The sequence below is a fragment of the Micromonospora sp. U21 genome, assembly GCF_018070045.1.
Classification (GTDB): domain Bacteria; phylum Actinomycetota; class Actinomycetes; order Mycobacteriales; family Micromonosporaceae; genus Micromonospora.
In genome coordinates this window covers 114,468-228,865 of the sequence record NZ_JAGPYK010000003.1, presented here as the reverse complement: position 1 = coordinate 228,865, position 114,398 = coordinate 114,468, and the positions used below count along the sequence as shown (strand labels likewise).

Annotated in this window: 100 protein-coding genes, 4 pseudogenes and 2 riboswitches (2 of these 106 cut by a window edge); of the genes and pseudogenes, 55 read left to right on the top strand and 49 right to left on the bottom strand. The window is 72.8% G+C overall.

Going from position 1 to position 114,398, the window contains the following annotated elements; translation table 11 throughout:
- From KBX63_RS05715 to KBX63_RS05705, 3 genes are all read left to right on the top strand, one after another.
- A protein-coding gene (locus tag KBX63_RS05715; RefSeq protein ID WP_210908942.1) for an SDR family NAD(P)-dependent oxidoreductase crosses the window boundary here: on the top strand, positions 1-249 show its end. It extends 468 nt beyond the left edge of the window; 249 of the gene's 717 nt are visible here — the last part of the coding sequence; the start codon falls outside the window, past its left edge; its stop codon occupies positions 247-249.
- 32 nt (positions 250-281) lie between these two features.
- Positions 282-521: a 4-oxalocrotonate tautomerase family protein gene (locus tag KBX63_RS05710; RefSeq protein WP_210908941.1), complete on the top strand. Its 240-nt coding sequence runs from the start codon at positions 282-284 to the stop codon at positions 519-521.
- Positions 522-670: 149 nt separating this feature from the next.
- The gene (locus KBX63_RS05705; RefSeq protein WP_247661747.1) at positions 671-1,162 is read left to right on the top strand and encodes an alcohol dehydrogenase catalytic domain-containing protein; all 492 of its coding nucleotides are present in this window, start codon (positions 671-673) and stop codon (positions 1,160-1,162) included.
- Here the strand turns inward: KBX63_RS05705 and KBX63_RS05700 are convergent.
- On the bottom strand, positions 1,152-1,574 hold the full coding sequence (locus KBX63_RS05700) for a thioesterase family protein (protein WP_074318315.1): 423 nt from the start codon (positions 1,572-1,574) through the stop codon (positions 1,152-1,154). The genes KBX63_RS05705 and KBX63_RS05700 overlap by 11 nt on opposite strands.
- Positions 1,575-1,749: 175 nt before the next feature.
- On the opposite strand from KBX63_RS05700, the pseudogene KBX63_RS35030 reads away from it, so the two are divergent.
- Positions 1,750-3,028 (top strand): annotated as a pseudogene (locus tag KBX63_RS35030) (RIP metalloprotease).
- Positions 3,029-3,034: 6 nt separating this feature from the next.
- Here the strand turns inward: KBX63_RS35030 and KBX63_RS35940 are convergent.
- Positions 3,035-3,157, bottom strand: coding sequence for a hypothetical protein (locus KBX63_RS35940; protein WP_256442963.1), 123 nt, complete (start codon positions 3,155-3,157; stop codon positions 3,035-3,037).
- A gap of 484 nt (positions 3,158-3,641) precedes the next feature.
- Between KBX63_RS35940 and mmsA the strand changes: the two genes are divergently transcribed.
- From mmsA to KBX63_RS05660, 6 genes are all read left to right on the top strand, one after another.
- Positions 3,642-5,189, top strand: a complete 1,548-nt coding sequence (gene mmsA, locus KBX63_RS05685; RefSeq protein ID WP_210908938.1) for a multiple monosaccharide ABC transporter ATP-binding protein — start codon at positions 3,642-3,644, stop codon at positions 5,187-5,189.
- A complete protein-coding gene (gene mmsB / locus KBX63_RS05680; RefSeq protein WP_210908936.1) occupies positions 5,186-6,484 on the top strand; it encodes a multiple monosaccharide ABC transporter permease in 1,299 nt (432 codons plus the stop codon). Before mmsA ends, mmsB begins: the two co-directional genes overlap by 4 nt.
- A 51-nt stretch (positions 6,485-6,535) precedes the next feature.
- A complete protein-coding gene (locus KBX63_RS05675; RefSeq protein ID WP_210908934.1) occupies positions 6,536-7,639 on the top strand; it encodes a sugar-binding protein in 1,104 nt (367 codons plus the stop codon).
- A gap of 112 nt (positions 7,640-7,751) precedes the next feature.
- Positions 7,752-9,014: an ROK family protein gene (locus KBX63_RS05670; protein ID WP_374102187.1), complete on the top strand. Its 1,263-nt coding sequence runs from the start codon at positions 7,752-7,754 to the stop codon at positions 9,012-9,014.
- Positions 9,015-9,254: 240 nt separating this feature from the next.
- Positions 9,255-12,035 carry a DEAD/DEAH box helicase gene (locus KBX63_RS05665; protein WP_210908932.1) on the top strand — a complete coding sequence of 927 codons (2,781 nt, stop codon included), beginning with the start codon at positions 9,255-9,257 and terminating at the stop codon, positions 12,033-12,035.
- Between the two features lie 11 nt (positions 12,036-12,046).
- Positions 12,047-13,342, top strand: coding sequence for an SWIM zinc finger family protein (locus KBX63_RS05660; protein WP_307871629.1), 1,296 nt, complete (start codon positions 12,047-12,049; stop codon positions 13,340-13,342).
- Positions 13,343-13,409: 67 nt separating this feature from the next.
- On the opposite strand, the gene KBX63_RS05655 is transcribed toward KBX63_RS05660, so the two are convergent.
- From KBX63_RS05655 to KBX63_RS05635, 4 genes are all read right to left on the bottom strand, one after another.
- Entirely contained in the window at positions 13,410-15,020 is a 1,611-nt protein-coding gene (locus tag KBX63_RS05655) for a hypothetical protein (protein WP_210908929.1), read from the bottom strand.
- A 350-nt stretch (positions 15,021-15,370) separates the two neighbouring features.
- A complete protein-coding gene (locus tag KBX63_RS05645; protein WP_210908927.1) occupies positions 15,371-16,360 on the bottom strand; it encodes an ABC transporter permease in 990 nt (329 codons plus the stop codon).
- Positions 16,357-17,247: an ABC transporter ATP-binding protein gene (locus KBX63_RS05640; RefSeq protein WP_210908925.1), complete on the bottom strand. Its 891-nt coding sequence runs from the start codon at positions 17,245-17,247 to the stop codon at positions 16,357-16,359. The genes KBX63_RS05645 and KBX63_RS05640 overlap by 4 nt, the downstream gene beginning before the upstream one ends.
- 20 nt (positions 17,248-17,267) lie before the next feature.
- A complete protein-coding gene (locus tag KBX63_RS05635) occupies positions 17,268-17,675 on the bottom strand; it encodes a GntR family transcriptional regulator (protein WP_210908923.1) in 408 nt (135 codons plus the stop codon).
- 314 nt (positions 17,676-17,989) lie between these two features.
- Here KBX63_RS05635 and KBX63_RS05630 point away from each other — a divergent pair, with 314 nt between their 5' ends.
- Entirely contained in the window at positions 17,990-18,535 is a 546-nt protein-coding gene (locus KBX63_RS05630) for a hypothetical protein (protein WP_210908921.1), read from the top strand.
- Positions 18,536-18,576: 41 nt separating this feature from the next.
- On the opposite strand, the gene KBX63_RS05625 is transcribed toward KBX63_RS05630, so the two are convergent.
- From KBX63_RS05625 to KBX63_RS05615, 3 genes are all read right to left on the bottom strand, one after another.
- A complete protein-coding gene (locus KBX63_RS05625) occupies positions 18,577-18,849 on the bottom strand; it encodes a hypothetical protein (RefSeq protein ID WP_210908918.1) in 273 nt (90 codons plus the stop codon).
- Positions 18,850-18,935: 86 nt separating this feature from the next.
- Positions 18,936-21,257 carry a M64 family metallopeptidase gene (locus tag KBX63_RS05620; protein WP_210908916.1) on the bottom strand — a complete coding sequence of 774 codons (2,322 nt, stop codon included), beginning with the start codon at positions 21,255-21,257 and terminating at the stop codon, positions 18,936-18,938.
- Positions 21,258-21,419: 162 nt separating this feature from the next.
- On the bottom strand, positions 21,420-21,812 hold the full coding sequence (locus KBX63_RS05615) for a hypothetical protein (RefSeq protein ID WP_210908914.1): 393 nt from the start codon (positions 21,810-21,812) through the stop codon (positions 21,420-21,422).
- Between the two features lie 98 nt (positions 21,813-21,910).
- Between KBX63_RS05615 and KBX63_RS05610 the strand changes: the two genes are divergently transcribed.
- From KBX63_RS05610 to KBX63_RS05590, 5 genes are all read left to right on the top strand, one after another.
- Positions 21,911-23,068, top strand: coding sequence for a hypothetical protein (locus tag KBX63_RS05610; protein ID WP_307871628.1), 1,158 nt, complete (start codon positions 21,911-21,913; stop codon positions 23,066-23,068).
- A 123-nt stretch (positions 23,069-23,191) separates the two neighbouring features.
- The gene (locus KBX63_RS05605; RefSeq protein WP_210908913.1) at positions 23,192-24,241 is read left to right on the top strand and encodes a nitronate monooxygenase family protein; all 1,050 of its coding nucleotides are present in this window, start codon (positions 23,192-23,194) and stop codon (positions 24,239-24,241) included.
- A 63-nt stretch (positions 24,242-24,304) separates the two neighbouring features.
- The gene (locus KBX63_RS05600; protein WP_210908908.1) at positions 24,305-25,396 is read left to right on the top strand and encodes a cellulose binding domain-containing protein; all 1,092 of its coding nucleotides are present in this window, start codon (positions 24,305-24,307) and stop codon (positions 25,394-25,396) included.
- A 122-nt stretch (positions 25,397-25,518) separates the two neighbouring features.
- Positions 25,519-26,145: a hypothetical protein gene (locus KBX63_RS05595; protein WP_210908905.1), complete on the top strand. Its 627-nt coding sequence runs from the start codon at positions 25,519-25,521 to the stop codon at positions 26,143-26,145.
- A gap of 67 nt (positions 26,146-26,212) precedes the next feature.
- Positions 26,213-26,554 (top strand): MmcQ/YjbR family DNA-binding protein, encoded by a 342-nt coding sequence (locus KBX63_RS05590; RefSeq protein ID WP_210908903.1) that lies wholly within the window; start codon positions 26,213-26,215, stop codon positions 26,552-26,554.
- Between the two features lie 37 nt (positions 26,555-26,591).
- Here the strand turns inward: KBX63_RS05590 and KBX63_RS05585 are convergent, their stop codons facing one another.
- Positions 26,592-28,622, bottom strand: coding sequence for a glycosyl hydrolase family 28-related protein (locus KBX63_RS05585; protein WP_210908902.1), 2,031 nt, complete (start codon positions 28,620-28,622; stop codon positions 26,592-26,594).
- A 204-nt stretch (positions 28,623-28,826) separates the two neighbouring features.
- On the opposite strand from KBX63_RS05585, the gene KBX63_RS05580 reads away from it, so the two are divergent.
- The 3 genes from KBX63_RS05580 to KBX63_RS05570 all read left to right on the top strand — a co-directional run bounded on the left by KBX63_RS05580 (position 28,827) and on the right by KBX63_RS05570 (position 30,711).
- Positions 28,827-29,918: an NYN domain-containing protein gene (locus KBX63_RS05580; protein ID WP_210908900.1), complete on the top strand. Its 1,092-nt coding sequence runs from the start codon at positions 28,827-28,829 to the stop codon at positions 29,916-29,918.
- Between the two features lie 196 nt (positions 29,919-30,114).
- The gene (locus KBX63_RS05575; protein ID WP_074318338.1) at positions 30,115-30,333 is read left to right on the top strand and encodes a hypothetical protein; all 219 of its coding nucleotides are present in this window, start codon (positions 30,115-30,117) and stop codon (positions 30,331-30,333) included.
- Between the two features lie 219 nt (positions 30,334-30,552).
- On the top strand, positions 30,553-30,711 hold the full coding sequence (locus tag KBX63_RS05570) for a hypothetical protein (RefSeq protein WP_210908898.1): 159 nt from the start codon (positions 30,553-30,555) through the stop codon (positions 30,709-30,711).
- A gap of 41 nt (positions 30,712-30,752) precedes the next feature.
- On the opposite strand, the gene KBX63_RS05565 is transcribed toward KBX63_RS05570, so the two are convergent.
- From KBX63_RS05565 to KBX63_RS05555, 3 genes and pseudogenes are all read right to left on the bottom strand, one after another.
- Positions 30,753-31,823, bottom strand: coding sequence for a Gfo/Idh/MocA family oxidoreductase (locus KBX63_RS05565; protein WP_210908896.1), 1,071 nt, complete (start codon positions 31,821-31,823; stop codon positions 30,753-30,755).
- Positions 31,824-32,098: 275 nt separating this feature from the next.
- Positions 32,099-32,764 carry a response regulator transcription factor gene (locus KBX63_RS05560; protein ID WP_210908893.1) on the bottom strand — a complete coding sequence of 222 codons (666 nt, stop codon included), beginning with the start codon at positions 32,762-32,764 and terminating at the stop codon, positions 32,099-32,101.
- Between the two features lie 420 nt (positions 32,765-33,184).
- A pseudogene (locus KBX63_RS05555) lies at positions 33,185-34,045 on the bottom strand (sensor domain-containing protein); the annotation flags it as partial.
- A 193-nt stretch (positions 34,046-34,238) separates the two neighbouring features.
- Between KBX63_RS05555 and KBX63_RS05550 the strand changes: the two are divergent.
- From KBX63_RS05550 to KBX63_RS05530, 5 genes are all read left to right on the top strand, one after another.
- Positions 34,239-34,934 (top strand): SDR family oxidoreductase, encoded by a 696-nt coding sequence (locus KBX63_RS05550; protein WP_210908888.1) that lies wholly within the window; start codon positions 34,239-34,241, stop codon positions 34,932-34,934.
- Positions 34,928-36,562, top strand: coding sequence for an MFS transporter (locus tag KBX63_RS05545; RefSeq protein ID WP_210908887.1), 1,635 nt, complete (start codon positions 34,928-34,930; stop codon positions 36,560-36,562). Before KBX63_RS05550 ends, KBX63_RS05545 begins: the two co-directional genes overlap by 7 nt.
- Positions 36,563-36,623: 61 nt before the next feature.
- Positions 36,624-37,400, top strand: a complete 777-nt coding sequence (locus KBX63_RS05540) for a TetR/AcrR family transcriptional regulator (RefSeq protein ID WP_210908882.1) — start codon at positions 36,624-36,626, stop codon at positions 37,398-37,400.
- Positions 37,401-37,547: 147 nt separating this feature from the next.
- Positions 37,548-38,750, top strand: coding sequence for a low temperature requirement protein A (locus KBX63_RS05535; protein ID WP_210908880.1), 1,203 nt, complete (start codon positions 37,548-37,550; stop codon positions 38,748-38,750).
- 70 nt (positions 38,751-38,820) lie between these two features.
- On the top strand, positions 38,821-40,920 hold the full coding sequence (locus tag KBX63_RS05530) for a hypothetical protein (RefSeq protein WP_307871627.1): 2,100 nt from the start codon (positions 38,821-38,823) through the stop codon (positions 40,918-40,920).
- Positions 40,921-40,958: 38 nt separating this feature from the next.
- On the opposite strand, the gene KBX63_RS05525 is transcribed toward KBX63_RS05530, so the two are convergent.
- The 3 genes from KBX63_RS05525 to KBX63_RS05515 all read right to left on the bottom strand — a co-directional run bounded on the left by KBX63_RS05525 (position 40,959) and on the right by KBX63_RS05515 (position 43,059).
- Positions 40,959-41,354: a hypothetical protein gene (locus KBX63_RS05525; protein ID WP_210908878.1), complete on the bottom strand. Its 396-nt coding sequence runs from the start codon at positions 41,352-41,354 to the stop codon at positions 40,959-40,961.
- A complete protein-coding gene (locus KBX63_RS05520) occupies positions 41,351-41,800 on the bottom strand; it encodes a hypothetical protein (RefSeq protein ID WP_210908877.1) in 450 nt (149 codons plus the stop codon). Before KBX63_RS05520 ends, KBX63_RS05525 begins: the two co-directional genes overlap by 4 nt.
- Before the next feature lie 380 nt (positions 41,801-42,180).
- Positions 42,181-43,059, bottom strand: a complete 879-nt coding sequence (locus tag KBX63_RS05515) for an alpha/beta fold hydrolase (protein WP_210908874.1) — start codon at positions 43,057-43,059, stop codon at positions 42,181-42,183.
- A gap of 172 nt (positions 43,060-43,231) precedes the next feature.
- On the opposite strand from KBX63_RS05515, the gene KBX63_RS05510 reads away from it, so the two are divergent.
- The 3 genes from KBX63_RS05510 (at position 43,232) to KBX63_RS05500 (ending at position 49,825) form a co-directional block, all read left to right on the top strand.
- Positions 43,232-46,564 (top strand): AfsR/SARP family transcriptional regulator, encoded by a 3,333-nt coding sequence (locus KBX63_RS05510; protein WP_210908871.1) that lies wholly within the window; start codon positions 43,232-43,234, stop codon positions 46,562-46,564.
- A gap of 186 nt (positions 46,565-46,750) precedes the next feature.
- Complete coding sequence (locus KBX63_RS05505; protein ID WP_210908870.1) at positions 46,751-48,325, top strand: Na+/H+ antiporter; 1,575 nt, start codon at positions 46,751-46,753, stop codon at positions 48,323-48,325.
- A 201-nt stretch (positions 48,326-48,526) separates the two neighbouring features.
- Positions 48,527-49,825 carry a hypothetical protein gene (locus KBX63_RS05500; protein WP_210908869.1) on the top strand — a complete coding sequence of 433 codons (1,299 nt, stop codon included), beginning with the start codon at positions 48,527-48,529 and terminating at the stop codon, positions 49,823-49,825.
- 59 nt (positions 49,826-49,884) lie between these two features.
- Here KBX63_RS05500 and KBX63_RS05495 read toward each other — a convergent pair whose 3' ends face one another.
- Genes KBX63_RS05495 through KBX63_RS05485 form a run of 3 tightly spaced genes read right to left on the bottom strand, consistent with a single transcriptional unit; the run spans position 49,885 to position 52,323 of the window.
- Entirely contained in the window at positions 49,885-50,628 is a 744-nt protein-coding gene (locus KBX63_RS05495; RefSeq protein ID WP_247661743.1) for an amino acid ABC transporter ATP-binding protein, read from the bottom strand.
- Complete coding sequence (locus KBX63_RS05490) at positions 50,625-51,407, bottom strand: amino acid ABC transporter permease (protein WP_210908868.1); 783 nt, start codon at positions 51,405-51,407, stop codon at positions 50,625-50,627. The genes KBX63_RS05495 and KBX63_RS05490 overlap by 4 nt, the downstream gene beginning before the upstream one ends.
- 43 nt (positions 51,408-51,450) lie before the next feature.
- Complete coding sequence (locus tag KBX63_RS05485) at positions 51,451-52,323, bottom strand: ABC transporter substrate-binding protein (RefSeq protein ID WP_210908867.1); 873 nt, start codon at positions 52,321-52,323, stop codon at positions 51,451-51,453.
- A 276-nt stretch (positions 52,324-52,599) separates the two neighbouring features.
- Positions 52,600-52,711, bottom strand: a riboswitch (SAM riboswitch).
- A gap of 322 nt (positions 52,712-53,033) precedes the next feature.
- On the opposite strand from KBX63_RS05485, the gene corA reads away from it, so the two are divergent.
- Positions 53,034-54,164, top strand: a complete 1,131-nt coding sequence (corA, locus tag KBX63_RS05480; RefSeq protein WP_210908866.1) for a magnesium/cobalt transporter CorA — start codon at positions 53,034-53,036, stop codon at positions 54,162-54,164.
- Positions 54,165-54,179: 15 nt separating this feature from the next.
- On the opposite strand, the gene KBX63_RS05475 is transcribed toward corA, so the two are convergent.
- Together KBX63_RS05475 and KBX63_RS05470 are read right to left on the bottom strand one after the other, a co-directional pair.
- The gene (locus KBX63_RS05475) at positions 54,180-54,371 is read right to left on the bottom strand and encodes a hypothetical protein (protein ID WP_210908863.1); all 192 of its coding nucleotides are present in this window, start codon (positions 54,369-54,371) and stop codon (positions 54,180-54,182) included.
- A gap of 178 nt (positions 54,372-54,549) precedes the next feature.
- Positions 54,550-55,065: a 2'-5' RNA ligase family protein gene (locus KBX63_RS05470; RefSeq protein WP_074318353.1), complete on the bottom strand. Its 516-nt coding sequence runs from the start codon at positions 55,063-55,065 to the stop codon at positions 54,550-54,552.
- Between the two features lie 77 nt (positions 55,066-55,142).
- Here KBX63_RS05470 and KBX63_RS05465 point away from each other — a divergent pair, with 77 nt between their 5' ends.
- From KBX63_RS05465 to KBX63_RS05455, 3 genes are all read left to right on the top strand, one after another.
- Entirely contained in the window at positions 55,143-55,652 is a 510-nt protein-coding gene (locus tag KBX63_RS05465; protein WP_210908861.1) for a DinB family protein, read from the top strand.
- A 110-nt stretch (positions 55,653-55,762) separates the two neighbouring features.
- Positions 55,763-56,152: an SCP2 sterol-binding domain-containing protein gene (locus KBX63_RS05460; RefSeq protein ID WP_210908860.1), complete on the top strand. Its 390-nt coding sequence runs from the start codon at positions 55,763-55,765 to the stop codon at positions 56,150-56,152.
- Complete coding sequence (locus KBX63_RS05455) at positions 56,149-58,230, top strand: glycogen debranching N-terminal domain-containing protein (protein WP_210908859.1); 2,082 nt, start codon at positions 56,149-56,151, stop codon at positions 58,228-58,230. The genes KBX63_RS05460 and KBX63_RS05455 overlap by 4 nt, the downstream gene beginning before the upstream one ends.
- Before the next feature lie 12 nt (positions 58,231-58,242).
- Here KBX63_RS05455 and KBX63_RS05450 read toward each other — a convergent pair whose 3' ends face one another.
- The 3 genes from KBX63_RS05450 to KBX63_RS05440 form a co-directional block, all read right to left on the bottom strand.
- On the bottom strand, positions 58,243-58,959 hold the full coding sequence (locus KBX63_RS05450; protein WP_210908857.1) for a Pr6Pr family membrane protein: 717 nt from the start codon (positions 58,957-58,959) through the stop codon (positions 58,243-58,245).
- A gap of 106 nt (positions 58,960-59,065) precedes the next feature.
- Entirely contained in the window at positions 59,066-59,878 is an 813-nt protein-coding gene (locus KBX63_RS05445; RefSeq protein WP_210908855.1) for a hypothetical protein, read from the bottom strand.
- A gap of 103 nt (positions 59,879-59,981) precedes the next feature.
- Positions 59,982-60,485: a DinB family protein gene (locus KBX63_RS05440; RefSeq protein WP_210908853.1), complete on the bottom strand. Its 504-nt coding sequence runs from the start codon at positions 60,483-60,485 to the stop codon at positions 59,982-59,984.
- A gap of 130 nt (positions 60,486-60,615) precedes the next feature.
- Between KBX63_RS05440 and KBX63_RS05435 the strand changes: the two genes are divergently transcribed.
- Positions 60,616-61,545 carry a DUF72 domain-containing protein gene (locus KBX63_RS05435; protein WP_210908851.1) on the top strand — a complete coding sequence of 310 codons (930 nt, stop codon included), beginning with the start codon at positions 60,616-60,618 and terminating at the stop codon, positions 61,543-61,545.
- 63 nt (positions 61,546-61,608) lie between these two features.
- Here KBX63_RS05435 and KBX63_RS05430 read toward each other — a convergent pair whose 3' ends face one another.
- Together KBX63_RS05430 and KBX63_RS05425 are read right to left on the bottom strand one after the other, a co-directional pair.
- On the bottom strand, positions 61,609-61,980 hold the full coding sequence (locus KBX63_RS05430; RefSeq protein WP_210908849.1) for a hypothetical protein: 372 nt from the start codon (positions 61,978-61,980) through the stop codon (positions 61,609-61,611).
- A 162-nt stretch (positions 61,981-62,142) separates the two neighbouring features.
- Positions 62,143-62,772 (bottom strand): hypothetical protein, encoded by a 630-nt coding sequence (locus KBX63_RS05425; RefSeq protein WP_210908847.1) that lies wholly within the window; start codon positions 62,770-62,772, stop codon positions 62,143-62,145.
- Between the two features lie 197 nt (positions 62,773-62,969).
- Here KBX63_RS05425 and KBX63_RS05420 point away from each other — a divergent pair, with 197 nt between their 5' ends.
- Positions 62,970-63,140, top strand: a complete 171-nt coding sequence (locus KBX63_RS05420; RefSeq protein ID WP_210908845.1) for a hypothetical protein — start codon at positions 62,970-62,972, stop codon at positions 63,138-63,140.
- A gap of 39 nt (positions 63,141-63,179) precedes the next feature.
- Here KBX63_RS05420 and KBX63_RS05415 read toward each other — a convergent pair whose 3' ends face one another.
- The 4 genes from KBX63_RS05415 to KBX63_RS05400 all read right to left on the bottom strand — a co-directional run bounded on the left by KBX63_RS05415 (position 63,180) and on the right by KBX63_RS05400 (position 67,058).
- Entirely contained in the window at positions 63,180-64,043 is an 864-nt protein-coding gene (locus KBX63_RS05415) for an alpha/beta fold hydrolase (protein WP_210908843.1), read from the bottom strand.
- A 113-nt stretch (positions 64,044-64,156) separates the two neighbouring features.
- Positions 64,157-65,413 (bottom strand): hypothetical protein, encoded by a 1,257-nt coding sequence (locus tag KBX63_RS05410; protein ID WP_210908841.1) that lies wholly within the window; start codon positions 65,411-65,413, stop codon positions 64,157-64,159.
- Positions 65,414-65,645: 232 nt separating this feature from the next.
- Positions 65,646-66,347, bottom strand: coding sequence for a hypothetical protein (locus KBX63_RS05405; protein ID WP_210908838.1), 702 nt, complete (start codon positions 66,345-66,347; stop codon positions 65,646-65,648).
- Between the two features lie 45 nt (positions 66,348-66,392).
- Positions 66,393-67,058 (bottom strand): bifunctional 2-polyprenyl-6-hydroxyphenol methylase/3-demethylubiquinol 3-O-methyltransferase UbiG, encoded by a 666-nt coding sequence (locus KBX63_RS05400; protein WP_210908833.1) that lies wholly within the window; start codon positions 67,056-67,058, stop codon positions 66,393-66,395.
- A 276-nt stretch (positions 67,059-67,334) separates the two neighbouring features.
- On the opposite strand from KBX63_RS05400, the gene KBX63_RS05395 reads away from it, so the two are divergent.
- The 4 genes and pseudogenes from KBX63_RS05395 to KBX63_RS05390 all read left to right on the top strand — a co-directional run bounded on the left by KBX63_RS05395 (position 67,335) and on the right by KBX63_RS05390 (position 73,213).
- Positions 67,335-69,392 (top strand): type IIA DNA topoisomerase subunit B, encoded by a 2,058-nt coding sequence (locus KBX63_RS05395; protein WP_210908831.1) that lies wholly within the window; start codon positions 67,335-67,337, stop codon positions 69,390-69,392.
- A gap of 32 nt (positions 69,393-69,424) precedes the next feature.
- A pseudogene (locus KBX63_RS36365) lies at positions 69,425-69,682 on the top strand (DNA gyrase subunit A); the annotation flags it as partial.
- A gap of 168 nt (positions 69,683-69,850) precedes the next feature.
- A pseudogene (locus KBX63_RS36360) lies at positions 69,851-70,480 on the top strand (LAGLIDADG family homing endonuclease); the annotation flags it as partial.
- Positions 70,481-70,513: 33 nt separating this feature from the next.
- The gene (locus tag KBX63_RS05390) at positions 70,514-73,213 is read left to right on the top strand and encodes a DNA topoisomerase (ATP-hydrolyzing) (RefSeq protein WP_307871638.1); all 2,700 of its coding nucleotides are present in this window, start codon (positions 70,514-70,516) and stop codon (positions 73,211-73,213) included.
- A gap of 63 nt (positions 73,214-73,276) precedes the next feature.
- Here KBX63_RS05390 and KBX63_RS05385 read toward each other — a convergent pair whose 3' ends face one another.
- The 3 genes from KBX63_RS05385 to KBX63_RS05375 form a co-directional block, all read right to left on the bottom strand.
- Positions 73,277-74,500, bottom strand: a complete 1,224-nt coding sequence (locus KBX63_RS05385; protein WP_210908827.1) for a glycosyltransferase family 2 protein — start codon at positions 74,498-74,500, stop codon at positions 73,277-73,279.
- Complete coding sequence (locus KBX63_RS05380; RefSeq protein ID WP_210908825.1) at positions 74,442-75,977, bottom strand: glycosyltransferase family 39 protein; 1,536 nt, start codon at positions 75,975-75,977, stop codon at positions 74,442-74,444. The genes KBX63_RS05385 and KBX63_RS05380 overlap by 59 nt, the downstream gene beginning before the upstream one ends.
- Positions 75,978-76,223: 246 nt before the next feature.
- Positions 76,224-76,832, bottom strand: a complete 609-nt coding sequence (locus KBX63_RS05375; RefSeq protein WP_210909224.1) for an alpha-ketoglutarate-dependent dioxygenase AlkB — start codon at positions 76,830-76,832, stop codon at positions 76,224-76,226.
- A gap of 191 nt (positions 76,833-77,023) precedes the next feature.
- Between KBX63_RS05375 and KBX63_RS05370 the strand changes: the two genes are divergently transcribed.
- Positions 77,024-78,997 carry a hypothetical protein gene (locus KBX63_RS05370; protein WP_210908823.1) on the top strand — a complete coding sequence of 658 codons (1,974 nt, stop codon included), beginning with the start codon at positions 77,024-77,026 and terminating at the stop codon, positions 78,995-78,997.
- A gap of 56 nt (positions 78,998-79,053) precedes the next feature.
- Here KBX63_RS05370 and KBX63_RS05365 read toward each other — a convergent pair whose 3' ends face one another.
- From KBX63_RS05365 to pseB, 6 genes are read right to left on the bottom strand one after another with little or no spacing between them, the layout of a single operon-like run.
- Positions 79,054-80,106, bottom strand: coding sequence for a PseG/SpsG family protein (locus tag KBX63_RS05365; RefSeq protein WP_210909223.1), 1,053 nt, complete (start codon positions 80,104-80,106; stop codon positions 79,054-79,056).
- The gene (locus KBX63_RS05360; RefSeq protein WP_210908821.1) at positions 80,103-80,834 is read right to left on the bottom strand and encodes a cytidylyltransferase domain-containing protein; all 732 of its coding nucleotides are present in this window, start codon (positions 80,832-80,834) and stop codon (positions 80,103-80,105) included. The genes KBX63_RS05365 and KBX63_RS05360 overlap by 4 nt, the downstream gene beginning before the upstream one ends.
- Positions 80,835-80,865: 31 nt before the next feature.
- A complete protein-coding gene (locus KBX63_RS05355; protein WP_210908819.1) occupies positions 80,866-82,695 on the bottom strand; it encodes a class I SAM-dependent methyltransferase in 1,830 nt (609 codons plus the stop codon).
- On the bottom strand, positions 82,685-83,527 hold the full coding sequence (locus KBX63_RS05350) for a hypothetical protein (RefSeq protein ID WP_210908817.1): 843 nt from the start codon (positions 83,525-83,527) through the stop codon (positions 82,685-82,687). The genes KBX63_RS05355 and KBX63_RS05350 overlap by 11 nt, the downstream gene beginning before the upstream one ends.
- A gap of 10 nt (positions 83,528-83,537) precedes the next feature.
- Positions 83,538-84,689 (bottom strand): aminotransferase class I/II-fold pyridoxal phosphate-dependent enzyme, encoded by a 1,152-nt coding sequence (locus tag KBX63_RS05345; protein ID WP_247661802.1) that lies wholly within the window; start codon positions 84,687-84,689, stop codon positions 83,538-83,540.
- Positions 84,690-84,694: 5 nt separating this feature from the next.
- Positions 84,695-85,678, bottom strand: coding sequence for a UDP-N-acetylglucosamine 4,6-dehydratase (inverting) (gene pseB, locus KBX63_RS05340; protein ID WP_210908814.1), 984 nt, complete (start codon positions 85,676-85,678; stop codon positions 84,695-84,697).
- Positions 85,679-85,924: 246 nt separating this feature from the next.
- Between pseB and KBX63_RS05335 the strand changes: the two genes are divergently transcribed.
- Genes KBX63_RS05335 through KBX63_RS05315 form a run of 5 tightly spaced genes read left to right on the top strand, consistent with a single transcriptional unit; the run spans position 85,925 to position 90,551 of the window.
- Entirely contained in the window at positions 85,925-86,167 is a 243-nt protein-coding gene (locus KBX63_RS05335) for an acyl carrier protein (protein WP_210908808.1), read from the top strand.
- Complete coding sequence (locus KBX63_RS05330; RefSeq protein WP_210908806.1) at positions 86,148-86,897, top strand: SDR family NAD(P)-dependent oxidoreductase; 750 nt, start codon at positions 86,148-86,150, stop codon at positions 86,895-86,897. Before KBX63_RS05335 ends, KBX63_RS05330 begins: the two co-directional genes overlap by 20 nt.
- Positions 86,894-88,288: an AMP-binding protein gene (locus KBX63_RS05325; RefSeq protein ID WP_210908804.1), complete on the top strand. Its 1,395-nt coding sequence runs from the start codon at positions 86,894-86,896 to the stop codon at positions 88,286-88,288. Before KBX63_RS05330 ends, KBX63_RS05325 begins: the two co-directional genes overlap by 4 nt.
- A complete protein-coding gene (locus tag KBX63_RS05320; protein WP_210908802.1) occupies positions 88,282-89,331 on the top strand; it encodes an acyl-protein synthetase in 1,050 nt (349 codons plus the stop codon). The genes KBX63_RS05325 and KBX63_RS05320 overlap by 7 nt, the downstream gene beginning before the upstream one ends.
- Entirely contained in the window at positions 89,328-90,551 is a 1,224-nt protein-coding gene (locus KBX63_RS05315; protein ID WP_210908800.1) for an acyl-CoA reductase, read from the top strand. The genes KBX63_RS05320 and KBX63_RS05315 overlap by 4 nt, the downstream gene beginning before the upstream one ends.
- 63 nt (positions 90,552-90,614) lie before the next feature.
- Here the strand turns inward: KBX63_RS05315 and pseI are convergent, their stop codons facing one another.
- The 4 genes from pseI to KBX63_RS05295 form a co-directional block, all read right to left on the bottom strand.
- A complete protein-coding gene (pseI, locus tag KBX63_RS05310; protein ID WP_210908798.1) occupies positions 90,615-91,661 on the bottom strand; it encodes a pseudaminic acid synthase in 1,047 nt (348 codons plus the stop codon).
- Complete coding sequence (locus KBX63_RS05305) at positions 91,658-92,161, bottom strand: GNAT family N-acetyltransferase (RefSeq protein ID WP_210908797.1); 504 nt, start codon at positions 92,159-92,161, stop codon at positions 91,658-91,660. Before KBX63_RS05305 ends, pseI begins: the two co-directional genes overlap by 4 nt.
- Entirely contained in the window at positions 92,158-93,294 is a 1,137-nt protein-coding gene (locus KBX63_RS05300; RefSeq protein WP_210908796.1) for a glycosyltransferase, read from the bottom strand. Before KBX63_RS05300 ends, KBX63_RS05305 begins: the two co-directional genes overlap by 4 nt.
- 89 nt (positions 93,295-93,383) lie before the next feature.
- Positions 93,384-94,709 (bottom strand): polysaccharide pyruvyl transferase family protein, encoded by a 1,326-nt coding sequence (locus KBX63_RS05295; RefSeq protein ID WP_210908795.1) that lies wholly within the window; start codon positions 94,707-94,709, stop codon positions 93,384-93,386.
- Between the two features lie 288 nt (positions 94,710-94,997).
- Between KBX63_RS05295 and KBX63_RS05290 the strand changes: the two genes are divergently transcribed.
- From KBX63_RS05290 to KBX63_RS05270, 5 genes are all read left to right on the top strand, one after another.
- On the top strand, positions 94,998-96,215 hold the full coding sequence (locus KBX63_RS05290; RefSeq protein WP_210908792.1) for an acyltransferase: 1,218 nt from the start codon (positions 94,998-95,000) through the stop codon (positions 96,213-96,215).
- A 118-nt stretch (positions 96,216-96,333) separates the two neighbouring features.
- Positions 96,334-96,729: a hypothetical protein gene (locus tag KBX63_RS05285; protein WP_210908791.1), complete on the top strand. Its 396-nt coding sequence runs from the start codon at positions 96,334-96,336 to the stop codon at positions 96,727-96,729.
- 100 nt (positions 96,730-96,829) lie between these two features.
- On the top strand, positions 96,830-97,636 hold the full coding sequence (locus tag KBX63_RS05280) for a hypothetical protein (RefSeq protein WP_307871626.1): 807 nt from the start codon (positions 96,830-96,832) through the stop codon (positions 97,634-97,636).
- Between the two features lie 292 nt (positions 97,637-97,928).
- A riboswitch (cyclic di-AMP (ydaO/yuaA leader) is annotated at positions 97,929-98,068 on the top strand.
- Positions 98,069-98,300: 232 nt separating this feature from the next.
- Complete coding sequence (locus tag KBX63_RS05275) at positions 98,301-99,149, top strand: C39 family peptidase (RefSeq protein WP_210908787.1); 849 nt, start codon at positions 98,301-98,303, stop codon at positions 99,147-99,149.
- A 163-nt stretch (positions 99,150-99,312) separates the two neighbouring features.
- Positions 99,313-100,059, top strand: coding sequence for an alpha/beta fold hydrolase (locus tag KBX63_RS05270; RefSeq protein WP_210908784.1), 747 nt, complete (start codon positions 99,313-99,315; stop codon positions 100,057-100,059).
- A 15-nt stretch (positions 100,060-100,074) separates the two neighbouring features.
- Here the strand turns inward: KBX63_RS05270 and KBX63_RS05265 are convergent, their stop codons facing one another.
- The 4 genes from KBX63_RS05265 to KBX63_RS05250 form a co-directional block, all read right to left on the bottom strand.
- Positions 100,075-101,745 carry a CDP-glycerol glycerophosphotransferase family protein gene (locus tag KBX63_RS05265; RefSeq protein ID WP_210908783.1) on the bottom strand — a complete coding sequence of 557 codons (1,671 nt, stop codon included), beginning with the start codon at positions 101,743-101,745 and terminating at the stop codon, positions 100,075-100,077.
- Positions 101,746-101,787: 42 nt separating this feature from the next.
- The gene (locus tag KBX63_RS05260; RefSeq protein ID WP_210908782.1) at positions 101,788-103,305 is read right to left on the bottom strand and encodes a bifunctional cytidylyltransferase/SDR family oxidoreductase; all 1,518 of its coding nucleotides are present in this window, start codon (positions 103,303-103,305) and stop codon (positions 101,788-101,790) included.
- Between the two features lie 143 nt (positions 103,306-103,448).
- Entirely contained in the window at positions 103,449-104,258 is an 810-nt protein-coding gene (locus KBX63_RS05255; protein ID WP_210909221.1) for an ABC transporter ATP-binding protein, read from the bottom strand.
- Between the two features lie 4 nt (positions 104,259-104,262).
- A complete protein-coding gene (locus KBX63_RS05250) occupies positions 104,263-105,159 on the bottom strand; it encodes an ABC transporter permease (protein WP_210908781.1) in 897 nt (298 codons plus the stop codon).
- 217 nt (positions 105,160-105,376) lie between these two features.
- Between KBX63_RS05250 and KBX63_RS05245 the strand changes: the two genes are divergently transcribed.
- Entirely contained in the window at positions 105,377-105,985 is a 609-nt protein-coding gene (locus KBX63_RS05245; RefSeq protein WP_210909220.1) for a TetR/AcrR family transcriptional regulator, read from the top strand.
- Positions 105,986-106,048: 63 nt separating this feature from the next.
- Here the strand turns inward: KBX63_RS05245 and lhgO are convergent, their stop codons facing one another.
- The gene (gene lhgO / locus KBX63_RS05240; RefSeq protein WP_210908780.1) at positions 106,049-107,245 is read right to left on the bottom strand and encodes an L-2-hydroxyglutarate oxidase; all 1,197 of its coding nucleotides are present in this window, start codon (positions 107,243-107,245) and stop codon (positions 106,049-106,051) included.
- 119 nt (positions 107,246-107,364) lie between these two features.
- Here lhgO and KBX63_RS05235 point away from each other — a divergent pair, with 119 nt between their 5' ends.
- The 4 genes from KBX63_RS05235 to KBX63_RS36350 all read left to right on the top strand — a co-directional run bounded on the left by KBX63_RS05235 (position 107,365) and on the right by KBX63_RS36350 (position 111,128).
- Complete coding sequence (locus KBX63_RS05235) at positions 107,365-108,504, top strand: DegT/DnrJ/EryC1/StrS aminotransferase family protein (protein WP_210908778.1); 1,140 nt, start codon at positions 107,365-107,367, stop codon at positions 108,502-108,504.
- A 26-nt stretch (positions 108,505-108,530) separates the two neighbouring features.
- On the top strand, positions 108,531-109,463 hold the full coding sequence (locus KBX63_RS05230; RefSeq protein WP_210908776.1) for an NAD-dependent epimerase/dehydratase family protein: 933 nt from the start codon (positions 108,531-108,533) through the stop codon (positions 109,461-109,463).
- A gap of 71 nt (positions 109,464-109,534) precedes the next feature.
- Positions 109,535-109,927, top strand: a complete 393-nt coding sequence (locus tag KBX63_RS36355; protein ID WP_307871625.1) for an acyltransferase — start codon at positions 109,535-109,537, stop codon at positions 109,925-109,927.
- 13 nt (positions 109,928-109,940) lie between these two features.
- Positions 109,941-111,128, top strand: a complete 1,188-nt coding sequence (locus tag KBX63_RS36350) for a glycosyltransferase family 4 protein (RefSeq protein WP_210908772.1) — start codon at positions 109,941-109,943, stop codon at positions 111,126-111,128.
- A 229-nt stretch (positions 111,129-111,357) separates the two neighbouring features.
- On the opposite strand, the gene KBX63_RS05215 is transcribed toward KBX63_RS36350, so the two are convergent.
- Positions 111,358-112,494: a lysylphosphatidylglycerol synthase domain-containing protein gene (locus KBX63_RS05215; protein ID WP_307871624.1), complete on the bottom strand. Its 1,137-nt coding sequence runs from the start codon at positions 112,492-112,494 to the stop codon at positions 111,358-111,360.
- A 213-nt stretch (positions 112,495-112,707) separates the two neighbouring features.
- Here KBX63_RS05215 and KBX63_RS05210 point away from each other — a divergent pair, with 213 nt between their 5' ends.
- Together KBX63_RS05210 and KBX63_RS05205 are read left to right on the top strand one after the other, a co-directional pair.
- The gene (locus KBX63_RS05210) at positions 112,708-113,808 is read left to right on the top strand and encodes a DegT/DnrJ/EryC1/StrS aminotransferase family protein (protein ID WP_210908769.1); all 1,101 of its coding nucleotides are present in this window, start codon (positions 112,708-112,710) and stop codon (positions 113,806-113,808) included.
- Positions 113,805-114,398 carry the 5' portion of a Gfo/Idh/MocA family protein gene (locus KBX63_RS05205; protein ID WP_210908767.1) on the top strand. It continues 372 nt past the right edge of the window, so the window shows 594 of its 966 coding nt (coding positions 1-594); the start codon lies at positions 113,805-113,807; its stop codon lies beyond the right edge, outside the window. The genes KBX63_RS05210 and KBX63_RS05205 overlap by 4 nt, the downstream gene beginning before the upstream one ends.

Below are 114,398 nucleotides of genomic sequence, written 5' to 3'. Positions count from 1 at the left end.
AGCTCCGCTACCAAGTCCCTGGCCATCGAGTACGCGGCTCGCGGCGTGCGGGTCAACGCCGTCGCGCCCGGCATCATCAAGACCCCGATGCACCCGGTCGAGACGCACCAGGCGCTCGCCGGCCTGCACCCGGTCGGCCGGATCGGCGAGACCAGCGATGTGGTCGACGCCATCGTCTACCTCGAGTCCGCACCCTTCGTCACCGGCGAGATCCTGCACGTCGACGGCGGCCAGAACGCCGGTCACTGACGTCCAACCCCATTTCGGAAGAGGAGCAGACGATGCCGATCGTCACCATCCAGATCACCCGCGAGGGCAGCACGCCGGGCACGTCCGCGGCGACCGCCAAGGAAAAGGCCGCCCTCATCAAGGGCGTGAGCGAACTGCTGCGCGACGTCCTGAACAAGCCACTGACGTCGACCTTCGTGGTGATCGACGAGGTTGAGACCGAGAACTGGGGTCGCGGTGGCCTCCCGGTCGACCAGTTCCGACAGCAGCAGAACGGGGCCGCCCCCGAGTAGCAGGCGCCCAGCGGAACCCGGCTCTCGAACACCACCGCGCCGGGGACGTCGGCACGCCGACGACCCCGGCGCGGGTCGACCCGCCTGCCGGTGGCATGAACGACCCGGCGCGGGAAGAACGTCGTCCGCCGCCGGAGTGGGGAGCCGGGATGAGAGTCGTCGCCTACGCGGACGTCCGGACCGTCGCGGTACGGGAGGTGCCGGACGCGATGCTGGAGGCGGAGACCGACGCGCTCGTGCGGATCACCTCCACCGCCCTGTGCGGCACCGACCTGCACATGTACGACGGACGGACCGGAGCCGAACCCGGCCTGGTGTTCGGCCACGAACCGCTGGGCGTGGTCGAGCAGGTGGGCAGCGCCGTGCAGACGGTCCGTCCCGGCACCCGCGTGGTGATTCCCACGCACCTGTTCTGCGGGACCTGCGTGCTGTGCGCCCGAGGGCTCTCGGCGGCCTGCCTGCGCGCCCGCGCCGAGGGGCCAGGCGCCGCGTACGGCTACGCAGGGATGGGCCCGTACCGGGGTGCCCAGGCCGACCTGCTGCGCGTGCCGTGGGCCGACGCGAACTGCGTACCCGTGCCCGGGGAGCCCGGTGACGGCTACGAGCCGGCCCGCTTCGGCTGGCCGGCCGTCAGAGGTTGAGTGGCGCCGGGTCGGTGGCCAGCTCGCGGAACCGTCCGCGCGGATCGGGCACCAGGCGCCGGGCCGACAGATCCAGCAGCCCGCCCACCCCGGTCAGCCGCGCCACCGGCGTCCCGTCCGGGAGGGTGTAGTCCTGTTCGATGTGGAAGGCCCGGCCCTCCCCCCAGCGGAACTCGCAGGAGACGTCCACCTCGTCCCCGCCGCGCAGCTCCCGTAGGTACTTCAGGGTCACCTCCATGGCGACCGGTCCCACACCGGCGGCGAGAAGCCGGTCCTGCGCGATGCCGGCCGCGCGCAGGCACTCCCACCGGGCGTGTTCGCCGTACTGGAGGTAGACGGCCTGGTTCAGGTGGCCCTGGGTGTCCAGCTCGTAGCCACGAACGGTGATGCGTACCCGGAACGGATCTCCCATGCGCCCGAGGGTAGCGGGACGCCCCGTGCCAGGCCGGCACGCGTGACGTCGATGGGCCACATCCACGTCCACGAGTCCCTAGGATGGCCGCAGAGCCATCCGCGCCGGTCCCTGGGCCTGATCGACGACCGGGCCGGTGCGACAGTGTGGAGCGACGGGAAGCGGGCGCCGGGTCATGACGTACGTGCTGGGTGTCGTGCTCTTCGCCATCGGCATCCTGATCTCTCTGGCCCTGCACGAGGCCGGGCACATGGGCACGGCCCGGATGTTCGGCATGAAGGTGACCCGGTTCTTCATCGGCTTCGGCCCGACGCTGTGGTCGTTCCGGCGGCGGGAGACGGAGTACGGCATCAAGGCCATTCCGGCCGGCGCCTTCGTCAAGATCGTCGGCATGACGCAGCAGGACGACGAGGTCGACCCGGAGGACGAGCCACGGGCGATGTGGCGGTATCCGGTGTGGAAGCGCACCATCGTGATGTCCGCCGGTTCGATGACGCACTTCGCCCTCGGCGTGCTGATCCTGTGGGGCCTCTTCGCGTTCGTGCCCGTGCAGGATGTGGCGAGGTTGCAGTCCGAGCCGGTCCGGGTCGGGTCCACCTCGCCGTGCGTGCAGGCGAGCTGAAGCGTCGACCCGGCCACGAAGCGCGAGCGGGAGTGCCGGCCCGGGGGTGGACCCACCCAGCGCGGCGGCCCAGCTCGGGCTGCGGCGCGGGGACGTCATCACCGCGATCGACGGCCGGCCGCTGCGCGGCTGGGACACCATGTCGGCGGCGGTCCGCGCGAGTGGTGGCCGGCAGGTCGAGGTGGCCTTCGTCCGGGACGGGCAGCCCCGGACGGCGGCGGTCACCCTGCCGCTGGCCGAACGGGTCCGGCTCGACGTGGTCCGCGATCCGACCCGGACCATCGAGGACATCACCCCGGCCGACCTGGAGCAGGTGGGCATACTCGGGGTCACCCCGATCGTCCCGACCAGCACCGCCGGCCCGGTCGCCGCCGTGGGCCGGGCGGCTGACCAGACCGGCGTGATGTTCTTTAACACCGTGGACTCGCTGCAACGGGTGCCGGAGAAGATCCCCGCGCTCTGGGCGGCCGTGACCGGCGTGGAACGGGACCCGGAGACACCGATCAGCGTGGTGGGTGCCAGCCGGATCGGCGGTGAGCTGTCCGATCGGGGCGAGTGGCCGACGTTCCTTCTGCTGCTGGCCGCGTTGAACTTCTTCATCGGGGTGTTCAACCTGCTGCCGCTGCTGCCGGTGGACGGTGGGCACATCGCGATCGCCTGGTTCGAGCGGGCCCGGTCGCTGCTCTACGCCCGGCTGGGGCGGCCGGACCCGGGTCGGGTCGACTACCTCAAACTCATGCCGCTGACGTACGCGGTGATCCTGATCTTCGCCGGGTTCACCCTGCTGACGCTGGTGGCCGACATCATCAACCCGATCACGCTGCCGGACTGAGCGAGGTCAGGCGCGGCCACCCCGCCACGCGCTCGCCACGCACACGGCCGCGGGCAGCAGCCCCACCAGCCAGGCCCACTCCTGGCCCCGCAGGAGGTAGTCGGCGACGAGGGCGGTGACCAGCGCCACGCCTACCCCCGGAACTGTCGCCTGCCGGCTGGTCGGGGCCTGATCGTGTATCCCGAGCGGCGCGGCCAGAGGCGTTGATCACATCGCCGTCTCCGATCCGCCGCATCGTCGCCGGGCGGGGCGTTGGAGGTCTGCCTGATCAAGGCTGTTCGATGGCGACAGGCGCCCGGCGCGCTACTCCACGACCCGCCAGTGCCGGGTCGTGCCTGCTGGCGGCCCTGCGGGCAGTGGCCGAGGTCGATCTTGGCGTGGTCACCGGGTCGACGGGGTGTGGCGAGCCGCGGCGGGGTCGCCGGTGGGGCGGCGGGGGCGGCTGTGACGGACGAACACCGTGCGACGTCTATATTGCCGGATTGTTACATTTTCAACAGTCCCTCGCCTTGCGGATGACCCTTGCACCGCAATACGTTGCCGTCAACAACAAAACCAAGTGAAGGTCAAACCTTCCGGAGGCACCGATGACGTTGGCGAGGTGGTACGAGCGATGAGCAACGTGCCCATCCTCCTTGAGATGCGTTCCATCACCAAGGAGTTTCCCGGAGTCAAGGCCCTCTCCGACGTCAACCTGGTGGTTCGCGCCGGCGAGATCCATGCCATCGCGGGTGAGAACGGTGCGGGCAAGTCGACCCTGATGAAGGTCCTCAGCGGGGTCTACCCGTACGGCACCTACGACGGCCAGATCGTCTACCAGGGCGCGGAGGCCCGGTTCTCCGACATCCGCGCCAGCGAGAGCGCCGGTATCGTGATCATCCACCAGGAGCTCGCGCTCATCCCCGGCATGTCGATCACCGAGAACATCTTCCTCGGCAACGAGCCGCGCAAGCTGGGCGTGATCGACTGGACCGCCGCGAACCGGATGGCGCTGGACCTGATGGCCCGGGTCGGTCTCCAGGAAGACCCGGACACCCTGATCAAGGACATCGGTGTCGGCAAGCAGCAGCTCGTGGAGATCGCCAAGGCGTTCGCCAAGGACGTGAAGCTGCTCATCCTGGACGAGCCGACGGCCGCCCTGAACGAGGCCGACTCGCGGCACCTGCTGGACCTTTTGCGTGGCTTCCGCTCGCGCGGCATCACGTCGATCATGATCTCGCACAAGCTGAACGAGATCGAGGCGATCGCGGACCAGATCACCATCCTCCGGGACGGCCGGACGGTGGAGACGCTGAACGTCAAGGCGGACGGCGTCGACGAGGACCGGATCGTGCGGGGCATGGTCGGCCGCGAGCTGAGCAGCCGGTTCCCGGAGCACACGCCGAAGATCGGCGAGGTGTTCTTCGAGGTCCGCGACTGGAACGTCCGGCACCCGATCTCCGCCGAGCGCCAGGTCTGCAAGAACGAGAGCTTCGTGGTGCGCCGTGGCGAGATCGTCGGCTTCGCCGGCCTGATGGGCGCCGGCCGCACCGAGTTGGCGATGAGCGTCTTCGGTCGCTCCTACGGCGTGTTCGAGTCGGGCACGATCATCAAGGACGGCAAGGAGATCGTGCTCAAGTCGGTGGCGGACGCGATCGCCAACGGGCTCGCGTACGTCAGTGAGGACCGCAAGGCGATCGGCCTCAACCTGCTCGACGACATCAAGATGTCGACGGTGGCCGCCAAACTGTCCAAGATCTCGCACCACGGCGTCCTCGACCAGGTGGAGGAGTACAAGGCGGCCGAGGCCTACCGCAAGGAGTTGCGGATCAAGGCTCCGACGGTCGACGAGGGCGTCTCGAAGCTCTCCGGCGGCAACCAGCAGAAGGTGGTGCTGGCGAAGTGGATGTTCACCGACCCGGACCTGCTGATCCTCGACGAGCCGACGCGCGGCATCGACGTGGGTGCCAAGTACGAGATCTACGGCATCATCCAGCGGCTCGCCGACCAGGGGAAGGGCGTCGTCGTCATCTCCTCGGAACTGCCTGAGCTGATCGGGCTCTGCGACCGCACCTACACCGTGTTCGAAGGCACCATCACGGGCGAGATCGCCCGCAAGGATGCGGACCCGGAGACCCTCATGAAGCAGATGACCTCTACGAAGAAGATGTTGACACGATGAGCCGATTGAAGGACCTTCAGAAGAACCTGTTTGGAGGCACCACCTCCAACGCCCGTCAGTTCGGCATGATCTTCACGTTGGTGGCGATCGTCCTGCTGTTCCAGGTCCTGACCGACGGGCTGACCCTGCGATCGGACAACCTGATCGCACTCTTCCAGCAGAACTCGTACATCCTCATCCTGGCCATCGGCATGCTGATGGTGATCGTCGCCGGGCACATCGACCTGTCGGTCGGCTCGGTCGCGGCGATCGCCGGCATCCTGGTCGCCAAGTCGATGGCCGAGTGGAACCTGCCCTGGCCCGTCGCCATCCTGTTCGGCCTCGCGATCGGTGCCATCATCGGCGCCTGGCAGGGCTTCTGGGTGGCCTACATCGGGGTACCGGCGTTCATCGTCACCCTGGCCGGCATGCTGCTCTTCCGCGGCGGCAACCAGTTCATCGGTAACGCGAGCACCATCCCGGTGCCCGAGGGCTTCCGGGAGATCGGCTCGGGGTTCCTGCCCGAGTTTGGGCCGAACACCGGCTACAACAACGCCACGCTGCTGCTCGGCCTGGCTGCGGCGGTGGCCCTGGTGTGGCGGGAGCTGCGGCTGCGCCAGACCCGCCGGGCGATGGACGCGGACCCCGCGCCGATGTGGATCTCGATCCTGCGGATGGCCGTCATGGTCGGCGTGATCGCCTTCGCCTCGCTGCGCTTCGCCAGCGGTCGCGTCGGCACCAGTTTCCCGATCTCCGGCATCATCCTGGTGGCGCTGGTCATCGCCTATTCCTTCTACACCCGCAACACGGCCGGCGGCCGGCACATCTACGCGGTGGGCGGCAACTCCCGGGCCGCGGAGCTGTCCGGTGTGAAGCTCAAGCGGGTCAACTTCTTCGTCATGATGAACATGTCCGTCCTGGCCGCCCTGGCCGGCATGATCTTCGTGGCCCGCTCGGCGGCCTCCGGACCGCAGGACGGTAACGGCTGGGAACTGGACGCGATCGCCGCGGTCTTCATCGGTGGCGCGGCCGTCTCCGGCGGTATCGGAACCATCAGCGGATCCATCGTTGGTGGTCTCGTCATGGCCGTGCTCAACAACGGCCTGCAACTGATGGGCGTCGGCACCGACCGCGTCCAGATCATCAAGGGCCTGGTCCTGCTGCTGGCCGTCGCGATCGACGTCTACAACAAGAGCCAGGGGCGCTTCTCCATCATCGGAAGTCTGATGCGACCGTTCCGTCGCGAGGACGCCGCCCCACCCGCCTCACCGCCGGACGCGGAGCGCGAGCCCGCCAAGGCTGCGGTGTCCGGCTGACGGCCACCGACCTCTCCACCCGTCTCAATTATCAGAAAGGCAAGTCCTCCCATGCGTAAATTCTTCGGCACGTCGGTGGTCGCCATCAGCGCCGCCGCCATGCTGGCTCTCGCCGGCTGCGGCTCCGGCCGTGACGGCGACAGCGGCTCCGGCGGCGAGGCAGCCAAGGGCTTCCCGGCGAACTCGCTGATCGGCGTGGCCCTCCCGGCCAAGACCTCGGAGAACTGGGTCCTCGCCGGTGACCTGTTCACCAACGGCCTCAAGGAGGCCGGCTTCCAGGGTGACGTGCAGTACGCCGGCGCGTCGACCACGGTGGCCGACCAGCAGGCCCAGATCACCGCCATGGTCACCAAGGGTGCCAAGGTCATCGTCATCGGCGCGACCGACGCCGCGCAGCTGTCGACCCAGGTCGCCGCGGCCCACACCGCCGGTGTGAAGGTCATCGCGTACGACCGGCTCATCACCAACACGCCGGACCTCGACTACTACGTCGCGTTCGACAACTTCAAGGTCGGCGAGCTCCAGGGCCAGGCCCTGCTCGAGGGCATGAAGGCCAAGAAGCCGAACGGCCCGTACAACATCGAGCTGTTCTCCGGCTCGCCGGACGACAACAACGCCGGTGTCTTCTTCAACGGCGCGATGAGCGTGCTCAAGCCGGAGATCGACAAGGGCAACGTGGTCGTCGCCTCGAAGCAGATTGACGTCAAGCAGACCGCCATCCAGGGCTGGAAGGCCGAGGGTGCGCAGGCCCGTATGGACCAGCTGCTGACCTCGACCTACGGCAACAAGGAGCTGGACGGCGTCCTCTCCCCGAACGACACCCTGGCCCGTGCGATCATCACCTCGATCAAGGGTGCTGGCAAGAAGGTCCCGGTTGTCACCGGTCAGGACTCCGAGGTCGAGTCGGTCAAGTCGATCGTCGCTGGCGAGCAGTACATGACGATCAACAAGGACACGCGGAACCTGGTCAAGGAGACCATCAACATGGTCAAGGCCCTCCAGGCCGGTAACACCCCGCAGGTGAACGACACCAAGTCCTACAACAACGGCAGCAAGGTCGTCGACACGTACCTGCTCCCGCCGGTCGCCGTCACCAAGGCGAACGCGGCTGAGGCGTACGCCAACGACCCGAAGCTCGCGCCGCTCACCAAGTAAGCACCACACGGTAGGCAGCAAGGCCGATGGGTCCCGGAGCTCCTCTTCCGGGACCCATCGTCGTCCTGGCACCCCCGCACCAGCCGGTACCGATCCGGAAGGAGGTCTGACCGTGGCGTCACCAGTCCGGGCCAGGCCAGCCGGCGTCGGCCGTAACCCCGAATCCCCGCTGCCCTCCGTTCCCGGCGCCAGCCAGGAGGAGATCCGGCGGCAGAACCTCGGCGCCGTCCTGCGCTACGTCCACCTGCACGGGCCGACGTCCCGGGCCGAGCTGACCAGCCGGCTCGGCCTCAACCGCAGCACCATCGGCGCTCTCGCGGCCGACCTGGTCGCCAGTGGCCTGGTCACCGAAGTGGCGCCGACCACCGCCCGCCGTGCCGGCCGCCCGTCGCTGGTGGTCAGCCCCCGCTCCGACCGCGTCTACGCGCATGCGCTGAGCATCGACGCGGACCGACTGCGCGCCGCCCGGGTCGGCCTCGGTGGGCGCATCCTGGACCTGCGCGAGGTCGCCCGCCCCGGTGGCATGACGGCGGTCGACGCCGTTCGGCCGCTGGCCGACCTCGTCCGCGACATGGAGCGCTCCGTGGCCGCCGACGCGCTGCTGGTGGGCGGCGCGGTCGCGGTCACCGACACCACCTGTGAGGCGGACGGCAGCATCCGGATCGCCGGCGTCGACGAGAGCCTGGGCGTCGCGCTCGAGGCCGAATTCAACGCCGGCCCGGGTTTCGTGGCCGGCGACCTGGCCGACATCGCCGGCCTGGCTGAGCACATCCGCGGCGTGGCGGCCGGCATCGACGATCTCATCTACCTGCACGGTGACCTCGGCATCAGCGCCGGCATCATCGTCGGCGGCCGGCTGGTGATCGGGCACCGGGGCCACAGCGGCAAGGTTGGTCACATGGTGGTCAACCCGAACGGATTGCCCTGCGGCTGCGGCTCCCGCGGCTGCTGGGAGACCGAGATCGGCGAGGCCGCGCTGTTGCGGCACGCCGGCCGGGACCCTGGCGACCGTGGAGCGGTGGCCGAGGTGCTGCGCGCGGCGGCGGACGGCGACCGGACCGCCCGGGAGGCGGTCGAGCAGGTCGCCGACTGGCTCGGCTTCGGCGTCGCCAACCTGGTCAACGTGGTCAACCCGGACGCCGTGGTGTTCGGCGGCTCGCTGCGCGACATCTTCACCGCCGGGGCGGACACGGTCCGTCGCCGGTTGGCGGCCATGCCGCTGCCGGGCTCCCGTGAACATCTACGGCTGGAGGCGGCGGCACTCGGCCGCGATGCCGTCCTGATCGGTGCCGCCGAACTGGCCTTCGACAAGTTGCTGGCCGACCCGCTGAACGTCGGCGTCGCGGGCCAGTTGGGTACCGACGACCCGGCCTAGCCTCGCCCGCGGGCGGTGAGCCGGTCAGTGCGGCGGCAACTCCTCCACGACGCTGGTGCCGCTGCCCGGCCGGGGCTCCCACGACCAGGTCTCGTGTAGCCGGAGCCGGCCGTCGGCCAGCACCATCAGCCAAGGATCTCCCGGCCACTGTCGGTCGCCCGGCCCGTTGAACCGAATCGTGTCGTACGTCGTACGCTAGGGGTGTCGGGGCAGCACCGCCCCGACCGGTCAGGAGGCACAGTGCGGTTCGCGGTCGTCTTCACGCCGGGCGACCCACCCCGGACCGGCACGATCCACGTTCATCACCCGGCCGGCGAGGCGCTGACCGAGCAGTTCGCCGGCCTCGGGCAGCACGGTGAACTACGGCTGGCCCTGCCGCGGAACGGCCGGACGGCCGCCGAGACCGTGCCGGTCCGCACCATCGGAGTGGGTGACGCGGTTCGCCGGCTCGTCGCGCTGCGCGACACCGACGAGCTCGACCCGACCGCCGCGTTCTGGTCGGCCGTCGCGGTCACCGCACTGCACCTCGCCGCCCGGGGGCGGATCCTGCCCGGAGTGTCCCCGCAGGGGTACGACGCCTGGCGGGCCGGCCCGTTCGACGTCGCCGACGTGCGACGGATCCGCGCACTGGCCGCCGCCATGCCAGCGGCGGCACGCGCGGTGCCGCTGGACCCCACCGCGCGTCGGCTGGTCCTCCCCGACCCGGAGGAGCTGATCCGCGCGTTCCTCGACGCGGTGGCCGACACGCTGCCGCGCACCCCGGCCGCGCCCTGGCTCACCGGCGACCCCCGGTTCACGGCCGCGGAGCCCCAGCGGGCCGAGGAGCTGCGCGGCTGGGCCGGGCAGGTCTCCGCCGGGGTGGACACCGGCCTGCGGATGGCACTGCGGGTGGAGATCCGGGGGGATCTCGACACCACGGTGCCCACCGCCGTCGTCCGGCTGCGCAGCCTCGCCGACCCCACTCTGGTCAGCGACGCCGCCACCCTCTGGGCGGGAGACGAGCACGGCCTCGGCGACCGGGCCACCGTCGATGCGATGCTCGCCGTGCGGCGCGCCGCCGCACTGTGGCAGCCGCTGGAACGACTCCTCGACGAGGCCGCGCCGGTAGAGCTGGAGCTGCTCGACGAGGACCTGGTCGACCTGCTCGGCGACGCCGAGGCCCGACTCGCCGCCGCCGGCATCGACATCGAGTGGCCACCGCGGCTCTCCCGTGCGCTCGCCGCCCGGGTGCTGGTCAGCTCCCCACCGGAGCAGCCCGCCGACCCGGCGGCGTTCTTCCGCTCCGCCGCGCCGGTGCCGCTGAGATGGCAGCTGACCCTCGCCGGGGTCCCGCTGACCGACGAGCAGACGAACCTGGTCGCCGCTGCCCGGCCGATCGTCCCCCTCCGGGACGGGTGGGTCCTGGTCCCACCGGCACTGGCCCACAAGGCCGCCGAGCCGCGGCTTCCACCGCGCCCGGCGTACGACGCCCTGGCCGCGACCCTGGCCGCCAGCACCGAGGTGGCCGGCGAGCGGGTCGAGGTGGTGGCCGAGGGCTGGTTGGGTGCGCTGTGCGACCTGCTCGGCGAACCGGACGGCGGGCCGGAGCCGCTGACGCCGCCGGCAGGGCTGGCCGGTCGCCTGCGCGAGTACCAGCTGCGCGGGTTGCGCTGGCTCGAGCGGATGGCCTCACTCGGGTTCGGTGGCTGCCTCGCCGACGACATGGGCCTCGGCAAGACCGTCACTGTCGTCGCCCTGCACCTGCGCCGGCAGCTCGACCCGACGACCGCCGGAGCGACCCTGGTGGTCTGTCCCGCCTCGGTGCTCGGCACCTGGGAACGGGAGATCCGCAGATTCGCCCCCGGCACGCCCGTGCGCCGCTTCCACGGCACCGCCCGGTCGCTGGCCGAGCTGACCGACGGGATCGTGCTGACCAGTTACGGCACCATGCGACTCGACGCCGACACCCTGGCCGGCCATGGTTGGGCGCTGGTGGTCGCCGACGAGGCCCAGTACGTCAAGAATCGGCTCAGCGGCACCGCGAAGGCGCTGCGGATGATTCCGGCGCGTGCCCGGGTCGCGCTCACCGGCACCCCGGTGGAGAACAACCTCACCGATCTGTGGGCGATCCTGGACTGGACCACGCCCGGCCTGCTGGGCGCGGCGGGGCAGTTCCGTGCGACCTGGGCCCGGCCGATCGAGGTGGACCGGGACTCCGCGAGCGCGGCGCGGCTGTCCCGCCTGGTCCGTCCGTTCCTGCTGCGCCGCCGCAAGTCGGACCCGGGCATCGCCCCCGAGCTGCCGCCGAAGACGGTCACCGATCACCTGGTCCCGCTGACCGCCGAGCAGACCGCCCTCTACGAGAAGGTGGTCGGTGAGGTGCTGGCCGAGATCCGGGCCAGCGGCGCCGGCATCGCCCGCCGCGGCCTGGTGCTCAAACTGCTGGTCGAGCTGAAGCAGGTCTGCAACCACCCGGCGCACTACCTGAAGGAGCCGCGCGGCCCACTGCGCGGCCGGTCGGAGAAGCTGCACCTCCTCGACGACCTGCTGGACACCATCCTCGCCGAGGGCGGCGCCGCGCTGGTCTTCACCCAGTACGTGCGGATGGCCCGACTGTTGGCCCGGCACCTGGCCGAGCGAGGCGTACCGGCGCAGTTGCTGCACGGCGGCACGCCCGTGCCGCAGCGCGAGGAACTGGTCCGCCGGTTCCAGGCCGGTGAGGTGCCGGTCTTCCTGCTGTCCCTCAAGGCGGCCGGCACCGGCCTGACCCTCACCCGAGCCGACCACGTCGTCCACTACGACCGATGGTGGAACCCGGCGGTGGAGGAGCAGGCCACCGACCGGGCCCACCGGATCGGGCAGACCAGGCCGGTACAGGTGCACCGGCTGATCGCGCAGGGCACGCTGGAGGAGCGCATCGCCGCCCTGCTGGAGTCCAAGAGGGCGCTCGCCGACGCCGTGCTCACCGGCGGCGAGACCGCCCTGACCGAGCTGTCCGACGCCGAGCTGCTCCGTCTCGTCCGGCTCGGCGGCGACGAATGAGGGACCCGGACGTGGCTGACAACGCCGAATTCGACGACCAGTGGGACGACGACGCCGAACCGGCGCGGGACGACGGCCGGGCCCGCAGCTTCCCGGCCTTCGGGCCGGACCGGCGGATCGGCCGGACGTTCGCCGCCACCTGGTGGGGCACCGCCTGGATCGAGGCGATGGAGCGGGCCGCGCTCGACCGCGGGCAGCTGAGCCGGGGCCGCCGGTACGCGTTGGCCGGCCAGGTCGGCCCGATCACCGTCAGTCCGGGCCGGATCTCCGCACCGGTCCACGACGGCGACCCGGAGACTCCGCACGACACGGTGGTTCGCGTGGCCCCGCTCTCCGACCGCCAGTGGGACCGGCTGCTCGACGCGCTCGCCGCGAAGGCCGGGCACATCGCCGCGCTGCTCGACCGGGAGATGCCGCCCGAGCTGGTCGACACCGCCGAGGACGCCGGAGTACGCCTGCTGCCCGGCTTCGGTGACCTCGAGCCCGAGTGCGACTGCCCCTCCTGGGACCAGCCCTGCCGGCACGCCGCCGCGCTGGCCTACCAGACGTCCTGGCTTCTCGACCGCGACCCGTTCGTGCTGCTGCTGATGCGCGGGCGGGCCGAGGCCGAGCTGGTGGAGGAGCTGCGTCGGCGCAACGCCCGGCGGCGCTTCGCGGTGTCGGACGACGTCGCCCCGGCCGGCACCGGAGCGGACGAGGCGTACGCCGCCACCCCGGCGCCGCTGCCGGGCCCACCCGTGCCGGTGCCGGGCGAACCGCTGGCGCTCACCCCACTTCTCGCCGGGCACTCCGCGCCCGGCGTCGACGCCGAGGCGCTCGGGCTGCTCGCCGCCGACGCCGCGTCCCGGGCGCGGCACCTGCTCGCCGCCACTCGGGAGGAGCTGCTCGCGCCGGACCCCGACGCCTGGCCGGACGCCGCCCGGCTGGCGGCCCGCGCGCCGCGTTCGCCGGCGGTCGAACGGCTCGCCGAGGCCACCGGCCGGGCGGCGGACCTGCCCCGGGCCATCCGAGCCTGGGAGTACGGCGGCACGGCCGGCGTCGACGTCCTGGACGCGGTGTTCACCCCGCCACCCGAGGTGACCGCCCGGGTCACCGAGACGCTGCGCCAGGTGGGCGACGACGGCGTCAGGACCTGGCGCAACCGGTGGACCGTCGGCCGGGACGTCCAGGTGCGCTACGGCCGGGACGGGCACTGGTATCCGTTCCGGCGCCGCGGCGGTGCCTGGTGGCCGGCGGGACCGCCCCGCACGGACCCGGCTGACGCCCTGCTCGACCTGCCGCCGGACCGGCCCACCGGCCGTCGGTGATCTGCTCGGTGTTCGTGCCAGGCGCCCGATCGGGCGAGGCGTGCCCGCCCGACCGGGACGCCAGCGGTCAGCCTCCGGGACGCAGTACCCGGCCAGGGCCCGCGGCGTTGTCGGCCGCGGCCTGGCTGCGCTGCGCGCCGGTGACGCAGACGTCGTCGCCGAGGAACGCCTCGCGCCACACGTAGCCGGCGACGCAGGTGTGCGGGCCGTACGGGCCGCTGACCCAGCGGCTCGCGGCGACCGCGTTGTCCGCGAGCACCTGGGAACGGGTCGTGCCGGTCACGCAGACGTAGTCGGACTGGTCGGCGTTGCGCCAGACGTACCCGCTGACGCAGGTGTTCGGGCCGGACACCAGCCGGGCAGGGTTGCGTCGGGACGCGGCGGCGGCGTTGTCCGCGGCGGCCTGGCTGCGCTGGGCGCCGGTGACGCAGACGTCGTCCCCGGCGTACGCCTCGCGCCACACGTAGCCGCTGACGCAGGTGTGCGGGCCGTACGGGCCGTTCACCCATCGGCTCGGCGCGGCGGCGTTGTCCGCCCACACCTGGCTGCGGGTGGCGCCGGTGACGCAGACCAGGTCACCGGGGCGCGCCTCCCGCCAGACGTACCCCTGCAGGCAGCGGTTGACCACGTCCGTGGTCACGGTCACCGACACGGCGTTGCCGGAGACCCAGTTCACGCCGATCTGCACGCCGTTTGCGTTGAGCGACTGGGCCGGCCCGCCGCCGGGCCCGGTGCGCAGCAGGGTGGGGGTGCCGTTGCGGACCTCGTGCAGCAGCACCGTGTCACCCGGGATGCCGGCGCTCCAGCCGGTCTTCCGGCGGAACTCGACGGTGTAGTAGTGGAACAGGTCGGCCGGGTCGAACGGGATCCGGACCAGCTGCGGGCCGCTCGCCGCGGGCACCTCCAGCGGCGCCAGGGTGAGGGCGCGCGAGCCCACCCCGTCGGCGGCCATGGTGAACACCCGGTTCTTCGGCAGCCAGCCCAGCTCGTCACGGTGGGGCCCGTTGAGCCCGACCGCGCTGGTGCCGTAGTTCGCGGTGCCGAAGGCGTAGATGTGCATGGCGCTCATCTCGTCCCACGGGTCGTCGTACTCGCCCGGCTGAGACCACGGCGCGTTCTGGTACGTGGTGTCGTTGGAGAACGAGTGGCCCAGGTTGTAGCCGTGCAGCATCTCGTGCGCGGCGAACCCGACGTTCCAGGCGCCCGGGTCGAGCAGCACCCGACCGCCGGCCGCGCCGGAATCCACCCAGTCGTTGAGCATGACCGCGATCCGGTTGCCGGCGGGCACCCCGTAGCCGGCGGCCGCCGCGGTGTCCACGCAGCGCTGGATCCGGGTCCACCGGTCGATCGACTGGAACTGCGCCAGCGTGTACGACATCGGGTACCAGCCCCGGACCACCGAACCGGCCAGCGAGACCCGCCCGCCGGACTGGTCGGCCAGGTAGTCCGCCACCCCGCCCGTGCCCACTCCGGCCGCGGTGAGGAAATTGGCGAAGTGCGACGGTGCTCTCGGCTCGGCCGGCTTGTCGCTGAACTTGCACAGCAGCACCGACCAGGCGGTCGCGTTCCGGATCGGGCTCGCGGACGCCGGCGCGGCCGGTAGCGCCACCGCGCCCACTGCGGCGCAGGCGAGCGCCACGGTCGACGCGGCGACCCGACGGAAAATTTTGGACTTCACGCGTACGCTCCCATCCCTGCAGCCCGACCGACGCGGGCCCTGAGGTCCACATCGGAGCACCCGTTGTGATCTGGCGGGCACTTTCAGTCGCGTTGGCGACGGGCCGGAATCCGACTTCGCCGGTCCGCCCGGCGACCGGCTGGTTGGGAAGGTCGACGCCACGGCGGACCGCCGGTGCGGCATTCTCACGCTGCACGCCATTTATGAGAACGTGCCGTTCACGCCGGAGCTGACCCGGGCCGTGCACGACGAGCTGCACGACCTCGCGTCCTGGCTGAAACTGACCGCCGATGGCCTGCGCTGACGGGTGATCGCCAGGCCCCGTGGCCCCGGCGATCACCCGTCGCGGACTACGCGATCCTCCGGACCCGACGGATGGCGACGTAGAGCAGGAGCAGGGCCAGGGCGACGAAGACGCCGGTCTCGATGCCCTGGAACAGCCAGAACCGGTCCGCCGGCTGGTAGAGCTGCCAGTTGTACGCGCCCGGCTCGATGCCCAGCTCGGCGCCGCACGCCTCACCGTTGGGTCCCTTGCCACCCGGCGGGCACTGGATCCGGGTGTCCTCCGCGATCATCGTCCCGTCGGGGTTGCGGACGCCCTGGGTGAGAATCCAGTTCCCCCGGCTGATCTCCGGAGGTCCGTCCCCCTCGATCGGGAAGGTCTGGGTGCGGGCGGGCTGGTAGTGCGGGCGGGCCAGGATCTCCACCGCCGCCCGTACGCCGATGAACCCGGCGAGGGTGATGCCCATGGCGGGCAGCATCCGCTTCCACACCGTGCCGGCGAAGATGCCCAGGGCCACCGCGAAGAGGGTGTACCCGATCGGGACGACGCCCTGCAGGTCGAAGACGATCAGGCCGAGCCGGCCCTCCTGGGCGGTCTGGGTCAGCGGGTCGACCCACCACGAGATACCCAGTCCGTAGCCGACCGCGAGGACCACCGCGCCGGCGCCGACCAGCCCGAACTTCACCAACGCCCAGCGGGTCCGGCCGACGCCCTGGGTCCAGGCGAAGCGGTGGGTGCCGTGCTCCACCTCGCGGGCGACCAGTGGGGCGCCCCAGAACAGGCCGACCAGCACCGGCAGGGTGATCAACAGCACGGCGAGCAGATTGAGGCTGCTGTAGCGGTTGCTGAAGCGGTGGAAGCCCGCGTCGCAGCCCTCCCGGACCGCCGCGGCCACGTTCGGTTCGTTCAGTTGGCGTACGCACTCCGCCAGCCCGAGGTCGGCGAAGGTGCTGCGCATCGACAGGCCGATCGGCACCATCAGGGCGGCCAGCGCCGCGAACGCCAGGAGGGTGAAGAACGCCTGCTTGCGGTGTTGCCGCCAGGTCAGCCAGATCATGCCGGGACCCCCCACTCGGTGTGACTGGTCTGTGCGTTGCCCTCGGCCAGGTAGGCAAGGACGACGTCCTCCAAGCCGACCTCACGCACCGTCCAGGCGGGATCGGTGATCGGACCATCGGTCTTGACCAGCAGCGTGGACTGCCGGTCGGTGTGGCTGGCCCGGACGACGGCGGCGACGCCCCCGATCGGGCCGCCGTCGTGCCGCGGGCCGATGAGCTGCCGGTGCCCGGCCACCAGGTCGTCGACCGTGCCGGTGAGCTGCACCTGGGCGGCGTTGAGCACGATCAGGTAGTCGCAGACCCGCTCCAGGTCGGCCAGCAGGTGCGAGGAGAGCAGGACGGTGGTCCCGGAGTCGGCCACGCTGCCCATCAGCGACTGGAGAAACTCCCGTCGGGCCAGCGGGTCGAGGCTGGCGACCGGCTCGTCGAGCAGCAGCAGCCGGGGCTGTTTGGCCAGCGCCAGGGCGAGCGCCACCTGGGCCCGTTGGCCGCCGGAGAGTTTGCCGACCGGCCGGTCCGGCGGTATGCCGAGCTGGGCCAGCCGGGTACGGGCCAGCGTCGCGTCCCACCGCCGGTTCAGCTTGCCGCCGGCGACGACCAGCTCGGCGGCGGTGAAGTCCCGGTACAGCGGGGTGTCCTGTGCGACGAACCCGATGTCGGCCAGCCCCTCCGTGTCGCCGTACGGCGATCTGCCGAACACCCGTACCGCGCCCGCGTCGGGCTTGAGCAGCCCGACGGCCAGGTGCAGCAGGGTGCTCTTGCCCGCGCCGTTCGGCCCGACCAGCGCGGCGATCCGGCCGGCCGGCAGGTGCAGCGAGCAGTCCCGCAACGCCCAGGTGCTGCCGTACCGCTTGCCCAGCCGGTCGGCCTCCAAGACCATGTCCATCCTCTGTCCTCTCGTTCCGCTCACGCGAGTTCCTTCTGAGGGGTGTCGTCGGCGAGGGTGGCTCGCAGCGTGGTCTCCACCAGGGCGACGACATCGTCGGCCGTGAGGCCGGCGGCGTGCGCCCGGTGCAGCCACGCGACCAGGTCTTCGCGCAGCTCGGCCTGATTGGGCAGGGACGCGCCGGCCAGGGTGCGTTGGACGAACGTGCCCACCCCCGGCCGGCCACCGACCAGACCCTCGATCTCCAACTCCCGGTACGCCTTCAGCACTGTGTTCGGGTTGATCGCCAGCGACTGGGCGACCTCCCGGACCTTCGGCAGCTGGTCGCCGGGCACCAGCAGGCCGACCCGCAGCGCCTGTTTCACCTGCTGCACGAGCTGCATGTAGGTGTTCACCTTCGACCGGCTGTCCAGCACGAACTCGATCACTCGAGATGATCCTTCCTGTTGTCCTACGACAGTAGGACTAATAGACAGCTTCATCGGGAGCCCCACCGCTGTCAAGGGCGGGCCGCCGAGTCCCCCCGAAAGGGTGGGGTCCCCGGGCTGCCCGGTCACCAGAGAACTCGCGGTGTCGACGGCGACGCCGTTGCAGATCGCCCGCGCCCGCGTGTACGCCGGGTCGGATCGGGTACCGCGATCGGGCTGGTCCGGGGGCGTGACCGGCGACGGGCGGAGATGCCGTACTGGGAAGAGGTCCTGCCGTGGGCTCGTACCGGATCGGGTGGACGGGCGGAAGCCGGGTGCGACCGGATCCGGCGGTCCGACGGCCGCTGACCAGGCTCGCCACGGCGGGGCTGGCGGCGCACGTCTTCTTCGAGTTGGGCGCCGGCGTGGGCATGCCGACGGCCTCCGTTCTGGGCCCGGTGCCCGCCGCCGGGCTGTGGACCCTGGGCGCCGGGACGCTGTGGCGGGCGGCCGGCACCCGCCCGGCGTCCAGCGATCGGGTCTTCGCGGTCTGCAACGGCGTCGGGTTGGCTGCGGTGATCGCCCACCTGCGTGGCTGGCCGCGCGGGCGCACCCGGTTGGGCCTGCCGTGGCTGCGCGAGTGCGAAGGGCTGGGGCCGGAGCTGATGCGGTTCTACAACCCGATCCTGTACGTGTCGGGCGCGGCGGCCCTGGGCGCGCTGCTGCGGGAGAACCGTTCGGCACCGCGCTACCTACCGCTGCTGGCGCTCGGCCTGGTGCCGCTGTTCATCGTCACGCAGCACGCGGAGCACTGGCGGCTGCGCGAGATCGCCCGCCAGCGGCCGGGCTGGTGGAACCGCAGGCTGCGGCGACCCGGCTGAGCCGCCGCCGGGCGGGGCTCAGCCGGCCGCGACCGACCCGGTCACGTCCGCCGGTCCTCGTCGCGGGTGGGGATCTCCTGGCGCTGTTCGAGGGCGTCCGCCGCGTTCGCGTCGGCCGGCAGCGACGTCGCCTCCTCGAGCGAGCCGGCCGGTAGGGCTCCCTGCTCGGCCAGGTCAGCCTCGGACGCCTCCGGGTCCACGTCACCCGACATCCGGTCCGGGGGTCCCGGGTCGACCGCGTCCTGCCGCTGTTCGAGGGCGTCCGCCTCCGGCGGGGGAATCGGATCACTCTGCTCGTCCCGGTACGTGCCCATCGCGGCCTCCTACCCGGCGGGTGTCGACATGCCGCCGGCCGCTGCCTACCCGTCACCGTCCGATTCACGCCTCATCGCTCTGCTGGCTACCCGGCAGTGCCCTGCTCGCGACCGCGGCGGCAGTGCCCCGCCGCCGCACCCCGCACCGTGGTGGGTGCGCCCAGGTCGACCGGGGCCGGACCGCCGCCCGTGCAGACCAGCGAGCCCACCTGGCCGCCGGCGAGGATGGGTGCGGCCGCGCCCGCGGTACCGGCCAGCACCAGCGGACCCGCCACCCGCGCCCCCACCGCGGTGACGTGGCCGGTGGTGCCGGTCAGCGTCACCGCGCCGCGTATTTCGGAGTTCAGCAGCTCGACGGCGGTGGCGCCGGTCGACACCACACTCCCGGCGATCGAGGACCGCTCCGCGACCAGGCCGGCGCCGGGCCGGACGATCACCCCGCCGGACACCGTCGCCGTGCGCAGGCAGGTGACACCGGCGCTGACCACCAGCGGGCCGGCGTGCCGGCCGGAGACCACGCTGGTGCAGGCCGGTGGCGCCGGGATCAGCGTGGCGACGAACGCACGGGCCGCGCCGATGTTGCCGACCGCGTCGATGCCCCGGTACTCGATGGTGTGCCGGCCGTAGCCGGGGGACCGCTCGGCGAACGGGGACACCGACAGGCCGCCCGGGCCGAGGTTGCCGTAGACCAGGCCGTCCACGTCGGTGCCGGTGGCGGTGAACAGGAAGGGCGACCGGGCGTCGGTGGGCCAGCCGTAGTAGTTGTGCCAGCCGTCGCCGTCGAGCCGGAACTCCGAGGTGACCTGCCCGGCGCCGTCGTCGGTGCCGGTCAGCCCCATGGTGAACGGCCCGTTGTACACGTACTCGGTGGGCCGGCCGGGCCGGGCCGTGGTCAGCAGCGGCTCGGAGAGGGCGTACCCGACGTCGGGCCGGGTGGCGTCGACCGTCCAGGTGCGGGTCACCGTCTCTGCGGTCACGCGGTCGCTGACCCGGGCGGTCAGCCGGTGGGTACCCCGCGACAGGCGCAGGGTGCCCAGATCGAGGTCCCGGTCGTTGCCGACGTCGGCCACCGGCCGGCCGTCGAGCGACCAGCGCACGCCGGGCACCCGGTCGGTGGGCTGGCTGGTCCGCACGTACACCACGTCGCGCGCGCCGACCGGCCGGTCGGTCGCGGTGGACCCGGTGATCGCCAGCGGCTCCGCCACCGGCGCGGTGCGCACCCCGGTGTCCACGGTCCAGGCGCGGGTCTGGGTCAGCGCGGGCGAGTTGCGCACCGCCGGGTCGCGGACGAACGCGGTCGGGTCGGTCACCGTGGCGGTGACCGTGTGCCGGCCGGGCGCGAGTCGCAGCGCCCGCAGGTCCAGGTGGCGGGCGTTGCCGGTACGCGGCACCGCCCTGCCGTCGACCGACCAGGTGACGGCCAGCGCGTGGCTCACCGGGTGCAGGGTGTCCACCCAGAGCACCCGGTCGGCGCCGACCGGCTGGTCGGTGGCCGTGCCGCCCTGCACGATGCCGACCCGGCCGGCGATCCGCTCGGTCATCTGCTCCCGGCCGACCTGGTCGAAGTAGAAGCCCAACGACTTCATCATCGAGTGCCGGCTCGGCCGCCACACCCCGCGCTGGAGGTACAGCCCACCCTCGTAGCGGCCGATCTCGCCGCCGGACTCGCTCGGCTCGCCCAGCCAGCGCCACCACTTGGCCCGGGTGTCACGCATCTGCTGCTCGGTCAGCACCGTGTGGTGCACCGAGTCGGGCTCCGGCCCGGTGTACGTGTCGCCGGGCACCCCACGGCCGTAGTAGTCGTACTCGTCCTGGAGCCCACCGAGCGAGTGGCCCAGTTCGTGCGGGCTGATCAGCGCGGAGAGAGCGTTGCCCCCGGAGGCGGTGGCGTTGCGGCCGCCCGCGCCGCCGTAGGTGCCGCTGTTGGCCAGGGCGATCAGCTGCCGGTTGCCCGGGTTGGTCCCGACGGCCAGGTCGGCGTACGTGTTCGCCGCCGCGCCGTCGACCGTCAACAGCCGCTGCACGCTGGCCGGGTCGCAGCCACCCCAGAAGCCCATGCCCAGCGCGGTTTCCCGCTGCGGCGCGGACAGGCTCGGGTCGCAGTCCACGCCCGACTCGGTGGAGACGATCTCGACGGCATAGACGTTGAAGTAGCTGCGGTAGGACTTGAACGGCTCGATCGTCCACAGCGTGTTGAGGTGCCGGTCGACGTGTGACCGGAAGGTCGGCAGGTCGGCTTCGGTGTAGCCGTCGCCGAGCAGCACCAGGTTGAACCGTTTCGCCGGGTCACCGGTGACCTGGATCGGCACCACGGTGGCGCCGTCCACCGGTGCGGCGGCGGCCGGTGTGGCGACCACCAGCCCCGCCGCGAGCATCGCCGCGACGCACAATCCCGCTCTGATCCGCACCCTGGCTCCCCTCCGTGTGCCGGGCGGCCCGACGGGTGCGGGACGCGGGTCTGCCGTTGGCCGCGCCCGCCGTGACCGTGGTCATCTCGGACCGTACCGGGGTGCGGGCCGACGCATAACCCTCCGCCGGCCGGTCGCGTCCGCAGTGGACCGGGCGGCGGGTCAGTCGACCAGCGCCACCGGGGACCGGTCGCGGTGGGGTGCGGCGGCCAACCCCAGTGCCAGCAGCGCGCACAGCGCGCCGACCAGGAAGAGCAGCGAGGCCGTCGGCTGGCCCAGCCACTCCCACAGCGGGTGCCATGCCGGGTGCGGTTCGCCGAGGTGGTGCTGCAGCAGGTGCGGCGCGGCCAGCAGCACCGGCAGCCACCACAGCACCATGGTCATGCCGAACAGGAAACTCGCCGTGCCGCTCACCCGGCGGCCCTCGGTGCGTCGGCTGGCCCAGCCGAAGACCAGCCAACCGGCCAGCGCGCCCTCGCCGGCGGTCGCGCGGACACCTGCGCAGCAGCCGCCGGTACCGGCGGGCCAGCGGGTGCATTCGCGCATTCCTGCCATGCCGGCACTATAGATAGATCATTTATGCCTGGGCAAGGATGTGGCGTCATCCCCGCGATAGCCACCGCCGGTGGCCTGGATCGGCCAGGATGGGCGAGGTGGCCGGCCACGGCCGTGGCGAGGAGGGCGGGGCGATGCGGGTACGGGTGCGGCTGACCCGGGGGCGGTACGCCCGCGCGGGAACGGCGCTGGGCACCCTGCTCGTCGGCGTGGTTCCGTTGGCACTGGTGCTGGCGCCGGGCGCGGCGCTGGCTGGCGCCCCCGGTGCCGGAACGCCGGTGTGTCAGGTGCGCGACGATCGGCTCAGGGAGATCTCCGGGATGGTCGCCACGGACGACGGGTACGTGGTGGTCAACGACGGCGCCGACGACGAGTCCCGCCGCCGGATCTTCTTCCTCGACCGGCGTTGCGCGGTGGCGCGGACGGTCACCTACCCGTCCCAGCCACGCGACACGGAGGACCTGGCCGTCGGCCCGGACGGCACCATCTGGGTCGCCGACGTCGGCGACAACGACCGCACCCGGGAGACGATCGCTCTGTGGCGGCTCGCGCCGGGCGCGGACCAGCCGGTGCTGCACCGGATGACGTACCCGGACCGCCCGCACGACGCGGAGGCGTTGCTGCTCGACGCGGACGGCCGGCCGCTGATCGTGACCAAGGGGGGCAGCGGCACGGTCTTCCTGTACGCGCCGACCACCGCACTGCGGCCCGCGGCGACGACGCCGCTGGCCTCGGTCGGTCAGGTGGTTCTGCCGGCCTCCACGACCAGCAACCCGTTCTCCTTCCTCGGCCGGGGCGTGGTGACCGGGGCGGCGAGCGCGCCGGACGGGCGTCGGGTGGTGCTCCGCAGCTACGCCGACGCCTTCGAGTACGACGTGCCCGGCGGCGACCTGGTCGCCGCGCTGACCAGCGGCGTCCCGCGGGTCACCCCGCTGCCGGACGAACCCCAGGGCGAGTCGATCACCTACAGCCGGGACGGCCGGTCGCTGCTCACCGTCTCCGAGTCCGCCGGCCAGCCGCAGGGCACCCACCCGGCGATCCTGCGGTACCCCGCCACGACGGGGACGGCCGCCACCCCACGCTCGACCGGGTCCACCACCGCCGGCCCGCTGGCGCCCACCGCGGCCCGCCCAGCGGCGGTGGACGTGGGCGTCGAGGGCGATCGGACCTGGCCGCTGGTGGCCGGCGCCGGGACGCTGCTGGCGCTGGTCGGGCTGGCTGGTGTGCTGTGGTGGCGACACACGGCCCGACAGTGACGGCAGCGTCCCGGCGAAGGTCGACGGGTGCCGGCGGCTCGTCCGGCGCGACCGGCCCGCCCCCGGCTGACGGACCCGAGCACCGACCGGTCGCGGGTCGGGTCGGTGCGCCAGGATGGGTGGATGTCCGTGCTGTCCGCGTTGCGCCACCCGATCGTCGCCGCCCCGATGGCCGGCGGCCCGTCCACACCGGCGCTCGTGTCGGCCGTCTGCTCCGCCGGCGGGTTGGGATTCCTGGCCGCCGGGATGATCGGCACCGGCCGGCTGGCCGCCGACATCGCCGAGGTTCGCGCCCGCACCGACCGGCCGTTCGGTGTCAACGTCTTCCTGCCGGGCTCCGGCACCGTCGACGAGGCCGCCATCCGGGCGTACGCCGACCGGCTCGCCCCGCAGGCCGGCCGGCGCGGGGTGACCCTGGGCGAGGCGGTGGGCGGCGACGACGGGTACCCGGACAAGCTGGCCATGCTGCTCGCCGACCCGGTCCCGGCGGTGTCCTTCGTCTTCGGGTTGCCCGACCGGGCCGTGGTGGCCGCGCTGCGCGAGCGAGGCACCGAGGTGTGGGCCACGGTCACCCGGCCGGACGCCGCCACGGCTGCCGCCGACCTCGGCGTGGACGCCGTGGTGGTGCAGGGCACCGAGGCGGGTGGGCATCGCGGTGGCCTGCCGGACGACGACGACTACGCGCTGCTGCCGCTGCTCCGGCTGGTCGCCGCCGACTGTGACCGGCCGCTGGTGGCCGCTGGCGGCATCGTCGACGGCCCCGGGGTTGCCGCGGTGCTGGCCGCGGGCGCCGCCGCCGCGCAGCTCGGCACGGCATTCCTGCGTTGCCCGGAGGCGGGCAGTTCACCGATGCACCGGGCGGCGGTGGCCAGCTCCGCACCGACCGCCCTGACCCGGGCGTACACCGGCAAGCGGGCTCGCGGCGTGGTCAACGACTTCCTGCGCCGGCACGACGCGGCGGCACCGGCCGGTTACCCGCAGGTGCTGCACCTGACCCGTCCGCTGCTCGCCGCCGCCCGCAGCGACGGGGACGCGTCCGTGCCGAACCTGTGGGCCGGGCAGGCGCACCCCCTGGCCCGGGACCTGCCGGCGGCCGAGCTGGTCGTCGAGGTCAGCGCCGGCGCCCGGACCGCGTTGGCGGCGGCGGCCGAGCGGGTGACCCACTGGGGCTGACCAGATCGCCGTCCGGCCCGGGTGGGCCGGACGGGGCGGAGGCGAAAGCCGTAGAGTCTCGCCGTGATCGAGATCGGCGCGCAGGTCGACCTGTCCCACCCGCCGGACCGGGTGTGGCTCGCATTGACGGATCGGGAGCTGCTCGGCCGGTGGTTCGCCGAGGCCGAAACGGTGGCGGGAGTCCCGGACCGGTTGGTGCTGCACACGGCCGGGTTGCCCGGCTTCGACGCCAACGTCGAGGTCGAGGTGACCGAGCGGCGGGTGCCGGAGCTGCTCGCGATGCGCTGCGACGAGGCCGGCCGGCTCACCGAGGTGACCTGTGTCGTCACCGCCACGAAGCAGGGCAGCCGGTTGGCGGTCCGGGAGGTCACGACACACGGCACCTGGTCCGCCGAGCAGCACGATCCACGGGAGCAGCAGCTGCGGCAGGCGCTGACCGTGCGCCTGCCGGCCATTCTCGACTGGCTCGCCTTCCAACAGGTGGACCTGCGGCGCGGCGAAGCCGGAATGACGACCGAACTGCCGACGATCGGCGAGCGCCCCGCCCGAGCCCTCCGCCGTCGCCGCACAGTGGTCGCGGTGCTGGCCGGGGTCGTACTGGTCGGAGGGCTGGCGGCATGGGTCACGTTGCCGGGTGAGCCGGACAGCGTCGCCGCACCGCCCCCGGCGACAGGGACACCGCCGTCGCCGTCGTCGTCCGTGGCGGCCGTCGCGCCCACCGGCACACCGAGGGCGACGCCCTCGGCGCGCCCCTCGCGGACCGCCGCGTCGCCGACCGCCCACCCGAGCCGCACCCCGACGGCGAAGCCGTCGCCCACCCTCGCCTCGGTCCCGGCGGCACCACCACCGGTGACCGCCACCTACCGCACCGACTCCAGTCGGCTGTTCGGCTACACCGGCGAGGTGGTGGTCGACAACCCGGGGGGCGCGCCGGCTGCGGACTGGGTCGTGGTGGTCACCCTCGCCGAGGGCAGCAGCGTCGACGACGTCGACGGCGCTGACGTGCGACAGGACGGGCGGACGCTCACCTTCACCGGGCCGGCCGTGCCGGCCGGCAAATCGCAGACGATCCGCTTCGACGTCCGCGACAGTCGACCGAAGGCCAGGGAACCGGAGAGCTGCACGGTGGGCGGCAGCCCGTGCGCGGGCGTCTGAGCGTGGGCCGCGACGGGCGGCGCACCGGTCGCCGGCGTGCCGCCTCCACCGGTTCTCGCCGCCCGCCGTCAGCGGCCCGACCCGAGGGCACGCGGGCGGGCGGTCGTCCCTAGGCTGGCGGCATGGCACTGCTGCACCGGGCGACCCTGCGCCCCTCGAAGATCGACCTGCTGGCGACCTGGCTGCCCGGACGACCGTGGTACCGGGGGCCGGCCGGCGCCGACGTGGTGAGCCTGGGCGCCTACCGCTTCGACGACCCCGCCGGCGCGGTCGGCATCGAGACGATCCTGGTCGGCGTCGCCGACGGGCCGGTCCACCAGGTTCCGCTCACCTATCGCGCCGAGCCCCTCGACGGCGCCGACGACCGGCTCGTCGGTACCACCGAGCACTCGGTGCTCGGCCCGCGCTGGGTGTACGACGGCTGCGCTGACCCGGTGTACGCCGTGGCGCTGGCCCACGCGATCCTCGCCGGCACCGGTCAGGCGGAGGAGTACTTCGAGGTCGACGGCCGACGTGAGCTGCGTGAGCCGACCATGACGATCGTGGCCAGCGGCACCGGGGCGCCCCCGGCCGGCGCCGCCGGACCGGTGGTCGACGAGGACGCCACGCTCATCCTCACCGACTCCGTCGAGCTGGTCGTCGTGCGCCGGCCCGGCGCTGGCGCAGCCGATGCCGCCGGGGCGGTCCTCAGTGGCAGCTGGAACGGCCAGCCGACGACCGTGCCGCTGGCGTACGCCCGACCGCGCTGACGCCACGGCGGCCCGGCTTCCCTCCAGCGGGCCGACCGGCCGGCCGACCGGCGGTTACGGTCGTGGCATGGTCAGTGTCGCCGACGTACGGGCCCTCGCCCGGACGCTGCCCCGCAGCAGCGAGCACCTGATCCGGGACCGGGTGAAGTTCCGGGTCGGGTCGATCGTCTACGTCGCGTTCTCCCGCGACGAGGCGACGATGGGCTTCGGGTTCCCCAAGCAGGAGCGGGCCGGGCTGGTCGCCGCCGAGCCGGACCTGTTCTTCCTGCCCGGCGAATCCGACCTGCGCTTCCACTGGGTGTGCTGCCACACGGGGCGACTGGGGCACGGGTACATGACCGAGCTGGTCACCGAGGCATGGCGGATGGTGGTGCCGAAGTTCCTGGCCCGGCAGCGGCTGGGCAGCTGACGGCGGACGGGGGCCCGGGTGTCCGGGCCCCCGTCCGCTACCAGCGGGCCGGTGGCGGTGGTGGCGACACCGGTGGCCGGTCGTCGCAGGTGATGGTGTTCGGCAGCAGCCACGGGGCCAACCAGCCGCCGTCGTTGCCGCCGAGGTCGGTCAACGCGAACTCCGAGCCGGCCGGGGTGAAGTGGAAGGACCCGCAGTTGTTGACGCCGACCGCACCGACGTTGCGAGCGTCCACGTTGGCGAACGAGGCCGACCCGGCCGCCCGGGCGCTGACCACCGAGGTGCCGGTGCCGTCGACCCGGATGTCCCGGAACCGCACGTTGGTGATGGAGTAGAGGTCCTTCACCGGCCAGTCGCTGACCAGCATGATCGCGTTGTAGGTGTTGTCGAGGTACGCGTCACCGACCACCTCGATGGTCGCGTCGATGCTCCGGTCCAGGGCGAAGATCCAGATCGCGCCCAGCCCGATGTTCCAGTTCAGCTCGTACGTCCCGGCGCGTGCGGTGGTGTTGTTGGTGATCCACAGGTGCCCGGTGAACGGCTCCGCGCCGAAGCGGGAACCGGCGTGGATGCCGCTGCCCTCGCGCACCGGGTCGGCGATGAGGTTGTTCGACACGGTGTTGTCCGTGCCGCCGTAGATGGCGATGCCGTTGGCCAGCGTCGGGGACTGCACGGTGTTGTGGTCGAACGTGTTCCGCGTGTTGGCCGTCTTCTCCGACCACATCGCCAGGCCGTCGTCCCCGGTGTTGCGGACGAAGTTGTGGGCGACGAGCGAGTCGGTGACCCCGGTGTGGAAGTTGAGCGCGTCCGCGATCTGGTCGACGATGACGTTGTTCGTGACGCGGACGTTGGTCATCGGGCCGTCGAACCACAGGCCCACCTTGGTGTGGTGCAGGTAGAGCCCGTCGATGGTCGAGTCGCTCATCGCCCCGCCGATGGCGTTGACCTGGTCGGTGTCGATCCGCTCCCGGACGTCGCCCTCGATGGCGAAGCCGGAGAGGTGGACGTTACGGCTGCCGCCCTCAGCGGCGTCGCGGCCGTAGAAGCCGACGCCGGTGTGCACCGAGCCGTCCGGGGCCGGCGTCGGCAGGGCGACCTCGCGGCCCTTGATGATGGTGTACCAGCTGCCGGCGCCCACGATGGTCACGTCGTCGACGATGATGTGTCGGTTGACCTGGTAGGTGCCCGGCGGGATGTACACCTTCAGGTGGGTGCGCCGGGCGAAGGAGATGGCCCGGTCCAGGGCTGCGGCGGAGTCCCGCCGGCCGGTGGGGTCGGCGCCGAAGGCCAGCACGTTCGCCGCGAGGACCCGGACGTGCGGCGGCGCGACCAGCTCGGAGTCCAGCAGGTCGATGACGGTCCAGGCGGCGGCGCTGCCGGGCGGCGCGGTGAGCCGGATCCGGTCACCGGCCCGGTAGGTGCGTCCGAGCAGGAGCCGCTGCTCGTCGTAGAAGTGGGTGGGCCGGAACGGCGTGCTGATGGTCGGGTACGGCGTGGTGGCCGACGGCACGCACGAGCACTCGGTGATCCACCAGTCCGGGTGCAGCAGCCCGGCCTGGGGGTCGTTGGAGAACGGGTACTGGTTGTAGAGCCACGAGTACTGCGAGGTCAGCGTCATGCTGCGGACGTGCCGGCCGTTGACCGCGACGCCCAGCGGGGCGGTGATCCCGCCGCCCTGCGGCGTGTCCGGGATGCTGTACCGCACGGTGATCGCGTTCGCCGCGCTGGGCAGGACGAACTCGACGTGCTGGCCGGGGGTGAGCCGCACCGCCCGGCGGCCGGAGGCCTCCGCGGGCAGCGTGTAGGCGGACCGGTCCGGGCCGATGATCTCGCCGTTGGTGCGGGCGTTCTCCGCCTCCTGTTCGACGAAGTCGACGTCGGCGCCGCGTCCCGCGACCAGCGCCGGGTCGAGGGCGGCCCGGGTGACCACCGGCTGCGCGCCGGCGGGTGGCGCGGCGGTCGCGGCGGGCCCACCGCCCAGTAGCGCGAGGACGGTCACAGCCACGACCGCGCCTGCGGTCAGTGGCCGCCGGGGGCGTCGCCGCGCCGGCGTTGTGCTCCGGGACATGGGACTCTCCTCTGTGGTCCGCGCGCTCTCACCGGCGCTCAGCATCGACCGCCATGATGCCAGTGGCGAACGTCACGTTGCAAGAGCAAGATGGAAACATGAAAGGCGACGACCGGTGGGCAGAAAGAAACCGACAAGGGGATGCGACGCTCCCCTTCGCTCAGCTCCACCGGATGGGTTGTCGGCGGGCGTAGGCTGAACCGCGTGGATCAAGAAGACCGGATCGCCCTGTTCCTCGACTACGAGAACCTCGCGCTGGGGGCTCGCGACAACCGTGGCGGCATGGCCTTCGACTTCCGGCCCATCGCCGACGCCCTGGCCGAGCGGGGGCGTGTGGTGGTGCGCCGGGCGTACGCCGACTGGTCGTACTTCGACGAGGACCGCCGGATGCTCACCCGGTCGCACGTCGAACTGATCGAGATCCCGCAGCGGATGGGGGCGTCGCGCAAGAACGCGGCCGACATCAAGATGGCCGTGGACGCCATCGAGCTGGCCTTCGAGCGCGACTACATCTCCACCTTCGTGATCTGTAGTGGCGACAGCGACTTCACCCCGCTGGTGCACAAGCTCCGCGAGCTGAACAAGCGGGTCATCGGTGTCGGAGTCGAGGGGTCGACCTCGGCGCTGCTTCCGCCGGCGTGCGACGAGTTCCTCTACTACGACCGGCTGGAGGGTGTGGACATCCCGCCGACCCGCGCCCGGCGCGGCCGTCCGGTGCGGCAGCCGGGCCCGGACCTGCGTCCATCCGAGCCGGAGCGGGAGCAGGAGCCGGAGGAGGAGCGGCAGCCGACGGGGGAGGAGCCCGGCCGGGACGTGGACGCCCTCGCCGTGCTGGTGGCCCAGACGGTGGCCGGGCTGCAGGGCAGCGCCAACGGCGAGGTGACCGCCTCCCGACTCAAGCGCACCCTGCTTCGCAAGGACCCGACGTTCAGCGAGTCCGACTACGGGTTCCGCACCTTCGGTGAACTGCTGCGCCACCTCGCCGCGCACAACGTGATCGAGTTGGCCGAGGGCCCCGCGAAGGGCGACCCGGAGGTCTCGTTGCCCGAGCACGGCGATCGGGAGGTGGCCTTCGGCCTGCTCCGTGGTGTCGTGGCGGACCTGGGCAGCGGCGGCAACCCGGTGGCGCTGTCCGGGCTGAAGAACCAGCTGCGCCGGGCCCGGCCCGACTTCAGCGAGAAGAAGCTCGGCTATCGCAGCTTCCTCCAGTTCTGCAAGGCCGCAGCGACCGGCGGAGTGGTCGACCTGCGCTGGAGCCCCGAAGCGGACGACTACCTGCTCACCGCGCAGGGGTGAATGCAGCCGGCCCCTGGCCGGCGTGTCCACCGGCACCTCGCCCGGCCCTGATCCGCTGCTCAGGACGGGAGGAGTGGCCGCGGTGGCTTCCCCATGTCTCGAGTTGACCCGAACTGCGCCCGAATTACGGCCATTGTCCCGCTCTAGGCCCACCTGCGCCGTACCCCTTGCCGCGGAATTGCTATACGGTCGGCGAATGATGGTGGAGGAACACTGGTGGAACGGTGACACGACCCCGCGCGGGCGCCGGGACGTGTACATCCGTACTGACGGGCAGGGTTGGGAGGTCCGCGCCCAGATCGGCGGGGCGTCGGGTCGTGAGCGGGTGCAGCAGTGCCCCAGCCGGGCCTCGGCGGCCATCCTCGCCGACGCCTGGCGCGGCACCCACCCTTCCTGGCGCGAACTGACGCGCTGATCCGGCACCGGGCCGGGCCGGCAACGCTCCGAGGCTCCAGCCCGGCGCGGTCACCGGCCGGCCCGGCGCACGGCTCACCCCGCCGTTCTCAACATCGATGTGAATCCCCTCGACCACTACTGACCATCACGTGATCGAGTGGATCTGGGCAGTCCCCGTGTCCCCCGCGTCAGGCGGGGTACACCGAGGGAGGCCGGTTTTGCCCGATGGAGGTCGCCCATGTCGCAGGGTCCCGACGAGGAGAACCCGAGGGTCGAGGAGGAGGCGCGGGAGGCCGAGCGTCGGCTGGCCGCGCTCACCGACCGGTCCGAGGACGCGCTGACCGACGAGGAAGCCCTGGTGTCGGACGTCGCCCGCACCGAGCAGGACGCCGGGTAGGGCCGGCCCGAGCCGAGCCGGCCCCATCCTGAACGCAGAGGTCAGGCGCCCGGGTTCGTCGGAACCGGGAGCACCACACCCTCGGCGGCCGACCGGTGCGCCAACTCGATCAACTTGACGATGGCGACCGGGTCCCGCGGATCCACCGGCATCGGCGTGCCGTCCCGCAGCGCCGCCGCCACCTGCTGGTAGAAGCTCTGGTACGAGCCAGGCTGGGTGGGCACCGGCCGAAGGTCACCGTCGACGCCGAGCAGGCCGTACCGCTCCGCCGGGACCTCGCCCCAGCCCGGCTGGTCCGGCCGGCCACCGTCGTGCAGCGCCGCTTCCTGCACGTCCAACCCGTACGTCGTGTAGCCGGCCCGGTCACCGAGCACCCGCAGCCGGGGCCCGAGCTGAGCGGTCAGCGCGCCCATCCACAGGTGCGAGTGGACCCCGTTCGCGTGGGTCAACGCCACGAACGCGTCGTCGTCGACCTCGGCGCCCTCGCGGCGGCGGTCGACCTCGGCGTAGACGCGGTCGACGGGGCCGAAGAGCTGCACCGCCTGGTCGATGAGGTGGGCACCGAGGTCGAAGAGGGCGCCCCCGGCCTCCTCCGGGCCGGCAAGCTCCCGCCAGCCCGGCTTGATCGTCGGACGGAAGCGCTCGAACCGGGACTCGAAGCGGAGCACCCGCCCCAGTTCGCCCTGCTCCACGAGGCCGCGTGCGGTCAGGAAGTCGCCGTCCCACCGGCGGTTCTGGAACACCGTCAGCGGCACTCCCCGGCGGGTGGCCTCCTCGACCAGCGCGCCACTCTCGGCGGAGGTGGGGGCCAGCGGCTTGTCGACGACGACCGGCAGGCCGGCGGCCAGCGCCGCCCGGGCCATCGGCACGTGCAGCCGGTTCGGCGTCGCCACCACGACCAGGTCCAGCGCGTCGGGCGTACGCCACAGCTCGTCCGCGTCGTCGACCAGGCGGGCGTCCGGGTGGTGCTGCCGGGCCTGCTCGCGCCGCTGCGGATCGCGGGTCATGATGGCGTCCAGCCGCAGCCCGGGCGTCGCGGCGATCAGCGGTGCGTGGAACACCCGGCCCGCCAGCCCGTACCCCAGCAGACCGACCCGCAGCGCCTCCGCCATGCCGTACTCCCGTCTCCCGGTCCGCGCCCTGGTGACGGCGGTCCCGGTGATCGAATCTACGCCCCGGCCGGCCAGGCCCGGCCCGCGCCCGGCTCGACAACGGCGCAGACCGGTCACTCAGTGGCTGCCTGGATCCGGTGGGCACCGATCTGTTGAGCGTTATACCTGTGCGTCATATCTATGACTCACAGGTATAACGCTCGCCGGAGCGACATGCCTGGTACGCGCCACGACAGACGGAGCCGTCGAGCTGGCGGCGGACGTGGTGAGTCTGGTCAGCTGGCTGGGTCGGCGCGCAGGTAGGTGAGCACCGCGAGCACCCGGCGGTTGGTGTCGTCGCTGGGCGGCAGGTCGAGCTTCAGCAGGATGTTGCCGACGTGCTTGCCGACCGCCGCCTCGGTGACGTGCAGCCGGGCGGCGATCGACGCGTTGGACCGGCCCTCGGCCAGCAGCGCCAGCACCTCGCGTTCCCGGGCGGAGAGTGCGGCGAGCGGGTCGCGCGGGCGGTGCAGCAGCTGCCGGACGACGTCCGAGTCGATGGCGGTGCCGCCGGCGGTGACCCGGTGCAGCGTGTCGACGAACTCGGCGACCTCGGCCACCCGGTCCTTGAGCAGGTAGCCCACTCGCTGGCCGTCGCCGCTGTCCAGCAGCGCGGCGGCGTACCCGGTCTGCACGTACTGGCTCAGCACCACGACCGGCAGCTGGGGCCGCTCGGCGCGCAACGCCACGGCCGCGCGCAACCCGTCGTCGCGCCGGCCGGGCGGCATCCGGATGTCGGTCAGCACCAGGTCGGGCCGGTGCGCGCGGGCCGCGTCCAGCAGCTCCGGAGCCGAGCCGACGGCCGCGCACACCGCGAAGTCGAAGCGGGTGAGCAGCGCGACGAGGCCCTCGCGCAGCAGCACCTCGTCCTCGGCCAGCACGACACGGGTCACGGACGGCATGGCAGCTCCACCCGGACCAGGGTGGGCCCGCCGGCCGGGCTGGACAGCAGCAGCCGGCCGTCCGCGGCGGCGACCCGGTCGGCGAGGCCGGTCAGGCCGGTGCCCCCGGGCGGGGTCGGCGCCCCCACGGCCGTCGTCGAGAACCTCGACGACGAGGTCACCGCCGGTCCGAGTGAGGCGCACCTCGGCGCGGGTCGCCCCCGCGTGCCGGGCCACATTGCCCAGCGCCTCCGACACCACGAAGTAGGCGGTGGTCTCGACGATCTCCGGTAGCTCGCCGTCGAGATCGGTCCGTACGGCGACCGCGACGGTGGCCGCGTCGGCCAGCTCCCGTACCGCACCGGCGAGACCGAGGTCGGTGAGGCTCTGCGGCCGGATGCCGTGCACCAGCTGCCGGAGCATCACCATCAGGCCCCGGGCCTGGTCGTGCGCGACGGCCAACGGCCGGGCCGCGGGGGAGTCGTCGGGCACGTCCAGCCGGGCCAGGCCCAGTTGGAGGGTGAGGCTGGTCAGCCGGGGTTGGGCGCCGTCGTGCAGGTCGCGTTCGATCCGGCGCCGTTCGGCCTCGTACGCGCCGACCAGTCGGGTCCGGGACCGGGCGACCTCGCGCAGCGCCGCCGCGTCGACCGGCCAGGCCAGCGCCCACCGCGCCACGGCGGCCTGGGTGGCGGCGAGCAGCCCCGCCGCGTACCAGAGCACCGGGATGAGCAGCACACCCACGATCGCGTACGGGACGGCCGCGCCAGGGCTGTCCAGCGTGCGCCAGATCACGACCGGCTGGTTGCTGTCGCCGGCCAGCCAGGGGCTGGTGACCAGCCCGAGGTCGACCAGCACCACCAGCAGCAACACCCAGTACGCGATCGGCACGAACCCGCCCAGCCAGAACACGTACGCCACCTCCCGCCAGCCGGCGGCGGTGCGGTAGCGGGCGGCCAGGCCCGGCCACGGCGATCGGGGCACCGGGCGGCCGTCCACGAGGCCGAGCCGCCACCGCTCGACGGCGGCCACCGGGAAGCTCACGATCGGCGCCAGCGCCAGCAGGGTGAGGCTGCCGACGGCCAGGAACAGCACGAGCGGGATCTCCGGCGACCGGCCGTGCAGCCATACCGCGTTGAGGGCGGCCAGCAGCGGCGCGACGACGACGAGCAGCCCGACGGCGAGCACACCGGCGACCGGCACCGTGCTGACCAGGTAGACCAGCGCGCGCCAAGGCCAGGCGGAGACCAGCCAGCCGCGGCGGCGCAGCGCCTCGGCCAGGTGACGGGGTTGTTCCGGGGTCATGACGCAGACGCTATTCGTCGCGCCCGGGCCGACCCAGCCGTCCAGATCCACTCCTGAGGTATGCCCAGCCCTACCGTCGCCGGCCCGAAGACGGGCACGGAGGCCCGGCGGGACGGGTGTGGTGTGGCCGGAAACGGGAAGAACGCGCCGTCACGCCACCCGCGTGACCTGTGCTGGCGGCGGCTGGAGAGACATGGGTGCCAGAACCTTCGTGGTGGTCGGCGCTACCAGCGGGCTCGGCCTCGCGGTGGCCCGGCTGCTGGTCGACGAGCACCACGTCGTGGTGCTCGGCAACGTGGCGGCTGAGGTCGCCGCGGTGACCGACGAACTGGGCTGCGCCGGCGCGGTGTGTGACGTCTCCTCCTACGAGCAGGTTCGCGACGCGTTCGCCAAGGTGGTGGGGCGCTACGGCACCATCGACGGGGTGGCGGCCTGTGCGTCGATGTGGGCGGGCGGCGACCTGGCGGACCTTTCCGTGGAGCACATCCGGCGGGCCGTGGAGATCAACGTGCTGGGCACCACGTACCTGTTCCGGGAGACGCTGGAGCACCTGCACCGGCAGGGCTACGGCAACGTGGTGTACGTCGGCGCGATGGCGGTGACATCCCCCCGGCCCGGCATCCCGGTGTACCGGGCGACCAAGAGCTACGGCAGCAGCCTGGTCGAGTCGCTGGCCGAGGCCCAGCACAGCAACCAGGTCAAGGTGATGCAGCTGCATCCCGGACCGATGCCGACCCGACTGCAGGAACGGGTCGGCGCCGAGTTCCTGGACGAGGTGTACGCCATGCCCGAGCAGGTCGCCCCCGAGGTCGTCCGGCTGCTGCTGCTCGAACCCGACGATCTCTACGTCTCCGGCGAGCGCGTGCTGCGCGCGGACGGGCGGTGGTGACGGCGGAAGCCGGACCCGCCGAGCGTCCGGCTTCGGCGTGGGCGCCGCTGCGGACCGCCGTCTATCGCAACCTGTGGCTGGCCCTGCTCGCCGCCAACATCGGCACCTGGATGCAGACGGTCGGCGCGCAGTGGCTGCTGATCCACCACTCCAACGCCTCCACCCTGGTCGCCCTGGTCCAGACCGCCAGCCTGCTGCCCGTGCTGCTGCTGGCGCTGCCCGCCGGCGTGCTGGCCGACAACTTCGACCGTCGGCACCTGCTGATCGCCGTACAGCTGTTCCTGGTGGCGGTGGCGGCGGCGTTGACCCTGCTCACCGTCACCGACCGGATGCCGCCCGCGCTGCTGCTCACCCTCACCTTCGCGTTCGGGGTCGGGCAGGCGCTCACCCTGCCGGCCTGGGCGGCGGTGGTCCCGGAGCTGGTGCCGCAGGACCAGCTCCGGGCGGCATCCGCGCTCGGTTCGATCAGCGTGAACATGGCGCGGGCGGTCGGGCCGGCGGTGGCCGGCGTGTTGATCGCCCGGACCGGTGTCGCCCCGGTCTTCGCGCTCAACGCCGTCGCGTTCCTGATCTTCACGTATGCGTTGGCGCGCTGGAAACCGGGCAACGCCCGCGCGGTCGAGGTGCCCGAGCGGTTCACTGCGGCGCTGCGGGCCGGCAGCCGCTACGTGCGGCACTCGCCGACCGTCCGCCGGTTGTTGCGCCGTGCGCTGGTCTTCGTGATCCCGGCCAGCGCCCTGTGGGCGCTGCTGCCGCTGGTGGCCGACCGGCGGCTCGGGCTGGGCTCCGGCGGGTACGGTCTGCTGCTGGCAGCCCTCGGGGTGGGGGCTGTCGCCGGTGGCCTGCTGCTGGCCGTGATCCGGACCCGGCTGTCGGCCAACCAGCTCCTGTTCATCGCCGGGGTGCTGTTCACCGCCGCGTTGACGGTGGTCGGCACGGTGCGGGCGGTGCCGCTGGTGCTCATCGCACTGCTGCCCGCCGGGTTGGCCTGGGTGACGGTGCTGGCCAACGTCAACGCCGAGATGCAGGTCTTCCTACCGAGCTGGGTGCGAGCCCGAGGGCTGGCCGTCTACCAGGTCTTCTTCGCCGGCGGGCAGGCGGTGGGCGCGTTCGTCTGGGGTCTGGTGGCCGACCTGGCCGGGCTGGTGATCGCCTATCTCGCTGCGGCGGCGTTGATGCTGGTCGGCACCGTGACCAGTCGGATCTGGCCGCTGCCGGACCTGCGTACGGTGAACCGGGACCCGGCCGCCTACTGGCCGCAGCTGCACCTGGCGCACGAGCCGGACCCCCGGGTGGGGCCGGTGCTGGTGACCGTGCAGTACACCGTCCGGCCCGAGCGGACACAAGCGTTCCTCGCGGCCATGGACCTGGTGCGCGGGGCCCGCCAGCGGACCGGCGCGATGCGCTGGGGGCTGTTCCGGCCGGCCGAGACCACGGACCGGTTCGTCGAGGTGTACCTGGTGCCGTCCTGGGACGAGCACCTGCGCCAGCACGGCGGCCGGTTGACGAGCGAGGACCGTCAGGCCGAGGAGCGGGCCCGGGAGTTGACCGACGGCGAACCGGAGGTGCGGCACCTGGTGCCGGCGGCCGCCGGTCCGACGCTGACCGACGACCGGGAAGCGCTCTGACGTCGGCAGCGGGCCGGCACGCGGCGTACGGCGTACGGCCGATTGCTAGGATGGCCGCACCATGGCGAGTGAGCGCAAGGCGACCGCGGACCCGGCCCGCAGCCTGGCAATCCTGTGGCGCACCCGGGAGCCGACCAGCCGCACCGCCGGGCCGGGGCTCAGCGTCGACCGGATCGTCCGGGCCGCCATCGCCATCGCGGACGCCGAGGGCCTCGACGCGCTGACCATGCGCCGGGTCGCTGAGGCGCTGGGCGTCGGCACCATGTCGGTCTACACCTACGTGCCGGGCAAGGCCGAACTCGTCGACGTCATGATCGACACCGTGTACGGCGAGATGCCCCGTGCCGCCGTCGCCGGCAACTGGCGGGCCCGACTGGAGCGGATCGCCCGGGACAATCTCGCCCTCTACCAGCGCCACCCCTGGATGCTGCGAGCCGAGACGACCCGACCCGTGCTCGGCCCCCACCTGGTGGGCAAGTACGACCACGAGCTGAACGCGGTCGCCGACATCGGGCTCACCGACGTGGAGATGGACGCCGTTCTCACCCTCGTCCTCGGGCACGTGAAGAGTGCCGCGCGTGCCGCGTCCGAGGTGGTCGACCTGGAGCGGGAGACCGGCATGACCGACGGCCAGTGGTGGCAGTCGCACGCGCCCTGGCTGGAGAGGGTCATGACGGCCGGCAGCTACCCGACCGCCGCCCGGGTCGGCACCGCGGCGGGCCAGCAGCACGGCGCCGCGTACGGGCCGGAGTACGCCTTCGAGTTCGGCCTGCAACGCGTCCTGGACGGCATCTCGGTGGTGGTCGCCGAGCGGGCGGCCGCCGGCCAACCCGGATAGCCACCGGCGGCCGGAGGCGGCGTCGCCCGGTCACGGGTACTGCGTCACCAGCGGGACGAGCTGCGGGCGCGGGGGAACCGACCCGGACCCGGCCCTGCGGATGGTACGACTGGAGGCGGCGACACCGGGGGCCGGGGAAGGATGGCGATGGCGAACGGGCTTCCGGGGCGGCTGCTGCAACGGCGGGAGGACCCCCGCCGGGCGTCGTTCCTGGAACTCTTCTTCGACCTGGCCATCATCTTCGCGCTGACCCGTCTGTCCCGGGCGCTGCTCAGCGACCTCACCCTCCACGGCGGCTTCCAGGTGCTCCTGCTGTTGGCAGCCATCTGGTGGGTGTGGTTCGTGACGGCCTGGTCGGCGGACTGGTTCGACCCGCGTACCCCGTTGATCGTCGTCCTGCTGCTCTGGGTGATGTTCGGCGGCCTGCTGATGGCCGCCGCCGTGCCCACGGCATTCGACCGGCACGCCATGGTGTTCGCCATCGCGTACGTGGCCATCCACCTGGGCCGCGCCTTCCTGCTCATCCCCGCCCTGCGGGGTCACCCGCTACAAGTGCGTACCGCGCGGGTGGCGATCTGGTTCGCCGTCTCCGGCGTGCTCTGGGTCGTCGGGGCGGCCGTCGCCCCGGCCCGGGAGGCGCTCTGGGCGCTCGCCCTGATCCTGGAGTACGCCCTGGCGCGGCTGGGCTGGCCGACGCCGCGGCTGGGCCGTAGCTCGTGGCCGGACCTTCAGGTGAACGGGGAACATCTCTCCGAGCGTTACCAGCAGATCTTCATCATCGCGCTGGGTGAGCTGATCCTGATGTCCGGCATCACCTACAGCGACTCCGGCTTCGATAGGGAGCGCACCGTGGCGTTCGCCGTGGCGTTCCTGACCGCGGTGGCCCTCGCCCGGCTCTACCTGAGCCCTGCCGGCGGGCGGCTGGGCACCGCCATCGACGCGGCCGGTCCGCCCGGTAGCCGGCTGGCGCTGCTCGCCGGGTACCTGCACCTCGTCATGATCGCCGGGGTCCTGGCCACCTCGGTCGGAATGGAGCTGGCGATCGAAGACCCCGGGTCGTCCGACCCGGCTGGGTTGACCGTGTCCGTCGCCGGCCCGGTGCTGTTCCTGATCGGCCGGCTCCTGCTCTCGGTGGTGGTCGACGGCAGCCTCTCCCGGCCCCGGCTGATCGGGCTGCTGATGATCGTCCTGGGTGGCTTCGCGAGTGCGCAGCTGCCGCTGCTCGGCGCTGGCGCGATCATCCTTGGTCTCCTCATCCTGATGATCGCGGCCGACGTGCTGCTCGGCCGGGGTCAGCGGCGCCGGCTGGCGGGTCCGGGCGGGGCGGTTGGCCGGTGGCGGCGTGGGTAGTGGGGGGTCACCGCGTCACCGCGACGGGCCGGGGCGGCACGACGACGTCGTGGAGTTGCGGGTGCATGGCGTGTCCGGGGCGGGGCCGGAGAGGCTGCTCGACCGGGCACAGGTACGGCAGGTGGCAGGTGACCGCAGCGGCGGGTTCCATCGTCCCACGCCCCAGCAGCCCGACGACACCGACTCGGACGGCATCACGCTGGAGGCGTACCGGTGGGGCGACCTGCCCTCGGGCACCGTGGCCCGAACGCTCTCCCTGGTCTTCCTGCTGCCGTTCATGCTCAGCAACCTGGCGGTCTGGATGCGGCCGGCGGGTCGGCGGACCGGCCCCGGTGTCACCGTCCTGTGCCGGCTCCTCGCGCTCGACCTCACCCTGGTGTACGTGCTGTCGATCGCCGGTGTCGCGCTCGACCTGCTCGCCTGGCGCTGTCTCGGCGCGGCCCACTGCCCGGCCGCGCGCGGCGTGCTCGCCGGGCTCGACGGCTGGTCGACCGGGCAGCGACTCGCGGTGCTCGCCCTCCTGCCGGTTGCCGCCGTCGGATTCCTCCGGCTGCTCGGCACTCGTCGGCGCCGTCCCGTCGGGAATCCGCTCTGGGCGGTGGAGCCGATGGTCGGACGGCTGCGAGCGACCCACGTCGCCGCCGCGCTCACCGTGCTCGACCTGGTACTGCTCGGCGCCCGGTCGGCTGGCGGCCGGACGACCGCGACGACCATGCTGCTCGCGCTCGCCGGGGCGGTGCTGCTCGCCTGCGTCGCCCTGGTCGGCGTGCCCGGGCTGCTGGACGGGGCGGCGACCGCACGGGCGGCCGGCCGGACCGCCGCCACGCTGCGCGCGGTGGCCTACGGACTGAGCGTGGCAACCCTCGCCACGGTGGCCCTGGACCCGCGCGGCTGGCCGTCGTCGGTCGGGCTGCCGGGGTTCGAGCGGATCGTCGGCTGGGCGTCGCTCGCCCAGATGTCGCTGCTCGTGGCGCTGGGCGGGCTGGTGCTGTGGGACCACCGTCGGGCGGTCCCCCGTGGCGCACCGCGGCACGGGCTCGGCGCGGCCGTCATCGCGGCCATCGCGGTCGGTCTGGCGGGAGCGTTCTCCGCTGCCCTGGTCTACTGGGCCGGGAACCTGCTTGGCGGCGCCGCCGGCCAGCCGCGGGCGTACAACTGGACCATCCTGGCCTTCATGCTGCACGTCGCGACGGCGGCGGTGCTGTGCGGTGCGATGACGCTGCTCTCGCGCGGCCGCCGGAGGCGTGCCGCTTCGGCGATCACCGCCCGGGATTTCCCGACGGCTCCGCCGGGAGCCTCCGAGTATCTGCGGAGGGTGACGAGAATGGTTGCCCGGGCCCGCTTCACCGAATGGCTGGGACTGCTCGCCGCGACCTACGCGGCGCTGGCGGTCATCGGTCTCACCACGAGCGTGCTGGGACAGTTCCGGCTCGAGCCGGACCGGCTGGGACGGCAACTCCTCGGGTTGCCAGCCGGGTTCGTCTGGGTCGGCCTCGCTGTGGGCAGTTCCCTCGTCGCCGCCCTGCTGCTCGTCCTGCTCCTGAGCGGGCTGTTCGCCTACCGGACGTCGTGGTTCCGCCGGTACGTCGGAGTGCTGTGGGACCTTGGCACGTTCTGGCCCCGGGCCGCCCACCCGTTCGCACCCGCGAGCTACGCCGACCGCGCGGTGCCCGAGCTGGCCGACCGGATCACCCAGCTGGCGCAGCGGCACGCCGGGGTGGTGCTCTGCGGGCACAGCCATGGTTCGGCGCTGCTGGCTCTCGCGGTGCTGCGGCTGCCCACGCAGGTGCGTCAGCGGGTCGCGCTGCTCACCTACGGGTCCCCGCTGGACCGCCTGTACGCCCGGCTGTTCCCGGCCTACCTGAGCGAGGAGGTGTTGCGCCAGGTGGGGGAGCGGGTCGGGTGGCGGTGGCTGAACCTGTGGCGGGACACCGACCCGGTCGGTGGCTGGATCTTCGCCGCGCACCGGCCCGGCGATCCGCCGCCGGACGCCGCCGACCCCACCGGGCGGGTCGACCGGCGGCTGCGGGATCCGCGGAATCTGCTGGCGCGGTCAGGGGAGCGCTGGCCGCCGCCGCTGCGGGGGCACCAACCGGGCGAGTCCGACCCCGAGTTCCGGGCGGCGGTGCGCGAACTCGCCGGTCGACTACGCGACCAGGGCCGTGCCTGAGCGATCGTCGATGGATCCGGGCGGTTGGACGCCGATCCTCACGGGTCCTCCGGCAGCCGTTCGGACTCCGAGACCACCGTCCGGACCTTGCGCAGGGTGGCGTCGGGGGAGCGGATCGCGGCACGCCACCGGTCCAGCGTCCGGGTGAGCACCCGCACCACGAACTGCAACTGGTTGACCTGCTCGCGTAGCACCCCCAGCTCCGACCGCGCGCTCAGCGCTTCCTCCTCCAGCTCGGTGATCCGGGTCTGTAGTGGTTGCACCAGGGTGAGGGCGGCCTCGGTGAGGGTGTCGGCAGCGTCGGCCTTGAACTTGCCCCGCTGCACCACGACCGTGGCGATGGCGACCAGCCCGGTGCTGCCGCCGAGGATGCCGAACACGCTGAGCGCCACCTGCAGCCACGGGGGTGCGTCGGGCGCCGGTGTGGAGATCACGTGCCACCGCCTTCCGCCGTTTCGACAGTCAGGCACTGGCTGGCCTGGGCCAGCCGGCGCAGGTCGATGGCGATCTGAGCGGCCCGCCACAGCGAACCGACCGTGAGCGCGGCGATGAACGACGCCGCGGCGATGGCCTGCCGGCCCGACACGACCACCAGCGCCATCGTGTACATGCCGCTGATGGTGCCGAACAACACCACCGAGGCGAGCTCGATGCCGAGCCCGGTGGCGAGCCGACCGGGCCACAGGATGCCCAGCAGGCCTCCCACGCCGACCAGGACCAGACCGATCTCCCAACCGATCTGGATCGGCACCGGCATGGCCGTCCGGACGGAGGTCGGCCGGCCGCCGAGCAGGAGCAGCAGAACACCGCAGATGGGAGCCATGGCCAGGGCGGCCACCTCGAATGGCTGGTGCCGGGACCGGATACGCAGGTATCCCACGGCGACTCCTTGGTCGGGGACCGTCGTCACCCGCCAGCGGCCGTTGGGTTGCCGTGCGGGTGGGTGGTGACCGCGCTGCGGTCCGTGCGGCGAAGCCCGACGGTGGTGACGGTGCGTGTGGACGGTCGATGGTCGAGGAGGTGAGCGACTCGCCGTCGTTGGCTGGCCGATATCTGCCTGTGTAGCACCGATGAACCGCTGGCGTCCACTTTGTGCAACGTCACATATTCGCAGGTCAGGGCCCTTTTTGATGGCTGTTGGTCCGGCTGGCGCGGTGTGGGCCGGGAGTACACCCCCCGGGCCGACCGAGCCACGCCAGCGAGTGACAGTAAGTGTCGGATATCTTACGACTCGTGACATGGCATGCGGTCGGCCCGTCGCTACCGTGCGAGCAGGGCGCGCAGCGCCCGGACCACCTCCGCAGGCGCCTCCTCGGCCATGAAGTGCCCGCAGGTGACCGTCTGGTGCGACAGGTCCGGCGACCAGGCCCGCCACAGCCCGGCCGCGTCGTAGCCGAGCGCCGCGCCCCAGTCCTGCTGCATCACCGTCACCGGCATCCGCAGATGGTCGCCGGCCGCCCGGTCGATGGTGTCGTGGGCGACGTCGATCCCGGCGGACGCCCGGTAGTCCGCGACGATCGAGGTGACCGCGGCCCGGGAGGCGCTCAGGTACGCGGCCCGCACGTCCACCGGCAGGGCCTCCGGATCGCGGGTCCAGGCGTCCAGGAAGTGGCCGAAGAAGGCGTCCGGGCTGCCGCCGATCAGCTCCTCGGGCAGGCCGGGTGGCTGCGCCATCAGGTACAGGTGGAAGGCGACCGCCGCGGTGGCGCCGTGCAGCACGTCCCACATGTCCAGGGTGGGCAGCACGTCGAGCAGGGCGAGCTGGCTGATCGCCTCCGGATGGTCGAGACCGGCGCGGAACGCGACCAGGGCGCCCCGGTCGTGCCCGGCCAGCGCGAAGCGCTCGTGGCCGAGCGCCCGGGCCAGCGCCACGATGTCGGCGGCCATGGTGCGTTTGGCGTACCCGCTGCCGTCGACGTCGACGGGCTTGTCGCTGTCGCCGTAGCCGCGTAGGTCCGGGCAGATGACCGTGTGGTCGGCGGCCAGGTCGGCCGCGACGTGCCGCCACATGAGGTGGGTCTGCGGAAAACCGTGCAGCAGCACGATCGCGGGCCCGGAGCCGCTCACGGCGACGTTGAGCGTCACGCCCTCGGCGACGGTGACCCGCCGGTAGTCGAATCCGTTGATCCTCGGGTCCACGGGAACCTCTCTGGTGAGCAGGGGTCGGCGGGGCGGTGGCCCGTCGCCGTCGTACCTGGTCGAGCCTGCCCCCAGGTGATCAGCGGACGGTCAGCGGCGGATCAGTGCCGGCAGGCAGGGTCCGGCCGGGTGGACCCGCCTAGATTGGTGCCATGACCAGGCGGCGGCACCCGTGGCGGTGACCTTCGGCGTGCTCGGGCCGGTGACCGCCGCGACCGAGCATGGCCCGGTCCCGCTCAAGGGGCCCCGACAGCGCACGGTGCTGGCCCGGCTGCTGATCGCCCGGGGCCGGGTCGTGTCGATCAACCGGCTCGTCGACGACCTGTGGGAGGTGCCCCCGGAGGGCGCGGTGGGCGCGATCCGCACCTTCGTCGCCGACCTGCGCCGGGCCCTGGAGCCCGACCGGCCGCCCCGGCAACCGCCCCGGCTCCTGGTCACCGAACCACCGGGGTACGTGCTGCGGGCCGCCCCGGACGCGGTGGACGCCGGACGGTTCGAGGCGGCGGTCGGCGAGGCGGGCCGGCTGCTGGCGGCGGGACTGCCCGCACCGGCCCTGGCCGCGCTGGACGTGGCGCTCGGGCTCTGGCGCGGGACCGCGTACGCGGACTGCGCGGGTGAGGCCTGGGCGGTCGCGGAGATCAACCGGCTGGAAGAGCTGCGGATGCTCGCCATCGAACGGCGGGCGGAGGCGCTGTTGGCGCTCGGCCGGCCGGACGAGGCCGCCGCCGACCTGCCGGCCCACCTCGCCGCCCATCCGCTGCGCGAGGACGCCTGGCGGCTGCTCGCGGTGGCCCGGTACCGCGCCGGTCGACAGGGCGACGCGCTGGCCGCGCTGCGCCAGGCCCGCGACGTCCTGGTGACCGAGCTGGGTGTGGACCCCGGGCCCGAGCTGCGGCGGCTGGAAGCCGACATCCTGGCCCAGGCGCCGCACCTCACCTGGCCCGCAGCCGCCCCGTCCACCCTGGATCTGGCCGGGCCCGTCCGATCCGGCGGGCCGGGACCGGTGCGGGAGCGTCCGTTCGTCGGCCGCGACGCGGAGCTGGACCGGCTGCGGCGGGCCGCTGAGGCCGCCACCCGGCGCGGCCAACCGACCCTCGCCCTGCTCAGCGGGGACCCCGGCGCCGGCAAGACGGCACTGGCCGAGACGCTGACCCGGTGGCTCGCCGCCGAGGGCTGGGCCACGGCGTGGGGCCGCAGCCCGGAGTACGAGGGCGGCCCGGCGGCCTGGCCGTGGACGCAGATCGCGGATGCGCTCGCCGGCCCGACCGACCGCACCGGCGGCGCTGGCGCCGACGGCGTGATCGATGGCACCGGAGCCGCGAGCGATCCCACCGTGGCCCGGTTCCGCCGGCACCGAGCGGTGGCGTCGCTGGTCTCGGCGGTCGCCGACCGGCGACCGGTGCTGCTGGTCCTCGACGACCTGCACCGCGCCGACGGAGACACCCTGGACCTGCTGACCGTGCTGCTCACCGGCCCACAGCCGGCCACCGGCCCGGTGCTGATCGTCGGCACCTACCGGGCCACCGAGATCAGCCCGGAGCTGACCGCCGCGCTGGCCCGGGCCGCCCGGCTGGAGCCGGTGCGGGAGTACCTCGCCGGCCTGTCCGCGTCGGCGACCGGTGAACTGGCCCGCGTCGTCGCCGGCGCGGCGCTGGACCCGCCCACCGTACGGTTGATCCACCACCGCAGCGGCGGCAACCCGTTCTTCGTGCGCGAGCTGGCCCAGCTGTACGCGGCCGAGGGCGGCGGGGCGCTGGCGGTGGTGCCGCCCGGGGTACGCGACGTGATCCGGCATCGCCTGGCGCAGCTGCCCGCGCCGACCCGCACGGTGCTGCGGCAGGCGGCCGTGCTCGGCCGGGACCTCGACCCGGAGGTGCTCGGCACTCTGGCCGGCGACCCCACCACCCTGCTGGACGCCGTGGACCGTGCGTTGCAGGCCGGCTTCCTCAGCGAGCAGGAGCCCGATGGACGGCTGAGGTTCACGCACATCCTCGTCCGCGACACGCTCTACGCCGACCTGTCCGCGCCGCGTCGCGCCGCCCTGCACGGGGCCGCGGCGGAGGCGTTGCAGCGGCGCCAGCCCAACGATCCCGCCGCGCTGGCCCACCACCTGCTGCACGCTGGTGGACCGACAGCCGCCCGGCGCGCCGCCGGCTACGCCCGTACGGCCGCGGAACAGGCCGAGCGGGCCGGCAACCCGCACGAGGCGGCTCGGCTGTGGGCGCAGGTCGTCGACGCGTACGACCGCGCCGGCGGAGGCGAGCGGCTGAGCGCGGTGCTCGGCCTGGGGCGCGCGCTGGCCGTGACGGGCCGGCTTGCCGAGGCGCGACGGCGCCGGGCCGAGGCGATCGCCGACGCCGAGGCGATCGGCGAGCCCCGCCTGGTCGCGGAGGCGCTGGCCGGCTTCGACGTGCCCGCCATCTGGACCCGCAACGACGACGACCGGCTCTCCGGGCGGATCGTCGAGGCCGCCGAGCACGCCCTGACCGCCCTCGGCTCGACCGGCTCGGCGCAGCGCAGCCGGCTGCTGAGCACCCTTGCGCTGGAGCTGCGCGGCACCACCACCGACCGTGGCCGCCGGGCGGCGGAGGAGGCCGAGGGGATCGCCCGGACCGCCGCAGACCCCGGGCTGCTGGCCTTCGCGCTCAACGCCCGCTTCATGCACGCCTTCCACCGCGTCGGCCTGGCCGGTGAGCGGGCCCGCATCGGCGCCGAGCTGGTCGACCTGGCCGCCCGGCACCAGCTCGTGACCTTCGAAGTGCTGGGCCACCTCGTCCTGGTGCAGGCCAGCTGCGCGCTGGCCGACCGCGCCGGCGCCGACGCGCACGCCCGCGCCGCCGACCGCCTCGCGGAGCGGTACGAGCTACCGCTGGTCGGTGTCTTCACCCGGTGGTACGCCGCGCTGCGGCTGGCGCTGGAGGGCGAGCAGGCCGCGGCGGCGGAGGCGTACCGGGCGGCTGCCGACCGGCTGCCCACCGACGGAATGCCGGGCCTGACCCGGGGGCTGCTCCCGCTCGCCCTGCTCGGGCTGCGCCTGGCCGGTCCCGCCGACGCCGACCGGTCGGTACCCGGGCCGGACGGCGTCGTCGACCAGCCCGTCCCGGGGCTCTACGGCGAGGACTGGGTGGGCATGGACTGGGGCCCACACGAGCCGTGGGTCCGACCACTGCTGCTCCTCGCCGCCGGCGACCGGGACGCTGCCGGAGCGGCGCTGCGCGCACTTCCGGACGGACCGCACGATCTGCTGCGGGAGGCGCGGCTCTGCGTCACCGCCCGCGCGGCGCTCGCCCTGCGCGACCGGGCCACGATGGAACGCGTCGCCGCGGAACTCCAGCCGGCCGCCGATGAACTGGCCGCCGGCAGTGGGGTGCTCACCGTCGGCCCGGTGGCCGGGCACCTCGCCGACCTGGCCGCAGCACTGGGCCGCGACGACGAGGCGGCCGGGCACCGCCGTACCGCCCGCGCGGTCACCGCCCGGGCCCGCGCCGCCGCGTCCCCGGCCTGACCGCCGCCTCCCAAGCTGGACCGCCGCGTCCCGGCCTGACCGCCGCATCTCCGGCTGGACCGCCGGGCGGCGGTGTCACCCCGCCGCCCCCGGCGACTTGCCGGTTCCCCGGGAACCGACCGGCAGCGTGCGGTCAGATGGACCCAGCGGCGCGGCCACCGTCCGCGGTGGATCAAGGGGGTACGCGTGGAGGTGCTCGTCCTGATCGTGGTGCTGGGCGTCACCGTCCTCGTCGGCACCACGCTCGGCGGCCGGTACAGGGTCGCGCCACCGATCCTGCTCATCGCGTTCGGGGTGCTGCTCGGGCTGGCGCCGCCGCTGTCCGAGCTGACCCTCGAGCCGGACCTGGTACTGCTGATCTTCCTGCCGGCGATCCTCTACCGGGAGAGTCTCACCATGAGCCTGCGCGAGATCCGGGCCAACTTCCCGGTGATCGGGCTGCTCGCCGTGGTGCTGGTGGTGCTCACCATGGTCACGGTGTCGCTGACCGCGCAGGCGTTCGGGGTGAACCCCGCCGCCGCCTGGGTGCTCGGGGCGGTCCTCGCGCCGACCGACGCCGCCGCGGTCACCGGGTTGGCCAAGCGGCTGCCCCGGAAGCTCTTGACCACCCTGCACGCGGAGAGCCTGATCAACGACGGCACCGCACTGGTGCTCTTCGCGGTGACCGTGGGCCTGCTCACCGGGGCAGCGGAACCCGGCGCGCTCGGGATCGGCGAGGAGTTCGTCGGGGCCAGCGCCGGGGGAGTGATCGCCGGCCTGCTGGTCGGCGGCGCCGTGGTGCTGATCCGCAAACGGCTCGACGATCCCCTGCGCGAGGGCGCGCTGAGCGTACTGACGCCGTTCGGCGCGTTCCTGCTCGCCGACGCGGTACACGCCAGTGGTGTGCTGGCGGTCGTGGTCGCCGGCCTGGTGCTGGCCTACGCCGGCCCCCGGGTGATCCGCGCCCGGTCCCGGGTGCTGGCGTACGCGTTCTGGGACCTGTCCACGTTCCTGATCAACGGCGGGCTGTTCGTCCTGCTGGGCACACAGGTCCCCCGGGCGGTGAGAGGCATCACCAGCGCCTCGCCGCAGCGCGCGCTGACGATCGTGCTGGTGGTCACCGTGGTCGTCCTCGTCACCCGGCTGCTCTTCGTCTACCTGACGGCGGAATCGGTGAAGCTGCTGAGCCGCCGAAGGATGAACGCGAGTCAGGCGCAGGGCGGCTGGCGGGTGGGCATCGTCGCCGGCTGGTCGGGATTCCGGGGTGCCGTCTCGCTCGCCGCCGCCCTGGCGGTCCCGACGATGACGGTGTCCGGTCAACCGGTGGCCGAACGCGACCTGATCATCTTCGTCACCGCGCTGGTGATCATGCTGATCATGCTCCTTCAGGGCACCACCCTGCCGGCGGTGGTGCGCTGGGCGCGGCTGTCCGGCGACCCCGAGCGCGCCGACGAGTTGCGGCAGGCACGCCTGCGGGCCACCGAGGTGGGCCTGGCCGCGCTACCCCAGGTCGCCAAGGAGATCGGCGCCGACGAGGAGTCGGTCCGCCGGCTGCGGGCCGAGTACCAGCGGCACCTGGAGGACGCCAACGAGGGCTGTGGACGTACCGCCGAGGAACTCCGCCTGGAACGTCAACTGCGCCTCGGGGTCCTCGAGCACAAACGGCGGGAGGTCACCCGGTTGCGCAACAGTCGGGAGATTGACGACCTCGTGCTGCTCGACCTTCAGTCCGCGCTGGACAACGAGGAGATCCGGCTGCTGGGCCGCGAGACCACAGGCTGATCGTGGCCGCCCGGACCCGCGGTGCCCGCTGGGCCGTCAGGACGAGCCGGACCGGCGGCCCAGCCGGATGGTGGGCGGCGGCGGACCGACGGATTGGCGACACTTCCCGGGCCGCGCGCGGGGCGGGTGGCCGCCCCGCCGCCGGGTACGGTGGAACCGGTTCGGCGTTGGTCGATGCGTTCGATCCGCGAGGGGGTGCCCATGACCACCGGTGGGACGGAGACCGACCTGCGGGTGGTCAGCGAACGGGAGTTCCTCGACGAGCTGACGTCGGTCACCCGTGAGCGCGGCGCGACCGAATTCCTGTACCTGATGGCACAGGGCGACGGCGTCATCGGGGTGCAGTGGGAGCAGCCCGGCCTCGATCATCTGCGCCGCTACCGGGTGCGCGGCCCGGCCTGCCCGCACTGCGTCATCTTCGAAGCGGTGCTGGCGCTGGCACCCGTGCTGCCACTGGACCTGATGCGGACCGCGCGTACCCGACCCCAGTACGAGACGGTGCTGCGCACCGGCCGGCTGCCCCACCTGGCGTTCGCCCGGCCGGTCGGCCAGCCCGGGGCGAGCTGGCTCGGCGACTGCCACGCGGTCACCGGCGACCCGCACACCGACGCCGACTGCCCGCGGCACGCCGTGCCCGCACCGAGCGGCGACCCGCTGGACCTGCGCCTCGGGTCGCTACCCCGGGCGATCCGGGAGCTGTACCCGCACGACGCCGCCGCGACGGCGGATCTTCAGCAGCGGCTGCGGATCGCCCGGGACTGGCGGGCCGACGCGCAGGCCGTGGCGAGCGGGGTCCGTGAGGCGGCGGCGACCTGGGCGTTCCTGCGCAACTCCTGCGTGCTGGGTGTGCCGGTGCCCGGCGCCAACGGTCTCGTCCTCACCCTCCCGCCGGCCCGGGCTCCGGACGACCGGCCGCTGGCCGAGTTGCACGCCACGGCGGTGCGCGCGCTGCCGGCCGGTGGCCCGGTGGCCTACCAGGAGCGGGCCTGCCTGGTGCCGGAGCCGGCCGCAGGGGCGCAGCGGATGCCGTCGTACGCCGGCGCACTGGACCTGACCGGCGCGGCGCCGGTGCGCACGCTGCGGCTGCCGGCACCCCGCCGGCCGCTGAGCACCACCGGCCGGGGCGTGCTGCTGCTCTACGAGGCGCGGCACGCGATGGGCCGGCACTTCGCCAGCGCGCCGGAACGCGACAGCGCCTACTGGGAATCCGAGGCGGCGTTGAACGTCTTCGAGTTCACCCTGTTGGAGCGGGTCGCCGGCCGGCACTACCAGGAGGCGGTGGCCGCCTACCTGCAGGCCCTGCGCCGGGAGGGCGACCTGCTCGCCCGCCCGCACAAGGTGCTCGACCGGCGCCGGCGCAAGGCGTTGTCGCTGGCGTTCGGTGGGCTGGACGGCGAGGAGCTGCACCTGTGGGCGTCGGTCGCCTACCGCAACGCCATCCTGGTGCTGCTCGGCGACCTGAAGGCGTTCGCCGCCCACCTACGCCGCCAGGCCGCCTGACGCGAAGGAAGGGCACCTTCTTAACGCCTGGTGTGCAGGAAGGGCCCCTTCCCAACGGTTCAGAGCACCTGGGCGAGGAACCGGCGCAGCCGGGGATGCTCGGCCCGCTCGAAGATCGCCTCCGGCGGGCCCGCCTCCAGCACCACGCCCCGGTCCATGAAGGCCACGGTGTCGGCGACCTGCCGGGCGAAGCCCATCTCGTGGGTGACCACCACCATCGTCATGCCGCCGGCGGACAGGTCGGCCATCACTCCGAGCACCCCCTTGACCAGCTCCGGGTCGAGCGCCGAGGTGGCCTCGTCGAAGAGCATCACCTCCGGTCGCAGGGCCAGCGCCCGGGCGATCGCCACCCGCTGCTGCTGACCGCCGGAGAGCTGCGCCGGCCGGGCGTCGGCCTTGCCGGCCAGCCCCACCAGCTCCAGCTGGGCCCGCGCGACGGCCTCCGCCTCGTCCTCCCCGAGCCTGCGCAGGCGCCGCAGCGCCAGGGTGACGTTGCGCAGCACGCTCATGTGCGGGAAGAGGTTGAACTGCTGGAAGACCATGCCCACCCGCTGCCGCAGCGCGTCCGGGTCGTCGCGCAGCACGCTGCGTCCATCCAGCAGCACATCGCCGCGGTCCGGTTCGATCAGCCGGTTGATGGTACGCAGCAGAGTGGACTTGCCCGACCCGGACGGCCCGATCACGCAGGCCGTCGCGCCGCGCGGCACGGCCAGGTCGACGCCGCGCAGCACCCGGTTCGGTCCGAAGGCGAGGTGCACGTCGCGTACGTCGAGGCTGACCGAGGTGGTCGTGCTGGCGGTCATCGCCGGTCCCCTTCCGTCGCGCCGGACAGCGCCGACTCGGTGTCGTCCTCGTCCTCGTCGGCCGGCGCGGTGGCCGGCCGGCCGTGGCGCAGCCGCCGGTCGATCCAGTTGACCGCGTGCGTCAGCGGAACGGTCAGTGCCAGGTAACAGAGCCCGGCCAGCAGCAGCGCCGACTCGTTGCCGGTGGTGGCCGCGTAGTCCTGCCCGATCCGGAACAGCTCCCGCTGGCTGGCCACCAGTCCGAGGAAGTAGACCAGGCTGGAGTCCTTGATCAGCGCGATGAGCTGATTCACCCAGGCCGGCAGCACCCGTCGGATGCCCTGCGGAATGATCACCAGCCGCATCGCGTCGCCCCAGGAGAAGCCGAGAGCCCGGGCGCCCTCCAGCTGCGCGGCCTCCACCGACTGGATGCCGGAGCGGAAGATCTCCCCGATGTACGCCGCCGCGATCAACGACAGCGCCAGAATGCCCAGCGGGTAGGGGTCGGGTCCCCAGACCTGCATGCCCAGCGGCGCGAGCCCGACGCCGATCAGCAGGATCGTCGCCGCGGCCGGCAGCCCCCGGAACACATCGGTGTAGACCCGCGCCGGCCAGCGCAGCCAGCGGCTGCGGGAGATGCCGGCGACGGCCAGCAGCAGGCCCAGCACCGAGCCGAGCAGGGCGGCCGAGACCGCCAGGATCAGCGTGTTGGGCAACCCGACGGTCAGCATCTCGGGTAGCGCCTCGCGCATCGCGTCCCAGTCGAAGAAGGTCTCCCACAGGGTGCTCAACGGATCCATCGGTCGCCTCTCCTACCGCCCCGCTCGCTCGTCACCGGGTGTCTCAGGACGCGGCCGACGCCGACGCCGACGGTGCGGCCGGCACGGTCACCGTTCCGCCGCCCGGTCGGAAGTCCGCCGGCACCGGCCGGCCCGGGTAGTACTGCGCCTGCAACCGGCTCCAGGTGCCGTCCGCGATCACCTCGTCGAGGCCCTTGTTCAGCGCCTCCCGCAGCTTGTCGCTGCCCTTGGCGACGGCGTACGCGGTCGGTGCCGGGCTGAGCTGCTTGGCCGCCACGGTGATCTTGCCGTTGCTGTCGGCGGCCGACTTCTCGCCGATCTCGGCCGGGGCGATCCACGCGTCGGCGGTGCCCGCCTTGAGCTGGTTGATCGCGCCGTTGTAGTCCGGCACCCGGACCGGGTTGAGCCGCTCGCCGGTGGCGTAGTCGTCCTGGACGGTGCCCTGCACCACCACGACCCGCTTGCCGGCGAGCTGGTCGAAGCCGGTGATCGGGGAGCCGGCCGGCACGTCCAGGCCGAAGTAACCGAAGTCGTAGCCGTTGCCGAAGTCGACCGTCTTCTTCCGTGCCTCGGTGATGGTGATCGAGGAGCTGCCGACGTCGAACTTGCGGTTGTTGACCTGGGAGAGCAGCGCGGAGAAGTCGGTGCCGACGAACTCGACCTTCAGGCCGAGCTTGCCGGCCACCGCGGTCAGCAGGTCGTTGTCGAAGCCGGTGAACTTGCCGTCCTTGAGGTACACGTTCGGCGGGGCGTCGGTCAGCGTGCCGGCGCGCAGGACGCCCGGCTGCGCCAGGCCGTACGGATTGCCGGCGGCGTCGGAGGAGGTGTCGTCGCCGCAGGCGGTGAGAGCGGTGGCGGCCAGGATCGTGGCCGCGCCGAGGGCCGCGGCGCGGGTCAGGGCAGGAAGGAATCGCACAGGTGTCTCCGAAGGTTGCGCAGCGGCGGGCACAGACGTGCGCCGCCGACGGTGCGCCCGGTGGGCGTACCGCTGGGATGGGTTCGGGAAGAGGGGTGCGCTAGTACGCGGCGCGGCCGCGACAGGCGGCGCTGCACACCCGCATCATGTCCACGTGCCGTCGCCGGGTCAGTGCCGGCGGAGCCCAGCCGGCACGGGAATCCGCGACGTCGGCTGATGGGGTGGTGCTGCTGAGGATGCGCATGGTTCTCCCGGGTCTGTGCTGACCTGGGTGCCAGGCCACGCTTGCACCGACGTCGTGCCGGTGCCTGGTCTTCACCCGGGGCACCCCACCGCGGAGGAGGGTTGCCGGCCAGCGAGCCGGGGCTTCGCGCTGGCGCTCATGACCTGCGCCGAGGCTAGCAGCCGGGGGAGGCGAGTCGTCCAGTCGTTATGACCACGCTCACCGTCGACGACAGGCGGCCGGCGCGCCTGTCGACCTCCATCGGCGCTTCCCCTGTCTCCGCCGACGGTCACCGTGAGTGTCCGCCAACCGGCCGGGCCGGTACGAGAGTGCGGGGAACCCGCCTTGCCCGGGCCCTCCGGGAGCCGGCGCGTCGGGGGGTTTCGGGCCGTGGGTACGGGGGAAGCAGCGCCTCCCGGCTTCCACGCCCGGACGGCCCGGCGGTTCGGGCAGTCGCCGGATGGTGCGTCCGGGGAGGGAGCGGGTCATGGTCGGCGGCCGTCGGTTCCGCCCGGGCGGTGGCTTCGGCCGCCGGCTCGACGAGCACGAGATCCGCGTCGGCGAGCCGCCGCGGGAGGAGCCGACCGCGCCGCCCACCGGCGGCCTGGTGGACAGCGCCGTCTACATCCAGGGGCACCGGTTCGCGTCGCCGGACGGCCTCGCCGAGACGTACCGCTGCCTGCAGGAGCAGAGCGACGCGATGGCCTGGATCGGGCTGTACCGGCCCGACATCGACCAGATCACCTCGCTCGCGCGGGAGTTCCGGCTGCACGACCTGGCGGTGGAGGACGCCATCAACGCCCACCAGCGGCCCAAGCTGGAACGGTACGGGCACACGCTCTTCGTGGTGCTGCGCGCCGCCCGCTACGACGATCTGCGGGAAGAGGTCGAGTTTTCCGAGCTGCACCTGTTCATCGGGCCCGGCTTCGTGGTCACCGTCCGCCACGGTGAGGCGCCGGACCTGGCCGCGGTGCGGCGGCGGATGGAGGCCGACGCGCAGATGCTCGCCCAGGGTCCGGAGGCGGTCCTGTACGCGATCCTTGACCAGGTGGTCGACGGTTACGCGCCGGTGGTGGCCGGGTTGGAGAACGACATCGACGAGATCGAGACCGAGGTCTTCGGCGGCGACCCGAACGCCAGCCGGCGCATCTACGGGCTCAGCCGCGAGGTCATCCAGTTCCAGCGGGCCGCCCGCCCGCTGCTCACCGTGCTCGACGCGCTGGCGGCCGGCGCCGGCAGTTACGGCCCCGACGAGGAACTGCGCCGCTACCTGCGGGACGTGACCGACCACCTCACCCAGGTGGTGGAGCGGGTGGACGGCTTCCGGCACCTGCTGCAGAACATCCTCACCGTCAACGCCACCCTCGTCTCGCAGCAGCAGAACGAGGAGATGCGCAGCCTCACCGCGGCCAGCTACGCCCAGAACGAGGAGCTGAAGAAGGTCTCCTCCTGGGCGGCGATCCTGTTCGCTCCCACGCTGATCGGCACGGTGTACGGGATGAACTTCGTGCACATGCCGGAGCTGAACTGGCACTACGGCTACCTGTTCGCGCTGCTGCTGATGGCCCTGGTCTGCGGCAGCCTCTACCTGATCTTCAAGCGGCGCGGCTGGCTGTGACCGGACCGTCGAGGGTCATTCGATGCCGCGCAGGATGTGCCGCTCGTCCTCGCTGTCGTCGTCGCCGGCGCCGATCCGGCCGAGCAGCACGGCAGCGGCCCAGATGGTCAGGGGCGTGGCCGCCCCGGTCATGCCGCCGCCGGTCCGGTCGTCCCGGGTCTGGCTCCGCTCCGTACGCGATGGCCTGCGCTGAGCCTGCATGGGCACTGCCTCTCCTCGTCGAAGCCACCCCGCGCGGCGCGGCGTGCGCCCGCGCCTCCGGCCGGGTCACCCGCGTGCGGGCAGATCGCCACCGGTACAGCAGCCATCTCGCACCATCCCACGCCCGGACTCGTCCGTACCCCTTGTTTTCAATTTCCCGACTCTGACCGGCCGGCGGGATGGGTCAGGGCAGCGGGTGGGCGATGCCGCGGGCGTGGTCGGTGAGCGCCGCGCCGACCACGGTCGCGGCCACCGGCAGCACCTCCAGGCAGCGGCGCACCGCGGCGGCCATCAACGCGTTCGGTACGCGCATGGAGAGCGTGCAGTGCGGCACCCAGCGTCCCGGCTGGTAGTGCTCGACCAGGGTGATGCCGGCAGCGGCGAGCCGGTCGTGCACCAGCCGGTGGTGCGCCAGCAGCTCCGGGGTGACCGTCGGGCCGAGCCACAGCACCCGGCCGACGAACTGACCGGCGTGCTGGAAGTCGAGCCGCAGCGGTGCGGCCACGACCGTGCCCCGCAGCGCCGCGGCGACCTGCTCGGGGTCGAAGCGGGGCGCCACCGCGAGCGAGACGTGCGGGCGGTGGCGCTGCTCCAGCAGCGAACGCATGCTCTGCACACCCTCGGCCTCCAGCGCGTCCCAGAGCACCCGGATCCGGCGGGTGGCGTCCGGATCCAGATACAGCTCCAGCGCGGCGACCACGTGATCACCGTAACGGCAGAGGTTTGCCTGGCGGTCCCGGCGGTACCTGATCGGAAACAGACCAGGAGGCGTGACCCGTGGGCGTGAGTGACCTGCTGACCGAGGCGTACGACCGCCTGCCCGACCTCGTCCGCGCGGCGGTCGACGGTCTCACCCCGGAGCAGCTGCGCTGGGCGCCCGCTCCGGGCGCCAACACGATCGGTTGGCTGGTCTGGCACCTGACCCGCGTGCAGGACGACCACGTCGCCGACCTGATGGACACCGACCAGATCTGGGTGAGTGGCGACTGGGCGGGGCGGTTCGGGCTCACCGCCGACCCGGACGACACCGGCTACGGCCACTCGCCCGCGCAGGTCGCGGCGGTGCGGCCGGAGAGCGCGCAGGCGCTGATCGACTACTACGAGGCGGTCTCGGGGCGGACCCGCGAGTTCCTGGCCGGTCTGCGGCCCGCGGACCTGGACCGCGTGGTCGACGAGGCGTGGGATCCGCCGGTCACCCTTGGCGTCCGGCTGGTCAGCGTCGCCGAGGACGACCTGCAACACGTCGGCCAGGCCAGCTACGTCCGTGGCCTGACCGGGGTCGACTGACCGGCGGCTTCCGCCGGGCTCACGCCACGGCTGCGTCGTCACCCGGTTCGGGTGAGCCGGCCTCACCCCGGCGCGGGTGATCCTGCGGGGAAGCGGGGGAGGGGGACGTGATGGGAGCGACGATCGCGGAACACCTGCGACAGCTGGGCGCCGGCCGGCGTACCGACCTGCCGGACACGACCGCCGGGACCATGCGGCTGGACGCGCGCGAGGACGGCCACACCGAGCACTGGTACCTGACCGTCGCCGACCAGCACGTGCGGGTGACCCGGTCGGGCGACGACGCGGAGCTGGTCATCCGCGCCACCCCGGCGGTCTTCGACCGGTTGGCGAGCGGGGAAAGCCACGTGGCGACGGCGCTGCTGCGCAACGAGCTGACCGTGCAGGGCAACCTGCGCCTGCTGATGCTGCTGCGGCGCATCTTTCCCGGGCCGGCCGGTGCCCGGCATCCGCGCGAGCTGGGTCGGGCCGCGATGGCCGGGCGGGAGGGGCGACGGTGAGCCGGGAATGGGTGAACGTGATCGCCGGCAACGCCTTCGCGATCAGCGACGGCGAGGGCGACGTCACAGATGCTGCGGACGCCCCGGTGGGGCTCTTCTCTTTCGACACCCGCTTCCTGTCCCGCTGGGTGCTCAGTGTCGACGGGGAGGAACTGAACGTCCTCTCCCGCGACGACATGGCGTACTTCGAGACCCGGTTCTTCCTGGTCCCGGGCGCGGCGAGCCACTACGTCGACGCCGACGTGTCGGTGATCCGGCACCGCTCGATCAACGACAGCTTCAACGAGCGCATCACGTTGCTCAACCACTCGGCGAAGCCGGCCGATTTCACGGTGCGGATGGACATGGGCAACGACTTCGCCGACCTGGCCGACCTGACCGACACCGCTGCGCGCGGGCAGCTGCGGCGGCGGGACGTCGAGGTCGCTGCCGACTCCGCGCGCCACCAACTCGTGCTGCGGTACGCGCGGGAGCGGTTCGTCCGCGAGACGACCGTCAACAGCACGGCTCCGGCCGACGTGGACGAGCGCGGGATGACCTTCCGGATCCGGATCGAGCCCGAGGGCCAGTGGGAGACCGACCTGCACGTCACCATGACCATCCGGGGGGAGGGCGGCCGGGACCTGCGCAACGACCTGGAGTCGCACCGGGACCACATACACGGAGGGATGCGCGAGGAATTGACCGCCTGGCTGGACCGGGCGCCGCAGCTGATGGCCGAGAGGGACGGCCTGGAAGAGACCTACCGGGGCAGCCTGACCGACCTGGCGGCGCTGCGGTACACGCCGCTGTCGTACCCGGCTCGGGTGCCGGTGGGCGGCCTGCCGTGGGCGATGGCGTTCTGCGGGCGGGACAGCATCATGACCTGCCTGCAGACCATGGCGTTCACCCCCGAGCTGACCCCCGCGACGCTGCGGATGCTGGCGCTGCTGCAGGGCGGCCAACTCGACGACCTGCACGACGAGGAGCCGGGCAAGATCCTCGCGCAGCTCCGCTACGGCGAGTCGGCGGCGTTCGGCGAACGGCCGGACGGGCTGTACTACGGCGCGGCGGACACCACCCCGCTGTTCGTCGTCCTGCTCGACGAGTACGAGCGCTGGTCCGGCGACGCGGACCTGGTCCGCGAGCTGCGGCACCCGGCCCGGATGGCACTGAACTGGATCGACGAGTACGGCGACCTGACCGGTGACGGGTACCTGCGCTACCAGCGCCGCAACGAGCGGCACGGCGTGATCAACCAGGGCTGGAAGAACTCCGCGGACGCGATCACCGACGAATCCGGGCGGCAGCCGCCCTTTCCCCGGGCCACCTGCGAGTTGCAGGGCTACGCGTACGACGCGAAACGGCGCGGCGCGCGGCTGGCCCGGGAGTTCTGGGGTGACCCCGGGTACGCCGACCGGCTGGAGCGGGAGGCGGCGGAGTTGAAGGACCGGTTCAACCGGGACTTCTGGTTGCCGGAACGGGACTACTACGCGTTGGCGCTGGGGCCGTACGGCGAGCCGGTCGACGCGCTGTCGTCCAACATCGGGCATCTGCTGTGGAGCGGGATCGTCCCGCACGACCGCGCCGAGGCGGTCGCCGAGCACCTGGTCGGGCCGCGACTGTTCAGCGGCTGGGGCGTCCGCACCTTCGCGGCCGGGCAGCGTCCGTACAACCCGGTGGGCTCACACCTGGGGGCGGTGTGGCCGTCGGACAACGCCCTGATCGCGGCCGGGCTGCGGCACTACCGCTTCGATGCGCAGGCGGGCCGGATCGCGGCTGGCATCTTCGACATGGCGCAGACGCTCGGCGGGGCGGTGCCGGAGCTGATCGCCGGTTACGAGCGCAGCCTGACGAAGTACCCCGTCCAGCTGCCCGCGGCGGGGCGCCCGCAGTCGTGGTCCTCGGGTTCGCTGCTGATGCTGCTGGGCGCTCTGCTGGGGCTGCGGCCCGTCGGTGACAACCTCCTGGTCAACCCGGCCCTGCCAGTGGGCTTCGGCAGAGTCGAGCTGCTGAACATCCCGGGCCGTTGGGGTCTTGCAGACGCGTACGCCGGAGACCGTTCCGCCACCGCCGCCGGCCGTCGCCGGCTTCGCTGATCGAGGGCTGCGTCACGGCACGCCGTCGGCGGTGACGCCGACGTCTCGATCGCTGTGCCGTGTGGGGGTGGGTGGGGGGGGGGGGGGGGGGGGGGGGGGGGGGGTGCGGCGGGAGAGGGTGCGATCGATGCCGACGAAGAGCAGGCCGAGCAGCCAGAACGCGACGGCGAAGAAGACCGTGCTGATGGCCACCCCGGCGTAGCCCAGCTCGCCCGCGTCCAGGAACGGGTACGGGTAGCCGTGCACGACCAGACCCCGCAGCAGGGCGAAGCCGAGGTAGCCCAGCGGAAACGCCAGCCACCAGGCCGCGTACCGCAGGCGCAGCTGGCCGCGCTGGTCGAACAGCACCCAGTCGGCGACCGCCAGCAGCGGCACCACCGTGTGCAGCAACTGGTTGCCGAGTGCCTCGCCGACGGCCCGGTCCGGCTGGGCCATCGCGAACGGGCTGGCCGGGTTGGCCAGCACGAGGTGGTAGACCAGGCCGGTGATGGTGATGTAGAGGGTGACCGCGCCGCGTAGCGCCGACGGTGGATCGGGCCGGTCCCGCCACGCGCTGAGGCCTGCGTACCCCGCGAGAGCGCCGACCGCGACGTTGCTCTGGATGGTGAAGTAGGGCAGCAGCCCGGTGACGGTGGCCGGGCCGAGCGCGGTGAGTGCGATCCCGGCCAGCACGCTGAGCACCACCACCAGGCGCAGGACCGCCGCCGCGCGTCGCCGCCGCAGACTCATCGGGGCAAGTTATCAGTCCACGGGCGACCCGGCGCTTCGCTGGACGTGCCGCACGGCCCCGCCGCGCGAGGACCGGCGGGGAGTCGCCAGTGTGCGCCCCGGCTGGTCAGGTCGGTGGGCCGCCCTGCGGGGAGTGCCGGCCGTCGCCCGGTCCGGTGCGGTCCGGTCCGGCAGCGGTGGGCCGGTTGTCTGAGGGGCCGGGCGGCTGTGGGCGCCGACTCGGCGCGGTCTCTGGTCGCCCACCGTTGGCCCCGCCCGGCGCCGGCCCGGCGGCCAGGACCCGCGTGCAGTAATCGGCCACCCGCTGCCGGTCACCGGCGGCGGCGATCAGCCCGGAGTAGGCCGGGTTGTCGAGGGCTGCGCCGCGGTCGCCCCCGGCGACTGCCTGGTACGCCCGGCACGGGCCCGCCATCTCAGCGGCGACCGGGGCGGGCGGCGCCGGCCCGCTCGTGGCGGGTGCGCCCGACACGACCTGCCCACCCATGACCGGGGCGGTCACGGTGGGTGGATCGACGGGCGGCGGCAGCGTGGTCGTGGGCGGGTGCGGCGGACGGGGCCCAGGGCCGGTGGCGGCGGCCAGCGCCACCCCGCCGCTGGCGACGAGGGCCAGGGCCGCCACCGCGGCCCTGCCACCGAACCCGGCGAGGCTGCGGGACCGGCGGGCGGGCCCTCGGGCAACGGCAGGTGCGGCCAGGGCGAAGCCCTCCCCGGCGCGCCGGGCGGGCTTCGAATGGAGGCGACCGTGGCGCTCGCGGCGGAAGGCCAGCACGGCGACGTCTTCGCCGGCCAGCTCCGCGGGGCGCGGCGCGGCGCGGGCCGCGGTCAGCAGCAGCACGACCGGTCGTGGCCCGGCCGATGGCTCGACGGTCCCGCCGAGCAGCCGCTCGGCGGTTTCCTGGTCCATCCGGTCTGCGTTCATCTCGTGTCCCTCAGCGCCGCTCACCTGCGCGCTGTCACATCCGGCCGCAGGGGACCGGCGTGACGCGCGAGGTGGACGGTGGGGACCGCCGAGCCGGGCCCGCTCAGCCCATGGTCTTGGCGCCGTCGATCTCCTCGCGCAGGATGTCGGCGTGCCCGGCGTGCTGAGACGTCTCGGCGATCAGGTGCAGCAGCACCCGGCGGACCGTCCAGCTCGCCCCCGGTTCGAACCAGGGCGCCTGTGGCAGCGGGTGCGCCGCGTCCAGGTCGAGGGTGGCGATCAGCTCGTCGGTCTGGTCGGCGACCTGCCGGAACCGCTCGACCAACCCGGCCAGGGTCTCGCCCCGCGACATCCGGAACTGGCCGGCCCAGTCGACCGCCTCGCGCTGCATCGCCTCCGCGCCGCCGACGGCGAAGCGCATCCACCGCTCCTCGCAGCCGGCCACGTGCTTGATGAGACCGCCGAGGCAGAGCTCGCTGGCGGTGCTGCGGCTGGCCGCCTGCTCGTCGGTCAGCCCGCCGACGGTGTGCAGGAGGAAACCCCGGTGTCGGCGCAGCGTCTGCAGCAGGTCGGCCCGCTCCCCGGTGAGCTGCTCGGTGCTGGTCATGGTGCCGCCTCTCCGTCGATGTCGCTCGACGCCAGCGTAGGAGGGGGCACCGACAATTCCGGACCGACACGACGACCGCGCGGACCGCCACCGGTTGCCGATCCGGGCGCGGGGCGGTCCACTGAACAACATGGGTGTGATTAAGGTGGGCACGTCATCCTGGGCCGACCAGTCGCTGCTGCGCTCCGGGTGGTACCCGCGCTCGGCCAACACCCCAGCCGGCCGACTGGCCTACTACGCCGGCCGGTTTCCGCTGGTCGAGGTGGACACCTCCTACTACGCGATCCCCGCGCCGGAGATCACGCAGGGCTGGGTCGACGCCACACCGGCCGACTTCACCTTCGACGTCAAGGCGTTCAGCCTCTTCACCGGTCACCCGACGCCCGTCGCCGCGCTGCCCCGCGACCTGCGCCCGGCCGCCGGCCCGAGCCGGATCCGTCGCCGCGACCTACCGGAGCGCGCGTACGACGAGCTGTGGTCCCGGTTCCGGGCGGCACTGGACCCGATCGCGGTGGACGGCAAGCTGGGCGTGGTGCTGCTGCAGTTTCCGCCATGGCTGGTACGCAGCGCCGCCGCCGAACGCCGGATCGCCGAGCTGGCGCAGCGATGCCGTCCGTGGCGGGTCGCCGTGGAGCTGCGGCACGGGTCCTGGTTCGACGAAGAGGCCACACCCGTCACGATGGACCTCCTGCGCGCGCACGACCTCTCGCTGGTCTGCGTCGACATGCCGCAGGGCCACCCGTCGTCGGTGCCGCCGATCCTGACCACCACGGCGGAGCCGGCGATCGTCCGGTTCCACGGCCACAGCGACGCCTGGCGCGACGGCGACAAGCAGGACAAGTTCCGCTACGCGTACGCCGATGAGGAGCTGCGGCACTGGGCCGGGCTGCTGGCCGAGCTGGCCGCCTCGGCCGACGAGCTGCACGTGCTGTTCAACAACTGCTGCGCCGGTCAGGCCCAGCGCGACGCCACCCGGCTGGCGCAGTTGCTCACCGAGAACATTCTCGGAGTCGAGCCCGAGCGGCAGACCGTACCGGCCCGTGCCACGTCGACCGGCTGACGCTCGCACGTCCGGCACCCAGATGCCGATCGGGCAGACGCTCGGTGTGCGGCGTCGGCGCCGCTAGGAGCGCCGCCCTCGGGTCCGCAGCGCGTCCTCGGCCCGCTCGTCGATGTCCGCATCGTCCGGGAAGGACCGACGGCTGGGCGCCGGGTCCGGGGGCGCGCCCGGTCCGGCCGAAGTGGTACGGGTGGGCTCCACCGAGCCGAAGCCGTGCCGACCGGCCGGGCCGGACCGGCCCGCTTGAGCGCCGGCGCGGCGCTCGCCGCGCCGCCCCTCGGGCACCGCCGTCTCCTCGCTGCCCTCGTCCATCGGAGAGTCCTCGTCCACGCCCCAGGGCGGCTCGGAATCGAAGCCGTCTCTGGTCTTCCACGGTTCGACCGCCTCCGGCTGCAGCGGGTCGCCGCTGCCTCTGGGTCCGTCGTGCGCCGTCATGGCCACCCCGCTCGTCAGGTCCGCCGCTACCGACGGACGATTGCCCTCCCCGGGCCGGTCTGGCTCGCCCGGTCGCACGCCCTGCCCCGTCGCAACGGCGGCGCAGAGCCGGTCGGCGCCCCGCCGTCGAGGTGCCCGGCGGGACGCCGGCCAGCCCGGCGCTCAGCGCCCGGCCATCGCCATCTGCCGCTTGCCGGCGCCCATGCCCGCCATCTTGGCCATCCCCTTCGGGGCGCTCTTGAGCATGCCGGCCCGGCCGAGCATCCCCCGGAACACCTCGCCGGGTTTCTGCTGCTCACCCATGTACGCGGTGACCACCACCAGGGTCCCGGTCAGTGCCGGGATGGCCCACTGGAGCAGCTTCATCTGCCGCTGGGAAGCGGCCACGCTGGCCGGAGTCTGGTGGTTCGGCTCGGTGGCGCCGTTCACCGGTGGGGCGCCCGCCTTCTCCAACCGCATGCCGATCAACCGGCTGTAGCCGGTCACCGCGAGCGCGCCGATCGTCAGCGCCGTCTTGATTGTGCTGGCCCGGGCGACACCTGACTGAGCGGCCACCCGTGGGCTCTCCGTCACCAGCTCACCGACCGCCCCGGCCAGGTGGGCGCCGATCGCGGCCGCGTTGACCGGGGTCCACTTGGACCATCCGGCCGAGGCGGCCGGGAGCCGCTGGGTGGAGTCGCTGATCTTCGCCGCCGCGCCGTTGACGCCGAGCGCTCCCATGAGGGAGCCGCCGAACCAGGCCGCCAGACCCAGATCGTGCATCGAGCGCAGTGCGGTATGCCGTTCGGACATCTGATCCCCTTCCGCCGTGTCGGGCGCTGCGGCTTACCCGCCGCCCGGGCGGCTAACCCCGTCCCTGGCTGGCCGATCCGCGCCGCATCCGGTACTTCGGAGACATCCCGGCCCTGGGTTGTCGCAACGTCGCCGGCAGGAGTCGTCCGGTCCGTGGTGGGTAGATCTCGACGGACGCTGACCGAGAGGGGAACGGGATGTCGCAGCCGGAGGAGAGCCGGGAGAAGACCGCCACCACCGACGCGGTGCTCATGCACCCGGACAACGACCCGAAGAAGAACACCGCGCAGGTCCCGCCGCGCAAGGACCACGGTGAGGTCCGGGTGGAGCGCGACGGCGACCTGGTGCCGCTGGATCAGGACGAGTGAGCGGGCCGGCCGGGCCACGCGGCAACCGGCCGGCATCTATCAGCGGCGCGGCAGGTCGCCGGCGAAGCGGGCGACCCGCTGTGCGAGCGGGGCGCCCGCGCGGACCCAGGTGAAGTGGTCCAGCGCCGCGCCGGCCTGCGCCACCGTGTACCGCTCCCGGGTCAGCGGCGCCACGGCGAGCTTCGCGCAGAGGTGGTCCATCGACTCGTGCGGCGTGTACTGGTCGTCGTCCACACTGACCGCCAGCACCGGGGTTCGTACCGCGCGCACCGCCGCCTCGGTGTCCGTGCCGTCCAGCTGGGGGAAACGGCCGGTCCGCGCGGTGTGCGCCCAGTCTCTGATCACCCCGCGCGCCTGCCGGCCGCCGAAACCCCAGCCCGGCCAGACTCCGAGCAGTGCCGCGGTCGCGGCGATCCCCTGGGTGTACGGCAGCACGCCGAGGCCGCGCCGGCCCGGATAGCTTCGCCAGTAGGGGACGCCGACCGCGACCAGCGCCAGCCCGTCGACCGCGTCACCGCCGTGCAGGGCGAGGTGCAGCAGCGCGGCCTGCCCGCCGAGCGAGTGCCCCAGCAGCAGCCGGGTACGCCCGTCCAGCCGTGGCTTGAGCGCGGCCAGCACGGTGCCGACGTCGCCGGCCAGCTCGCTGTAGCCGTGCCGGTCGGCGCGGCTCGGCGCGGGCGTGCTCGTCCCGGTGCCGCGGAGGTCGGCGACGACGACCGCCAGCCCGGCGGCGCGCAGCGCGGCCGCGAACGGCCGGTAGTAGCGGGCCCGGACCCCCATCGCCGGCCAGATCACCACCATCGGCGCGCCCGCCGGTCCGGCCGGCTCCGGATACACCTGCACGCCGAGCCGAGCGCCGTCGACGTCGACGAACTCCTGCGCGTACTCCGTGTCCCCGTTCACCGGCCCAGCTTACGGGCCGACGTTACCGGCGGGTAGCCGACGCTGCCCGTGCCGGTCTGTCCGGACGCGACGGAGGCCCCGCCGCATGGCGGGGCCTCCGATGACGCTTCCGGTCAGGAGACGGAGATCGTGCCGTTGCCGGCCCGGACGCAGGCCACGGCCCGGGCGCTGGTGGTGGCGGCGCCGCTGAGGCACTGGCCGAGCACCTGGTGCCCGGTGGCGTTCGGGTGCCACGACTCCTGACAGGTCTGGAAGTAGCTGACGCAGGTGTTGGCGATGCGCTGGATGGCGATCTTGTCCTTGCCGGAGAGGCTGGTGACGAAGGTGCCGTTCGGGCTGTCCTGGAGCCGGATCGGGGTGGCCAGCGCGCCGGTCGGGCTGGTCGACGACTCGCACAGCCGCGCGCCGTCGAAGGCCCGCTGCACGTTGAGGTAGACCAGGTCGGCGGCGGGCAACTCGGCGGCCAGAGTGTCCCGGGTGGACTTCACCAGGGTGCCGAGACCCTGCGAGAAGCGGTGTCCGGGCATCAGGCTGGCCCGGTGGATCGGGCAACCGGCCGCGTACCGCTCGGCGCCCAGGTCACGGAACTTGTCCCGGGTGTCGTCCCGGCCGTCCTCGGTGTGGAACGTCGCGTTGAGGTCCATCGGCAACGGGTTGGTGTAGTCCTGGAACACGATGCGGTGCTGCCCGTCCGCGTCCACCTGGTCGAGGGTGGTCAGCAGCTGTCGTACCGCGGCGGTGGTCTCCGCGGTCGCGGCGTTGAGCTGCGCGGCGGTGGCCAGGTCGGCGTCGCTGCACGGCTTCTGCTCCACCGGGCCGCCCAGGTACGCCCAGAACTCCCACCAGCCCGTCCAGGCGTCGGCGATGAACCGGTTGGCGCACTTCTCCGCCACGCTGCCGAAGGTGAACGAGCTGTTGTTGGAACCAAGGCCGACCAGCACCAGGTCGATGTCCTGGGTCTGCGCGACGGCGCGCAGCTGGTCGAGCTGCGCGGCCACCGTGCGGCCGTTGGCCCGCGCGCCGGACGCGGTGGCGATGTCGTGTGGCTGGCCGCCCGAGCAGGCCAGGTTGAACCGGTTCTGGATGCCGGGCAGGTTGGCCTGGTTCAACGAGGCGTTCGCCGAACGGTGGCAGAAGAACGCGTTGCTGTTCGGCGCCGTCCAGCCGGGGAAGCCCTGGGCGACACCGTTGACGTCGACGACCGGGGTGTACGCCCCGGCGCCTTCGCCGCTGATGAAGCTGTCGCCGAGCGCCACCGCGGCGGTGGGCAGCGCGGCGGACGCGGGGGTGGGCAGCGCGACAGCGGTCGACAGCCCCGCCGTGACGATCGTGAGTGCCGCGGCGAGCGCGGTACGCCGGAACCTGGCCATGGGGCTCCCATCCATCGAAAGATGAAAGATTCTCTGAGAGCGCGATCAGATCACCCGCGTGCAACGGGCGTCAATGCCTCGCAACAGATTCGTTCGATGAATGACACGCCGACGCGGCTGTGCCGTCCGGCCTCCGCCCGCCGGCGGCCGCGTCAACAGCGGCTGGCCGCGGCGCCCACCGACGGCACCCCGCCCGGTCCGCACCCCGGAGGGCCGGTGGCGCCGGGCCGACCTACCTCTCGGCCTGCCGGCGCCGCCCCAGCAGCGCCGCACCGGCGGCGTTCAGACCGACACCCCAGATCAGGAGTACGCAGAGCCACTGAGCCCACCGCAGGACGGTCATGTCCCCGGAGAGCAGGTTGCGCACGCTGCCGTACGGGGTGAGCCAGGCCTGGGCGGGCCGGAGGGCGTCCACGGCGCCCAGTAGCGCGTACACGCCCAGCGGCAACACGATGGTGCCGAGGAACGCGACGACGGGCGGCCGCACCAGCAGGCCCAGCCCGGTGCCCACCAGCCCGGCGACGATCTGCACCAGCACGCTGCCGACCGCGATGGTCCCGGCGTGCCGCCACGGGTCGTCGGCGATGCCCGCCGGGGTGAGGGCGAGCGTCGCGGCGCAGATCAGCACCCCGACGACGCCGATGACGACGGCCGGCAGCCCCACCGCGAGCACCGTGGGGATGACCCGGACGGCGTCGGGCGCCCGTCGCAGGTCGCGCACCAGCAGGATGCCGAAGAGCGGCGTCGCGACCGACATCAGGCTCTGGACCGTGTCCGAGAGACCGGCGAACGTGCGGTCGGCGGGGTCCATCGCGGCGGTCAGGGCGATGGCGGCGAGCAGCCCCGCCAGCAGGGTGCCCGCGAGGAGCCACCGTCGGGCCCGCGTGCCGATGGCGCTCCGGGAAATGCCGCGAGCCGTCGTCTCATCCACCACGCTGGCCTCCTGACGGTTGGTCCTACCCCGGGTCTGTTGGCGCGTTCACCGGACCGGCCCGCGGTGGAACTCGGCGCGCCAGCGGCGTACCCCGCTCTGGTCCTGGATCTCTTCCACCCGCAGCGGCGCGAGCCCGGCGCCGCCGAACGCGTCGATCTCGGCGCGGGTCAACGGCCACGGCGGCGCGGCCGGCGTGGGCTCGTCGTCGGCGCGGCCGGCGGCGATCACCAGCAGCGTGCCGCCCGGCGCGACCAGCTCACCCACCGCGTCGATCGCGGCGGCCCGGATCTCGGTGGGCAACGCCTGCACGGTCATGCTCTCCACCACCAGGTCGAACGACCGTCGCCAGGCCGCTGGCGGGGCCAGCAGGTCGGCGGCGCGGTAGTTGACCGCCGAGACGGGGTGCCGGTCGTGGGCGGCGGCCACCGCGGTGGGCGAGATGTCGAAGGCCACCGTGGCGAAGCCCAGCCCGGCGACGTGCTCGGCGTCCCGCCCGTACCCGCAGCCGACCACGACCGCCCGCCGGCCGGCCCCCATCGGGCGCCGCTCGGCGGTCCACTCGGCGAGCAGGCCGTGCGGGGCGTCCCGGTCCCACGGGACGACCGCCTCGCCGCGCCCCGCCTCGGTGTAGAGCCGTTCGAACCAGCCCGTCGGGTCGCCGGTGGCCAGCGACTCGGCGGCCAACCGCCCGGTCGCCTCGTCCTCGTTCATGACGCTCCCGCCCCGCGCCGGTGCGTGCCGGCCGCGATCGTCGGTCAGCGTAGTGGCTGAACAGCCCGTCGGTGGCCCCGTGATCACCGCCGGCCGCCCGGACTGAGGCTGGCGGCGGGCTGTTCGTTCGCTCACGTCCGGGTGCCGAGGCACGGCGGGTCGCGTAGGTCCTCCGGGGGTTGTCTCAGCCTCGGGCTAGGCTCGCTGCGGCGCGCCACGCCGGCTGATGTCGCCGGTGACCGGCAGCACACCGCCGAGACCGGGGAGTACGACCAGTTGACCGCAGAGCCTGACACCCTGTACGGGGCCGATGACCTCACCCACCTTGAGGGGCTGGACGCTGTCCGCAAGCGGCCCGGCATGTACATCGGTTCCACCGACAGCCGTGGCGTGGGTCACCTCGTCAACGAGATCCTCGACAACTCCACCGACGAGGGTGTCGCCGGCCACGCCACCCACGTCGAGGTGACGCTGCACCCCGACGGCTCGGTGCAGGTCGACGACGACGGCCGCGGCATCCCCACCGACGTGCACGCCAAGTCCGGCATCTCCGGCGTCGAGCTGGTGCTCACCCGGCTGCACGCGGGCGGCAAGTTCGGCGGCTCCGGCTACAAGACCTCCGGTGGCCTGCACGGCGTCGGCGCGTCCGCGGTCAATGCGCTGTCCCGCCGGTTCGACGTGACGGTCCGCCGGGCCGGCAAGATCCACTCGATGTCCTTCCGGCACGGCGTTCCGGGGATCTTCGACGGCGACGGGCCGGACGCGCCGTTCACCGCCGGCCCCGGGCTCCAGGTGGTCGGCGCGATGAAGCGCAGGCAGTCCACCGGCACCTCGATCCGCTGGTGGCACGACGCCCGCTACTTCGAGACCGGCGCGGCACTCGACGTCGACACGGTCCGGATGAAGCTGCGCAACACCGCCTTCCTGGTCCCCGGCGTTCTCTACCTTCTGCGCGACCTGACCGGCGAGGCGCCCGCCGAGGAGAAGTTCCACTACCCCAACGGGCTCAGCGACATGGTGGAGTTCCTCGCCCCGGCCGGCGACCGGCCGGTGTCCGGCACCCTGCTCGTCACCGGCGAGGGGACGTACCGGGAGAACGCCGCCGACGCCAACGGCGTCATGCAGTCCAACGTGCAGCGCCGCGCCGAGGTCGAGGTGGCGTTCCGCTGGGGCACCGGCTACGAGCGCACCGTCGAGTGCTTCACCAACACCATCCGCAACGCGCACGGCGGCACGCACCGCAAGGGCTTCGAGCGGGCCCTCGTCCGCACCCTCGCCGACGCGATCCGCAACACCCGCGGCCTGCTCAAGGCCAAGGAGGAGCCGCCCACCCTGGACGACGTCCTGGAGGGGATGACCGCGGTCGTGCACGTGCGCATCCCCGAGCCGCAGTTCACCTCGCAGACCAAGGACGAGCTCTCCACCACCGGCATCACCAAGGTGATCCACACCCTGGTCGAGGCACACCTCAAGGCGTGGCTGGAGGACAAGCGCACCAAGGCCGAGGCGCGCACCGTGCTGCAGAAGGTCGTCGACGCGGCGCGGGTCCGGCTCACCCAGAAGCAGCAGAAGGACGCCGCCCGGCGCAAGACCGCCCTGGAGGGCGCGTCGATGCCGCCGAAGCTGGTCGACTGCCGCGCCACCGGCATCGACCGCAGCGAGCTGTTCATCGTCGAGGGCGACAGCGCCCTCGGGACGAGCCGCATGGCCCGCTCCTCGGAGTACCAGGCGCTGCTGCCGATCCGGGGCAAGATCCTCAATGTGCAGAAGGCCAACCTCCAGCAGGTGCTGGACAATGCCGAGTGCGCGGCGATCGTCCAGGTGCTCGGTGCCGGCTCGGGGCGCACCTTCGACCTCTCCGCACTGCGTTACGGCCGGGTGCTGATCATGGCCGACGCGGACGTGGACGGCGCCCACATCCGCACGCTGCTGATCACCCTCTTCGCCCGGTACATGCGCCCGCTGATCGAGGCCGGCCGGCTCTACGCCGCGATGCCACCCCTGCACAAGATCACCACCAAGGGGCGCAACCCGCAGACCACCTACACCTACACCCAGGCCGAGATGGAGGCGACGGTCCGCAAGCTGGAGAAGTCCGGCAAGCAGATCGTCACCCCGATCCCGCGCTTCAAGGGTCTCGGTGAGATGGATGCCGACGAGTTGTGGGACACCACGATGAACCCGGCCACCCGCGCCGTCCGCCGGATCACCCTCGACGACGTGGACGCCGCCGAGCGGATCCTCGAACTGCTGATGGGGGAGAAGGTCGAGCCGCGCCGCAACTGGCTGATCGACTCCGCCGACCGCGTCGACCGCGAGGCGATCGACGCATGAGCACGCGTACCGTCCGAGGGGAAAGCTGAGTCATGGCACGCCGCAAGGAAAACAAGGTCGACCTCTCCTCGTTCGACCAGGCCGGCGCGCGGGTCTTCGACAACCCGCTGGTCACCGAGGTCTCCGACTCCTACCTGGAGTACGCGTTCTCGGTCATCCACTCCCGCGCCCTGCCCGACGCCCGCGACGGCCTCAAGCCCGTGCACCGGCGCATCCTCTGGTCGATGTACGAGCAGGGCTATCGCCCGGATCGTGGGCATGTGAAGTCCGCGCGCATCGTAGGTGACTGCTTCGTCGCCGGCACACTCGTCTCGACGCCCGATGGCCTGCGGGCCATTGAGGAGATCGAGGTGGGGAACCTCGTGCTGGACGGTGACGGCGCCTCCGTACCGGTGACTGCCGTCTATCGGAACCCGACCTCTGACCTCGTGCGCGTCACCTGGAGCAACGGGCACACGATGCTCGTCACCCCGGGCCAGCGCTTCCGGGTGGTCGCCGATGACCTTTCGGTGCAGTGGGTCGAGGCTCGGGATCTCTCGGGGCAACTGGCGCTGGCGTACGGGAGTCGCCGCAGTGCGGTGTCGACGTCCCCCGGCGACGTCTACGACTACGTGCGCGGGCTGGTGGTGGCCGAGGGCTTCCCTGTGCAACGGTCTCGTGAGGCGGACGGTCGAGTCCGGATCCACATGTGTGACGTCGAGCCGCTGGATGTCGCCCACGGCTGGGCCATCACCACTGGGCTGAACGTCTCCCGAGGTAAGCGTGAGGCCCGCAATCCCCGTCATCGGGACCAGCACATCCTGACCTTCAGCCGACACGAAGGGCTGCTGGAGGCGGCACAGCCGCTCAGTCGGGACAAGCACGTACCGCGCGACATCATCGGAGACCGGTCCGCGTGGGCGCCGTTCCTCGCCGGCTTCTTCGACGGAGACGGCTACATCCGTAAGCGCTTCAGGGAGATGGTCTTCGTCAGCACCAGCGAGGTGCTGGTACGGCAGATCTACGCCATGCTCGCCGACCTGGGGCTGCATGGGCACCACTGGACCAGCGGTCTTCGTTCGGGCGGTCGCTCCCTTCACGGGCTCTCCGTAGCGGGGCGCGATGCCGCGGACCTCGCTCGGATGTTGCTGCCTTGGGTGCGCATCGGCTACAAGCACGATGGCCTGCAGCGGGTCGCCGAGATCGACTACCAGTACAGCGGCAAGCAGGGGAACGACCGGCTGCCGTACGGCCCGGTCATGGCGGAGTTCACGGCAGCGCATCAGGGCGGTGGATGGTTCCGGGACCAGGACGGCCAGGCGTTCCGTTTTTCACTCTCGGCTAGCGGTGGACCGAAGGTGCGGTATGGCAAGGACCGCAACGGCGTCCCGCTCGCGGACCGGTCGTTCCAGTTGGAGCGGGCGGTACGAGACGGCTGGATCCACAAACTCCACCGAATCGGCTCGCCGCTCGCCGCTCGGCTCGACGCGTTGGTCGGCAGTTCGTTCCTGCGGGTCTCGTCGGTCGAGGCGGTGTCGCCGGACGTCACGTACGACGTCCAGGTTGGCAGTGACGACCACGCCTTCGTTGCCGAGGGCTACGTTGTTCACAACTGCATGGGTAAGTACCACCCGCACGGCGACACGGCGATCTACGACGCGATGGTCCGCCTCGCGCAGGACTTCTCCCTCAACGTGCCGCTCATCGACGGGCATGGAAATTTCGGTTCCGCAGACGATGGACCGGCAGCGTCGCGTTACACGGAAGCGCGGATGTCGCGCGAGGCGATGCTGCTCGTCGGTGAGCTGGGCGAGGACACCGTCGACGTCGAGCCCAACTACGACGGGTCGCTGACCCAGCCGACCGTGCTGCCGGCCGCCTTCCCCAACCTGCTGGTCAACGGCGCGTCCGGGATCGCGGTCGGGATGGCCACCAACATGATCCCGCACAACCTGGCCGAGGTGGTCTCCGCCGCCCGCTGGCTGATCAACCACCCGGACGCCACTCTCGACAAGCTCATGGAGTTCGTCCCCGGCCCCGACCTGCCCACCGGCGGCGTGCTGCTCGGCCTGGACGAGGTGCGCCGGGCGTACGAGACCGGGCGCGGTGTGGTGCGGATGCGCGGCAAGGTGGAGATCGGCCCGCTCGAGGGCAGCCGGGGGCGCCAGGCGATCACCGTGGTCGAGCTGCCGTACGGCGTCGGCGCGGAGAAGGTCATCGCGGCGATCACCAATGAGGTCACCAAGACCAAGCGGCTGACCGGCATCGCCGACGTCAAGGACCTCACCGACCGGGAGAGCGGCACCCGGCTGGTCATTGAGTGCAAGGTCGGCGTCAACCCGCAGGCCCTGCTCGCCGACCTCTACCGGCTCACCCCGCTGGAGCAGTCGTTCGGCGTCAACAACCTGGTGCTGGTGGACGGGCAGCCCCGCACGCTCGGGCTGAAGGCGCTGCTGGAGGTGTTCCTGGCCCACCGGTACGAGGTGGTCACCCGGCGCAGCTCGTACCGTCGTCGCAAGCGTCAGGAGCGGCTGCACCTGGTCGACGGCCTGCTGATCGCACTGCTGGACATCGACCGGGTGGTCCGGCTGATCCGGGGCAGCGACGACGCGCAGGCCGCCAAGGACGGGCTGATGAGCCAGTTCGGCCTCTCCGACATCCAGGCGACCTACATCCTGGACACTCCGCTGCGCCGCCTGACCAAGTACGACCGGATCGAGCTGGAGGCCGAGCAGGAGCGGCTGCGTGCCGAGATCGCCGACCTGTCCACCATTCTGAACGACGACAAGGTGCTCAAGAAGCTGGTCTCCGACGAGCTGGCGGCAGTGGTCAAGCAGTTCGCCACCGAACGGCGCACCACGCTGGTCGACGGTGACCTCAAGGAGGTGCTGGCCGCGTCCGCGCCGGCAGGGCCGCTGGAGGTCGCCGACGACCCGTGTCAGGTGATCCTCTCCGCGACCGGGCTGGTCGCCCGGACCGCGGCCGAGTCGGAGGAGAGCGCCGAGGGGCGTCGCCGCAACGGTCGGGTCAAGCACGACACGGTCCGCGCGATCGTGCACTCCACCGCCCGTGGTCGGGTGCTTCTGGTCACCAGCGCCGGGCGAGCCTTCAAGATCGACGTGCTGCCGTTGCCGGTGCTGCCCGAGCAGGCCGGCACGGTGTCGCTGCGGGGCGGCATGTCCGCCGCCGAGCTGGTGCCGCTGGAGGCGGGGGAGACGGTGGTCGGCCTGGCTCCGCTCGGCGGGGCGGCGGACGGTTCGCCGGGGCTGGCGCTCGGCACCCGGCAGGGCGTGGTGAAGATCTGCGCGCCGGAGTGGCCGGTGCGCTCCGACGAGTTCGAGGTGATCGGCCTGCGGGACGGCGACGAGGTGGTCGGGGCGACCTGGCTGACCGACGCCGCCGAGGCGCTGACCTTCGTCACCTCGGAGGCGTCGCTGCTGCGCTTCGCCGCCGGGCTGGTCCGCCCGCAGGGCCTCAAGGGTGGCGGCATGGCCGGCATCAACCTGCCCGCCGGAGCCCGGGTGGTCTTCTTCGGCGCGGTGCGCACCGACGACCCGGGGCACGGCGAGCCGATGGTGGTCACCTCCACCGGGGCGACGGTCAAGGTGACGCCGTTCAAGGCGTACCCGGCGAAGGGGCGGGCGACCGGCGGCGTGCGCGCGCACCGTTTCCTCAAGGACGAGACGGACGTGGTCGTCGCCTGGGTGGGGCCGCGGCCGGTGGGCGCCACCGGCACCGGCGAACCGGTCGAGCTGCCCGCCGCCGACCCGCGCCGCGACGGCTCGGGCTTCGCCGTGATGCTGGGCCCGACGGTCGTCGGCCACGTCATCGAGCGCGACTGACCCGACCCTGGCCGGGGCGGCGGGACGGGGATGGTGTTTCTCCGCCCCGCCGACCCGGCCGGATCATGCGCCGCTGGGCACCCGGTCCCGCTCCGGCCCGGGCTGCCGGACGATCGTCGGCGCCGGGTACGCCGGGCGGAGCGTGAGGAGACTGCCGACCAGCCCGGAGAAGAGCACCACCACGCCGAGCGCGATCGCGGTGGCCGACGGCAGCACCACGCGCAGCGTGTCGTGCGGGTTGAGGTCGCCGAAGCCGTCCAGCCCCCAGTACCAGACGGCGCCGACGGTGCCCGCCGCGCCGGCGGCGAGCAGCAGCAGACCGATGGTGACGCTGGTCTCCAGCCGCAGGAAGCGGATCCACCGGTCCGACGCGCGCCGGGGGACCAGCCGCTCCTGCCGGCCGTAGATCTCGGCCAGCCCGCCGAAGAGCACGAGCTGCACCCCGACGATCACCATCAGGCACGCGTACACCAGGGTGCTGACGTCGAGCTGGACCGAGCCCAGCGACAGGGGGCCCGGGGTGAGCGCGCCGACGCCGACCAGCCCGAGCAGGGCGAGCGCCGTGCCCGGCCGGACCAGGGTCTTGCGCGGGGCGAACACCAGCAGGAACCGCAGGTGCCGCCAGCCGTCCCGCCAGGTGCGCAGGTGCGGCGGCCGGGACCGCCCGTCCGGCGAGAGGGTGGTCGGCACCTCGACGATGTCGTAGCCGGCCAGCGCGGCGCGCACCACCAGCTCGGAGGCGAACTCCATGCCCGGCATGCAGAGTCCGAGCGCCCGGATCCGCTCGGTGTCGAAGCCGCGCATGCCGCAGTGGAAGTCCCGGACCTCGCCCAGGCCGAAGAGCGCCCGACCGAGCCAGCTGAGTACCGGGTTGCCCAGGTACCGGTGCAGCGGCGGCATGGCGCCGGCGGCGATCCCGCCCCGGAACCGGTTGCCCATGACCACGTCGTGCCCGGCGCGCAGTGCCTCGATGAACGGCCCGAGGTCCGACAACGCGTACGAGTCGTCCGCGTCGGCCATGATGACGTACCGGCCGCGGGCCTGCTCGATCCCGTTGAGCAGGGCGCCGCCGTAGCCGCGGATCGGAGCGGACACCACGCGGGCGCCGGCCCGCTCGGCGATCTCCTGTGACCCGTCGGCGGAACCGTTGTCGGAGACCAGCACCTCCCCGACGACCCCGCACTCCTCGAGCGAGCGCAGTGCCTTGCGGACGCAGGTTTCCAGCGTCTCAGCCTCGTTGAGGCACGGCAGCAGCACCGTGACCTCGATCTCCCGTTCGTTCGTCATGATCCCCGTTGCTTTCGGACGAGATGGTGGGTGCGAGCCGTTCCGGCTCGCCGTCGGCCGGCGTGTGCCGGTCCGTCGAGACTGGTGCCGATCGCAGCCGCTGCCAGCCGACCGCGGCGGCGATCGGGAGGAACGCCAGCGCCGGCAGGCCGTAGCGGTGGTCGAACATGGAGGTGGCGACCGAGAAGACCATGATCCCGACGCCGATGCCGGCGTACAGGAGGGCGATCATGCTGAGCCGCAGCCGGCCCCGGCGCGGCCACACCGCGCCGACCAGCGCGATCAGGACCATGGCGGCCATGGCCGGCGCCGGGGTCACGCCGTACCGGCCGTACCCGTGCAGGAGCCGGCTCGCCGCGTTCGCCTCGACGTCCCGGGACGGCGCCGCAACCGGCTCGTAGCCGGGGCTGGCGGTGCGCGGCACGCAGTTGAAGTCGGCCGCCCAGTTGCTCGGCGCCGGCTGCGGTCGCCACCAGTTGGCCAGGCATTCCTCCATCGGCTTGAGCCGGCTCGGCCAGAAGTAGCGCGCGGTGTCCGACGCGACCGCGGCCAGGTAGTCGCCCGGCTGCTGTCTGATCACCTCGTGGGCGAACTCGTCGAGGTCCTCGGGCCGTTCGGCGTCAAGGATCGGGCTCTCGCTGTTCCAGATGTACCAGTCCGGCCGGTCGGGCCGCTGGTCCAGCGGCTGCACCGGGCAGAGCTTGCGCAGACCAGGGCGCAGCTCCAGCCGATCGCAGTCGGCGAAGTGCGCGGTCCGGCCATAGAGGAACCGGCCGCCATCGAGGCCGAGCGCGCCCTGCACGGTGCCGATGCCGACGAAGGCGGCACCGAAGAGAGCGACGATGCCGAGCAGGAACGCGGTCGGCGCCCGCCAACCCCGCCACGGCAGCAGCAGGAACAGCAGCAGCGCGCCGATCGCCACCACACCGGTGGGGCGGGTCGCCATGCCCAGCGCGACGGAGACGCCGGCGCCCAGACTCGCCGCCATCCCGGGCCGTTCCCGCCGAACCAGCAGCAGCGCCGCGACCGCGAGTGCGGTGGTGAAGAGCGTCTCGGTGAGCAGGTACTGCTCCAGGGTGACCTGGGTGGCGTCGAGCAGGACCGGGGTCACCGCGAGAGTGGCCACCCACGGGCCGACGCCGATCCGGCGCAGCAGCAGGTACGTCGCGACGGCGAGGGCGACGCCCGCGACGTGCTGCACCGCCACGACCGAGGCGAAGGTGCCGCTCCACTCGAACGCCTTGAGCAGCCACGCGAACGGCCATCGGGGTGGCATGGCCGGCCAGTGTCGGGACAGCCGCACGTACGTGCCGGAGTCGCCCTGAAACCACAACGCGGGCTGGTAGGCGAGCATCGTCACGATCCGCAGCGCGATGCCCGCGGCGACCACGACGGTGAGCCCGACGTGGCGACGCAGCAGGTCGACGAGGGTACGGGTGGTGCGGGCCGATCGGGCGATCAGGCGTCCAAAGGGCACGGAGCGCTCCAGGAAACTGCGGAGAGTGATTGGCCGCCAAGCTAACACGGTGACCGTTCGCCGTGTGTGGACCGGCGCGGGCGCCAAGAGCAGCGTGTCAATGCCGCAAACTGCCGTTCACCTGCCCGAAAGGACCGAATCGCCCCCGGCCCTGGGGATCCCCGGCCGAACGGTTGGGCGGAGCGGTCGAGCGGACGATCTCGTTGACCCGCTCGGCCTGTCCCTCGCGCGCCGCCGCTGCGCGCCTCAGGCGACGCCGACGGGCCGGAACTGGACGCTGACCCGGGGGCCGACGGGCCGGGCGGTCTTCGGGATCGCGTGCTCCCAGGTGCGCTGGCAGGAGCCGCCCATCACCACCAGGTCGCCGTGCCCGAGCGGGAACCGCAGGCTCGCGCCCCCGCCGCGCGGGCGCAGCAGCAGCGGCCGCGGTGCGCCGAAGGAGACGATGGCGACCATCGTGTCGGTGTGCGCGGAGCGGCCATGGGTGTCGCCGTGCCAGGCGACGCTGTCCCGCCCCGAGCGGTAGAGGCACATGCCGGCGGTGACGAACGGCTCGCCCAACTCGGGGGCGTAGTGACGGGTGAGCGCGGTGCGCGCCTCGATCAGCAGCGGGTGCGGCAGCGGCCGGTCCGGCCCGTACCAGGAGAGCAGGCGGGGCACCTCCACCTCGGTGTCGTACATCGTCCGCCGTTCGCCCCGCCAGGGCACGTCCCGCAGCAGGATGTCGAAGACCGCGTCCGAGCCGGCGACCCAGCCGGGCAGGTGGTCCACCCAGGCGCCCCGGGAGAGCTGTCGTCGACGCGGTTGCCCGGCCAGCGGGCCGAGCGACGGCTCCGCAGCGGCGAGATCCAGCATCGACGGCTGGTAGGCGAGCCCGGACACACCCTCACCCTACCCGCCGTGTTGGTACAGGTGTACGACGAGGGCCCTGTTTTCGCCCGCTGGTCACCTGGCGCACATGTCGGTGTCGCCGGGCATCGTCGGGGCGGCCCTAGCGTGAGGCGGCTCCGCCCGGCCGGGCGGGCGGTGTCGCGAGGAGACGACCAGTGCTAAGAAGCTCCACCAGCCTGTCGGTGGCGCCCGGATCGACGGCCCCGCCGGTGGAGCAGCCACCGGTCCCGGCCCGCCGGCGGGCGCTCCTGGTCGCGGCGGGGCTCGCCGCCGCCTGGGTCGTCCCGATGCTGGCGTACGCCCTCGGGCTCGCCGGGCTTCTGCCGCCGCTCGTGCTGCTCCTGACGGCCGGGTTGCTGCGTGTCGGGCGCACCCTGCTCGACCGGCTGGTGCTGGCCGTGGCGCTGCTGGTCGGCGCGGTCTGCGCCGTGGCGTTGCTCTTCTCGTTCTGGCCGTGGGGCCTGCACCCGGTGCCGGTCGCCGGCACGGCCCTGACCGCGCTGCTCGGGCTCGGCCTGCTCACCGGCCGCCGGCCGCGCCTTCCCCGGCCGGTCCCGGCCGACCTGGCACCGGTGGCCGCCGCGGTGCTGTCCGGCCTGGCGCTGGCGTGGCCCTACCTGCGCGCCGACGGCCTGGCCGGCCGGCTGGCGTACGCCATGGTCGGCGAGGACAACAGCCGGCACCTGGCGGCCGTCGAGGGAATCCGGGCGGTGGGCGGCTACCTGTTCGCCGACCCCGACGCCGCGGCGCGGATCGCGCCGGAGGCGATGGTCTACTACCCGCAGGGCTTCCACGTCACGGCCGCGCTGCTGGACACCTTCCTGCGCTCGTCGACCGCCGCGGGCGGTCCGACGAGCACCCTCGACCACTACCTGGGTTGGGCGATCTCCGCGTACGCGCTGCTGGTGCTGGCCGTGGTCTGGGCCGCCGGACGGATCGCCGGCCGGCTGCTGGACCCGGTCCGCGCGTTCGTCCTGGCCGGCGCCGTCACCGCGCTCGCCCTCGGCTCCGAGCTCACCCGGTTCGTGGTCTACGGCTACCCGGGCGAGAGCCTCGGCCTGACGCTCACCGCGATCCTCATCTCGCTGGTCTGCCGGCCGGTGGCCCGCACGGGCACCCAGCTCTGCCTGCTCGGGGCGCTCTGCGTCGGGGTGGGCTTCGCGTACCTGATGTTCCTGCCGGTGGTCGGCGTGCTGGTGCTGGCCTGGCTGGTCCGGCACCGGCGGGCGGTGCGCCGGCGACCCTGGCTGCTCGCCACGGTCGCGGTGGTCACCGCCGTGCTCACCCCGCTGCCCAGCGTGGCCGGCCTCCTCTTCACCGACCAGGTCGACAACGTCACCACCGGTGGCGGGGTCTTTCCGCGCTACGACGCCTACCTGGCGCTGACCGCGGTGATCGGCGCCGGGTTGTTCGCTGGCGGCCTGCGGCTGCCGGTGTGGCGCCGGTACGCCGGCGCGCTGGCCGCAGCGCTGGCCTTCGCCGTCGGCTTCAACGTCTACTTCCGGGCGCTCGGCACCGACCCGCGCTACTACTACGGCAAGACCCTGCACCTGCTGCTGGTCGTCCTGCTCATCGGCGCGGGGGCGGTGCTGCTGCTGCGGCCACTGCCGGCGCGCGCCGCGGCGGCCCGCCGGTCCGGCGCCCTCCCGGTCGTCCTCGCCCGGGTGCTCGTCGCGCTCTCGCTGGTGGCCGGGACGGCGGGGAGCGCCGGCCTGGCGCGCGGCGGTGGGATCTTCGCCCAGCCGTTCGGCAACCGCAGCACCACCTGGTCGGCCGCCTGGTGGTCGGGGCTGCTGGAGCGGCCCCGGCAGGCCGACGTGACGGCCCGTGCGCTGGCCCAGGCCCCGGTACGCGACGGCGAGGTGACCGTGGTGGTCAGCGACCACCGGCGGGAGGGCTACCTGGAGACACTCTTCCTCGCCACCCTGCAGGGCACCCACGGGGCGTCCGCGCCGGCGTTCTACAACCTGCCCCTCGCCGAACCGGACCGCGCCGCGGCGGTGGTCGAGCGGGAGCGGCGGCCGATCCGCTTCCTGGCCACCGGGCCGGAGGCCGCCGCGGCGGTCGAGCGGCTGCTCGCCGAGCGTCCGGAGCTGCGCTCCCGGGTAACCCTCGAACCGCTGCGCTGACCCGGTGAGCCGCGCCGAGGTCGGGTGCGCCGACCCGGCGAGTTCCCGCGTGCCGGTCAGGCCGGTGCGGCGGCGCGGGCCTCCAGGACGGCGTCGGCCACCCGGCGCCGACCCAGCCCGTCCACCATGGACCAGGCCCGGGCGGAGAGGGTCGCACGGCAGGCCGGGGAGGCGAGCAGCGCGGTCAGGGTCTGCGCGGCAGCCGCCCGTGCCGCCCGCCCGGCCACCCCACGGGCGGCCAGCTCCGGCAGCTCGCCGAGGCCGGCGACCAGCCTGTGCTCGACCACCCGGCGGTACGACTCGCGCTGGTTGTCCACCACGCAGACCAGCGCGGCGGCCGCACCGAGGCAGCACAGCTCCCAGGTGGAGGTGCCGGCGGCGCTGACCACCAGGTCCGCCGCCCCGATCAGGGCCGGCAGCTCGTCGGTGGGCGGCACCCGGCGCAACGACTGCCCCCGGCCCGTCGTCACGGCCGCCAACTCCGCCTCCACCTCGGGCCGGCCCACCACGACGGTCAGGTCCATCGGGTGTCCGGTTGACAGCAGCACCCTGGCGAGCACGGGTGCGGCACCGACCGCGTCGGTGCCCCCGAAGAAGGCCAGCACCCGGGGCCGGCCCACCGGCGTCGCGGGCCGCGGCGCCGGCGGCCGGGCCGCCACCACCGAGTCCCGCAGCAGCGCGTACCGGACGCCGGCGAGCAGCCGCTGCGCCGGCGCGGCGATGTCCGTGCCGAAGTTCTGGTCGAGGTACAGGTCGGCGTCCTGACCCCGGGTGTCGCCGTCGACCACGGCGAGGGTCAGCACGCCCGCCGCGCGCAGCGCGCCCGCCGCGGCCGGTTCGAGCTCGTAGGAGTCGACGACCATGACGTCGAGCTGGTGCCGGCGGGCCGTCTCGACCAGCTCGGCGATGGTCCGCGGCCCCGGATGGAGCGGGATGCCCCGCGCCGCGAGCTGTGCGGCTGCCCAACCGACCCCCTCGACGGCGCCGAACATGTCGACGCGGCTGCCGCGGGCCAGGAACTCCTCGCCCAACGCCAGCGAGCGGACCAGATGGCCGACACCGCGCCGCGGCCCGGCGTCGCAGCGCAATCCGACGCGTAACGTGCTCAGGACTCCTCCAGCCGCTTCTGCCGTACGTCGGCGTTGAGCGCGCGCAGCGCCGGCTGCCCGTTGAGCCAGTCGGCGAGCTTGGCCAGCGGCACGCTGACGTCGCCGAAATGGTCGGTCACCGCGCGTACCAGCGTCCAGTCCTGCTCGGTGTCGAGGGTGAGCCGGAGTCCGGACCGGTCCGGCGTGAGCGTGACCCCGAGCACCCGGAACAGCTCCGGGTGGGTGTACGCGTACGACGTGACGTGCACCCGGTGGTGCCCGGTGGCGAGCCGGTCCAGCGTCCGCAGCGCGTCGGCGCGGATGATCTCGACGTCCAGCCCGCGCGGCAGTGTTCTCGCGATCGACGTGCTTGCGTAGTCCAGCCCGGGGACCGCCCGGTAGACCGACGCCACCAGCGTGATGATCTCCGGGTCGAGCAGCGGGCAGTCGGCGGTGAACCGCATGACCGCGTCCCCGGGGTGCGCGTCCAGCGCGCCGACGAACCGGCTCAGCACGTCGTCGACCGGGCCGCGGTGGCACGGCACGCCGAGCCGGTCGCACTCGGCGGCCACCGCGTCGTCGACCGTGTCCGTGCTGGTCGCCACCACCAGGTCGGCGAGCACCCCGCTGTCCCGGGCGGCCCGGACCACCCGGCCCAGCACACTGCGGCCGGCGAGCGGTCGCAGCACCTTGCCCGGCAACCGGGACGAGCCCATCCGGGCCTGCACGATCCCGACGATCCGCATCACCGGTACCCCCGTCCGGTCCCGCCACGGCCCCTCACTGCTGCTCCTCCTGCTGCGGTGCCAGCGCCTGGCGGGCCCGTCGCTTGGCCGCGCGGGCCCCGCGCCGGGCCAGCCGGGCCGGGGTGAGGGCCAGCCGTCCGACCCGGTAGCTCAGCGAGCCGCTGAGCAGTTTGATGGTCGCGTCGGCCCGGCGCAGCGCCCGCTCCCGCGAGGTGAGCAGGCCCTCGGTCCACTTCAGCAACGCGGACATCCGGGTCAGCTCGTCGCGCTGGCGCAGCCACGCCTCGCGCAGCTGCTGGTAGCCGCGCGGCCCGGCCGGCGGGTCGGTCGGCTCGACCGACCGCAGGTCGGCGACGAGGGTGACCCGCCCATCGGCGTCCAGCCCCCGGAGCGCGGCGGTGACCGCCGCCTCCGCCTCCACCGCCGCCGACACCGTCGCCCGGTCGAGGTCGTGGCCGGCGAGGCCGCCCAGCACCACGGTCAGTCCCGCGACGTCCAGCGTGGACGCCCAGGGATGGGCGTACCCGCCGGTGAGCAGCGCGGCGGCGAACCGCCACAGACCCCGGGCGAGCACCACGTCGCGGGGGAGCGGCTCGGTGGCCCGCCAGCTGGGGTCGAGCACGGCGTACCGGCCGGCGGAGACCACCACGTTGTCGGTGCCGGCCAGCGCGGCGGCGCCGGCGATCCGGCCGTCGTCACCGGCCTGCCCGGCGAGCCAGTTCGCGTACCCGCGCAGCAGCGCCCGCAGCGTGTCCAGGTCGCGCCGCAGGGCGGCGTCGAGCAGCAGGGTGCGCAGCAGCCGCCCGTCGGGCACCGGTTGCCCGATGAGCACGGACGGGTCCCGGTACGCCGCCTCCCGGCTGGCGAACGGCGCGACGGCCGTGCCGGTGCGGTCGGCGCCGGCAGTGGTCTGCCACCGCCAGCCGTCCGGCCCGTCGACCACCTCCACCACGTCGGAGCCGGGCGGTCCCGCCTGCAGCAGCGCCACCGGAAGGTTGGCCGGCGACCCGAGGGCCGGGGCGGCGTCGGATGCCGGGGCCTTGCGGGCCAGCACCAGCCAACCCGGGGCCAGCGCGGCGCCGTGCCCGGCGTGCAGCGCGTCCACGGCCAGTCGGGCAGGGTCCTGGAGCACCGTCGCGGCGGCGAAGCCTCCCGTGCAGGCGTCGTGCAGGACCGCGTCGAAGAACCCGGCGGTGGTCCGCCGGTCGAGCTGGTCGGCGGCGAGCAGCACGCTCGCCGCCCCCGCGCTCGGGTAGGCGGCGAAGCAGGCGCCCGGCCGCAGCCCGGCGTCGGTCAGCCGGGCGCGCACCTGCTCCCGGTTCGCGGGGTGGTCGGAGTCGAGGACGCCGCCGATGGTCCAGGCGGCGTCGTCGCGCCGGGCGTACCAGGGGGTGGCGTCGACCAGCCGGTGCAGCCCGAGCGGGTTGTCCACCCGCAGCAGCAGGGTGCCGCCGGGGGACAGCGCGTCGGCCAGCCAGCCCAGCACGCCACCCCAGCCCAGCCGATCGCCCTCCACCGACTCCACCGGGTCCAGGCCCGCGCCGGCGATGACCACGTCGAACCGCTCGCCCTCCGGCAGGCCGGCCGGCCCGCCCACCACCACCCGGGCGGTACGCGCGGCCAGCGCCACCCCGTCCGGGTAGCTGCGCAGCAGGCAGGTCACCTCGGCGTGCGCGAGCCGGTCGAGCACCGCCGGATCGTGCGGCCCGGCCAGCAGCACCCGGGCGCCGGCCGGCACGATCCGCGCCGCGAGCGCGGCCAGGGCAACGCCGTCGGCGGTGCGCTGCTCCGGCAGGTCGGACCAGGCCAGCATCTCCCCGCCCGGCAGCACGATCCGGTCGGCCGGTGCCGTCTCAGTGGTCAACTCGTTCCTCCTGGAGGTTCGCCCACCCGAGCAGCTCGCGCAGCTCGGCCGGCGTGCAGCGGTGGTCGGTGCCCAGCTCGGCGCGGGCGATCGCGACGGCGGTCGGCAGGTCCACCGACTCGCCGTGCAGCTCCGGCCACTGGCGGCGGATCCGGGCGGTCCCGCCGAAGGTCGGATCCTCGTCAGCGAGCACCATCGGGTCGCCGTACACCGCCGGTTCGCAGCCGGCGGCGATGCCGTAGAAGATCGCGCTGGTCAGCCGGTTCGACGCCACCCGACGGTGCCGGCGCAGCTCGGTGAGCTGCTTGTCGAGGAAGAGCGGGTCGGTGTCCCTCCACCAGTGCCCGCGGTAGCCGTGGCAGATCACGCGGAAGCCCGCGTTCTCGTAGAGCCGGCGCACCCGCCGCATGCCGTACTCGTGCCAGTAGAGGCAGACGGTCACCGGGCCCGGCTCGGTGTCGCGGATCCGGGCGATGAGCTCCTTGTGGTCGCCGCGGACGTGCTGACCCTCCCAACCGTGGAACGGATACCAGATGGTGCCCTGCCGCTGTGACTCCGGCGGGTCCTCGGGCCGCAGGGCCAGCAGGTACGCGAAGGGCGCGCCGATGACGACGAGGTTGCGCCGCCCGACCGACCAGGCCCGTCGCCGGGTCTGCTCCGACCAGAGCAGGCTCGGCGTGCCCTCGGCGTACGGGTGGCCGGGGGCCAGCCCGTCGCCGATGTTCCAGCCGTGCTGGACGTACCCGTTGATCCGCGGGGGGTGGCCGTCGCCCAGCCCGGCGTAACGGGCCAGCACGTGGGCGTGGCCGTAGAAGTGGTTGGCGTGGTGCATCAGCGTCCCATCAGGCGGCGACGGGCCGCGTCGGGCGGCGCCGCAGCGCCGCACCGAGCGCGTCGATGACGCGGTCCTGGTCGGCGTCGCTCAGCGTCGGGTAGAGCGGCAGCGAGAGTTGCTGACGGTAGAACGACTCGGCGACCGGGCAGGATCCGCGCCGGTAGCCGAGGTCGGCGAAGACCGGGTGCCAGTGCACGGGGATGTAGTTGACCTGCACGCCGATGCCGGCGGTGCGCATCGTGCCGTACACCTCGCGGCGGCGACCGTCGAGCACCCGGATCGGGTAGAGGTGCCAGGCCGGCTCGGCCCACGACTTCTGGACCGGCAGCCGCACCCCGTCCAGGTCGGCCAGCGCCTCGTTGTAGCGGGCGACCAGCTCGGCCCGCCGGGCGAGGAAGGCGTCGAGCTGGCGCAGCTGGCTGCGGCCCAGGGCGCAGAGCACGTCCGGCAGCCGGTAGTTCAGGCCGAACTCGTGCACCTCCTGGTGCCAGCCGCCCTCGTCCGGCCAGCGCTGCTCGTCGCGCTCGCGTACCAACCCGATGTTGCGGAACCGGCGGGCCCGCCTCAGCAACTCGGCGTCGGTGCTGGCGACCGCGCCACCCTCTCCGGTGGTGAGGTGCTTCGTCGGGAAGAACGAGAAGGTGGTCACGTCGGCGAGCGAGCCGACCGGCCGGCCCCGGTAGGTGGCGCCGACGGAGTGCGCGGCGTCGGCCAGCAGCAGCGCGTCCGAGCCGCTCATCGCGGTCCGCAGCGCGTCGTAGTCGGCCGGGTGGCCGGCGTAGTCCACGGCCGAGACGACCCTGGTGCGCGACGTCGTCGCGGCGGCCGCCGCGGCCGGGTCGAGGGTGAAGGTCTCCTCCTCGACGTCCGCGAAGACGATCTTCGCGCCGAGCAGCGCGGCGCTGCTCGCGGTGGCGACGAAGGTCATCGGCGGGACGACCACCTCGTCGCCGGGACGGACGCCGGCCGCCGCGTACGCCACGTGCAGCGCGGCGGTGCCGTTGGAGACCGCCGCGCAGCCGGCCCCACCGGTCAGCTTGGCCAGGTCCGCCTCGAACCCGTCGACCTGCGGGCCGGTGGTGAGCCGGTCGCCGCGCAGCACGTCGGCGACGGCGGCGACGTCGTCCTCGCTGACGGCGTGCCGGCCGTAGGGGAGCATCGCCATCACGCGCTGAGGCCGAGCATGTCGCGCACCTGCTCGACGCTGAGCCACTCGTCGTTGCTGTCCGACTGGTACGCGAAGCCGTCCGGCACCGGCTCGCAGTCGACCGGCGGCTGGTAGCCCCAGCCGGCGATGGTCGGCTGGACGATGTACCGGTCCGCGGTGCGCACCGTCCGGCGGCTGTCGTCCGGCGCGATCATCTCCTCGTGCAGCTTCTCGCCGGGACGGATGCCGATCTCGTGCGTGGTGGCGTCCGGGGCGACCGCCTCGACCAGGTCGAGGATCCGCATGCTGGGGATCCGGGGCACGTACAGCTCGCCGCCCTGCATCTGGTCGAACGAGTCCATGACGAACTGGACGGCCTGGTCCAGGGTGATCCAGAACCGGGTCATCCGCTTGTCGGTGACCGGCAGGCTCTTGCCCTCGGCGGCCAACCGGCGGAACAGCGGGACCACCGAGCCCCGGCTGCCCACGACGTTGCCGTAGCGCACCACGGCGAACCGGGTCGGGTGGTGGGCGGCGTAGTGGTTGGCCGAGACGAAGAGCTTGTCGCCGACCAGCTTCGTCGCGCCGTACAGGTTGATCGGGCTGGACGCCTTGTCGGTCGAGAGCGCGATGACCTTCTTGACGCCGGCCTCGATCGCCGCGTCGACGACGTGCTGGGAGCCCGTGATGTTGGTGGCGATGTACTCCGAGGGGTTGTACTCGGCGGTGTCCACCTGCTTGAGAGCCGCGGCGTGCACGACGTGGTCCACCCCGTGCATCGCCCGGGTCAGCCGGTGCCGGTCCCGGATGTCGCCGATGAACCAGCGCAGGCGGGGATCGTCACCGAGCTGCTGGCGCAGCTCGTACTGCTTGAGCTCGTCGCGGGAGAACACCACGACCCGGGCCGGGTCGGCCTCGGCGAGGACGTGCCGGAGGAAGGTCCTGCCGAAGGAACCCGTTCCCCCGGTGACAAGAATGGAAGACCCATTCAGCTCACTCAATTGGTGCTCCCATGGTCGTGGTTGTTTCCGCGGTGGCGTTCGGCTGGCCAACCGGATCGAGACGCTAGACCCGGCGGGTTAACAACCCGACGCACCTCGGTGAACTGACGCCGCGTGGGAAGTGAATGCGGAATGCCTTGCAGGCAAACACTTCCCGCTCATTCGGGGCCCGGCGGAGCAGCTCAGAACCTCGGCTACACTCGGCCGGCACGCCGGTCGTGCGTACCAGTTACGGAGGAAAGACCAGTGGAACTGCACCGACTGAGAGTCGTCTTCCGCACGGCATTGGAACTGCCCGACAACGCCGCCGTGGACAGTCTCGAATATCGCGGAATCGAGAAGTGGGACTCGCTCGCGCACATGTCCCTGGTGGCCGCGATCGAGGACGAGTTCGGCGTCATGTTGGACACCGACGAGGTCATTGATCTCAGTTCCTTCGACCGCGCTCGCCAAATCCTGGAGAAGCACGGTGTCGTCCTCACCTACTGATCCGCCGGCCCGCCGGGTACTGGTCACCGGATCCACCCGGGGCATCGGTCTGGCCGTCGCCCGGCGGCTCGCCGAGCAGGGCTGCGTGGTCGCCGTGCACGGCCGGTCGCCCGGCTCCGCCGACGAGGTGGTCGCCACCCTGCCCGGCGGGCCGCACCTGGCGGTGCACGGCGACGTGGCCGACCCCGACCAGATCCGCGCCCTGACCCGTGTCCTGTTCGAGCGGTGGCGCGGCCTGGACGCCCTGGTCGTCAACGCCGGCACGCACGCGGCGGGGCTGCTGGGCGGGGTGTCGGACGAGACCGTGACCCGGCTGTTCGCGGTGAACGCCGCCGGTGCGACGCACACCCTGCAGCAGGGAGTCCGCCTGCTGCGCCGGGGCGAGCGCCCCGCGGTGGTGCTCACCGCCTCCCTGGTCGGCTCGGCCGGGGCCGCCGGCCAGACGGTCTACGCGGCCAGCAAGGCCGCGGTCGAGGGGCTGACCCGGGCCGCCGCGAAGGAACTCGGTCCCGCCGGCATCCGGGTCAACGCGGTCGCGCCCGGCTTCATCCGCACCGATCTGCTCGCCGACCTGGACGACGCGGGCCGGCAGGCCCGCGCCGCGGCCACCCCGCTGCGCCGGCTCGGCGAACCGGCCGAGGTCGCCGAGGTGGTCGTGTTCCTGCTCTCGCCGGCCGCGGCCTTCGTCACCGGCCAGGTGGTCGGGGTGGACGGCGGGCTGACGCTGTGAGCGACCTCCTGCACGCCGACGCCCGGCTGGTGGACGCGGGCACCGGACGGCAACTTGGTGGCCCCGACCTCGCCGCCCGGGTCGCCGACCTCGCGGCGTCGCTCGACCGGGAACCTCCGGGCGTCGTCTTCGCCACCGTGCCCGCCGACATCGACGCCGTGGTGCGCGTCCTCGCCGCCTGGCAGGCGGGCCGCCCGGTGGCGCTGCTCGATCCACAGATCCCCGCGGCCACGCTGCGGGACCTGGTCGACCGGTTCCGCCCGGCCCTGCTGCTGACGCACCCGACGCCGCCGGACGGCTACCGGGCGGCAGCGGTCGGGCCGGGCCCGGCCTGGCGGCGCACCGGGCCCGCCGGTCCCACCCCGCACCCGGACCTGGCCCTGCTGCTCACCACGTCGGGCTCGACCGGCAACCCCAAGCTGGTCCGGCTGTCCCGCTCGGCCGTGCGGGCCAACGCCGCGGCTATCGCCACCGCACTGGGCCTCGACGGCGACGAGGTGGCGCCGACCACCCTGCCGCTGCACTACACCTACGGGCTCTCGGTGCTCACCAGCCACCTGCACGCCGGCGCCACCGTGCTGCTGGAACGCTCCGGCCTCACCTCCCGCGACTTCTGGTCCGCGGTCGACCGGCACCGGGTCACCTCGCTCGCCGCCGTGCCCTACCAGTACGAGATGCTGCGCCGGCTGCGCTTCGCACCCGGCCGGTACGAGCGGCTGCGGACGCTCACCCAGGCCGGCGGCCGGCTGCACCCCGACCTGGTGACCGACTTCCACGGCCGGATGACCGAGGTCGAGGGTCGGTTCTTCGTGATGTACGGGCAGACCGAGGCGACCGCCCGGATGACCGTCCTGCCGTCCGACCGGTTGCCGGCGAAGCTCGGCTCGGTCGGCCTGCCGGTGCCCGGCGGCACGGTGTCGATCCGTACCGACGACGGCGCGGAGACCACCGGGGCCGCCCGGGTGGGCGAGATCGTCTATCGCGGACCCAACGTGATGATGGGCTACGCCGAGAGCGCCGCCGACCTGGCCCGCCCGGACGAGCTGGGCGGCACGCTGGCCACCGGCGACCTGGGACGGCTGGACCCGGAGGGCTTCCTGTTCGTCACCGGCCGGATCAAGCGGATCGCCAAGGTGTTCGGCGTCCGGGTCAACCTCGACGACGTGGAACGGTCGCTCGGCCACCACGGTCCACTCGCCGCGATCGCCGGGGTGGACCGGCTGGTGGTGGTGGCCGAGGGGGCCGACGCGGACCGGCTCGCCCGGATCCGCACCGAGGTCGCGGCGGCGCTGGGCACCCACTCGTCCGGCGTCCAGGTGCGGAGCGTCGACGCGCTGCCGCTGACGCCCGCCGGCAAGCCCGACTACCGCGCGCTGGAGGAACAGTGCTGACCGATGTGTTCACCCTCACCCATCCGGAGAAGGAGGAACGGTTGCGCGGCGAGCTGGTCGAGCTGCTGGGACACCACCGGCGCCACTGCCCGCCGTACGCCCGGATCCTGGACGCCCTCGACCAGGACGGTGAGCCGGCGACGCTGGCCGACCTGCCCTGGTTGCCGGTGCGGTTGTTCAAGACCCGCAAGCTGTCCAGTGTGCCCGACGACGAGGTGATCCGGGTGCTCACCTCCAGCGGCACCACCGGCGAGGTCAGCCGGATCCACCTGGACCGGGCGGCCGCGGCCACCCAGTCCCGGATGCTGGCCCGCACACTCGGCACGGTGCTCGGACCGCGGCGGCTGCCGATGGTCGTGGTGGACCGCTCCGGGGTGGTCGGTGACCGGCGCTCCTACTCCGCCCGGGGCGCGGGGGCGCTCGGCATGGTGAACTTCGGCCGCGACCACCTCTGGCTGCTCGACGCCGACGACCGGCCGGACGTGGCCGCCCTCAAGGAGTTCCTCGGCCGGCACGGGGGCTCGCCGTTCCTCGTCTTCGGCTTCACGTTCATGGTCTGGCGCTACCTCTACGAGGTGGCCCGCGACCACGGCCTCGACCTGTCCCAGGGGATCCTGGTGCACTCCGGCGGCTGGAAGAAGCTCGCCGACCAGGCCGTGGACAACGCCGAGTTCCGGCGCCGCCTCGGTGCGGACACCGGCCTGACCCGGATCCACAACTTCTACGGGATGGTCGAGCAGATCGGCACCGTCTTCCTGGAGGGCCCGGAGGGCGGCTCGCTCTACTGCCCGGACTTCGCCGACGTCATCGTCCGCGACCCGGTGACCTGGCGGGAGGCGCCGGTCGGCACACCGGGCGTGATCGAGGTGCTGAGCACCCTGCCGACCTCGTACCCGGGCAACGTGCTGCTCACCGAGGACCTCGGGGTGGTGCACGGTGTCGACGACGGCCACTGGCCGGGCAAGCGGTTCAGCGTCCTGGGCCGGCTGCCCCGCGCCGAAGCCCGCGGTTGCAGCGACACCTACGTCGGAGGTCGGTCATGACGGTTCGGATGCGCTTCCCGGCGGGGCCGGAGCTGTCGGTGGACGAGTTGGTGCCGCCGCCCCCGGCGATGCCGCTGGCTGTCGGTGACGAGCGGATCATGGACTTCCTGACCGCCGTGTCGCGCCGCCTGCTGACCCCGGCCCTGGCCCGGCGGCACCCGGAGCTCGGCTCACTCGGCTTCTTCCTGCGCCGTCGGGAACTGCTGCGCGGGTTGGAGCGGCTGCGCGCCGGCCTCGACGAGCGGTTGCTGGCCTTTCCCCGGGGCGTGGTGTTCCACGTCCCACCGGCCAACGTGGACACCATCTTCGTCTACTCCTGGGCGCTGGCCGCGCTGGCCGGCAACATCAACGTCGTCCGCGTCTCGCCCCGTTCGGCGGCGGCCGCCGACGCGATACTCGAGGTGTTGAACGACAGCCTCGCCGAGGCGGACCCGGTGGTCGCCCGGACCCAGCGCATGGTCACCTACGGTCACGACGACGCGGTGACCGCCCGGCTCAGCGCCGACTGCGACGTCCGGGTCATCTGGGGCGGCGACCGGGCGGTGACGGCGGTCCGGCGGCACCCGTTGGCTCCGGCGGCCCGCGACCTCACGTTCCCGGACCGGTCGTCCTTCGCGGTGCTGTCGGTGGCCGGCTGGGAGGCCGCCACGGTCGCCGCCCGGCGGGACGCGGTGGCGAAGTTCGCCAACGACGCCTACTGGTTCGACCAGGCGGCGTGCTCGTCGCCGCGGGCGGTGTTCCTGGTCGGCGACGCCGCGCGCGCTGATGCCGTACGGGCCGAGTTCGTCGCGCTGCTCGGCGTCGCGGCCCGGGATCGGGGCTCGGACGTGGACGCGGCGATGGCGGTGGAGAAGCGGGTCGGGTCGTACGGGCTGGCCGCCGACGGGGAAGTGTCCCGCATGACCTTCCCCGACAACCTGGTGGCGACGCTGGAGCTGGCCACGCCGGCCGCGGTGCCTCGGGAGTGGCTCGGCACCGGCACGTTCGGCTTCGTCACGATCGCGGAGCTGGCGGAACTGGTGCCGTTCCTGCGCCGGCGGGACCAGACGCTGACCCACTTCGGGTTCGACCCGGCCGAGCTGGTCGGGTTCGCCCGGGAGCTGGGGGGCCGGGGCATCGACCGGATCGTGCCGTTCGGAGCGGCGCTCAATTTCGCCCCGGTCTGGGACGGCTACGACCTGCTGCGCGAGTTCGTCCGGCTGGTCAGCGTCGACGGCTGACCGCCCGCCACGACACGACGGGCCCGGTCCCTCAGGACCGGGCCCGTCGTCGCGGATCAGGGCTCAGATCAGGTCCCAGGCCAGCGGCGTACCGCGCGGCACGTCGCGGGTGAAGGTGCGACCGAGAACCCGGTCGAGGTCGGCCGGGGGGAGCCCGCCCGCCGGCCGGATGGAGCGGACGTTGGCGGCGGTGACCGGGTCGCCGGCGCGCACGTCGGCGACCACGAACAGGGACCGGCGGAACCGCAGCCCCTCCCGCTCGGTCGGGGTCGGCCCGATCGTCGTGCCGCCCAGCGCCGCGAAGGCCCGCTCCGACTCGACGGTGAGCGCGGCCAGCTCGTCCGGCTCCAGCGAGAAGTCGGAGTCGACGCCGCCGTCGGCCCGGCGCAGTGTCACGTGCTTCTCGATCAGGCAGGCGCCGAGCGCCACCGAGGCGACCGGCACGCCGATGCCCGGCGTGTGGTCGGAGAGCCCCACCGGAAGACCGAAGGCGTCGGCCAGCACGGGCAGCCGGCGCAGGTTGCTGTCCTGCGGCGGCGCCGGGTAGGACGCGGTGCAGGCCAGCAGCACGATGCCGCCGGCGCCACCCTCTCGGGCCGCTCGCACGGCCGCGTCGATCTCACCCACGGTGGCCATGCCGGTCGAGATGACCATCGGCTTGCCGGTGCTCGCCACGAGCCGGATCAGTGGCAGGTCCACCAGCTCCGAAGAGGCGATCTTGTACGCCGGTGCGCCCAGCTCCTCCAGCAGCTCCACGGCGGTGTGGTCGAAGGGGGAGGAGAAGACGGTCAGACCGTGCTGGCGGGCCCGCTCGAAGATCGGGCCGTGCCACTCGTACGGTGTGTGGGCCCGCTCGAAGAGCTGCCAGAGCCGCTCACCGCCCCACAGGTCGTGCCCGTCGGAGATCCGGAACGCCGGCGCGTCGACGTCGATGGTGATGGTGTCCGGCCGGTACGTCTGCAGCTTCAACGCGTGCGCACCGCTCGCGGCCACCGCGTCCACGATGGCCAGCGCCCGGTCCAGGTTGCCGTTGTGGTTGCCGGACATCTCCGCGACCACGAACGGCCGCTCCCCGGCGCCGACCGCGTGCGGTCCGATCTTGATTGTCATGTTCCTCTGCTCATTTCCGTCCACACCACCTGGTGCGGTCTGCCGTCGACGTCCTGCTCGTACTGCCGGACGACGCGAAATCCGAAGCGCCGGTGCAGCGCCAGCACCGGCCGGTTGGTGGCCAGCGTCTCGCCTCCGAGCGTCCGTGCCCCGAGGACGTCGAAGGCGTACGCGATCCCGGCGCGCTCCAACGACAGCCACGCCGGCAACAGCTCGGCCCGCGCGTCCAGCCCGGCGATGTCCAGGTAGAAGCCCCAGGTGAGGGCCCGCTCGGGCGAGGTGACGCCGGAGAAGGTGACCACCCCGGACGGGACGCCCTCGTGCAGGTGCACCAGCACCCGCCGGTCGGGGTCGGCGCGGACGCGCGCCCACCATGCGGTGTGCTCCACCAGGCTGATCTCGTGCCGGGTCAGGCTCACCATCCGTACCTGCGGGTGGTTGCGCCAGCGCAGCATCCGGTGCAGGTCACCGTCGTCGGCCGGGCGGAGCGGTTCCGTCATCCGCGACCCGCCAGCGCACGCGGCTCCTTCGGCGCCGCCGCCGGATCGCCCGCCGACGCGGCCGCCAGCGCGTCCTCGGCGGGCGGGTCGGACGACGTTCCGGCCCGGGCACCCAGTACCCGGCCGGCCACCCGGTGGGCCTGGCGCAGCGCCGCGTACGCGAGGTAGTCGTTCCGCCCGACCAGGCGGTGCTTGAGGCCGGCGACCCCGTCCGGCAACGGGTAGCCGCCAGCCGGCAGGTACCGGCGGTAGTGCTCGGCCACCCGGCGGAAGAAGGCGCGCCGCAGGTGCGGATGCAGCCGGTCGTCGTTGCCCGCCACCACCAGGTAGTGGTTCACCATCAGCTGGAACAGCTCGGCCCGGAGCCGCTCGTCGGGGTGGTGACGCCCCACCCACTCCATCAGCCGCTCGTACTGGTCGAAGGCGTCGAAGTGCCGGCCGCTGCGGGTGGAGGTGATCGCACCCTGCCGGCCCTGCCGGTACAGGTAGCAGACCCGATCCAGCACGGAGATCTTCTCGGCGCCGATCAGCAGCGGGTGGCTGAACGGGATGTCCTCGTACCACCCGGGGAAGAACCGCAGCCCCAGCTCGTCCAGGAAGGCCCGGCGGACGACCTTGTTCCACGCGGTGTGCTGCACCCGCAGCAACTGCGGCTGCTCGGCGAGATGGACCACGCCGGTCACGCCGCGCAGCAGGTGGCTGCTCGCGTCGACCTCGCGCCGGCGGTCTTCGTGCACCCGGAGGTGGTCGAGCATCAGCACGTCGGGCTCATGCCGGCGCAGCCGGTCGAGCACCGCGGAAAGCGTCGCGGGCGGCAGCCAGTCGTCGCTGTCGACGAACCAGACGTACCGCCCGGTGGCCACGTCGAGACCGGCGTTGCGGGCCAGCCCCAGACCCACGTTGTTGGTCAGGTGCACGACGCGAACGCCGACCCGACCCGCGGCGTACGAGCGCAGCATCGCCGGGCAGCCGTCGGGGGAGGCGTCGTCGACGGCGATCAACTCGACCGCCCCCGCCTCACCTGCCGGGATGTCGGCCCGGATCGATTCCAGGCACTGGTACAGGTACGCCTCGACGCCGTAGACCGGCACGACGATACTCAGCAGCGGGGCGTGCGTCGGCTCGAAGACCACCTCGTCACCATTGACGACGCGGATGGACGGCCTCGGAACCTCACGTGGCGCACGAGCGTGGGCCGCCTGAACAGCCCTACAGCAAAGGGTTAACGGTTGAGGATGCGGCGCACCGGCTCACGCACGGCTCGCCGGACCCGGGCCCGCAGCCGCTGCTCCTCCATCGTCTCAAGGTCGCGCCGCAGCTCACCGTTGCGGTCGTGCAGCCACTGCACCCGGGCCAGAAGCTCCTCCGTCGAGGTGGCGGCGGCCGGGCGTACGGCGGGCGGGAAGGCGGTGGCCCGGACCTGCGCGTCGAAGCGACCGGCGCTGTCGCCGTCGGCGAACGAGTTGCCGAGATCGTGCTTGGTCAGGAAGGAGAGCATGGTGGCGTACCGGGCCTTGTGACCGTTGTTCAACGCCGTGTAGTCGGCCTCCTCGTACAGGTCGGCGGCGTCGACGTCGGCCGGAACGTCCTTCATCACCCGGTGCGGGATGTCGAAGTAGCGGGCCAGCTCCAGGGTGCGCGAGTCGTGCGCGAACAGGAACCCGGGCGTACCGGCGATCAGCGCCGTGATGGTGCCGTGGATGCGGGTGCCGAAGGCGAAGTCGAAGCCGGCGAGATAGTCCATCCAGGTCCACGGGTCGAGGAACATCCGCACCTTGTCCTCGGTGAACAGCGGATGCGAGGTGTGGATCGGGATGCTGCCGGTCTTTCCCCGGTCCTCCGGGGCGTCGCCGTAGAGCAGGGTGCCCAGGGTCTTCAGGTCCTGCGGGAGGTAGCGCAGGTTGGGGTAGCGCTGCTGGTGCCCAGCGATGATCTTCCCCATGGACTTCACGTACGGCGAGACGGTCAGGGCGACCCGATCGTGCGGCTCCAGCGCCGTCTTGCCCTTCTCCACCCCGAGGGTGTCGCCGTGCAGGAACATCGACGGGCAGCCGATCACGTCGACCGCCGAGAAGCCCAACGTACGCAGGTAGCCCTCGGTGATCTCGCCCCGCACGCCGATGCTGTGCGAGCGGTTGAGCACCGCCCGGACGAACCGGCTGACCACATCGTCGATCGGGCGCAGGTACTCCCGGTCGCCCGCGACATTGGTCTGTACGCCCACCCCCAGCACCACCACCGGGATCTTCAACCGCTCGACCAGCTTGGTCATCGCCTCGATGCGGTGCGCGTAACTGCGGCGGAACGCGTTGGCCAGCGGGATGACGTAGACGTCGTACTGCTCGTTGATGCGGTCGGCGTCACGCAGGTCGACCTTGAAGCCGGTCGAGGTGATCTCGGCGGTGCTGGTACGCAGGATCTTGTGCGCGGCGTGGCTGAACACCAGGTTGCCGTTGTTCTCCCCGATCCAGTTGCCCTCGAACGCCTCCTCGGGGGAGTAGACGTCGAAGGGACCCTTCTTCGCCCGCATCAGAATCCGCTGGTGCATGGGGCTCCACCTCTCGTCTGCTGGCGCCGGGGCACAGCGCCGCCCAGGCCTGGATAGGCGGGCGCGCCGTCACCTCCGGGTCCCGGAATATTAGGACACGAGTCAGCCGGAACAAACCCGAGCGTCACCCTCGGCGAGGTGGCGGGTGCCGACCGCCGCCGGTAGGGTGCCCGGTCGGGGCGGCGCCGGGACCGCGGCCCGCCGTCGGACGCGCTCGCGAAGCCGTCCGGCGAGGTCGACGGAGGAGACGCGCATGTTGGGGAGCCGGCCGTCGATCGCGAGCCCGGCATGACCGTCGCCGCACCTGCCGGTCGTGGCGCTCCGACCGCTGGCCTGGGGAACCGGCTGCCCTCATTGACCGGGCTGCGGTGGATCGCCGCGTTGCTCGTGTTCGGTTTCCACGCCGGGACCATGCGCATCGTCGCCGAGCCGGACTACCGGGCGGTGGTCGACGCGCTGTTCACCCTGGGCCTGTCCGGGGTGCAGTTCTTCTTCATCCTCAGCGGCTTCGTGCTGGTCTGGTCGGCCCGTCCCGGTCAGCGCCGGCGGGACTTCTGGCGACGGCGGGTCGCCAAGATCTACCCGAACCACCTGGTGCTGTGGGCAGCCGCGCTGCTGGTCGCCCTCTGGTTCGCCGATCCGATCTCCCCGGCCGCCGGTCTGGAGAACCTGCTGCTGCTCCAGGCGTGGGACCCGCGGCCCGGATGGTTCTACAGCGTCAACACGGTGAGCTGGTCGCTGTCCTGCGAGTTCTTCTTCTACCTCTGCCTGCCGTTGGCGCTGCCGCTGCTGCGCCGGGCCCGGCCAGCGCTGCTCTGGACGCTGGTCATCGCGGTGCCGCTGCTGATCCTCGCGCTCTGGCCGGCCCAGGCCCTGGTACCTGAGGACAGCCGGTGGTGGTTCACCCAGATCTTCCCGCCGGTGCGGTCGCTGGAGTTCTGGATGGGCGCGGCGGCGGCCGAGCTGATGCGTCGGGGCAGTTGGCGGGGGCCCGGGCTGGCCGGGGCCAGCGTGATCTTCGTGGTCACCTGGGTGGTCGCCGCGCAGTGGATCCGCGCCGAGCTGTGGACCACCCTGCTCGCGGTGGCGTACCTGTTGGTCATCACCGCTGCCGCGGACGCTGACGTGCGTGGCCAGCGCTCACCGTGGCGATCGCGCCCGCTGGTGTGGCTGGGGGAGGTGTCGTTCGCCTTCTACCTGGTGCACGTCCTGGTGATGACGACCGTGCTGCGCTGGACCGGGTACTGGGGTGTCGGCTTCACCGGCTGGCGGGGGCCCGCGGTGGTGCTCGGCTTCCTGCTGGTGACCCTGCTCCTCGCCGGGCTGCTGCACCGCTACGTGGAGACGCCGATGATGCGCCGGTGGGCGCGCCGCCGCCGTCCGCCGCAGGTCGAGGCCGGGTCGGGCGACGCCGAGACCGCCGACGCCGGGTCTGCTCCCGCCCTGCCGCGCCAGCGGAGCGGGGCTGCCGACACCGAGCGCCGATCGGCGTACGCCGACCGCTGAGCGGCCCGCCGCTCGACGTCCGCGACGAGCGTCCACGCTGGTCAGATCCGGCGGCGCGGCGGTATCCGACACGCCCGGCGTCGATGCGCCCGGACGGCGCCGGCGGTAGCGTGGGGACGTGCCTCCCGTCGCGCTCACCTGTCCGCTGTGGTGGGTGGCGCGCTGGGCGACGCGGATCCTGACCAGCCTCGCCGTTGTGGCCGCCCTGGCCCTCGGCTCGGGCGCGTCGACCGCCCCGCCAGCCGCGGCCGGCCCGCTGCCCACGTCGGCGCTGTCCTCGGGCTCTCCGTCGTCCGGATGGGTCGCCCCCGCGGGCGCCGCCGACCTCGCGGCTCCGGTCGCCGTCGACCACACCGCCCCGCCGATCTCGCCGGACGCGCACCCGGCGGCACCCGCCGTCGAGGCCGCCGTGCCGGCGGAGGCCGGTGCCTCAGCGGTCGGGACTGGTCCGCGGCGATCGCCGCGCACCGCCGATCCGGCCACCCGGGCCTCCCGGGCCCCGCCGCGGCGCTGAGCCACCGGGACGACGTCCCGCCACCACGCCTGTCGATCACTCACCTCCGCACCCCGCCCGCCGGCCCGTGGCCCGCCACGATGGTCCGTCCGGGTCGGCCGTGCGGCTCCCCACCGCAGCGCTCTTCCCCGAGGTGCCGATCATGGAGACCGTGCTCTACCAGTTCCTGACCGAGGTTCCGCAGGCCGCCGCCATCTGGTCGGCACTGCTCCTGCTGGCCCTGACCGTGCTCACCGTCCTGATCGCCCGCCCCGAGCGGGACCGGCCGACCGTCGAGGATTCCGGGGTGCCCACCGCCCCGGAACTGGCCGCCGTCGAGGCGGCAGACCTGCGCCGGTACGCCGAGGAGGTGGCCGTCGCCGCGGCCGGCGCGGCGCAGACCGCCCGCCGACGTCGCGCCGACTGGCTGGCCGCGCAGGAGGCGGCTGAGCGGGCGTGGGCCGGATACGAGGAGGCGGAACGGGCCGCCCGCCGGTTTGCCGGCGCCGGTTCGCTGCCCACCCCGCGCACGCCGCGCTCCCCGACGGAGTACGCCAGCCGGGAGCGTTACCTGCACCGCGCGGCGATGGCGGCGCACTGGCGGGGCGACCTGTCGATGCGTCAGCTCACCGACGTTTTCGCACACCGCAACGGCTGGGACCCCCGACGGCACCCGGTCGAGCAGGAGGTGCTGCTGAGCCGCGCTGTCCGCGACGGCAAGCTGGTCGAGCACCGGGCCGCCGACGAGCGCGAACGGTCCACCTGGCGGGATGCGGAACTGGCTGCCGAGGCGGCCCGCACGCTCGCCGAGGAGGCGTACACAGCGGCGGCCCGGTTGCGGCCGATCCGAGTGCCGGTCCGGCCGGCAGCGACCGTGGCGGCCCGTCCGGCGACGGCGGCGCGCTGGCGCCCGGCCCGGGTGGGCTGACCGGAAATGCCCCGAGAGGGGCGTGAGCCCGATCACACTCACACCGAATCGGGCAGCTGGAACGGTCGGGCGCAATGTTCGCGCAAATGCGGCGGCATTGTCGACGGCCTGTCCGGTTGTCGACCACAGGCGCCAGCGTAACCGGTTGTCCCATCGAGTCACGTCAGTGGCAATACGCGCAGAAGTTCGCGCGCGAATTCAGGTTTACGCAGGTGAAGCTGGCTTGGCAGGGCGCGAGCCGGCCAGTAGTGTCGGCGCGTCCGGTGCGGTAACCGATCGCAAGAGGCGACGCCGCGCCGACCCGCTCAATCGTGATCTACGAACCGGGGACCCAGGTACGACCGGGGTGAATCCGCGAGCCACGGCCCGCGGTAGGGCGATCTTCCCGCCCGAATCCGTCAGCTAACCCGGTAGGCGGTGTCGGAAGGAGTTCCATCCTCGTGCAGCACCTTTCCACCCCTCGGTTGTTCCCCCGCCTCCACGGCGCCGCGGTGCCCCCACTCATCCGTCCGGTGACGGTGAGCTGACCCCCCGGGTCACCGCCTCTCCAGCCCGGCCGCGCCGGGCAATCCCCTGAGCGGTTCACCACCCGCGGACCACGGTCCGCGCGCTGGCGCCTGCCCGGGCACCGGTCCGGCCCGGTGTGCCGCTCTCCCCCCGATCCGTGGAGGACCCCGTGAAGCACACCCTGAAGCGTCAGCTCCGTCGTCTCGCCACCGAGCGCCCCTACCAGATCGTCGCCGCCTCCGCCGCGGCCCTCGCGCTCGCGACCACCACCGGCGCCCTGATCGCCGGTGCCGACGACGCCCCGGCCAGCCAGCACACCGCGACCACGGTCGCCGAGATGCGCAGCGACACCGTCGCGTCCCGCGGCGAGGCGCGCGTCGCGTCCCCCTCGGCCAGCACCTCGCCGAGCACCGCCGCCCCGACGGCCAGCGCCGCGTCGCCCGCCGCCAAGACCAGCGGCAACCCGGACCTGACCCGTAAGCCGGCGCCGCCGAAGCCGCCCGCGACCAAGGTGCTCGACTACGACTACCAGGCCCAGAACACGTACTACAACTGTGGACCGGCGGCCACCCGCAACGCGCTCAGCGCCACCGGTATCGACCGCACCCAGGACGAGCTCGGCGTCGAGCTGGGCACCACCGAGATGGGCACCAACTCGGCCCTGGACACCACCCGGGTGCTCAACGCCGAGGTGAAGGGCTCCCCGTACCGGACCCGGATGTTCGCCGGTGCGCCCAGCCCCGCCCAGATGGACCGGCTCCAGGCCGACGTGGTCGCGGCGATCACCGCCGGCCGGGGCGTGGTGGCCAACGTGGCCGGCGACGCCACCGACACCGATGGTGGCTGGCACTCCTACGGCGGCGGGCACTACATCGCCGTAGTGGGTTACAAGGACTACGGCCGGACCGTGCGGATCGCCGACTCGGCGAACGCCGCCGACCCGTCGTACTGGATCACCACGATCGACCTGGCGAACTGGATCGCCACTCGGGGTTACTCCGCCTGACCCGGGCGCGGCCGCCGCGGGCGCCGTCCCCCACAAGGGGCCGGCGCCCGCGGCGTCTTCCCACGTGGTCGGTGGCCGGTGAACCCGTACAGCGCGAGGTGGTTCGCGTCGTGCCGCCACGAGGACTCTCGTACGGTGCCGCGAACCGTGGGAGACTGCGGCCGTGGTGGATGAATCGGGTGGTCACACCGGCCGTGGGCCGGTCCTGTTGCTGCTGCACGGGATGGGGTCGACCGGCGACGTCTGGCTGCCCTGGGCGCCGCTGCTGGAGCAGCACTGGCCGGGACGGTGGCTGGCACCGGACCTCGCCGGTCACGGCTGGTCGGCCCCGCTGCCGTCGTACTCCTTCGTCGGGTTCGCCGAGCGGATCGCCCACGGCCTCGCCCCCGACGACCGGATCGTCGTGCTCGGGCACTCGCTGGGCGGGGTGGTCGGCCTGGCGCTGGCCGCCCGCGCGGCCGGATTGCCGGTGGACGCGGTGGTCGGGCTGGGCATCAAGGCTGTCTGGTCACCCGACGAGCTGACCCGCGCCGCCGAACTCGCCGCCCGGCCGATCAGCTGGTTCGCCAGCCGCAGCGAGGCGGCCCGTCGCTACCTGCGTGTCTCCGGGCTCGCGGGCCTGGTCCCGCCGGACCACCCGGTGGTGGACGCCGGGCTGCGCCAGGTCGACGGCCGGTGGCGCCTCGCGATGGATCCGGCCGCGTTCGCCGTCGGCGATCCCGATCTCGCCGCGCTGGTGGCGGCGACCGACGTGCCGGTGGTGCTGGCCCGCGGCGAGCAGGACCCGATGGTCAGCGACGCGCAGCTCAAGGAGTTCGGCGTGCCGGTCGTCACGCTGCCCGGGCTCGGGCACAACGCCCACGTGGAGCACCCGGGAGCGGTGCTGGCGCTGCTGGACGCGTACCGCTGAGCCGTCCGGCGGCCGCTAGACCGGTGCGGAGGCGGCGAGGGTCCTCGCCGGCGCCAACTCCCGGCGGGCGGCGGTCACGAACGCCTCGGCGTACGACTCGACGGGGAAGTCGCCCAGGTAGCGACGGCGGGTGGCCCACCGGGCCTCCGCCAGCGGATCGGTGTCCAGCAGGGCGGTCAGCACCTCGTCGGTGTTGGCCATGTCCCGGCGCAGTACGTAGCCCGCCCCGGCCAGTGGGAAGTTCTTCACGAACTGCTCGCCCTCGTCGCCCATGTCGGTGACGGCGTACGGCTTGCCGGAGTAGAGGTAGTCCGAGATCACCCCGGACACGTCGGAGACCAGCGCGTCCGACCGGTTGACGCACTCGGTCAGGCTCAGCTCCCGGGCCGCGGCGCCGACCACGTGCTGCCGCCCGGTGCGGGCGCGGTCGGCGACCAGCAGCTCGGTCAGCCGGCCGAGCTGGCGGGCCGAAGCCGGGTTCTGTGCGGTGTACGGGTGGGCGCGCAAGATTACCGTTGCGCCGCGCTCCAGCAGGCGGTGCACCAACTCCTCGGCCACCGGCAGCGAGCAGTAGTCGGCGTCGGCGTGGTGCCCGGTCCAGGTCGGGGTGTAGAGCACCGTCGGGTGTGCCAGGCCGCGCACCGGCTCCGGGCGTACCTCGATCGACTCGACCTGCGGGCGGCCCACCACCACGAACTTCTCGGCCGGGATCTGCACCCCGGCCCGGGCGTACCGGTCGATCGCCGCCGGGCCGGCCACGAAGATCCGGTCGAAGATCCCCGACACCGGGTTGGCGCTCGGCGCCTTGTCGCTGTCGCCATGGTGCAGCTGCACGTGGGTGAGCTGGGTGAACCGGATGCAGTGGCTGTTCTTCGCCCCGTGGTTGACGTAGAACGCCGCTCGCAGGCTCGGCACCAGCGCCTCGTCCAGTGCCCGCAGGGTGGGGCAGTAGACCACCGGTGCGGTGGTAGCCGCGGCGATCGGCGCCAGGAACTCGGGCTCGCGCAGCACGACCATGAACGGCCGGCCGATCCGCTCCAGGTACGGCAGCCACATGGTGACCTGGTACTCCGAGCCGGGAGGCGCGGAGAAGTAGAGCAGGAACTCCGGCTGGTGCCGGCGCAGCGCGCGGGCCACCGCGCCACCGCCGGTGGCCGGCCGGAACCGGCGCCGGGCCAGGTCCAGGGCGACCGCCCCGGCGCCGACGCCAACCAGCAGGCTGGCGACCAGCGCCACGGCGGCGGGCAGGGCAACAGCGGCGGCGAGGGTCACCGCGGCGAGCAGCCCGAGCAGGGCGGTGCCGAGCTGGTCGGCGACCAGCGCCGTCCAGGCCCGCCCCGGCAGGTTGGCCATCCGGATCTCCAGGTTGCCGGCGGTCCGCAGCGGCCCCACTAGCAGCACCAGCCCCAGCAGGGTCAGCGCGGTGGCGATCAGCGCCGGGTCGAGCCCGTCGTCCAGCCGCCGGGCGTATCCGACCAGGACGGCGGCGGCGATCAGCGCCGTCTCGGCGACGAGGTCATCGCCGGGCCGGATCCGCTGCTCGGCGGCCGCCGCGGCCAGCGCGGCGACAGCCAGCGCCAGCCCCCATCCGGTGGCGCCGGTCAACGCCACCACGACGAAGGCCAGCACGGCCAGGCCGGTGCTCAGGCACCGGGCGGCCAGCTTTCGGACCAGATCACCACGCATGTCGCTCCGTTCGCTGCCGTCCCGGGTCGGTCGCCGTCAGGGTCAGCTCACGGAGGCCGTACCGGCCGGCGAGCCGACCCGACTTGACCCGGGCTGGGCCGGCACGGTGGAGGAGGGCCCGTCGCCGGGCGCCCGGCGTACATCGATCACCTGGCCGGTCAGGTCGGAGATCAGCACGTCCAGCGAGGACTGGGCGACGGCCTCCGCGGCGAGCAGGGTGTGCTCGGGCTCCTCGCCGAAGGCCCGCGTCCGCATCGGGGTGGCGGTCCGCTCCGGGTTGATGCAGTTGACCCGCACGCCGACGTCGGCCCACTCGTCGGCCAGCGCCTGGGTGAGGTTGACCAGGGCGGCCTTGGTGGCGGAGTAGAGCGCGTAGCGGGCCCGCCCGCGGGTGTAGGAGCTGGAGGTGTAGAGCAGCAGCTGGCCCTTGGTCTGCTGGAGGTACGGCAGGGACTGTCGGGCGATGGTCACCGGGCCGACGAAGTTGACCTGGAGCAGCCGGTCCATCGTCTCCTCGTCCATCTCGGCGAGGGCGCCCTTCTCCAGGATCCCGGCCGTGACCACCACGTGGTCGATCCGGCCGGTGGCCTCGAAGGCGGTCTTCAGCGCGGCCTCGACGTCCTCGGCCCGCTCCACGTGCGTGCCGGTGGTGGAGCGGCTGAACGGGAAGACCTGGGCGCCGAGGCGCCGGGCCAGCTCGGTCAGCTCGTGGCCGATGCCGTAGCTGCCGCCGAACACCACGATGGTGCGGCCGGTCAGCTCCTCGGTGTAGCTGCGGTGGTCGGTCAGCCGGGGTGCCTGCGCGGCGGCGAGCTGGAAGAGCTTGTCCGCCAGGTGCACGTCGACCGGGTGGGTGACCTTGATGTTCTCGTCCGAGCCGTCGATCACCTTGATCGGGGTGCCCGGCAGGTAGCGCAGGACCACGCCGCAGTCGTCGGTGGCGGCGAAGTCCTGGTCGTCCTCGGCGATCCGGTACGCCTCGCGGATGGTGGGGGAGCGGAACGCCTGCGGAGTCTGCCCGCGGCGCAGCCGAGAGCGCACCGGGATGTCGGTGATGCAGTCGTTCTCGTCCACCTGGACGATCGTGTCGGCGGACGGGATGGCCACGTCCACGGCGGCGTAGGTCCAGAGAGCGTTGACGCACTCGCGCACGATCCGGCCGCTGAGCAGCGGGCGCACCGCGTCGTGGAAGAGGATGTTGCAGTCCGTCGGGCCGACCGCGTCCAGCGCGATCCGCGTGGTCGCGTTACGGGTGTCGCCGCCCTCGATCACCTTGGTGACCTTGCGCAGGCCGGCCTTCTCGACGATCTGCCGGGCGTCCTCGACGTGCCCGGCGGCCATCAGCACGATGATCTCGTCGATCTCCGGGGCGGCCTCGAAGACCGCCAGGGTGTGCTCGATGATCGGCTTACCGGCGATCTTCAACAGCTGCTTCGGGATGCCGAGGCCCAGCCGGGTCCCGGTCCCGCCGGCCAGCACCACGGCCACCGTCCGTGAGGGCCGCCAGGGTGCCGGGGTCTCCGGTGTGGCGTCCGGGCCAGTGGTCTGGTCCTGCGTCATTGCCGGATCCTCACTCTCAGGTATGCGTTAACGGAAGGTTCCGCCCGAGCGGCGACGGAATGAACCCTAACGCTCGGACCGCGTCGCCCCAACGGGTGACGCGGTTCGGCGATGCCCTGTCGAAGCCGTCGTTCGCCAGCACCCTACTTGCTGTTCGCGTATGCCTCGTATGCCCGGATGACGTCGTCGGTAGGCCCGTCCATCCGCAGAACGCCGGATTCCAGCCAGATCGTCCGCTCGCAGGTGTCCCGGACCGAGGAGAGTTGGTGGCTGACCAGGAACACTGTGCCAGCACCCTCCCGCAGCTCCCGCACCCGCTGCTCGCTGCGCTTGCGGAAGCCCTTGTCGCCGGTGGCGAGCGCCTCGTCGATGAGCAGCACGTCGTGCTTCTTCGCGGCGGCGATGGAGAACCGCAGCCGGGCCGCCATGCCGGAGGAGTACGTGCGCATCGGCAGGCTGGCGAAGTCGCCCCGCTCGTTGATCCCGGAGAAGTCGATGATCCCCGCGGCCTGCTGGGCCACCTCGTCGGGGTGCATCCCCATGGCCAGGCAACCGAGGGTGACGTTGCGCTCACCCGAGAGGTCGTTGAGCAGGGCCGCGTTCACGCCCAGCAACGAGGGCTGCCCCTGGGTGTGGATCGCGCCCCGGTTGACCGGCAGCAGGCCGGCGATGGCCCGCAGCAGGGTGGACTTGCCGGAGCCGTTGCTGCCGATCAGCCCGATCGCCTCGCCCCGGTACGCGGTGAACGAGACCCCCTTCACCGCGTGCACCTCCCGTACGTTCGGCGCGGACGTGCGCTTGACCAGCCGGCGCAGCGCCGCCACCGGCGTGCTGCCACCGGTGGCACCCTTGTGCACCCGGTAGATGATGTGCGCGTCGTCCACCACCACGGTGGGGATCCGTTCCTGCGCCAGCACGGGCAGGGCGACGGTCGCCTCGTCGGTGGCGTGCATGTGATCAACCACGGCCGTACTCCTGTTCGCCGCGCCAGAAGTAGATGAAGCCGCCGATCCCGCCCACGACCGCCCACGCCGCCCCCACCAGCCAGAGCTGGGTCAGCGACTCGTTGAGCAGGGGCGGCTGCTCCAGCAGCGCGTACCGGGCCAGCTCGATGTAGACCAGCAGCGGGTTGAACTGGACCAGCGTGGTCGCCCAGCCGGGCAGCCGCTCGAAGAGGCTGACGCTGTAGAGGACGCCGGAGCCGTACATCCAGGTGCGCATGATGAACGGCATGACCTGCTTCAGGTCGCTCGCCTTGGCGCCCATCCGGGCCACCAGCAGCACCACGCCGGCGTTGAACACCGCCTGAAGCAGCAGGGCCGGCACCAGCATCAGCCACTTGAGGGTGAGCGGCTCGCCGGTGACCAGCACGATGCCGATCAGCACCACCATCGAGGCGAGCAGCTGCTGGAACTGGGTCACCGTGGTGGACAGCGGCAGGCTGGCCCGGGGGAAGTGCAGGGCTCGGATCAGCCCCAGGTTGCCGCTGATCGACTGGGTGCCGGCCAGCACCGCGCTCTGGGTGAAGTTGAAGATGAACAGGCCGGTGGTCAGGTAACCGATGAAGTTCGGGATGTTCTCGTTCTGTGCCAGCACCACCCCGAAGATCAGGTAGTAGACGGCGGCGTTGGTCAGCGGGGTGAGCACCTGCCAGAGCTGGCCCAGCTTGGCGTTGCTGTACGAGGCGACCAGTTTGGCGTTGGCGTACGCGGCGATGAAGTGCCGGTAGGCCCACAGTCGGCGGCTGTACTCGACGAGGGTGGGCCGCTCACCGGCGACCCGGAGCCCGTGTCGAGCGGCCAGCTGCGCCTGGGTCAGGCCCGTGTCGGGGTCGACCAGCGCGGTGGTGGCCATGGAAATGGCGCTCCGATCTTTCGTGCAGACGGGTTGCTCGCGACGATGGAATCCTAGTGGGAGCTGTGCGCGGAGCGCCGCCTCGTCGCTGCGTGGACAGTAGTCCGAAACACGTCGGGACGCAACCGTACCGTCGTTGCGCTACTCTGGTCGTCGTGACCTGCGAGAAGAGTCCCTGGTGACGACCGAGAAGAGGCGTGCCCCGGCCGGCGCGGCGGTGCTCCGTGGTGAGATCACCACGGCCATCCGGCGCGCGCTGATGCAGGAGCTCGCCGCGGTCGGCTACGGCCGGCTCTCCATCGAGGCGGTGGCCCGCCGGGCCGGCGTCAGCAAGACGGCGGTCTACCGACGGTGGAGTTCCAAGGTCGACCTGGTGCTGGAGATCGTCGCCACCGCGGCGCACGGCAAGCTGCCGGTGCTGGACACCGGCACCCTGCGCGGCGACCTCGCGCTGCTGTTCCAGGCGGTCGCGCACGCGCTGCGGCATCCGCTGGCCTCGCAGATCATCCCCGACCTGCTCGCGGAGGCCGCCCGCAACCCGACCATCGACCAGACCCTGCGTCAGGTGCTGCACGCCCGCCAGCAGGAGGTCGCCGGTCGTCTGGTCACCCGCGCCGTGCAGCGCGGCGAGCTACCTGCCGACACCGACCCGGACGCCGCCGTCGACCTCATCATCGGCCCGCTCTACTGGCGGCTCGCCATCGCCCGCGCTCCGGTCACCGACACCTACCTCGGCACCCTGGTCGAGTCGGTGGCCACCGGGCTCGGTGCCGAACCGGCCGCACCCCGGCCCCGGGGCGCCGTCGCCCCGTCGGCGCGCGCCTGACCGCCCTGCCTGATCTCTCCCCGGCGCAGCCTGGAGGAGATCAGGCAGGGCGGTCAGGCGCTCTCAGCGGGGCGCGTCGACCGGAAGCCGGGAGACGATGTGCCGGGCGATCTCCAGCGAGCTGGTCGCGGCGGGGGAGGGTGCGTTGAGCACGTGCACCTGCCGGTCGGCCTCGACGATCAGGAAGTCGTCCACCAGGCCGCCGTCGGGGAGAATCGCCTGCGCCCGCACGCCGGCGCCGGCCCGGACGATGTCAGCCGGGGTCAGCTCCGGCACCAGCCGGGCCAGACTGTCCGCGAAGCGCTTCTTCGACAGCGACCGGGTCACCTCGGTCAGGCCGTAGCGGTAGTGCCGCCGACCCAGCGCCCAGAGACCGCGGTAGGAGAGTTCGTCCCAGATGTCACGCGGGTTGATCCGGCCCCAGGAGTAGCCCTCGCGGGCGGTGGCCAGCACCGCGTTCGGGCCGGCGTGCACGCTGCCGTCGATCATCTTGGTCAGGTGCACCCCGAGGAAGGGGAACTGCGGGTCCGGCACCGGGTAGATCAACCCCCGCACCAACCCCTGCCGCTGCGGGACCAGCTCGTAGTACTCGCCCCGGAACGGCACGATCCGCACCGGCGTCGGGACGCCCGCCAGCCGGGAGATCCGGTCGGCGTGCAGGCCGGCGCAGTTGATCAGGACGTCCGCGGTCACCTCGCCGCCGGTGGTGGTGACGACCACGCCCTCCGGACGGGTGGCCACCCCGGTGACCTCGGTGCCGGTGCGCAGGTCCGCCCCGCCCGCGGCGAGCAGCTCGGCCAGCTTGCGGCAGACCGCGCCGAAGTCGACGATGCCGGTCGAGGCGACGTGCAGCGCGCCGACGGCCGCCACGTGCGGCTCGTACTCGGCCGCCTCGGCACCCTCGATCAGCCGCGCAGGCAGGCCGTTGGCCACGGCGCGCTGGTGCAGGTCGTGCAGCCGGGGCAGCTCCGCGGTGTCGGTGGCGACGATCAGCTTTCCGCAGATGTCGTGCGCCAGCCCGTGCTCGCGGCAGAACTCGACCATCGAGGCGCTGCCGGCCTTGCAGAGGGTGGCCTTGAGGCTGCCGGGCTTGTAGTAGACGCCGGCATGGATGACGCCCGAGTTGTGACCGGTCTGGTGGGCCGCCCAGCCGGCCTCCTTCTCCAGCACCGTGACCGGGTCGCCGGGCCGGTCGGTCATCAGCCGGTGTGCCACCGCGAGCCCGACGATGCCGCCACCCACCACCACGAACCTGGTCATGTCATCTCCCCTGCCCGACGCCGCAACAGATGGTAACCAAGCCCATCCGCGCGCCCGACTGGCCCACCCCCCATGGGCTTGGCCTAGACTGCTCCGGGTCCATCCTCTCTGGGAGTCACATGTCTGAGGTCATCGCGCTCGGTCAGCCCACGGTCGGCGAGGCCGAACTCGCCGCCATCGCCGAGGTCTTCGCCTCCGGCTGGCTAGCTGGTTCCGGGCCCACCTGCCGTCGTTTCGAGGAGCGTTTCGCCGTCGTCGCCGGCACCCGGCACGCCCTCGCCACCAGCAACTGTGGTTCCGCTCTGCATCTCGCGCTACTCACCCTCGGGGTCAAGCCCGGCGACGAGGTGATCGTCGGCGACTACACCTTCCCGGCCACCGGCCACTCGGTGATGTGGACCGGCGCCACGCCGGTCTTCGCCGACGTGCGGCCGGACACCTGGACGGTCGACCCGGCCGCCGTCGAGGCCGCGATCACGCCCCGTACCGTCGGCATCATCGCCGTCGACGTGTTCGGGCAGCCGGCGGACTACGACGAGCTGCGCGCCATCGCCGACAAGCACGGGCTGTTCCTGGTCGAGGACGCCGCCTGCTCGGCGGGCGCCACCTACAAGGGCCGCCCGGCCGGCAGCCTGGCCGACATCGCCACCTTCAGCTTCCACGGCCGCAAGGGCATCACCGCCGGCGAGGGCGGGGCGTACGTCACCGACCGCGAGGATCTCGCCGCGCACGCCCGCAAGCTGCACACGTACGGGGTGGAGGGAGCGCTCACCCGGGCCGAGCTGTCGCACCTGCCGATCCCGACCTTCACCGAGCTGGGCTACAACTACCGGCTCTCCGACATCTCCGCGGCGATCATGCTCGCCCAGCTCGACCGGCTGCCCGACCTGCTGGCCGCCAAGCGTCGCACCGCCGCCCGCTACGGCGAGCTGCTCAAGGACCACGAGCTGATCACGACGCCCTACGAGGCACCGGACCGCGAGCACCCCTGGCAGTCCTACGTGGTCACGCTGGATTCCTCGGTCGACCGGGGAGCGGTCGCGCTGGCACTGCGCGAGCGCGGGGTGCAGTGCACCTTCGGCACGTACGCCTCGCACGCCCAGCCGCTCTACGGCCAGACCACGCCCTGCCCGGTCTCGGCGGACCTGTTCGTCCGGCACCTGGCCATCCCGATGCACGCCAACCTCACCGACGACCAGGTCGAGACCGTCGCGGCCACGCTGATCGACGTCGTCAACACCGCGGCCACCAGCCGCTGATCCCCCCAGGAAGGACACGCTCCGCCATGTCGAAGCAGACCGTCTTCATCACCGGAGGCGCTGGTTTCATCGGCCTGCACGTGGTACCGATGCTGTTGGAGAAGGGCTACCGGGTCCGCATCTTCGACAACATGACCCGCGGCGACCGGGACCGTATCGCGGAGCTGGTGGCGACCGGCGACGTCGAGCTGATCGAGCAGGACGTCCGCTACGGCGGTGCGGTGCACGCTGCCATGAAGGGCTGCGACTATGCGATCCACCTCGCCGCGGTCTCGATCAACAAGAGCCAGGCCGACCCGCACGAGTCGATCGACATCAACATGGTCGGCAACCACAACGTCTTCGCCGCCGCCGCCGACCACGGCGTCAAGCGCCTGGTCTTCGCGTCGTCGGCCTCGGTCTACGGTGACCCGAAGAAGCTGCCGATGCACGAGGACGACCGGCTCGACCCGCTCACCCCGTACTGCATCTCGAAGCGGGCCGGTGAGGACCTGCTCGGCTTCTACCAGCGCAGCAAGGGCCTGAACTGGGTCGCTCTGCGGTTCTTCAACGTCTACGGCCCGGGCCAGAAGCCGACCGCCTACTACACCTCGGTGATCAACCACTTCGTGAAGCGGTTGAAGACCGGCCAGCCGCCGGTCATCGACGGCAAGGGCGAGCAGTCGATGGACTTCATCCACGTCCACGACATCGCCCGCTCCGTGGTCGCCGCGCTGGAGGCCGAGCAGGGCAACGTGTCGGTCAACATCGGCACCGGCATCGACACCTCGGTGGCCACCCTCGCCGAGATCCTGATCAAGGCCGTCGGCGTCGACGTCGAGCCGCAGTTCAGCCCGCGTGAGGTGCTGGTCAGCCGCCGGGCCGCGGACATCACCCGGGCCCGCGAGGTGCTCGGTTGGGAGCCGACCATCGCCGTCGAGGACGGGATGACCGACCTGATCAAGACCGAGGTGGCGTGACCCAGCCGTCGTCCGCCGGGAGTCCGTCATCGCACGGGCTCCCGGCGAACCCGTACAACCCGCACGCCTGGGTGATCGGCGAGCCGGTGATCGGCGCCGGGACGTGGATCGGTGCCTTCACGGTCATCGACGGTTCCGGCGGGCTGACCATCGGCGCCGGGTGCGACATCAGCTGCGGCGCGCAGATTTACACCCATTCCACCGCCCGGCGTTGCGTATCGGGTCGTGCCTATGCTTCGGTGGACCGGGCGCCGGTGTTGATCGGCGACCGCGTCTTCATCGGGGCGAACGCGACCGTGATGATGGGCGTCACCGTCGGTGACGGTGCGGTCATCGGCGCGGGCGCGGTGGTCACCAGAGACGTGCCACCGGGGGCGGTCGTGACGGGTGTCCCGGCCCGGGTGGTCTCCACAGTCGAGTTGGACGGCGGCGATGTCCGGTTCGTCCCCGTAGCGGAAAGCTAGGAGCCCCCCTCCCGTGCGAATCGCAGTCGTCAACAACTTCTTCCCGCCGCGCGCCGGCGGAAGCTCCCACCTGTCCGAGTCGCTCGCCCGCGGCTACGCCGCCGCCGGGCACGAGGTGCTGGTGCTCACCGCCGCCTACCAGGACGCTCCGGCGGTCGAGGAGCGCGACGGGCTGCGGATCGTCCGTCTGCCGGCGTTCATGCTGCCGGAGACCCGGCTGGCCGTCAGCTTCGACATCTCCTTCACCAGCCGGCCGAGCGTGTTGCGGCGGGTCCGCACCCTGCTCGACGACTTCCGGCCGGACGTCATCCACCAGCACGGGCAGTTCTTCGACCTGACCTGGGCGACCGCGCTGTACGCGCGTAAGCGCCGGGTGCCGACGCTGCTCTCCATCCACACCCGGCTGGAGAACCCGCAGGCCCGGTACGCGAAGGTGTTCCGCGGTCTGGACGCGACCATGGTCAAGCCGTTCATGCGGCGCGCCAAGCCCCGGCTCGTGGTTATGGATGTGCTGATGCAGGAGTACATCGAGTCGCGCTATCGGGGCGCGCACTCCGGTCTGGTGCCGATCCCGGTCGGGGTGGATCCGGACTGGGTGGTCGGCGGCAACGGTCAGCGTGTCCGTGACCGTCACGACCTGGGCAACGCGCCGGTCATTCTGTCGGTGGGCCACGTCATCCCACTGCGGGACCGCGTCGCGCTGGTCGAGGCGCTGCCCGAGGTGCTGGCCACGGTGCCGGACGCGAAGCTGCTCATCTGCGGGCAGGTCTACTACCACCACTTCGCCGAGCGGGCCCGTGCGCTCGGCGTCGAGCACGCCATCATCGCCGCGGGCAAGGTGCCCAAGAGCGAAATCCCGGACTACCTCGCCGCCGCCACTGTGGAGTCGCACGAGCAGGGGCTCGGCCTCGGCACCGCGACGCTGGAGGCGATGGCCGCCGGGGTGCCGGTGGTGGCGCCGGCGCGGGCCGACAACTTCCCCGGCATCGCTCTCCGCGACGGCGACAACGTCCTGCTCTGCCAGCCGGGCGATGTCCAGGGCCTGGCCAAGCGGCTGGTCGCCGCGCTGACCGAGCCGGGTGTGGCCAAGCAGATCGGGGTCAACGGTCAGGCTCTCATCCGCGAGCGGTTCAGCCTGGACCGGGTGCTCCACCGGCACCTCGAGGTGCTCAGCGAGATGGCCGCCTCGCGCCGGCCCTGATCCGGGGCGCGCAACCACGGCACGTCCGGGGGCGTTTGCTGTCGCTCCAGCGGCAGCAAACGCCCCCGAAGCACGTCACACCTACTTCTCAACGTGATACCGCGGAGGCAGATTCATGCCTCCGCGGTATCACACTCGTTCACGTCATCCGCGCGGCTGGACGCCGCGACCCGGCGGCGGTGATCGCCGGGCGGGCGGGAACCGGCCGTGGTGACCGGGCGAGGAACGTTCAGCGGCTGATGACCGCGGTCGCCGGCTCGTCCGTGCCGGAGCGCGGAGCTGGTACCGGGTCCGCGACGACCGCCCGTGCGGGCTCGTCCGAGGCCGGCTCGACGGGGCTCTCGCCGGTGACCTTCCGCAGCTGCCGCATTCCGGAGAGGGCGGCGATGCCGGCGGCGAGCAGGTCGGCCACGGTGAAGATCAGTCGGGAGGCGAGCGCGATCCCGGTCGCCGCGCCGATGCCGCCGGCTCCGGCGAGGAAGGGCGCCATGGTGGCGACCAGCACGGCCTCCCGGACGCCCAGCCCGGAGGGGGAGAGGAAGGCGAACATCCCGACGGTCATCGCGATGGCGAACGATCCGATGCTCCGTAGCAGGCCGCCGACGCCCGGGGCGGCCTGGGCGTTGGCCAGCAGCCACAGGTGCACGCCGAACAGGGTGTAGCCCAGAGCGCTCCACCCGACCACCCGGAGCACGCCGGGCAGGGTGAGCTTGTGCTGCAGCGGCGGCCGGCGCAGCACCTTCAGGACGAGCTGGATGAGCCGGGTCAACACGGCCGGAATGGCGCAGAGCAGCGCGATCGGGAAGAGAACGGCGACGATGTAGAGCGCCACCCGGACCGGCTCGGCGTACTCCGCGCCGGAGTCGGCGGTCGCGTCGAGCAGCGAAGGCAGGCTGAGCAGCCCCACACCGAGCGCGGCGACGACGCCGAGGCCCAGCGCCACGAGCGTGGCCAGGAAGGCCCGGGCCCGCGGCAGGCCGGCGCGCCGGCCCAGCTCCATCTGGAGGACGTAGGCCCAGACGCTCCCCGGGATGTACTTGCCGAGCTGGCCGACCATGCAGATCCGCAGGGCGGCCGGCACGGACACCCGGTGCTCCAGGTCCGCCGCGGCGGCCCGCCAGGCCATCGAGTTGGCGAACATGCCGGCCAGCACCGCCAGCACGGCGAGCACCACCGAGGGCCACGCGAGGTCGAGCCAGGTCTGCCGCACCTGCGGCCACTGGCTGACGACGCTCCAGGTCATGCCGGCCGCGATCGCCCCGATCACCACCACCCGGACGGCCAGCGAGAGCCAGCGGGACTTCGCCGCGGTGGCCCCGGTGGCCGGTGTGGGTACCGTTTCGACCTGCGTCGCGGTGTCTGCCACGGCCGTCCTGTCCTTTGGTCGTCCCGACCCGTCCGGGTCGCCTGCACAATTCGCCGAGACTAGCGCAGTGTGCCGCGTACCACGAACCGAGGTTGACCGCGAGTCGGGACCGGTTCGGCGGTGGGGGATTCGCGTCGCGGTGGTCCAGGTGTGCCGGGCGTCTCCCGCGCTGCTACGGTCTGCACGCTGCCCCATACCTCAAGGAGAGCTGTTGTGATCCCGATTTCCGTCGTCAAGCTGGACGAGGCGGCCGAACGGTTGGCGGTCGAGGTGATCCGCTCGGGTGTCATCGCGCAGGGCCCGATGGTGGCCCGCCTGGAGCGCGAGTTCGCCGACCTGGTCGGCGTCGAGCACGCGGTCGCCGTCAACAACGGCACCACCGCCCTCGTGGCCGCGCTCCAGGTGCTCGACCTGCAGCCCGGCGACGAGGTGGTCACTAGCCCCTTCACCTTCGTCGCGACCCTCAACGCGATCCTCGAGGCGGGCGCCACCGCCCGGTTCGCCGACATTCGCGAGGATGACTTCTGCGTCGACCCGGCGGCGCTCGCCGACGCGATCGGCCCGCGCACCCGGGTGCTGATGCCGGTGCACCTGTACGGCCAGCCCGCCGACATGGACACCATCGGCCCGCTGGCCCAGAAGCGAGGCCTGGGCCTGGTCGAGGACACCGCGCAGTCCCTGGGCGCGACCATCTCCGGCCGCGGCGCCGGCAGCTTCGGTCTCGGCACCTTCTCGCTGTATGCCACCAAGAACCTCACCACCGGTGAGGGCGGCATGATCACCACCAATGACGCGGTGCTCGCCGACCGGTTGCGCGTGCTGCGCAACCAGGGCATGCGGCAGCGCTACCAGTACGAGGTGGCCGGTCACAACTACCGCCTCACCGACCTGCAGGCCGCGCTGGGCATCCCGCAGATCGCCTCGTACGGCGAGAACGTCAAGCGCCGCAAGGACAACGCCGCCCGGCTCTCCGCCGGCCTGGCCGACGTCCCCGGGCTGCGCCTGCCGACCGAGCTGCCCGGCCGGTCGCACGTCTGGCACCAGTACACGGTGCTGGTCACCGACGAGGCGCCGGTGAGCCGCGACGAGGTGATCGCCCGCCTGACCGAGAGCGGCGTGGGCTGCGGCATCTACTACCCGAAGACGGTCTACGACTACGACTGCTACCGGGACCACCCACGGGTGATCGCCGACCCGGCACCGGTGGCCGACCGGGTCGTCCGCCAGTGCGTCTCCCTGCCGGTGCACCAGCACCTCACCGACGGCGACCTCGACCAGGTCGTCGAGGCAGTCCGGAAGGCGGTCGGCGCGTGACCGCCAAGCTGCGTTTCGCCCTGGTCGGCACCGGGGTCATGGGTTCGCTGCACGCCCGGGTGGTCGCCCAGTCCGACCGGGCCGAGCTGGCCCGGGTCATCGAGCCCCGGCGCTCGGTGGGCCAGCAGGCCGCCGAGCGGTACGGGGCCGACTGGTCCGCGGACGCCGACGACCTCTCCGACGTCGACGCGGTGGTGATCGCCGCTCCCACCGAGTTCCACCACGGCCTCGCCGACCAGGTCCTGGCCGCCGACAAGCCGCTGCTGATCGAGAAGCCGGTCTGCGGCAGCCTCGCCGAGACCGAGGAGATCGTCGCGACCTCCGAGAAGCGCGGCGTACCGCTGCTGTGCGGGCTGCTGGAGCGGTTCAACCCGGCGGTGCTGACGGCTCTGGCCCTGGTGCACCGCCCGGTGCACCTGACCGCCACCCGGCACTCGCCGTACGCGCCGCGGATCCGCACCGGGGTCGCCTGGGACCTGCTCATCCACGACGTCGACCTGGCGATCCAGGCATTCGGCGGAGAGGAGCCGGCGGCGGTACGCGGGACCCTGGGTCACTTCCACCCCGACTCGCTCACCGAGGCGGAGGAC

Excerpts from the sequence above, each read along its gene's own strand:
- KBX63_RS05565 (WP_210908896.1), bottom strand. The coding sequence starts at position 31,823 with ATGGCGGAGGCGCTGCGGGTCGGTCTGCTGGGGTACGGGCTGGCGGGC.
- KBX63_RS05390 (WP_307871638.1), top strand. The coding sequence starts at position 70,514 with ATGTTGCTGCCTTGGGTGCGCATCGGCTACAAGCACGATGGCCTGCAG.
- corA (WP_210908866.1), top strand. The coding sequence starts at position 53,034 with ATGGTCGGCGGCCGTCGGTTCCGCCCGGGCGGTGGCTTCGGCCGCCGG.
- KBX63_RS05305 (WP_210908797.1), bottom strand. The coding sequence starts at position 92,161 with ATGACGGAACCGCTCCGCCCGGCCGACGACGGTGACCTGCACCGGATG.
- KBX63_RS05235 (WP_210908778.1), top strand. The coding sequence starts at position 107,365 with ATGTCTGAGGTCATCGCGCTCGGTCAGCCCACGGTCGGCGAGGCCGAA.
- pseI (WP_210908798.1), bottom strand. The coding sequence starts at position 91,661 with ATGACAATCAAGATCGGACCGCACGCGGTCGGCGCCGGGGAGCGGCCG.
- KBX63_RS05435 (WP_210908851.1), top strand. The coding sequence starts at position 60,616 with ATGGGTGTGATTAAGGTGGGCACGTCATCCTGGGCCGACCAGTCGCTG.
- mmsB (WP_210908936.1), top strand. The coding sequence starts at position 5,186 with ATGAGCCGATTGAAGGACCTTCAGAAGAACCTGTTTGGAGGCACCACC.
- KBX63_RS05640 (WP_210908925.1), bottom strand. The coding sequence starts at position 17,247 with ATGGACATGGTCTTGGAGGCCGACCGGCTGGGCAAGCGGTACGGCAGC.
- KBX63_RS05615 (WP_210908914.1), bottom strand. The coding sequence starts at position 21,812 with ATGGCAGGAATGCGCGAATGCACCCGCTGGCCCGCCGGTACCGGCGGC.
- KBX63_RS05385 (WP_210908827.1), bottom strand. The coding sequence starts at position 74,500 with ATGACGAACGAACGGGAGATCGAGGTCACGGTGCTGCTGCCGTGCCTC.
- KBX63_RS05230 (WP_210908776.1), top strand. The coding sequence starts at position 108,531 with ATGTCGAAGCAGACCGTCTTCATCACCGGAGGCGCTGGTTTCATCGGC.
- KBX63_RS05345 (WP_247661802.1), bottom strand. The coding sequence starts at position 84,689 with ATGCTCCCCTACGGCCGGCACGCCGTCAGCGAGGACGACGTCGCCGCC.
- KBX63_RS05440 (WP_210908853.1), bottom strand. The coding sequence starts at position 60,485 with ATGACCAGCACCGAGCAGCTCACCGGGGAGCGGGCCGACCTGCTGCAG.
- KBX63_RS05460 (WP_210908860.1), top strand. The coding sequence starts at position 55,763 with ATGGGAGCGACGATCGCGGAACACCTGCGACAGCTGGGCGCCGGCCGG.
- KBX63_RS05420 (WP_210908845.1), top strand. The coding sequence starts at position 62,970 with ATGTCGCAGCCGGAGGAGAGCCGGGAGAAGACCGCCACCACCGACGCG.
- lhgO (WP_210908780.1), bottom strand. The coding sequence starts at position 107,245 with ATGACCAGGTTCGTGGTGGTGGGTGGCGGCATCGTCGGGCTCGCGGTG.
- KBX63_RS05575 (WP_074318338.1), top strand. The coding sequence starts at position 30,115 with ATGATGGTGGAGGAACACTGGTGGAACGGTGACACGACCCCGCGCGGG.
- KBX63_RS05645 (WP_210908927.1), bottom strand. The coding sequence starts at position 16,360 with ATGATCTGGCTGACCTGGCGGCAACACCGCAAGCAGGCGTTCTTCACC.
- KBX63_RS05550 (WP_210908888.1), top strand. The coding sequence starts at position 34,239 with ATGGGTGCCAGAACCTTCGTGGTGGTCGGCGCTACCAGCGGGCTCGGC.
- KBX63_RS05375 (WP_210909224.1), bottom strand. The coding sequence starts at position 76,832 with ATGCTGGATCTCGCCGCTGCGGAGCCGTCGCTCGGCCCGCTGGCCGGG.
- KBX63_RS05710 (WP_210908941.1), top strand. The coding sequence starts at position 282 with ATGCCGATCGTCACCATCCAGATCACCCGCGAGGGCAGCACGCCGGGC.
- KBX63_RS05260 (WP_210908782.1), bottom strand. The coding sequence starts at position 103,305 with ATGACGCAGGACCAGACCACTGGCCCGGACGCCACACCGGAGACCCCG.
- KBX63_RS05495 (WP_247661743.1), bottom strand. The coding sequence starts at position 50,628 with ATGACCGCCAGCACGACCACCTCGGTCAGCCTCGACGTACGCGACGTG.
- KBX63_RS05255 (WP_210909221.1), bottom strand. The coding sequence starts at position 104,258 with ATGCACGCCACCGACGAGGCGACCGTCGCCCTGCCCGTGCTGGCGCAG.
- KBX63_RS05410 (WP_210908841.1), bottom strand. The coding sequence starts at position 65,413 with ATGGCCAGGTTCCGGCGTACCGCGCTCGCCGCGGCACTCACGATCGTC.
- KBX63_RS05535 (WP_210908880.1), top strand. The coding sequence starts at position 37,548 with ATGGCGAACGGGCTTCCGGGGCGGCTGCTGCAACGGCGGGAGGACCCC.
- KBX63_RS05430 (WP_210908849.1), bottom strand. The coding sequence starts at position 61,980 with ATGACGGCGCACGACGGACCCAGAGGCAGCGGCGACCCGCTGCAGCCG.
- KBX63_RS05585 (WP_210908902.1), bottom strand. The coding sequence starts at position 28,622 with ATGTCCCGGAGCACAACGCCGGCGCGGCGACGCCCCCGGCGGCCACTG.
- KBX63_RS05295 (WP_210908795.1), bottom strand. The coding sequence starts at position 94,709 with ATGCACCAGCGGATTCTGATGCGGGCGAAGAAGGGTCCCTTCGACGTC.
- KBX63_RS05265 (WP_210908783.1), bottom strand. The coding sequence starts at position 101,745 with ATGCGTGGTGATCTGGTCCGAAAGCTGGCCGCCCGGTGCCTGAGCACC.
- KBX63_RS05445 (WP_210908855.1), bottom strand. The coding sequence starts at position 59,878 with ATGAACGCAGACCGGATGGACCAGGAAACCGCCGAGCGGCTGCTCGGC.
- KBX63_RS05400 (WP_210908833.1), bottom strand. The coding sequence starts at position 67,058 with ATGAACGAGGACGAGGCGACCGGGCGGTTGGCCGCCGAGTCGCTGGCC.
- KBX63_RS05570 (WP_210908898.1), top strand. The coding sequence starts at position 30,553 with ATGTCGCAGGGTCCCGACGAGGAGAACCCGAGGGTCGAGGAGGAGGCG.
- mmsA (WP_210908938.1), top strand. The coding sequence starts at position 3,642 with ATGAGCAACGTGCCCATCCTCCTTGAGATGCGTTCCATCACCAAGGAG.
- KBX63_RS05705 (WP_247661747.1), top strand. The coding sequence starts at position 671 with ATGAGAGTCGTCGCCTACGCGGACGTCCGGACCGTCGCGGTACGGGAG.
- KBX63_RS05450 (WP_210908857.1), bottom strand. The coding sequence starts at position 58,959 with ATGAGTCTGCGGCGGCGACGCGCGGCGGCGGTCCTGCGCCTGGTGGTG.
- KBX63_RS05605 (WP_210908913.1), top strand. The coding sequence starts at position 23,192 with ATGTCCGTGCTGTCCGCGTTGCGCCACCCGATCGTCGCCGCCCCGATG.
- KBX63_RS05595 (WP_210908905.1), top strand. The coding sequence starts at position 25,519 with ATGGCACTGCTGCACCGGGCGACCCTGCGCCCCTCGAAGATCGACCTG.
- KBX63_RS05625 (WP_210908918.1), bottom strand. The coding sequence starts at position 18,849 with ATGGGCACGTACCGGGACGAGCAGAGTGATCCGATTCCCCCGCCGGAG.
- KBX63_RS05540 (WP_210908882.1), top strand. The coding sequence starts at position 36,624 with ATGGCGAGTGAGCGCAAGGCGACCGCGGACCCGGCCCGCAGCCTGGCA.
- KBX63_RS05675 (WP_210908934.1), top strand. The coding sequence starts at position 6,536 with ATGCGTAAATTCTTCGGCACGTCGGTGGTCGCCATCAGCGCCGCCGCC.
- KBX63_RS05350 (WP_210908817.1), bottom strand. The coding sequence starts at position 83,527 with ATGCACCACGCCAACCACTTCTACGGCCACGCCCACGTGCTGGCCCGT.
- KBX63_RS05315 (WP_210908800.1), top strand. The coding sequence starts at position 89,328 with ATGACGGTTCGGATGCGCTTCCCGGCGGGGCCGGAGCTGTCGGTGGAC.
- KBX63_RS05500 (WP_210908869.1), top strand. The coding sequence starts at position 48,527 with ATGACCACCGGTGGGACGGAGACCGACCTGCGGGTGGTCAGCGAACGG.
- KBX63_RS05590 (WP_210908903.1), top strand. The coding sequence starts at position 26,213 with ATGGTCAGTGTCGCCGACGTACGGGCCCTCGCCCGGACGCTGCCCCGC.
- KBX63_RS05700 (WP_074318315.1), bottom strand. The coding sequence starts at position 1,574 with ATGGGAGATCCGTTCCGGGTACGCATCACCGTTCGTGGCTACGAGCTG.
- KBX63_RS05425 (WP_210908847.1), bottom strand. The coding sequence starts at position 62,772 with ATGTCCGAACGGCATACCGCACTGCGCTCGATGCACGATCTGGGTCTG.
- KBX63_RS05560 (WP_210908893.1), bottom strand. The coding sequence starts at position 32,764 with ATGCCGTCCGTGACCCGTGTCGTGCTGGCCGAGGACGAGGTGCTGCTG.
- KBX63_RS05290 (WP_210908792.1), top strand. The coding sequence starts at position 94,998 with ATGACCGTCGCCGCACCTGCCGGTCGTGGCGCTCCGACCGCTGGCCTG.
- KBX63_RS05250 (WP_210908781.1), bottom strand. The coding sequence starts at position 105,159 with ATGGCCACCACCGCGCTGGTCGACCCCGACACGGGCCTGACCCAGGCG.
- KBX63_RS05490 (WP_210908868.1), bottom strand. The coding sequence starts at position 51,407 with ATGGATCCGTTGAGCACCCTGTGGGAGACCTTCTTCGACTGGGACGCG.